This window comes from Ruegeria sp. E8 (genome assembly GCF_056533985.1).
On record NZ_JBQFOY010000001.1, the window covers coordinates 558730 to 670505 of the forward strand.

Here is a 111776-nt window from a genome sequence, read left to right on the forward strand (position 1 = left end):
GTGGTTGTGGCGATGTCGGGCGGTGTTGATAGCTCTGTCGTTGCGGCCTATCTGGCGGATCAGGGCTATGACGTGGTGGGCGTGACGCTTCAGCTATATGACCATGGCGCGGCGTTGGCCAAGAAAGGCGCGTGCTGTGCCGGGATCGATATCCACGACGCACGCCGCGTGGCGGAAGAGCGTGGCTTCCCCCACTACGTTCTGGACTATGAGAACATCTTCAAAGATGCGGTGATCGACGAATTTGCCGACAGCTATCTGGCGGGCGCGACCCCTGTGCCCTGCATTCGCTGCAATGAGCGCGTAAAGTTCAAGGACTTGCTGGAAACCGCCAAGGATCTTGAGGCCGACTGTATGGCGACTGGTCACTACATTCAGCGCAAGATGGGGCCAAACGGCCCGGAACTGCACAGCGCCGAAGATGCGAACCGCGATCAGTCCTATTTCCTGTTCTCAACCACACCGGAACAGCTGGATTACCTGCGCTTCCCACTGGGTCACCTGCCCTCGAAAGACGCGACACGCGAGATGGCGGCCCAGTACGGGCTGTCTGTAGCTGACAAGCCCGACAGTCAGGATATCTGTTTCGTGCCCAATGGCAATTATGCCAGCGTGATCGAAAAGCTGCGCCCGGGTGCCGCGGAACCGGGCGAGATCGTCCATGCCGATGGCCGGGTTTTAGCGCAGCATGACGGCGTTATCCACTACACCATTGGTCAGCGCCGCGGTCTTGGCATTGGTGGCCTGAGCGAGCCGCTTTATGTAGTTAAGCTGGACGTCGACAAGAAACAGGTCGTTGTCGGCCCGAAAGAGATGCTGGCGACCCGCGTCGTCCCGGTGCGTGAAATCAACTGGCTGGGCGATGAACCCTTCACATCGCGCGATGAATGGCACCTGTCGGTCAAAGTCCGCTCGACCCGCCCCCCGCGTGAAGCGATCATTCGGCCCCTGTCAGACACGACGGCCGAGGTTGAACTGCTGACGCCCGAGGAAGGCATCTCTCCGGGGCAGGCCTGTGTGTTCTATGCTGGTGAAGGCAGCCGCATTTTTGGTGGCGGCTGGATCTGGCGCGGATACTAGGCCGATACCGGCTCAACCTCAGTCTCGATCTGGATTTGCAGCGCGTCGTTGAAGCGGTTGAAAGCCCCAGTCAGGGCTATGCGCCATGTCAACTCGACGAGCTGGGCATCACTGAACCATTCGCGCAGGTCCGACACTTCGGCATCTCGCATTCGACCTGACCGTGTTGTCACTGCCTCAGCATAGCGCACCACCGCTTTGTCGCAGGCATCCAGTTCCGGGTGATCCTCAACATCCGGCAGGCGCGCGGCACCTTCAGCGCTGAGCCCAGTCACGGTCAGCCAGGGCGTATGGTGTGAGACGCAGTAGTCGCAGGCGTTCAGTTTCGACACGGTCACCATGGCCAGTTCCAGCGCACGGCGCGGCAGGTTTTCCTGTTCCCGCAAATCAGTCAGCATTCCCGTGACATGTTCCAGAACCGGGGGACAGTACGCCGCCACGCGGGCCCAATTGTCGAACGGGCCATACGCGCCCAACGCCGAATGCGACGCGCGCGCATCGTCGGTCATTTCCTGATCCGACAAAGGTGGAATGCGGGTCATGATGAAGGCTCCTTTTTTCGGCAAGGATATCTCAGGTCCATGTCACTGCAACAGTCGCTTGGGGATCACATGCGCGAGACAAGGGTTTTCCCCTGCCAATCAAATGACATCGGTGGGTGAGTTGAAGAGAATGTAAAGCCCGACACAGACCATGATGTAAGGGGCGATCCGATCCAGACGGGCGACGCGGGGACCAAGGTTTTTGGCCCTCGGCGCACCCCAGGTCGCGACCGCAACCAGACCTGCTGCAGCCGCGACTGCACCGATCAGTGCGGCAACGCGGTATGAAGGCGCCGAATCCGCCAGCAGAGGTGTCATAACCGCAAAGCTGTCGATCGAGAGGCTCAGGAAAAGCGTCACGACCGAGGTGACAGCCCCTTTGGCCTCTGCGTCTTCGGTATCTGCCTGACAAAACTGCTGCCAGATACCGCGTAAGCCAAAAACCAATGGAATGATGCCCAGATATCCGATCCAGAACGGAACACCGCTTTGGTTCAGTCCCATTGCCACGGTCATCGCGAGGGTCAAAACGATCGCCTGCGCGACCGCAAAGCCCATGATGGCGCGGCGTTGTTCCATCACCAAGATCAAGCCCAGCAAGACGGCCAGATTATCGAGATTGGTGGATACCATCGCGATTCCAGCCGATACCGCGAACAGCACATGATCAAGCATGATCGACCTGCATTCTGTCCAGCACGGCCCGTGCTGCGCGCAGACCGGGCGCTTCACCACAACGGCCCAAACGATCCATTGTCACGTTCATGGCCTGCTGCTGCGCGCCGGGCGCATCCGCCACCTGTCGCAACGCATCGGCGATCTTTTCGGGCTGACAGTCATCCAAAAGACATTCGGGCACTGCGCGCGTATCTGAAACCAGGTTGACCAGCGTCACGGTGTCCAGCTTCACCAACCGTTCCGCCATTTTTTGTGTCAGCCAATTGAGCTTGTACGCAATCACCATCGGCGTGTTCTGCGCCGCCAGTTCCAGAGACACCGTGCCCGAGGCAGCCAGCGCAAGATCCGCCGCACCAAAAGCCGCACGTTTGGAGGCCGTGGCTTGCTCGGCCGCCAAATGGCGCGGATCAAGTACGATAGGGTCACCAGGCCATTCTTGCACCAATTCATTGATCAAATCAGTGGTTGCACCAACAGTCGGGATCACCACGCGGTAGGTCGGGTGGTCTTCCATAAACAGCCGCAATGCGCCGCTGAATGCATCCGCGAGTCGTTCGATCTCCCCCCTACGCGACCCCGGCAACGCAAGCAGGATCGGCGCGTCACCCAGATCAAAACTGCTGCGAAACGCTGCAATCTCTTCCGGCGTGGCAACCGGTTCACTGGCCACAGGGTGGCCCACAAAGTCGCACTCCATCCCTGCCCGCTCCATATACGGCGGCTCAAAAGGAAGCAGCGCCAATACATGGTCGATCACCTTCGCCATCTTGTCGGCGCGCCCCGGTCGCCAGGCCCAGACGCTGGGGGCGACGTAGTGCACGGTTCTGATGGTGCTCCCGGCCTTTACGATCTTGGCCACGCGCAGGCTGAAATCCGGGCTGTCGATTGTGATCAAAACATCCGGCATCGTGTCCAGCACGGCCTGCGCCGTCTCGGATATCCGGCGTTTGAGGTGGAAGAACTTCGGCAGAACTTCGACCAAACCCATGACCGAAAGTTCTGACATCGGAAACCGGCTGGTTAGGCCCTGCGCTTGCATCAGCGGGCCACCTACCCCGTCAAACTCGACATTTGGGATCAGGGTTTTCAGCCCCTCCATCAACGCGCCGCCCAACCGATCGCCCGAAGGTTCACCGGCGACCAGAAAAACGCGCATCAGACCGCCCGCTCGCGGATGTACAGGAACAGACCCAGACGATTACACTCGGCGATGACGCGTTCTTGTTCCAATACAAGCACACCGCCTTTTTCAAGAACGATCCCGGACAATCCAGCTGCCACTGCATCGGTGACAGTGTCGGGTCCCATGGCGGGCAAATCGGCGCGTCGGTCCTGATCGGGCTTAGGGCCTTTGAACAGTATGCCGCCACCTGCGTCGGGGCGTTGGGTCAGGGATTGCAGCATCCAGGCTGTGCCGAATATCCCCTCGATAGCAATCGCCTGCCCTTTGGACACGGCACAAGCCTGACCCGTGTCCGCAGCGCCCATCGCCCGAATAATACCCGCAGCACGGTCGGCATCGGCCATATCGGCCTCGGACGGCTTCGCATCGGTCAGACATCCCAGAGGCGGTAACAGGCCCGGGGCGATCTCATGTGCGGCCCGCAGGTGCAAACCGGCATCCTCGAGAATGCCGATCACCGCTCGCAGCGCACCATCGTCGCCTGACATGATCGCCTTTTGGATCACCGGGACCAACGGCAAGGTCGCTGCATCTATGCGCGACGGGTCGATGGGAGGGCGTTGGACGGCACCGGCCAAACAAATCTCGGTCACGCCGCGTGCTTTCAGATCGGCTATGAAACTGCCCAGTTGTTCCAGCGGAAACACGATGTCTGCGGTCAGATCGTCAGGCAAAAACCCTTCCATCGCGCAGATCAGTGGCCGTTCCGTCAACTGGGCGACCACTTCTGTCGGCAATGCGCCGGTGCCCGCAATCAATGCCAGCATGGTTTACTTCCCCGGTGTCAGGAACGAACGATCACTGTGCCCGGTGACAAAATCGACGATCTTTTGCACATAATCGCTTTCGTTGTCTTCACCAATGCGGTGGGCACGGTCCATGAAAGTACCATCGCCTTCGGACAATTCCTTGAACGCCGCGCGCAAGGCCGAGATATCCTCGCGCGATACGCCCTTACGCTTGAGCCCGACAAGGTTCAAACCATCCAGTTCGCCCCGTGACGCTTGCACCAACCCGTATGGGATGACGTCCTTTGGCACCATGGTCAGCGCGCCAATGATTGCACCGCGCCCAACACGTACCCATTGATGCAGGCCGGATATACCGCCGACAATGACATCATCTTCGACGATACAGTGACCAGCTGCACCTGCGTGGTTGACCATGATCACGCGGTTTCCAATCTGCACATCATGGGCCACATGCACACCCGCCATCAGCAGGCAATCATCACCGATCCGGGTGACGCGACCACCACCGTCTGTTCCGGTATTGACCGTAACATGTTCCCGAATTCGGTTGCGTTTGCCGATCTCGAGACGAGTATTTTCGCCACCGAATTTCAGGTCTTGTGGGATTTCACCAATCACCGAGAAATTGAAGATCACGGTATCTTCGCCGATCATCGTGTCACCGGTCACAACCACATGCGACTTCAACTCGACCCGATCGGCCAGTTTGACCTGAGCACCCACGTAGCAGAACGGGCCGATGCTACAGTCCTGCCCGATTTGCGCGCCGTCTTCAATAATTGCGCTGGGATGGATTCCACTCATGTTGTTTTTTCCATATCCCAGTCAACATAGGCCGAGAATTCCGCCTCGGCTGCCACTTCACCGTCGACAGTTGCGCGACCGCTGAACTTGAACAGTTTGCCGCCCTTCTTGCCGCGAACCGTTTCCACGTGCATTTCCAGAACGTCACCGGGAACAACCTTGCGACGGAATTTGCACTTGTCGATACTCATGAAGTAAATCAGCAGCTCGGTGTCGATGACATCCATCCCCACACCCAGCATCACGCCTGCGGTCTGCGCCATCGCCTCGACGATTGTGACGCCCGGCATGATCGGCGTTCCGGGGAAGTGGCCCTGAAAATGCGGTTCGTTCATGGTGACATTCTTGATGCCACGTGCCGATTGGTAGCCCGAGATATCCACGACTTTGTCGACCAGCAAAAACGGATAACGATGCGGCAGGATCCTCTGGATCAGCTGAATGTCGGCGCTTTTGGTTTCAGTGCTCATGATGCAGATATCCTGTTTTGGATGTTTCTTTTTCCGCGTGGTTAGCAATACGGCAACCCAAGGGCAAGCGAACCTATTCGCCTGTACCTTCTTGCAACCCGCTTCCATCACCAATTGCGGCGTCAATGCGAGAAATAGCGGCCTCGGTGATGTCTGACGTGCTGACGACGACGTTGGAACGTTCGATCATCACACTAGCACCGAATTCCCGTAAGATATCGACCAGCAAAGGGCGCACAATTTCGAAAAACGTCTGTTGTGCCTCTTCGCTGCGCCGCGCCAGCGCGTCCAGCTTTGCCCTTTGTCCCTCGCGATGGGATTGAACCTTTTCATCAAACGCCTCGGCCAAAGGACGGAATTCCTCGGCCGGTAAAGTTTCACGCTTTTGAGTGAGTTCTTTTTCCTCACGGCTCAGTTCGGCCACGATCCGTTCATTTTCTTCGGCTAGTAAGACGCTTTCTTTTTCGATTTCGCGCAGGACACGTTGGCCGAAAATTGATCTGGTAAACAGCTCTTCACTCGACAATGTGACCACGCTGGCTTGTGGTACGCCAAGCTGTTGCGCGGCAACCAACGTCACCGACGAAAGAGCCAAAAAAGCACACAGGGCCCCGAAAGGGCCCAGTGCTGTTTTCACTATCTTTCTCAGCATGTCTGATCAGAACCGGGCCTGAATTGTAAAGTCAAAGTTCTGGACCTTGTCGAAGCTTTCTTTTTTCAAAGCCTGCGAAAAGTTGAACCTCAGAGGACCGAAGGGAGTGTCCCAAAGAATGGCTACGCCAATGACGTGACGGATCGAGCCATTTGCCCCGACAATGTTCGCTCCAGCCGTGTTGACGTTGTCGATATTGTAAAGGTTACCAACGTCGTAAAAAACACCACCGCGCAGACCCAGTTCTTCAGGCAAGCCCAACGGGAAATCACTTTCAAATCTTGCAACCCAGTAATAGTTGCCGCCAATTGCATCGTCTTGACCGTTTGACAAGTCACGTGGGCCAAGTCCCGCAGGTTCAAAGCCGCGGAACGTGTTCGGCCCCAGCACAAAGCGGTCGATGGTGCGGCTGAAATCATTGCCAGTCCAGCTCAACGCGCCGAGTTCAAGAGACGCACGCATGACAACTTCTTCATTCCACACACGAGTTTGAGCAATGCCCCGCGCAGTGGTTTTGAAGTACTTGTTGTCACCGCCCAGACCAGCTGCATCCACGCCAACTTCGAACAGGACGCCTGAATTCGGATCCAGACCGCCCAGTCGGCTGTCATAAATGTAAGACACCCCAAGGGAACTTGTTGATCGTTTGCCCTGCGCGATCTCGGACGAGATCACGGCTCCGTTTACCTCGTTATCTTGCTGTGTCATCTCGCTCCGCTCCCAGCCATAGCGTACACGGAGGGCAGAAAGCTCCCCGATCGCATAGGTGAGTTGCGGTGTGAAAAACAGCGCGCTCGTGTCGTAACTTGCGAAGCCCGAGTTTGTTCCAGTCAAACCAAGGCCCAAATCGAACCGCAACTTGCGGCCAAGCAGATAAGGTTCGGTAAAGTTGATCGTATAACGTTCCGAGTCTTGCGCAGTCGAAAGCTCAAGTCCAAGATTCTGGCCGCGACCGAGGAAGTTGGATTCATTCAGGCCGATTGCGATCCCAAATCCGTCGGTGACCGAGTAACTGCCGCCAAGGCTGAGCGACCCGGTCGGCTGTTCTTCGACATCCACATCTAGGATAACCTGACTGGGAGAAGACCCTTCACGCGGTTCAACATCAGCTGTCGCGAAAAAGCCCAAGGCATTGATCCGTTCAGCGGCCTGGCGAATTTCACGCGGATTGAACGGGTCACCTTCAACCGTATCGAACTGACGGCGGATCACGCGGTCCAACGTGGTCGTGTTACCTTCGATATCGATCCGCTCAACAAAGATGCGGGGCCCTCGTGTCAGGACAAACTCAATATCCAATGTCAGATCGCGGTCATTGCGCGTGACACGAGGTTCGACCCGCAGGAAGTCCACGCCTTGCTTCAGCCCCAGGCGCTCCTGTCTGGCGATCGAGTTTTCGACAAGCGTCGGCGTATAGGTCACGCCGGGTTTGATTTTCAGTGCCTCTTGATACGGCGCAGGATCCACGCCCGGAATTTCACTGACGGTCGTGATCTTTCCGAACGAGAACTTCTGCCCTTCGGTGACGTTCATCACCAGAAAGAAAGCATCCCGTTCCCGAGTGAATTCGACATTGGCGCTGTTTACACGAAAATCGACATAGCCCCGCGACAGGTAGAAATCGCGAATAACCTGTTTGTCGAACTCGATTCGGTCACCGATAAACGTATCGTTACGGAAGAAAGCCCGCAGGAATGTTGCCTGTTTGGTTTCCAGAACCCGGCGCAAACGGCGGTCCGAAAAGGCGCGGTTGCCTACAAAGCTGACACGTTCGACTTCGATAGTTGTTCCTTCTGAGACCTCAAAGACCAGATCGACCCTGTTATCGCTGCGGCGGATGATCCGCGGGATAACCGTCGCTGCAACACGGCCTTGAGCGGAGTACACTTCCGCAATCATATCCGCATCAGCTTCGGCAAGCTGTGGGGTAAAGACACGGCGCGGCTGGGATTCAATGGCTTCCAGCAGCACGTCATCTTTGACGCGGGCGTTTCCTTCGATGCTGATCTGATTGATGGTCGGGTATTCCTGCACTTCAATCACCAGCGTGCTGCCACGCGGCGTCAGTTCGACTGTTTCAAATACACCACTGTCAAGCAAACGCTGATAGGCATCGTTGAGCTGTCCGGCCGTAACGGTCTGGCCCGGTTCGATGCCCGTGCGGGCGATGATCGTACCTGTTTCAATCCGGCGGTTGCCCTCAACGTCAAAGGAATTGATCGTGAAGGTCTGCGTCTGCGCAGCGCTCGGAAATGCCAGTAAGCTGGCTGCAACAAAAAGGAAAAAAACCGTTAGCGCCTGCCACAAAATATTGTTTGTCGGCATTTGCCCCCCGCAGGATGTGCCCGCGCCTCGCCTGTCAGTCATTTTGTGCTCTACCCAGAATTTTTGGACTTTAATGCTGAGTAACGGGATTGAATGAGCTTGTCAAAAGGCGAAATCAAAGCAATCCGGCAGACTACTTTGCTACACATGGCTTTCGATTTCAGTAAGAATCACATTCCCGCCAAATAAGCGGTACCTGTCATCGCCAATGCCAACGCCAAAGCTGTAACCGCAAAGCTCAGCAGAACATCCCAGTTCAGCACGAACAGGAAGCTAAAGCTCTGATACGATTTCTTAAGCGTTTTGGTCATGGCATATCCCTCTCGCGCGAGGAGAATAGCGCCGGATTACGGCAACAATGCGGCCCAAATAAGGGCCGCACGTCACAATCAGCAGAACAGGTCGTTACTGACAGAAAACAGCATCAACGTGAGGATGAGTGTGATCCCTACTCCCATCAGCACACGCAGGGCTCCGTCGCTGGGCGGTTTGCCAGTGATCGCCTCATAGGCGTAGAACACCAGATGCCCACCATCCAGCGCAGGAATCGGGAAAAGGTTCAACAATCCAACCGCTGTCGAAAGTACCGCGATGAAGAAGATAAAGTTCTGCGCCCCCTGGCTGGCCATCGCACCTGAGGTTTCGGCAATTCCGATTGGCCCGGAAATATTACAGGTGCTGATCGCCCCGGTCACCATGTGCCAAATGCCAGACAGCGATCCCTCGATGATACGACCGGTCTGAATGACACCGCCCCGCAGAGAATCAATAACACCGGCCGGTTCTGTTGCAGGCTCCAGCATCATGCCGCCAATGATACCGATCCGCCAATGCGTGACGAAACCGCCATCTGGTTGCGGTTCATCGGTGCGCCGGGGCGCCAAAGCGAATTCCAGCTCGGTTCCGTCCCGCCAAACCTCCAGCAACAAGACCCGACCGTCTGAGCCTTCGACAAACTCTTTCAGCTGATCAAAGGCAAAGATCGGCTTTCCATTGACCGAGGTGATGACATCCCCTTGTTCCAACTGGATATCCATGGCGGCGCTGCGTGGCGCAATCTGGCGGATCAGCGGCGGAAACATCCAGGGCGCCTGAACGTCCAACGTCTCACCATCCCGGATAACCGTGTATTCCAGAATGGGTTCGACGGGCAGTGAATTCGTAAACTCCTGCCACGCCCCCTCTTGATCATAGTCCGGTGTTGGAATGCCAGCGATGGCCGTGATCACGTCACCTTCCCTGAGTTCCTGCACGGTGCCCGGCAAGGGTTGCAGCGTTGCCACTGTCAACGGCTCGCGCGACACGCCCTGAGACCAGAAGATCATGCCAAAGACCAGAATAGACATGACAAAGTTGAAAGCAGGTCCAGCAGCGACCGTCGCCGCCCGCGCCCACAAAGGCGCGCCATGCATGGTGCGACGCAACTCCTCGGGGCTTTGAGTGGCGATCTCACCCATCGCCTCTTCATCCTTGCCCGACGCGGCATTAGCATCGCCAAGGAATTTCACATATCCGCCAAAAGGCAGTAGCGCGATCTGCCACCTCGTGCCTCGTTTGTCGACACGGCTCCACAATACAGGGCCAAACCCGATGGAAAACACCTCGGCATGGATGCCGGACCAACGACCGACAATGTAGTGGCCATATTCGTGCACGGCCACGATGACCGACAGCGCGATGACAAAGGCCACAATCGTCCAGAGAAGATTGCCGAATTGCGGGATTAGGGAAAGTACGTCCAAATTTCTATCCTGCTCGTTCCACCACAGTGTCATCGACCCATTGACGTGCCAGATGGTCGGTTCGCTGTACGTTATCAAGGGTCATCGGGGTATCAATAAGGCTGTCCGAGGCGTCAAACCTGTCCAGAACAGCGGCAACAGCATCCGCCATGTCCAGAAAACTGATCCGACGGGCAATGAAATGATCCAGCGCGCGTTCCTTGGCGGCGTTGAAAACAGCGCCAGCCAGACCACCGCGTTCCATCACGTCCCATGCGAGTTTCAACGCGGGATACCGCGTCAGATCCGGAGCTTTGAAGTTCAATTGACCCAGCTTGGCCAGGTCGAGCCGTCCCAAGGGCAGATCGCGCCGTTCTGGCCAATGCAGCGCATAGCCGATGGCATGGCGCATATCAGGGGCGCCCATATGGGCCATCACCGCGCCATCACGAAACCCGACCATGGCATGAACAATGGATTCGGGATGAACCAGTACCTCGATCCGATCCGGTGAAACCCCGAAATATTCATGAGTTTCTATCACTTCCAGGGCTTTGTTAAACATCGACGCGCTGTCGATCGTGATCCTCTGACCCATGTCCCAGTTCGGGTGACTCGACGCCTGTTCAACGGTTGCATGAACCAGATCGCTCAGCGGCCAATCCCGGAACGCACCACCGCTTGCGGTGATGATCACACGCTCGACCGTCTCAATGTCTTCGCCGACCAAAGCCTGGAACACAGCCGAATGTTCACTGTCGACCGGCAGCAATCGCCCGCCATGAGCCTTGGCCGTTTCCAGAACCAGAGAGCCGGCGCACACCAGCGTCTCTTTGTTGGCCAGCGCCAGCGTCGCCCCCTGCTTGAGCGCTTCGATCCCCGGAGCCAGCCCGGCCGAACCCACAATGGCGGACATGACCCAATCAGCCGGGCGCGCAGCAGCCTCGGCAATGGCGTTTGGGCCTGCGGCCGCCTCAACACCACTGCCTGCCAAGGCAGCTCTGAGATCATCCAGCCGGTTTTCATACGCCGTGACCGCCAGTTCAGCACCCAATCGACGCGCGTCATCCGCCAATTGCTGAATGTTGCTGCCACCGGTCAGGGCCACGACATCATAATCGGATGGCGCACGCGAAATCAGATCGATCGTATTCTGCCCGATCGACCCGGTGGCGCCGAAAATAGAAACCCTGCGCATTACATTTCACCCGGCGAATAAATCAGCCCTGCGATCAGTACAAACAGCGCGGCCCCCATCATACCATCAAACCGGTCGAGAAAGCCGCCATGGCCCGGGATCAGGTTCGAACTGTCCTTGACCCCAAATTTGCGTTTGACTGCGCTTTCGACAATATCACCAGCCTGGCTGGCCATTGAAGCTAAAACCGAAACAATAACGAATGCGAATCCAAACCCGGCATGGCTTGCGAACACAACGCCTACACAAGCAGCGGCAACCCATCCACCAGCCGTCCCCGACCATGTCTTTTTGGGGCTGACCTTAGGCCAGAACTTAGGGCCACCAACCGCTTTGCCAACAAAATAGCCTGCGACATCCGTGGCCACCACTACGGCGATCAGCCAAACCATCCAGCCAAAACCGGAGTTTTCTCGGATCGAGATGAACCCCAGCCCGGCCGCGACGATCCAGACTGCAAACAGCCCGAACAGGACCTTCGACCGGCTGACCTGCCCCACACCCACAAGTGCCGGCGCTAGTACAATTGGCAATGTGTAAATCGGCGGCAGATGGTAACTGAGAACAACCGCAACACTGGTCAAAATCCCCAGTTGGACGGCCACGCCCCGGCTTTGCGGGTCTATCATCCGCACCAATTCCCAGGTCATCAGACCACAGGCAGCGGCGATAAAGGTTTCGAACCACAAACCACCAAGCCAGACTTCAATTGAGCCGATTACAACCAGAACTGCAGCGGAAAGGACCCGTGTAGTCAGGTCCGACCATCGGCCATCACTCATGCCAGAACCGCTCCGAACCGCCGGTCCCGCATGCCAAAGTTCCGGCAAAGGCGCGCCAGTTCAGCGGCAGTGAAATCCGGCCAGAGCGTGTCGATGAACTCATATTCCGAATAGGCCGATTGCCATAGAAGGAAGTTCGAAATCCGCGCCTCTCCACTGGTACGGATCACCAGATCCGGATCAGGAAGAACCCGTGTATCCAAATACTTAGGTAGGGTTTCTTCATCCACATCCTCGGGCTTCAACCGTCCGTCGGCCACATCCCGCGCCAAGCGTTTGGTGGCGCGCGCGACCTCATCACGCCCCCCGTAGTTCAGCGCAACAGTCAGATGAACAAGATCGTTGTTTTTGGTTTCTTCTTCCAGCGAGTCCATCAGCTCGGTCAGTTTCGAATCCAACCGGACCCGATCGCCGATAAAACGAACCCGGATTCCGTTATCCGCAAGGGTCCGGGTTTCTTTGATGATATAGCGGCGGAACAAGTTCATCAGGCCCGCCACTTCTACCTGCGTCCGCTTCCAATTTTCGGTCGAGAACGCAAACACCGTCAGATACTTGATCCCCAATTCCGGGCAGGCTTCAACAACCTCACGAACACGTCGTGCACCGGCATGATGCCCAAACAGTCTGGGACGACCGCGCGCCTGCGCCCAGCGGCCATTGCCATCCATGATGATGGCCACATGGCGTGGGCCGGAAACCGGATCGTTTTGGGGATCTTTTGGCATCAGACCAGCTCAGACCTGCATGATTTCTGCTTGCTTGGTTTCAAGTGCGGTATCAACGGCCTTGATCATCTCATCCGTCAGATCCTGTACTTCGCTTTCCCACAGCTTCTGGTCATCTTCCGACATACCATCTGCTTTGGCCTTCTTGATCTGATCCATGCCGTCACGGCGTACGTTGCGGATCGAAACCCGAGCGCTTTCTGCATATTGCCCGGCAACCTTGCCCAGTTCACGGCGACGTTCTTCGTTCAACTCCGGGATCGGCAGCATGATGATGGTACCGTTCAGCTGCGGGTTGATGCCAAGGCCACTTTCACGAATGGCCTTTTCCACCTTACCGACCAATGACTTATCCCAGACATTTACGGTAACCATGCGCGGCTCGGGAACGTTCACGGTGCCCACCTGGTTGATAGGTGTCATCGAGCCATATGCGTCAACCATGACGGGCTCTAGCATCGAGGCCGACGCGCGCCCCGTTCTCAGCGAGGCAAATTCGGTTTTCAGATTGGCCATCGCGCCATCCATGCGGCGCTTCAGATCATCGGTGTCCAGTTCGAAGTCGTCAGACATGCTGCTCACTCCCCGTATTCAGGTACTCTTTGGATGGGTCTTACGCCATCGCAATTGGGATGTATAGCAATCATGGTCAGGATTTGTACCAATGGCCAGAGGCGTTGCGACCATTTTGTACCAACTCCGGCGTTCCAGGCCTGGTTGAAAACATCCATCCAGGCCGTAGAGGCTGGTTCAGACTCAGGCGTTTACGTCCACCACGACGCGGCCTTTGACCTGCCCTTTCAGAATGTCAGAACCCAGCTGTGGCAGATCGGAAAGAGAGGCGGGTTGAACCATTGCCTCCAGCTTGTCCATCGGCAAGTCCGTGGCGATCCGCTTCCACGCACGAACCCTGTTGTCGTAAGGCTGCATCACACTGTCGATGCCCAGCAGGTTCACACCGCGCAGCAGGAAGGGAATCACCGATGCAGGCAAGGCAGCACCCCCGGCCAAACCGACTGCAGCGACAGAGCAACCATACTTCATCTGCCCCAGAACCCGCGCCAGCATATCTCCGCCCACCGCGTCCACACATCCAGCCCAGACTTCGCTTTCCAGTGGCCGTTTGGTGGTCTCGTTCAGTTCTTCGCGCGGCACAATTGTCGTCGCCCCAAGGGATTTCAGGTAGTCACCAGTTTCGGGCCGACCCGTCACCGCAGCGACCTCATATCCCAGCTTTCCCAAAATGGCCGTGGCCACCGACCCAACGCCACCAGCAGCCCCGGTTACCAAGACCGGACCGCGATCCGGGGTCAGCCCGTGATCTTCCAGCGCCATAACCGCCAACATTGCGGTAAACCCTGCCGTGCCCACGGCCATGGCCTGACGCGCATTCAGCCCTTCGGGCAGCGGCACCAGCCAATCGGCCCGCGCGTTGGCTTTCTGGGAATAGCCGCCCCAATGCGCCTCACCCACGCGCCATCCGGTCAGAACGACCTTGTCGCCCGGTTTGTAGCGATCATCCGAAGAGGCCTCGACCGTGCCGGCATAATCAACGCCGGGAACATGCGGATAGGCGCGCACCAACCCACCCCCTTTGGGGGACAGGCACAATCCGTCCTTGTAGTTCACTGTGGAGTACTCCACCGCCACGGTAACTTCGCCCTGCGGAAGATCGTCCAGCGATAGCTGTTTGACCGACGCGCTCGCCAGCCCGCTGTCTTCGTCCTTGTCCATTACCAGCGCATTGAACATATTCAGTTCCTTTCGTTTTTCTGCGTCCAGACCAGTCCTTCACCTGGCCTCAAATACCTCGGGGGAGTCGCGCAGCGACGGGGGCAGCGCCCCCATACCCCTTTAAATCCAGAAATGCGCTTGCACAGTTGCCCGACGCATCCCATCCGGTGTTTCCACGTCCAATTCCGTTCCCGCGTCCCAATGGCTCAACCGAACCATGCCAATAGCCACGTTTGTATTGAAATCCGGCGACCAGGTGGCCGAGGTCACCTGCCCGACCCACTTTCCGTCCGCGTAAAGCCCCCAGGGCCGATCACAGCCCGGAACAGCATCACCCGCAATCGCGATCGGTCGGATTTGCTGAATGGGCCCCTCTTTCGCCACCCGTAACAACGCATCGCGGCCAATACAGCCGATGGCGGTATGCGTATTGCAGAACTTGCCCAAGCCACATTCATGCGGGGTGTTATCGTCGGTCATGTCATTGCCATAGGACAGCAATCCACCCTCGATCCGCTCGATCAGGTTTGGACATCCCGCGCGCACCTGCAGGTCCTCACCCGCCGCAAAAAGCGCGTTCCATAAAGGCATACCGATTTCGCTGCCTTCCACATAAATCTCGAACCCGCCTTGTTTGGAATAGCCCGAGCGCGCCACGGCCAGATCCCGCCCTTCAAATTCGAACATGTCGAATTTGAAGAAACGGATGTCCCGTACCCGATCCCCAAAGACGCGCGCCATAAGATCGTTAGCCTTGGGACCCTGAACGGCAAGCGGAGACACATCCGGTTCATCCACCAGCACATCCAGACGATAACCAACGGCAATCCCCTTGACCCAAAGCAAAAGATCACTGTCGGCAATCGATATCCACCAGCGGTCTTCGGACAGTTTCACCGCAACCGGGTCGTTCAGCATCCCGCCGGTCTCATCCACAATCGGCACATAGAAACATTGCCCCGGCAGCATCCCGCGCAGGTCACGGGGCGTCAGCATTTGCATCAGGCGCGCGGCGTCTGGCCCACGCAGTTCAACCTGCCGCTCGCACGCGACGTCCCATACCTGCACATGGGTCTTCAAGTGCCGGTAATCGGCCTCGGCACTTTCGAAAACTGTGGGCAATAACATACGGTTATAAACCGTATATCCCTTGACCCCGGCAGCTTCGACCCCTTCAGAGAACGGTGTCCGCCGCAGGCGGCGAGAGGGGGAAATCAGCGGCATTCAAAGCTCCTCTGGCATGAATACAAGATCACTAACAGGCGCTTGCGAGCCCGCCTCGGTCAGCATTTTGTGCACTTGTCCCCGGTGATGGGTCTGATGGTTAAAAAAGTGAATCACGCAACGCGCGTAAGGCAGGGTGATATCGGCTTCTTTCGCGGCCGAGTACCAGGTGAACGACCCCGTCAACGGATCATCCCCCAAACTGTCGGCCCAGTGGAGGATGCGGGCGTCGATCTTATCCCGCAAAGGCAACCAACAGGACAGGTCCGGGCAAAGGTACACGCTTTCATGGATGCCACCGCCTGCCTTGTGAATGTTGCTTTCTGGTCCGTCGCGTTTTTCAAAGCGAGACATCCAGATCCAATCGCCCCACAGCAGATGGTTTACCGTGCCCAAAATCGAGCCGAAGAATGCCCCGCGTTCAAGGATAAGTTCTTCATGAGATAGAGCTTGCAGAAACTCTGCCAACTGTTTGTTTTGCCAGTGATTATAGCGCGCCATTTCACGCGCATAGGCGCCGGTGATCATCACTTTGGTCCGTGCCAGTCGATCGGACAAATCTCGGCTGATTTGCCGCCAAAGTCCCAAACACGGCCGTAATCACGCACTTTCGATTTGGTGCCGCGTGCCACGATGATGTCCGGACCCATCCAGTACTTCGAGTTCGAAACCATCACCGGATGTTCGGGGTCTTTGCCTGCCAGCATCTCGATCTCGCCCTGAATTTTTCGACCGATCACGATGCGGCGCTTGTTTCCGTCGCGTTCGATCTGAACCGGAGCACGCTCGGCACCGATGATCTCGCTGACAAGCATGGTGAACAGTCCGGTTGTACCGCCCGCCTGCCCGCTGAAGATTTGCAGCAAGCCATTATACGCTTTGCCGCTTGCACGTTCGTCGACATAAGCCGCCACTTTCCACTGGCCTTCGCCCATCCGGCCCGGAATATCGACCAGCAGCCCGACGTTCAGCCCCGACAGGTCTTCGCCCTCATAATGCCCTTCGTCGATAATAACTCCCATCCAGGCATGGCAATGGCCTTCGGTCGGAGGATGCGCGCCCAAAGACACCACGCACGGGCAAAACACATCGCACGAGCAGTTCAGGATCAGCTCACCTTTGACGGCCCATTCCGTCGGGCTCATCTCACGCCGTTTGGGATTGGGCATCCGGCTGTCGATACGCTGGCTGATAGGCAACCGGTCTGCTTCCGGTTTTCTGTTTTTTGCCATTGGCTTAACCTCCGTAGCTAATAGGATAGACGAGCAGGACCAAACCGCCCGCAATCAATGCAAACCCCATGGGTCGGGTCACCGCATGTCCGATCTGGGGGAGCTTCTCCAAAACCATGAAAAGGGTCGCGAGGCCCATCCACAGCAGGCTCATGACCCCGCCGACAAAGCCAAGCGCCATGAAGCCCCAACAGCACCCGACGCAAAATGCACCAAGGCCCAGCCCCATGCGAACACCGCCTGTGAACCCTGTCTTCCAATGACCCAGGAAATAGGTCATCGGGGCATGGCAGACGCCGTGGCAGACCTCTTTCGCGCGGGAAAACTGGAAGGCCCCCACTGCGATCATCAACCCACCGGCCAGCCAGCCAGACTTGGCAATGCCCAGCATATCGACCACGCCGCCGAACAGCAAAACCAGCTGTACACCCGCGATCAGAGCCGCAAACCCGACCCAGACGATGGAATACCCTGCCAGAACGCCCAGCCAACCTGCACGGCTGCCATTGGCGCTGCGGATCAGATCGTCATAGCTGCGCAGGGTCGGAACAAGCGTCGGCAGCATCATCGCTGCCATCATAATCGCCCACATCCAAAACAGCGGGCCGAACTCGGCCATGGGCATGTACATATCCATGCGCGGGTCCATGGCCGCCATCGCCTGTCCCATGGGTCCGGGGCGGCCAATCAGGTCAAGGTCCATGTTCCGGCTCATCGAGAACATGACCCACCACGCCCAAAGGATCAGGACATAAAAGCCCAGCCACATTCCGCTTCGCAGCCACGTACGACTCACTTCGGCCTCCCGACTCAACTCCCTTGCTTTTCAAATGTCAGACTTTTAAATGTCAGACAAATAAAAATTTTGCCCAGGGTCATCTGAACATGAAAGCCGCGCCTCGGAAAACTGTCGACCTTTCCGCCCAGATTGCGCAAGCCATTCGGGATGCGATTGTGTCAGGTGAGTTGATTGTGGACGCCCGCCTGCCCTCTGAGGCCGAGCTTTCCGAACAGTTTCAAGTCTCACGTCCAACCGTGCGTGAGGCGCTGAAACGGCTGGCGGCGCAATCCCTGATCCGAACCCAACGCGGCGCATCGGGTGGCGCGTTTGTGAACCGGTTGAGTTTCGAGGACGCCTATTCCCAGCAGGTCACGACCTCGACCCTGTTGCTGTCGATGAATGCGGTCAGTTTCGACACCGCCTGCGAAGCGCGCTATGCTCTGGAAAGGGCCTGCGCGCCCTTGTCCGCGCAACGGCGTACAGCGGATCAATTGGCCACCATGCGGGCCGAGATATACCGCCAATCCCAACCCGGCCTGACGGATGAGGCGTTTTGCGCCTCGGATGTTACGTTCCATCGTGCGTTGGTGGATGGCGCCGCAAATCCGGTCTTGTCGTATCAACTGGCCGGAGCAGTTGAGGCGATGCAGCCGTTGATGAACATGATCACGTTCACCGCGCGGTCCCGAGAAGAGATCATCGCATTACACACCAAAATAGCGGACGCGCTTGAAGCGCATAGGGCGGAAACCGTAGACGCCGCACTTGTCGACCTGGAACGCTATACCCGACAATTGGCTCAGGATGTGGTCGAGCGCAAACGCAAACCGGCCTAAGCGCCGCATCTGAAACGCAATCAGGACAAAGGGCAAACGAGCAGGCAGAATGTCATCCGGCGCCAAGACCGGAACTCTCATTACGAATTGAAGATCAATGACTTACGGGAGGACGTTATGAACCAAAGACCAGACCCCAGTTTCTATCCATCTGCCAAACTGGCGATGGAGGGCCCTGCTGAGACGCTTGCCTTTACGCTGATGCTCAGCCCTGACTTTTCACAGCCTGACGGATTGGCGGTTGTGAATGTCGATCCGAGTTCGGACGATTTCGGAAAAATTGTTCATCAGGTGATCATGCCCGAGAAAGGCGACGAGTTTCACCATTTCGGTTGGAACGCCTGTTCTTCAGCCCTGTCGCCGCTCAGCGGTCACGCGTTTCTGGAACGGCGCTATCTGATCATTCCGGGAATCCGATCCAGCCGGATTTACGTCATCGACGTGAAGAATCCGCTTGAGGCGAAGATTCACAAGATCATCGAACCCGAAGAAGTCTTTGCCAAAACAGGATATTCTCGCCCACACACGATCCATTGCGGGCCTGAGGGCATCTATGTGAGCACCCTTGGTGGCGGTGGTGTGGACGGCACTGATGGTCCTCCGGGTATCTTCATCATGGATTGCGAGACCTTCGACATTATCGGCCGCTATGAGATCGAGCGCGGAGTGCAGGACAAGCACTATGATTTCTGGTGGAACCTGCCGCGCGACTACTTGGTCAGTTCCGAATGGGGCCTGCCCCCGCAATTCGAAAACGGGATCGTTGCCGAAGACCTGCTGTCGAACAAATACGGCCACAGCATCCATTTTTGGAACCTGCGCAACCGCACCAATATCCAGACCATCGACTTGGGGGAAAATCACCAGATGGCTTTGGAAATCCGCCCTGCCCATGATCCGGTCAAGCAATACGGGTTCTGCGGCGTGGTCGTAGACACCACCAACCTGCAAGGTGCGATCTTCACCTGGTGGCGCAATGATGACGGCACGTTCGAGGCCAAGAAAACCATCACCATTGATCCGCAACCTGCTGATCCGGACGATCTTCCAGACCTGCTCAAAGGGTTTTCGGCGGTGCCGCCTCTTGTCACCGACATCGACCTGAGCCTGGATGACAAGTACCTTTACGTCTCGTGCTGGGGTACGGGTGAGATGCACCAATACGATGTGTCGGACCCGATGAATCCCAAACTGGCGGGCGTGGTTGAAATCGGTGGGATTGTTAAGAAAACCAAGCATCCAAACGGTCAGAGCTTTGGCTATGGCCCGCAGATGGTCGAAATCAGCCGTGACGGCAAACGCGTCTACTGGACCAATTCGCTCTATTCCACATGGGACGATCAGTTCTATCCCGGCGAAGGCGGCGCGGCCATGGTCAAGGCGGATGTCGGCGAGAACGGAGGACTGACGCTGGATCCGAAATTCTGGGTCGCCTTCCCCGACGGCTATCGTAGCCACCAGATCCGGCTGGAGGGCGGAGACTGTTCAACCGACAGCTTCTGCTACCCGTCGGTCTGACTTGGACGCTTTGATGACATCAACGGCTGGCCTCTGGCTGGCCGTTGTTCTGAGTGGCGCCTATCACGGTCTGAATCCCGGCATGGGCTGGCCGCTGGCGGTATCGTCGGCCCTTATGGAACAACGTCAGTCTGCCCTTTGGCGCGCGTTGGCGGCTTTGGCAGGCGGGCATTTCCTAGCCATGCTGGGGGTGCTTCTGCCTTTTGCACTGATGGCGGTTCTTGTCGATTATCAAAAGGAAATCCGCATCGGGGCGGCCTTGATCGTCATCGGAATGGGTCTGTTCATCGCAATCACCCGTCGCCATCCGCGCTTTCTGTCGCGTATTCCCCCAAGCAAATTGGCATTGTGGTCGTTTCTAGTGGCGCTGGCCCATGGGGCGGCCCTGATGCTGGTGCCGATCTATCTGGGACTATGCGCCGTTGATGAACTTGACGCCGGGCATCAGGCGATCTCTCAGATCATGACATCAAATACCCTTCTCGTTCTGGGTGTCGCCGCGCTGCACACGGCCGCCATGATACTGGGCGGAGGGTTGCTGGCCTTTGCCGTCTATCGCTGGCTCGGCCTGCAATTCCTGTCCCGCAGTTGGTTCAACCTGGAACTTATCTGGGCGCTGAGCCTCATACTGGTCGGCGGTCTTGGTCTTTGGTCCGCGCTCGGCTGACCTTGTACTTTGTTTTGAAACGCGCTTTGTCTGCGGCAAGACAAATACGGAGCTTCCGAATGCAAGACCAAATGCGCCCGACAGAGATTCTTCGTCAGGGTAGAATCGAGGATTGGCAGGCCGCCACGACCCATGCCTTCACCCGAGAACTGTCCGATGGCACCCTGCCCGAGGACAAGATGCGCTGGTACCTGCAGCAGGATTATCAGTTCGTGGACGGGTTTGTGCGCCTTCTCGCCAGTGCTATCGCTCATGCGCCGACCCTCGCAGACAGCGTGCCAGCCGCTCAGTTTCTGGCGGTGATCACCGGGCCCGAGAACACCTATTTCCTGCGCGCGATGAAGGCTTTGGGCACAGATCCCAGCACCGATCCCGCACCCGCGACAAAAGCGTTTCAGGACCTGATGGCTGAGGCTGTGGCCTCTGGCTGTTATCAGAACATGCTGGCGGTGCTGGTTGTGGCCGAATGGGTCTATCTGAGCTGGGCCAGCCCGGAAAATCCGCCCAAAGAGGGCCTGCCTTTCTGGTTTGCCGAATGGATCACGCTACATGCGGGCGAAGGGTTCGAAGGCGTGGTCGAATACCTGCGCGGCCAATTGGACAAGGTCTGGCCAACGCTGAACGCCTCGGAACAGGCCGAGGTCACGCGGTTGTTCCATCGGGCCGTCGAGTTGGAACGCGATTTCTTTGACGCCGCCTACGCGGCCTGAACCAAGGGGGCCAGTATGGTCGCAACTTTGAACGTGATTGCCGCGTTGCTTACCATCGGGTTTGGCGCATTTGGGTTTCTGGCCCCGGCCCATACCGCGTCGGCCCTTGATCTGGCCCCGACCAACAGCACGATGGGACTGTCGGAAATGCGCGCCTCTGTCGGAGGCCTGTTCGTTGTAACTGGCATTGCGGTCATCTGGCTGAACAATCCGATGGCCTATGTCATGCTGGGGGTTGTCTATTCTGGTGCAGCGTTGGGCCGGTTTGTATCCATTGCACTGGATAATCCCCCTTTGACCAAGGCGCTGATTTTTGGGGGAATCGAACTGGTTCTGGCGGTTTGGCTCATTGCCGCAAACTTTAACAAGGCAACTTAACCAACTGGGAACGTTAGATTGATCGGGACGCAATCTGAGTTTGCATCCGCCCATCACCTCACCTATATATGGGGTGTCCTTCGGGACTATGGACATAAACGCGCTCGTAATAAGCGGATCGGACCCGGGGGCGGTACCCGGCGGCTCCACCAGCCATCCTTCGTTTGAGGATTTTGGGGCCGAAACAGGATCGACGAACGTCTAAAGGGGTTAGCTTTGTCTCGGCTGTCTGCCACCGTTACCGGCGAAACTAGTACAATTGCAAACGACAATCGTGCTCCGGTTGCAGTTGCTGCGTAAGCAGTAACAAGACCGAAACTTAAGTCCTTGCGCCTAGCCGCGTAAGGCGGGGTTCGCAGGTACCTGGCAACAGAAACCTGCATTAATCCCCAACATGTCTGAATTTATTCGTAAGATTCTGCGTGATTCAGAGTTTGTTCACTCCTTTTTGCCAACGTGCCTTCAATTGGACAGGAGAGCTGGGATGACAAATTCAGAGATACTCAGAACATGGTATTCAGAGGTTTGGGAAAACGGAAACACCGAGGCGATCGATCAGTTCTTTGCGCCTGAAACAATGGCCGAAGGGCTGATTCCGGAAATGCAGGTCGGTGCCGACGATTTCCGCGATCTGGTCACCGCATTCCGTCATATCCTCGGCGACATCAAGGTTGAGTTACCCAAGATCATCGAAAACGGCGACTGGGTCTCGGCCATCCTGCATGTGCACACGTCCCGCGCCGATAATGGAGCGCCCTTGGAAGTGACCGGTCAGGTGATGGCTCGATTCAAAGGCAACAAGATGGTCGAGGCTTACAACCACTTCGATTTCGTCTCGTTCTTTGAGGAACTGGGACAGTTTCCCACAGATACCCTGCCCGTCTGCATGACCGGGCAACGTCTGGACTGGGCCTGAACCCAAAGCAATCTTGACCCCAATGGCCCTCACACGCTAGCAAGAGCCATGGGGTAACATTGCGAACGCCCCGTGAGGCGACAGCCCAAGTTTCGCATGTATCCGCGGTTACAAGGAGACATGCCATGGCATCGCCAAACTCAATTGCTCCCAAGCAGCTCTTGCGCCTGATAGGTACACCCAACGCGCCTGTTCTATTCGATATCTGTCTGGACGATGATTTTGCAGAAGACCCGTATCTGATACCCGGATCGGTCAGGCATCCGGCAACGGATGTTCAAGGATTGATAAACAGGATCTCGGGCCGACCGGCAGTTATCATCTGTCAAAAAGGCAAGAAGTTGAGCCAAGGCGTCGTGTCCTGGTTGCGAAGTGAAGGCAATCAGGCAGAGTTTCTGGAAGGCGGAATGTATGCCTGGCGCGACATGGCCGACGCGCTGCGCGTGCCCGTGGCACGTATTCCTGATCGGATCAACGGTCATACGCTTTGGGTCACTCGGCACCGTCCCAAGATCGACAGAATTGCCTGCCCCTGGCTGATACGTAGATTTGTTGATCCCGGCGCCAAATTCCTGTTTGTGGCACCCGGCGAAGTCGAAAGCGTTGCGGACGCATTCAAGGCGTCGCCGTTCGATATCGAGAATACATTCTGGAGCCATCGGGGCGAAAACTGCACGTTTGACACAATGTTGGATGAATTCGAACTTCACTCGCCCGCGCTTGACCGGTTGGCGACAATAATACGTGCAGCGGACACGAACCGGCACGAGCTTGCCCCCGAAGCGGCGGGGTTGCTGGCCGTGTCCGTTGGACTTTCAAGACAGTGTCGCGATGACCACGAAAACCTCGAGGCCGGGATGAGGCTTTACGACGCGCTGTATCGCTGGGCGCGGGATGGATTTAACGAAAGCCATGATTGGCCCACGGGTCGATCCTAATGACGCCATCACTCAAAGAACTGTTTCAGGTCTTCGGCAGGATCGGCCTTTTGTCCTTTGGCGGTCCCGCTGCACAGATATCCTTGATGCATCAGGAGTTGGTCGAACGTCGGCCATGGCTGGATGAACAAACCTACCTGCGCGCCTTGTCGCTGTGCATGCTTCTGCCCGGACCTGAGGCGATGCAGCTTGCAACCTATGCTGGCTGGCGTCTGCGCGGTGTGACCGGCGGGCTGATCGCCGGCAGCCTGTTTGTTCTGCCCGGCGCACTGGTGATCGCGATTCTGGTTGCTCTCTATTCGGCGTTTGGCGATGTCCCACTGGTGCAATCGGCGTTCACCGGCATCAAGGCAACCGTCATCGTCATCGTCTTGCAGGCGCTGCGTAATCTTTCACGCAAAGCATTGACGGATGCTGAGCATCGGATCGTCGCAGTTTTGTCCTTCCTCGCCATTTTCCTTCTGAACCTCCCCTTCCCGCTGATCATTTTCGTCGCTGCATTCTGGGGCTATGTCACGTTCAAAGGACCCGCCGAGGCGCCCGTGCCAGACACCACTTCACACTTGGCGCGCTCTCTGCGCACAATCGCAATCTGGTTGCCGTTATGGCTTGGTCCACTCACCGCCTTGAGCCTCAGCGGCCATCAGTTGCTGAGCGATCTGGGGTGGTTCTTTGCCCGGCTCGCTGTTGTGACTTTTGGCGGTGCTTACGCTGTACTGGCTTATATGACCCAAACGGTTGTGGACCAGTATCATTGGATCAGCACAGGTCAGATGATCGACGGGTTGGGCCTGGCGGAAACGACACCGGGCCCGCTGATCCTTGTCACACAATTCGTTGCCATGCTGACCGGACAGCTGACCGGCGGGTTCACTTTGGCGCTGGCCGCAGGCGCGGTTGCGCTTTGGGCGACCTTTGTGCCCTGCTTCTTGTGGATCTTTCTGGCGGCTCCTTATCTTGACCGTCTGGCCTCGCGTCCTCGCCTTTCCGCAGCGCTGCATGGCATCACTGCAGCCGTCGTCGGAGTGATTCTCAACCTTTCCGTGTGGTTCGCCCTGAATGTTCTTTTCGAATCGGTCCCTGAAAAATCATGGGGTCCTTTGGCAATCCCCGCTCCTCAGATTTCTGAGTTGGATTTTGTCGCCTTGGGTCTAACTATTCTGGCTGGGGCCTTGATTTTTCGACTGAAATTAGGAATGGGCACGGTGTTGGTTCTGATGTCCGTTGCCGGGCTGGCCGCGCACAATATCTGATCAATCCGGCGATACCCGCCCTTTCGTTTCCGAACAAAACCCCTATGCTGAAAATAACCACTTTTGAGGATCACACATGTCGCAAGGCATCGACTATGGAAACCTGATGCACACCGCCATGCGCGGGTTGATCAAAACCGTGCTGACGGATGTTTCTGAAACCGGCTTACCCGGGGCGCACCACTTTTTCATCACCTTCGACACGCGGGAAGACGGTGTGGAAATCGCGGACTGGCTGCGCGAACGCTATCCCGAAGAAATGACCATCGTCATGCAACACTGGTTCGAGAATCTTGAGGTCGGAGAAGTTGGCTTTGCCATCACTCTGAATTTCGGAGATGCGCCGGAACCGCTGTACATCCCCTATTCCGCGATCAAGACCTTTGTTGATCCGTCCGTGGAATTCGGCCTGCGTTTCGAAAGCCCCGAAGATGAGTTGGACGAAGATCAACTCTCCGAGGATTCGATCGAAGTCGAGGAGGAAGAGGTTCATACCGACGCCGATGTGGTGTCGTTGGATAGTTTCCGAAAGTAACCTTCAGAACCCCGCCTGGCGCGGGGTTTACTTTTTCATCAAAAAAGTCTCGACCGACCTTGATTTTTGTCCGTCGATAAACCGTGAAAAGGAAAGGTTCAGACCGCCTTCGGCCAATGTCCGGTCGAATTGCTGCAACTCGTAACCACCGTCCTCATCAATAAACAGCGAAAATACGGTCAGCGTGTCGCCAACGATGCGGCCCCACACGAACGGCTCGCCCTTCATGGGGTCCAGGGGAACTTCGTGACCGAAAACATTGCGCTTCATCGCTGCCGAGAACACATCCGGGCGGTCTGAGGGCACAAAATCAATCGAGAACTGCTGTTCCTTTACCCGCCCATCCAGCTTGTAGGTCGTTGTCCGCCAACTGACGTTAAAGCCGTTTTTGGTCTCGAAAATTGAAACGCTCATGTCCCGAGGTGTCGCGGTGCCGTCTGCATCCACAACTTCCGCGGATCCGATATAGTCACCTACAAATGGGGTTATGTCCTCTGCGCGGGCCTCAAAACTCAGAACCGAGAGCCAAACTGCGCAAACCGCTAGAATCGCGGCGGCTTTTTCAAGCGTAAGGCGATGGAAATTTGGCATTTTACCCTCCAGGACGCTGCCTTTCCATTGTAGCTGAGAGGCGTCCGCGCACAATGGCGCATTCCCTTCCAATATCAATTAAAGTGACGCACCCTGTGCCTATACCTTTGACGCCCTTATGTCTAAGGTGCGCGCAACTGGCCGATTGCGTTACAGCTTTGCTGCGGCTAAACGGCATACGATTGCATACCAGACGGAGTGACAAATGTCTCAGACCCGCACCGAATCCGACAGCTTTGGCCCGCTCGAGGTTCCTGCCGACAAGTATTGGGGAGCGCAGACACAGCGTTCGATCATTAACTTCCCTATCGGCTGGGAAAAGCAGCCCGTCGCCATCGTGCGTGCGCTGGGCGTGATCAAAAAGGCCTGTGCGATGGAGAACAAGGCGATCGGTAAGCTGGACGCCAAGATCGCCGACGCAATAATTCAGGCCGCTGGTGAGGTGATCGAGGGCAAATTCGACGACAACTTTCCTCTGGTCGTCTGGCAGACCGGATCGGGTACCCAGTCGAACATGAACTCGAACGAAGTCATCGCGAACCGCGCGATCGAGATAATGGGTGGCGTAATCGGTTCGAAAGATCCGGTGCATCCAAACGATCACTGCAACATGGGGCAATCATCGAACGATACTTTCCCCACTGCGATGCACATCGCCACCGCCGTCAGCGTGCGTGACGTGCTGCTGCCCGGCCTGACCAAGTTTGCTGAAGCGCTTGAGAAAAAGGCGGCTGAATTCGCCGGTATCATCAAGATCGGGCGCACCCATACGCAAGACGCGACACCATTGACGCTTGAGCAAGAATTCGGGGCATACGCCCATCAGATCCGTCAGGGCATCGCCAGGATCAAAGCCGCAATGCCCGGAATTTATGAGCTGGCACAGGGCGGTACTGCCGTTGGCACCGGCCTGAACACCCATGGTGGATGGGACGAAGCAGTTGCCGCCAATATGGCCGAAATCACCGGCCTGCCCTTCGTTACGGCTCCGAACAAATTCGAAGCATTGGCAGCGCATGACGCCATGGTGTTCCTGTCGGGCGCTTTGGCGACCATCGCCGGTTCTTGCTACAAGATCGCCAACGACATTCGCCTGTTGGGCTCTGGCCCCCGTTCGGGTCTGGGCGAGTTGATCCTGCCCGAAAACGAGCCGGGCTCGTCGATCATGCCGGGCAAGGTGAATCCGACGCAGGCTGAGGCGCTGACACAAGTGGCCGCCCACGTCATGGGTAATGATGCCGCGATCAAGTTTGCGGGCTCGCAGGGTCACTTCCAGCTGAACGTTTACAACCCGATGATGTCTTACAACCTGTTGCAGTCGATCCAGCTGTTGGGCGATGCAACCGACAGCTTTACTGAACGGATGTTGTTGGGCATTCAGGCGAACGAGCCGCGCATCGACAAGCTGATGAAGGAATCGCTGATGCTGGTGACAGCACTGGCCCCGACCATTGGTTATGACAACGCGACCACTGTTGCGAAAACCGCCCATAAGAACGGCACCACCCTCAAGGAAGAAGCCATCGCGCTGGGTTTTGTGGATGAAGCGACTTTTGACGCTGTCGTCCGCCCTGAACAAATGATCGGCCCGAAAGACTGATGGGTAAACCGGTCAATCTGAACCGGTATCGAAAAGAAAAAGCGCGGGCTGAAAAGAAGGCCCGCGCAGACCAGAATGCTGTCGCCTTTGGACGAACCAAAGCCGAAAAAGAAGTTGTAGAACTTCAACAGGAAAAGCAAAAACGCGACCTCGACAATCATGAGCTGGACGAATGAGCGGTCGTCCCGTCAAACGTTCCCTGACCCTTAAAGGGCATCGAACGTCGGTGTCCCTTGAGGATGAGTTCTGGCGGGCCTTTCGCGACATCGCTCGGGAACAAGATAAACCAATCAACACCTTGGCCGCAGAAATTGATGTGGCACGCGACCCTGAAACCGGCCTTGCATCGGCGATACGCGTCTTTGTGTTGAACTGGTATCGCGACCGGGATTAAGCCTTGTCAGTCCCCGAACCCCGAGTGTAGCCTAAAGTGGAACAAAAGAGGTACATTCATGAGCAACACCATTACGGGACCCGATGGGCAACAAAGATGCGCCTGGTGTCAGGCCGCCCCGGAGTTCTTTGAGTATCATGACAATGAATGGGGTTATCCGGTCGCGGATGACCAGCGACTTTTTGAAAAACTGTGCCTCGAGAGCTTTCAGTCAGGTCTCAGCTGGCGAACAATCCTAAACAAGCGCGAGAACTTTCGAGAGGCGTTTTGTGGATTTGATTTCAACAAGATGGCTGAGTTATCTGAAGCAGATGTAGAGCGCCTTTTGCAGAATGCAGGGATCATCCGTCACCGCGGCAAAATCGAAGCGGTGATCAACAACGCACGTCGCGCGCAGGAATTGGTGGCGGCTGAAGGATCTTTGGCGGCCTATGTCTGGCGCTACGAGGCTGATATGCCACCGCCCCCGCAAACGGCGTCTACATCGCCAGAGTCGGTGGCGATGTCGAAAGATCTCAAGAAACGGGGATGGAAGTTTGTTGGCCCCACGACCGTCTTTGCGTTCATGCAAGCCATGGGGCTGGTCAATGACCACGCCGAGGGCTGTATTGGCAGAAAAAAAGCGGCACAGATGCGCCGCTCTTTCACAAAACCTGTCTGAAAGGTCAGACGGAGGCTTTGAAAATCTTGTCGATGTTGCCACCCAGGGCCGCGTTGAATTCGGCGTCCGACTGCTGTTTTGACAGACCTTCTGTCAATGCACGCGAGAACGAGGCGATCATCTTGCCGTTCTGACCCAGCAGATCGCAGGCTTCTTCGGTCGAATAACCGCCCGACAGCGCCACAACACGCAACACCCGCGGATGATCGGCCAGCGCGTCATACAGGTTTGCGTTCGTCGGGATCGTCAGCTTCAGCATCACCTCTTGTCCCTCGGCCAGTTGATCGAGGTTCTTCAGGATTTCAGCTTTCAGGATATCTTCCGCTTCGGCCTTGGTTTCCGAGTTGATGTTCACTTCGGGCTCAACAATCGGAACCATACCGGCATCGGTGACAACACGGGCAACGTCGAACTGTTGGGCAACCACGGCCGCAATGCCTTCGGCATTGGCTTCGTGAATGACCGAGCGTTCTTTGGTGCCGAATACACCATTTGCCTTGGCCAAAGTCTCGGCCAGGCCCGGGATCGGTTTCATCATCTGAACGCCATTGGCCTGATCTTCCAAACCTTTGTCGATCTTCAGGAAAGGCACGATACCTTTCACAGACCAAAGGTAATCAGCGACCTTGCGGCCATCGATTTCTTCACCGAGGGTACGTTCGAACAGGATCGCACCAATCACTTTGTCCTTGGTAAAATCGTCGGCCAAAATGATGCGGGCGCGCATTTTCTGGATTTCACCAAACATCTCTGCGTCAGAAGAGTAGTCCGATGCCTCAACGCCGTACAGCGCCAGTGCCTTCGGGGTTGATCCGCCGCTTTGATCCAGTGCTGCGATAAAGCCTGCGCCGTTGATCATCTGCGCGCGCTGTTCTGCCTTGGCCATAATGTTTTCCCGTTCAATGATGATTCCGATGTCTTCCCCCGCATACAACAGGGCGTGCGGCGATGGTAGGTTGTTAGCGCGCAAAAAGCCGTAGCCAGATACCATCTTTGGACCGAACGGTCAGATGTGCGACCGGAACGGGTGTTTTCCCCGGGATTGTTTCGAACCGGAAATGCCGCAATAGCATCGACAGAATCAGCGGCCCTTCGACCATTGCAAAACCGGCCCCGGTACAAACGCGCGGCCCTGCAGAGAACGGGATATAAGCCTCGCGTTGGCAGCGCTTGCCGTTATCAGTGTTCCAACGCGTTGGGTCGAAGTCGTCCGGGTTGTCCCAGAGCCGTTCTTGACGGTGCAAGTGCCACGGGCTGATCACGATTTGCGCGCCGACTGGCACGTCCCTGTTTCGGAACCGTTCCGGGCACGTGGCCTCGCGGACCATCATTGGCACCGGAGGATAAAGGCGCAATGCCTCGCGAAACACATCCCGGCTGATCCTGAGTTTTGAAACCGAAGCAAACGAGCGGTCATCCAGCGCAGCCGCTTCATCAGCGACCTTCTGTTGCCACTCAGGATAAAGCGCCATCAGATACAGCGTCCAAGCCAAAGCGGACGCGCTGGTTTCGTGGCCTGCAAGAAAAAAGATCGCGACCTGATCAACCATTTCTTCGGGGTCGAAAAACTGGCCGGTTTCGGGATCGGCTGTGGTCATGATCTTGGTCGCCAGATCGTCAGGTGCCGTTCCGGCTTTGATCGCTGCAGCGCGCGCTCTGGTCAGTTCGGCGATAAGCTCCCGAATGTCCCGCGCGTTTTGTCTGGTCGCCTTGGAATGAAACCGGGGCACCCATTTTGGCAGTGGAACAAAGGCGGCAAGGTTCAGCAAAGGCTGCTCGCGCTGATAGGTGCGAAACTTGTCAAACACCTGACTGGCTATGGCGTGGTCGATCGGCACGGAAAACAGGGTGCGAAATATGACATCCGCCGCCGCAAAGCTAGTTTGCTCTTCGCACTCAATCTGCTCACCGACATGGGGTTGCAACCGCTCCACACACGCCTCGGCTGCGGCAAGCATGGCGGGAAACGTGTCTTTCAACCGCCCGCCCTCGAAGGCCGGATCAATGATCCGCCGCTGACGCTTCCACGTCTCACCATTGGTCAGAAACACGGAATTTCCGAGCAGTGGGCGCAAGCCTTCGCTGATCCTTCCGGATTTCGGAAAATCGTCAGGGCGGTTCTTCAGGACGGTTTGGATCAGATCCGGTTGATTGATCATGAACGACCGGAAGAACGGGGTTTTGAATTCAGCCATCCACGCACAGTAGAGTCGCGCAGGTTGCGCCGACAACAGGTCCTGACGGAACAGTTTCAGATAGCGCAGCAGTGAAACCTTGTCAGGGCGCGGTTCTGGCTTGGGTGGGATCATGCGCTTACCGACGTGTATTTGGACACAGGCACCTCAATCCGGCTGCGCGACGCCGCTCGATCCTTGAACCGTTCTTTCAGCGTCAAAGGACCAGCGGTTATCCGAAAATAGTCATAGCTGTCCGGTTTATCGAAGGCGCAAAGGTATTGAAAGTGCAGCCGGAAGAACCTCCAACGCATAGCTTTCCACCGCGCGGGTGATAGGGTTTGTGTAAAGGCCGCTGACAGGACCAGGGGCCAGCGTTTGTCAGACCCCGCCACGCCAGTAACAGCCACCGGATCGCATAGAGCGAACGAGCAACCATCGCCGGGGGCAGAGACGTCCACCCAGGTGACTTCGGAACATGCGGACAGGAAGTGCAAATCGGACCTCAGGTCATGTGCCTCGGGCAGAAAGGAGACCATCGGCACGACTTGCCCCAGACTGAGGAAGGACAAGACCGCCCCACGCTCGGACATGCTCTGATTTCGGATCAATTCGGCCAGAACAGACACGCCCAGATGCGCGCCCGAACTGTGGCCCACGACCAGCACCTCATCCACATCGGACATTAGCGCAGTTTCGATCGTTTCTCTAAACGATGCCAGCCTGTCCTGCAGCTTGGCCGGTGTTTCTCCCTTCAACTGCGCCGAATAGGCATAGTCATGCATCAAGTAGTAGGCGAACAGGCGATTATCGATCTTGCGGAACCACAGCATCAGTGCAACCGCAACGGCCACGCCCGGTATCAGCCCCCACCAACCGGCCAACGCGACGCATGCCCACGCAGCAGCAAGTGCAACCAGGAACTGGAACACCAGCATCCCCACAGGGTACAGCGCCGCTATCACTGGTCCCTTGCGCAACCGCATCAAACGCCACAACGTTCCGGTTGATAAGTAAATCCACGCCGTGCGCGCCAAATGCAGATAGGTCGCGGGGATCGAAGCCGACATGCTGTCGCGCACGATATCGGACCACCCCAGAACCTCGAATTCAGTTTCTACGGTCAAACCATCTTGCACCGACGTCACGCCCCACCCAAAACGCCCTTTCGTCGTTTTTGGCGATAAAACCAACTCATACCCTGAGGTCCTGGCCTGTTCCTGTGACTCTGAGCGATACAGCTCACGATACCGCCGGGGCGGTCTCGGGTCGTAGCCGGGGATATAGAATACCCGGCGTTTGCGCACCTGCGGCTGATTTTTGTGACTGCTCATACTCTTACCTTCTGCCGCGCAGGTTAACGCAGGCTTGAGGTCATGGTAAGAGGGTCAGGTGATCAACCGAAATTCGCCAGTGCAGGAAAAGTTTCAAGCAACCACCAACTGAATCGGGTGAAAAGACCGGTGATCAGCATGATACCGACGAACAGCAACAGAGCACCCATGACTTTTTCGATCGTGCCCATATACGGTTTGATCCGGTTCATCACGGTCATCGAGCGGTTCAAGAACATCGCCGCCAGAAGAAACGGAATACCCAGACCTGCAGCATAAACACCCAACAACAGCGTACCACGCGCAACTGAGGCTTCGTTTGCCGCCAACGACAGGATCGCGCCCAGTTGAGGTCCAATGCAAGGAGTCCATCCGAAAGCAAAGGCCAGTCCCAGAATGTAAGCTCCAAAGACCGAACCACCAGAATCCCCTGTTTCAATCCGCGCTTCGCGATCCAGAAACGGAATACGGATGACATTCAGGAAGTGCAAACCAAACACGATGACCACTGCGCCGGACAGTTTTGCGAAAAGAACCTGATTTTGCAGCACAAACGCGCCAAAGGCGGATGCTGTGAAACCAAGCAAAAGAAAGACGGTCGACAGGCCCATGACAAAGAACAGGGCCGACATGGTTGCCTTTCGCCGCGCGCGTGCTTGATCCTGCATCTCATGAATGGTCACGCCGCTCATATACGCCAGATAAGGCGGCACGATAGGCAGTACGCAGGGCGACAGAAAGCTGATCAAGCCACCCAGCAGGGCAACAAACATGGCGGGCAACAGCCCTGCGTCTATGATCTCTATTCCGAACATACTTCTGCACATATGTGATCAAGGACGATACGTCACGGGGCCAAACGGTCACATCCTCGTGGGCGTAATCTGGACAAATTTACAACTTGGACCTATCCCGAAATCCATGTCAGACGTTACCGAAACACTGGACGCACTGGGCCTGTTATGCCCCCTGCCTGTCCTGAAAGCCCGCAAACGACTAAAGTCCATGCCGCAGGGCGCTGTCCTGCGTGTGCTGGCCGATGATCCCGCGGCGATCATCGATGTTCCACATTTTTGCACTGAGGCGGGGCACAAGCTGTTGTCTCAAGAGTTGGACGGCACCCATCAGGTTTATCTGATCCAGAAAGCCAGCTGACTTACGTCGGGCGAAACGAAAAAGGCGGGCCAATCAGCCCGCCTTTCGTTTAGCTTCCCAGCGACCACCAGCCGCGCCTTTTAGGCTTGGCGGGCGCAGGTTCGGGCTCTTCCGCCACTGTCTCAAGCACCGGTTCGGGCGTTTCTTCCGCTGGCGCATCCACGACGGGTTCGACCGCGTCTTGTACTTCGGGTTCTTCCTCAGCTTCGGCTGAAGGCTCTTCCGCGACAACGGCTTCTTCAACAGCTTGCGCATCATCCGCGCCGTCTACAGGCTGATCGCTATCCACCGTCTCTGGCGCAACTTCGACAGTCTCAGCGACCACCTCAACTTGCTCCACGACAACCTCTGTCGCTTCAACCACGGTGCTTTCTGCAGTTTCTTCAGCCGCCTGTACATCCGTCACGGTTTCGGCGTCTGTCGACGTAGTTTCAGATTGATCCGCAGTCTCTTCTGCAACAACGTCTTTTTTCCGACGACGCGGTGCGCGCTTGCGTTTAGGCTTGGCTGGTTTTTCTTCCTCCGAAGCCTCGGCATCCGGAGTTTCGGCTGCACCTTCTGCGTCAGAAGTGTCGTCTGCACTGTCGTCCTGCGCGGGTGTATCACCTTCATCCGCGCCCTGCTCCTGCGCGTCACCATTGCCCGAGCCCTTCTTGCGGCGACGGCGGCGGCGTTTGCGCTTGGGCTTTGTATCTTCTTCGGTCTGAGCGATTTCCTCTTCGACCTCTTCCTCGTCCGAAGAATCCACCAGATCCATCAGCGACGCATCAACGGACACGACAGGCGCTGTGGCTTCGGGAACGATCCGGCTGGCGGTCTTGAACTTCTCCATCGAGAAATCGGGGCTGACCAAATGGATATCGCCTTCGATCCGCACGGACAGGCCATATCGCGACTCGATCTGCGCAATGTGCTCGCGCTTCTGGTTCATCAGGAAGTTAGCAATGCTGACCGGGCAGCGCACCAGGACCTCGCGCGACCGGCGGCGGGTGCCTTCTTCTTCGATCTGGCGCAGGATCGACAATGCCATATTGTCGTCCGAACGGATCAGACCGGTCCCGTGACAGGCCGGGCACGGCTGTGTCGTGGCCTCGATCATGCCGGGACGCAAACGCTGACGGCTCATCTCCAGCAAACCAAAGCCCGAAATACGGCCCACCTGAATGCGGGCGCGGTCGGTTTTCAGCTTGTCTTTCAGACGCTTTTCAACAGCGGCGTTGTTCTTACGCTCGTCCATATCGATGAAATCGATGACAATCAGACCCGCGAGGTCGCGCAGACGCAATTGGCGCGCCACTTCTTCAGCAGCTTCCAGGTTGGTCTTCAGCGCAGTTTCCTCGATCGAGCCTTCCTTGGTCGCCCGACCCGAGTTCACGTCGATCGCCACAAGCGCTTCGGTCACGCCAATCACGATATAGCCACCGGATTTCAGCTGTACGGTGGGATTGAACATCCCCGCCAGATAGCTTTCCACCTGATAGCGCGCGAACAGCGGCAGCGCGTCTTCATACCGTTTCACGTTCTTGGCGTGGGACGGCATGATCATCTTCATGAAGTCCTTGGCGATGCGGTACCCGCCTTCGCCCTCAACCAGAACTTCGTCGATATCACGGTTATAAAGATCTCGGATCGACCGTTTGATCAGGTCGCCTTCCTCATAGATCTTAGCAGGTGCGATGGATTCCAGAGTCAGCGCGCGGATCTGTTCCCACAAACGCTGAAGGTATTCATAGTCGCGCTTGATCTCAGACTTGGTGCGCTTGGCACCTGCAGTTCGAATGATCAAACCCGCCCCGGTGGGCACATCAATTTCCGAGGCGATCTCTTTCAGTTTCTTGCGGTCCGCTGCATTGGTGATCTTGCGGCTGATGCCGCCGCCACGCGCGGTGTTGGGCATCAGAACGCAATACCGACCCGCCAGCGACAGATAGGTTGTCAGCGCGGCGCCCTTGTTGCCGCGCTCTTCCTTGACAACCTGCACCAGCAGGACCTGACGAACCTTGATAACTTCCTGGATCTTGTAGCGACGCGGGCGCGGTTTGCGAGGCGGACGAATGTCTTCGCTGTCATCCTCGTCAGCCACCGATTCAATCGATGCGTCTTTCGAGGCGGCATCGGCATTCTGGTCGTCGTCGCCGTCGTCATCAGCGTCCTGTTCGTCCTCTGAAACATCCGCAGCTTCTTCTGGAGCGTCCGCCTCAGATTGCTCAGCCGCGGTTGAAGACTCCGTTTCTTCTACGGCTTCCGCAGCCTCTCCGGCTTGATCTTCAGCGTTGTCTTCCGGTGCCTCAACCGGTTCTTCGCTGGCATCGTCAGCAGCGTCAGACGCCGCTTCTTCCGGGGCTGATTCAGATGTCTCTTCACCCTCAGGCGCTTCGCTGTTCTCCGGCTCCTCTACCGGAGTTTCAGCGACGATTTCCATGGGCGAGGTCCCTTCTGGCACCTCCACATCTGCCTCTTCGCCTTCGTCCAGATCGATGGTTTCCATACCGGTCGGTTCAGTCGAAACCTCCATGGTTTCAACCGGATCGTCCGATTTCACGTCGGCTGCCTTTGACCGAGACCGGGAACGGCGCTTTTTCGGCTTGGCCTCTTCCGCCTCATCGCGCGCCTTCATAGCCTCGGCATAGGCGCGCTCTTCCTCCATCAGCGCCTCACGGTCGGCGACGGGGATCTGGTAATAGTCCGGATGAATTTCCGAAAACGCCAGGAACCCATGCCGGTTCCCACCGTAGTCGACAAACGCCGCCTGCAGTGACGGCTCAACCCGTGTTACTTTTGCAAGATAGATGTTGCCAGCAAGCTGGCGTTTGTTTTCGGATTCAAAATCGAACTCCTCGACCTTGTTTCCGTCGACCACCACGACGCGGGTTTCCTCCGCGTGGGTGGCATCGATAAGCATTTTCTTAGCCATGTGTCCTTGATGCACCGCGCCAAACGCGTTGTCCTGACCTGTCCAGGCGGACAGGCGCTTTTGGGGAGGTGTCTTGTCAGGGCGATATCGGACGGCGCGCGGCAGGGTCTGGCGCTGTGGCCCCCTGCCCGTTCTCTCAATCGTTGCGCGCGCGTCATCGCGGTTCTTCTCCGACAGGCGCGTCTGAACGCTGCCCGCCCATTTATTCCTTTCGCCCAAGGGTCCTGGGCTCAGGTACTCCACTGCCCCTGTCGGGGCACAATCGGTCTGCTGAACCGCGAGGGGTTGATCCTCACCAACGGATCAGCAGCGAAACTCAAAGATTCGGGACTTGTGGGCGTCAAATTCGCCCGGCCCGTCCGGACACAATAAAAGCAACCCTGTGGAAAAGACAATGGGCAAACTGCATCGCCGCCGTTTCAGACGCCACGCTCACCCGCTTCTTCTGTTCAAAAATACCTCGGGGGGTGAATTGGCCCAAAGGGCCGAGAGGGGGGCTGGCCCCCCTTCCCTTACAAGTAATCGGACCGTTGCAACCCGTATTTAGCCATTTTCTCGTTCAACGTCCGGCGCGGCAGGCACAGTTCGTCCATCACAGACGCAATCGAACCCTTGTGACGCCGCATCGTGTTGTCGATCAGCATACGCTCGAACGCCTCGACATATTCCTTAAGCGGCTTGCCCTCGGTCGTCATTACCGGCTGCATCTCTTCGTGATCCGACATCAACAACGACGCAATTGTGCCGGACCCACGGCGCGACTGCAGCACCGCGCGTTCCGCAATGTTGATCAACTGGCGCACGTTGCCCGGCCACGGGGCTTGCAACAGCTGCGCAGCCTCCTGCGCGCTAACTTGCGGCGCATCGCAACCGTATTCTTCGGCAAATTGCTCGCTGAGACGGGTGAACAGGGTCAGGATGTCCTCTCCTCGCTGACGCAGCGGCGGCATGGTGATGCGCAGGGCGGCCAGGCGATAGAACAGATCCGGGCGCAACACGTCTTCAGACGTCTTGCCCGCCTCTTGCAGGTTCGAGATCGCAACGATCCGCGTTTCTGCCGGGGTGCCCTGTTCGTTCATCACGCTCAGCAGCTTGGCTTGCAACGTGTCGCTCAGTGCCTCGACATCTTCCAGCACCAGCGTCCCGCCGCGGGCCTCTTCGATGGCGGGCAATTGCGCGTCCTCAGGCATCATCGGACCAAACAACCGCTTGGCCAGCGCGTCTTCCTCAAGCGCAGCGCAAGACACCAGGACAAATTTCTTGCCCGCACGGCTGCCTACCGCGTGCAGCGCGTGTGCAACCAGTGTTTTGCCCGTCCCGGTCTCTCCATCGATCAGCACATGACCGTCGGCCTGACCGAGGTCCAGAATATCTTCACGCAACCGCTCCATGACCGGGCTGGCACCGATCAGCTTGTTCATGATCTGCGTGCCACCGGACAGCTCTCGCCGCAGCGCCCGGTTATCCAGGGTCAAACGGCGTGCGTTGCTGGCGCGTTTGGCCAGTTCCGACATGCGGTCCGGGTTGAACGGCTTTTCAAGGAAGTCAAACGCACCGACGCGCATCGCCTCAACCGCCATCGGTACATCGCCGTGCCCGGTGATCATGATGACCGGCAAGGTGCTGTCGGCCCCCATCAGCTTTTTCAAAAGCTGGATACCGTCCATCCCCGGCATCTTGATGTCCGAAATCACGATCCCCGGATAATCCGGCCCCAGAACCTTGAGCGCATCTTCCGCGCTGGCAAAGGTTTCCGTGTCATATCCGGACAAAGCTAGCCATTGGCTGATCGACTGGCGCATGTCCTGTTCGTCATCCACAATGGCAATTTTCATGGCCTGTGCCATAGTAATTCCTCGTTATTCCGCGGCCTCAAGACCGCCGCTTCCCAGTGCTGGCAACTGCATTTCAAACACCGCGCCACCGTATTGGCCGTTGCGTGCAGTCAGCCGCCCCCCATGGTCGTTCACGATCCCCGACGAGATGGCAAGCCCCAGCCCGACCCCGTCGCCGGGTTGTTTGGTGGTGTAGAACGGTTCGAACAAGTTCTCGATATCCTTGATTCCGTGCCCGTTGTCGCGAACGGTCAGGACCGCCATGTCACCCGCCGCCAGGATGATTTCCACATCTGGCTCTACTACTGATTTGGTGGCGTCCAGCGCGTTTCTCAAGAGGTTTACCATAACCTGCTCGATCCGCATCCGATCCCCCATCACCATTACCGGTTCTTCGGGCAGGATCTGAGTGATTTTCACATGCCGCTGCCGCAGCTGCGGTTCCATCATCGACAGGGCCGAAGCCAGCGCTTCGCCAAGATTTACTGGTGAAAACGCATCCGCCCCCTTGCGGGCATAAGACTTGAGCTGCCGCGTGATCGCCCCCATCCTTTCGATCAGACCATCGATGCGGCCAAAGCTGGCAAGCGCCTCTTCGGGCCGGTTCCGGCGCAACAGCAGACGGGCTCCGGCCAGATAGGTTTTCATTGCAGCCAGCGGTTGATTCAGCTCGTGACTGACCGCTGCCGACATCTCGCCCAAAGCGGCCAGTTTCGAGCTTTGGGCAAGCGTCTGTTCAGCCAAATCCAACGTCTTTTCAACCCGTTCGCGTTCAGCGATTTCCCGCTGTAGCCTTGCGTTCAATGCGCGAAGCTCTGCCGACTCGCGCTGAAACAGGGCCATGCGCAACGTGGCACGGCGGCTCAGCGCGTAGAACGTCAGCGCCAAGAGAATCGCAAAGCCCATGATTTCCAATGCAAGAACGCTGTTCACCTTTTCCCGGATTGAGGCGTAGGTGGTGAAAGACGTCATTTGCCAACCGCGGAAAGGAATACGCGATTGCAGGCGCATCACGGCCTCACCCTGTAGATACGCATCCGGTGGCAACGCCGTCCAATCGGTCGTTGCGCGAATGGCGCGCTGAATTGCCCCTTGCGGTGGTTGGCGCAGCAAGGCCGAGCCCTCATCCAGCCCCCGCCATCTGGGTTCAGTGGACAGAATGATCGTGCCGGTGCTGTCCGCGACCATGACCGCATCCGAAATACCGGCCCAGGCCTGTTCGAACTTTTGCAGATCAACTTCTACGACGATAACGCCCAGAATTTCCGCACTGTTTTCGAGCCGTCGGGAATACACAAAGCTATATCCGCCGGATTCCTTGGGAATGACGGAAAAGATCGTCGCATTTGAACGGATCGCATCCACGAAATACGCCGTATTCCTGTGCGGCTCGCCCAGTTTATTCCGATCAGTCGCCGCAACCGTTCGCCCATCGCGATCCAACAACATCAGCGACGCAGCGCCGATTTCCTCGACGAAAGAAATCAACCGCTGCGTTGACAGAGAGTAGTCGCTGGATTGCAACGCCGATATCAGCGTCGGGTCCCGTGCCAGCAATTGCGGCACAATCGAGTTGCGGCGCAGTTCGCTCAGCAAGTTGCCGGAATACAGCGCAAGGCGCAGTTCGGCCCGGTTGCGTGTAGATTCGGTGAACCTGTCTGTCAGCAACCGGTTGGTGATCCAAACCGTTGCAATCGTTGCCAACATCAGAACAAGAACAGCCAACCGTAGCCGCCACCCCAATGGGGCGCCGCGAAACGGTTTCAGCAGATTGGACCAGCCTGATCGTACGTCGGAGTTCATGGTCAGACGTTACGCCCGGGCGGACGCGACCTCAAGTCACGCCGCTTCAAACACGCCTGACAATGCGCGGAACAACGCCGCCCCATCGGTGCCGCCATGCCCTTGGTCGGCTGCGCGTTCGGGGTGCGGCATCATACCCAGCACTCGGCGGTTTTCGGACAGGATACCGGCGATGTCACCGACCGAGCCATTGGGATTCTCGGTATAGGTGAACGCGATCCGGTCCTGATCTTTCAACGCCGCCAGAGTCGCGTCATCCGCAAAGTAATTGCCGTCATGGTGCGCAATCGGAATGCCAATCACGTCGCCTGCATTATAGCCGCCGGTAAAGACGCTGTCGCTGGTCGCAACCTTCAGACCCACGGTTTTGCAGATGTATTTCAGCCCGGCATTGCGCAGCAACGCCCCCGGCAAGATGCCGGTTTCCGTCAGAACCTGAAATCCGTTGCAAATCCCAACCGCATAGCCGCCGCGTTCAGTGTGATCGACCACGGCCTTGCAGATCGGCGATTGCGCGGCAATTGCGCCGCAGCGTAGGTAATCACCATATGAAAACCCGCCCGGAACGCCCACGATATCAACACCTTCGGGCAGTGCAGCATCCTTGTGCCAGACCATATCGACCTGAAAACCGGCCTGCTCAAAGGCGACCGCGAGGTCTCGGTCACAGTTGGATCCAGGGAATACGATTACGGCTGCGCGCATGGCGGGCCCTCCTACGATACAAAATCAGTGACAACCGCAACGCCCGGAGGGGTTGGATGGTCAAAGGCGGCAAGCTCTGCGCTTACCTGGTTGAGTGATATTTTACGTGTGACCAATGGGCTTAGGTCGACGCCCCCGCCCGCGATCAGCGATAACAGAGATGGGTAGCGCCAGCTTGGCATTCCACGCGTTCCGAAGACAGAAAGCTGACCAGAATAAAGCACATCCATCGGCAATGACATTTGCGCGTGATCCCCGGCTGGCATACCGATCTGCACCATGCGACCCAGTTTGCGTAGAGATCGCATAGCCGAAACGGTTGTGACTTCGACGCCAAGCGCCTCAATCGCGACATGGGCACCACCGCCGGTGATATCCTTTACGGCCTGCGGTGCATCGCAGGTTGCAGCATTGACCACCGCATCCGCACCCAGCGTTTTGGCATAGGTCAGTTTGTCATCCGCTATGTCGACAACGACCACGCGCGCGCCAAGAGCTTTGCCCAACAGCAGTGTTGAAATCCCAACACCTCCGCCACCGAAGACGGCAATCCATTCACCACCCTGAACCTGCGCGCGCCCGACCAGAGCCTGCCAGGCCGTGGTCACCCGGCATCCCAATGCGGCCGCGATTTCGGGCGCTATGGTGTCGGGCAAGGATGTCAGGTTGGCATCGGCATGTGCCACGGCAACATATTCCGCAAAAGCACCGTCACAGGTGAACCCCGGCACTACCTGATCCTGACAGATCGTCTGATGTCCCTGCGCGCAATCCGGGCAATGCCCACAGGCCAGAATGAAGGGTGCAATCACCCGGTCCCCAACCTGCCATCGCGTAACACGCGCGCCGACCGAGACAACCTCGCCACAGTATTCATGACCGGGTGTCATGGGTACAACAACGTCCGGATCCGCCCCGGACCATGCGTGCCAGTCGGAACGACATACGCCGCAGGCCAGCACCCGCACCACAACACCGTCTTCACCGGGTGCAGGGTCAGGTATCGTCGACACCTCAAGCGGCTGACGATAGGTGATCAGACGCGCGGCCCGCATCAATCAGACCAGTTCGATCTCGTAGCGTTCGATGACGGTATTGGCCAAAAGCTTTTCGCACATCTCGGTCACATCCGCTTCGGTCGCACCGTCGGCCAGCTCAAGATCGATCACCTTGCCCTGACGAACGCCTTCGACCTTATCGAAGCCCATTGCGCCCAATGCGTGCCGTACTGCTTCGCCCTGCGGGTCCAGCACCCCGTTCTTGAGCATCACATGAACCCGTGCTTTCATTTTGGCAACTCCACCTGAGGGCCACAAAGCAGGGCCCATTTCGTTGCGCGGGGGATAGCGCGCCTTGTTGTTTTGGACAACCCTGTTTCCCACGCAGTTTGACGCAGGGCTTCTACTATCCGCCGCCCGTGACCAATCCCGGATAATGCGCGTCGATTGCATTGAAAATGCCGGTCAGAACCATCTCGACCGCGACGGCCACCAGAAGGATTGCCATGATCCGGGTCAGGACATTGATCATTGTATCGCCCAAAAGGCGCGAGATCTGATCCGCGAACAACAACCCCACCCCAACGATTGCACAGGCAATCAGGATCGCCGTACCCAGCGTGACGATTTCCGCCCCGTCGGACAACTGGTGCGAAAAGACGATGGTGATGGCAATTGTGCCCGGTCCGATAGTCAGAGGAATAGCCAGTGGAACAACCGCGAAATTCAGTTTGCGCTCATGCCCGTCCGCCACTGCCGCCTGATCACCCGGAGGGCGGTCCTCGGCTTTCAACATCGACATGCCGATGCCGAAAATAATGATGCCGCCAGCAATTCGAAAGGACGGGACGTCTATGCCGAAAATCCCAAGTACTTCTTCTCCGATCACGACGGCGATCAAAGCGATGACGGTGACCGAAGCCATCACGACGATCGCAACATGGCGGCGTTCGGCCGCCGAGCAGTTCCTGGTCATGCTCAGAAAGATCGGGATGTTGTAAAGCGGGTTGAAGATTGCCAGCACGGCGGCCAGAAACTTCAGAAATACAGCCTGATCAAACAGTTCCGTCATTCGAAAACCACCCTGAGTGCCCCTTTGAGGCCGCATGAGGCAAACATGCTCAGGAAACGAGAGGCTGTCAAACTTTGCGAGAATGAAAAAGCGCCGCAACGACGGCAGCGGCGCTTTTCGCAGAATTCAGACAAAACCGCGTTTAGTTGATCAGTGTCGGCTTGGTGACATTGCTGTTGGGCAGCACACCCAGACGGCGCGCGACTTCTGAATACGCATCGGCCAGATTACCCAGATCGCGTCGGAATACGTCCTTGTCCAACTTCTGGCCGGTCTCGATGTCCCACAAGCGGCAACTGTCGGGGCTGATTTCGTCAGCAACAATCAGGCGCTGGTAATCGCCCTCGAACACACGTCCGATCTCGATCTTGAAGTCCACCAGGCGGATGCCCACCGCCAGCATCACGCCGCTCATGAAATCGTTAACGCGCAGCGCAAGGCTGAGGATATCGTCCATGTCCTGCTGGCTGGCCCAGCCAAAGGCGGCGATATGCTCCTCGGTGACCAGAGGATCCCCAAGCGCATCGTCCTTGTAGCAATATTCGACAATCGGACGCGGCAGTTGGGTGCCTTCGGCAATGCCCAGACGTTTCGACATCGATCCGGCAGCGTAGTTGCGCACGATCACTTCCAGCGGCACGATTTCACAATTGCGCACCAGTTGTTCGCGCATGTTCAGGCGGCGGATGAAATGGTTCGGGATGCCAATCTGCGTCAGGCCGTTCATGAAGAACTCGGACAGGCGGTTGTTCAACACACCTTTGCCGTCGATCACGTCCTTCTTTTCCGCGTTGAATGCGGTGGCGTCATCCTTGAAATACTGCACGATGGTGCCCGGTTCGGGGCCTTCATACAGAATTTTGGCCTTGCCTTCGTAGATCTTCTTGCGACGCGCCATATGCGACCCTTCCAGACTGGGGCGAGCGATTGAGTCCCCTCGCGTTGCCGCCCTCATAGTCCAAGCCCCCCTTTCCCGCAAGTTCATGCGAACCGAGAGGCTTTGATGCAGCGCAAATCCCTTGCACCTCAGCCGTCGTATAGTCATATCATCAGGAAAGAAGTTGCAATCTAAGGGGTCCCTAACCAATGACCACATTTGACGAGCGTGAAGCCGCGTTTGAAAACAAGTTCGCTCATGACGAAAAGATGCAGTTTATTGCCCGTATGCGCCGCAACAGGTTCATGGCTGTCTGGGCGTCGACCCTGAAGGGTGAAACCGTTGAACAGGCCCGGAAATACGGCCAGGAACTGGTGCACACCGACCTGCAAAACGTCAGCGAAGACGATGTGATCGACGCGCTCAAGGGCTATCTTGGCGATCTGGCGGATGAGGCAAAGATTCGCGAAAAGATGGCAGAGTTGCTGGTCGAGGCGAAAGAACAGGTGATGGCGGAAGCCGAGGCATAGGTCAGCCCGTGCCAGCCTCATGATCTTCATGAGTTTTATGAATTTGATTTGGTGCCCCGGTCATGAGACACGGGGTGCCTATGTTTTATAACGGCGTTTTGCGCCTATTCCTGGAATAACCCTATGACAAATGCGCTAAGCAAGCTTCTGGACGCCAATGACGCCATATTGGCGGATGGGGCGACCGGCACCAATCTGTTCAATATGGGCCTGCAATCTGGTGACGCCCCTGAACTTTGGAACGTGGACGCCCCCGACAAGATCAGAGCCCTGTATCAAGGTTCGGTCGATGCGGGCAGCGATCTGTTTCTGACCAACACATTCGGCGGCACATCGGCTCGGCTGAAGCTGCATGACGCGCAAAACCGCGTAGGTGAATTGAACCGCATCGGCGCTGAACTTGGGCGTGAAATCGCTGACAAAGCCGGACGGACAGTGATCGTGGCCGGTTCAGTCGGCCCCACCGGTGAGATCATGGAACCGGTCGGCAGCCTGTCGCACGCAGAGGCCGTGGAAATGTTCCATGAACAGGCCGAAGCGCTGAAAGAAGGCGGTGTTGACGTGCTGTGGGTCGAAACCATCAGCGCGCCCGAAGAATTCCGGGCAGCAGCCGAAGCCTTTGCACTGACCGACATGCCCTGGTGCGGCACGATGAGCTTTGACACTGCCGGGCGCACGATGATGGGTGTGACCTCGGCCGATCTGGCTCAACTGGTCGAAACCCTTCCAAACCCGCCTATCGCTTTCGGCGCAAACTGTGGAACCGGTGCGTCAGACATTCTGCGTACGGTTCTGGGCTTTGCCGCACAGGGCACAGAACGTCCCCTGATCTCCAAAGGCAATGCGGGCATTCCAAAATACGTGGACGGTCACATCCACTATGACGGCACGCCCGAGCTGATGGGTCAGTATGCGGCAATGGCGCGCGATGCCGGTGCAACAATCATTGGTGGATGCTGTGGCACAATGCCCGATCACCTGCGCAAGATGCGTGAAGCACTGGATACCACGTCACGCGGCGAACGCCCGACCCTGGATCAGATCACCGATGCGCTGGGCCCGTTCTCTTCAGCCTCTGACGGAACGGATGACGACGCGGCACCAGAGCGCCGCACGCGCCGCCGCCGCCGCGCCTGAAGCCAATCTGATCAACGCCCTTCGAATTTCGGAGGGCGTTTTTCCATGAAGGCAACCACGCCTTCGGCAAAATCTCTGGACCGACCACATTCACCTTGCAGATGCGCCTCGGTCGCAAGCTGCTGTTGCAAAGTGTTTTCATAGGTTCCGCGAATGGCCTGCTTGATCGCGCCATAGGCGGCCGTGGGGCCATTGGTCAGATATTCGGCTCGTTTACGCCAATGTGCGGCAAAAACGTCATCGGGCACAGCTTCCCAGATCATGCCCCATTCATCCGCCTGCCTTGCCGTGATCTTGTCTGCAAACAGGGCCGCGCCCATCGCTTTGGCCAGCCCCATCTGACGTGGCATGAACCAGGTTCCCCCGGCATCAGGAAGCAGACCGATACGGGCGAAGGCCTGCAGGAAATAGGCGCTTTCGGTTGCGATCACTACGTCCGCACACAGGGCAAGGTTGGCCCCTGCCCCTGCTGCGGGTCCGTTTACGGCTGCGATTGTGGGCACAGGGCAGCTGTGGATCGCTTCCAGCATCGGCTCGTATTCGTCGCGCAGCGACCGTTCCAGATCGATCTTCCCGGTCGAGGACGCGTCACCCAAATCCTGCCCGGAACAAAACGCCGGACCCGCACCCGTGATCACGATACAGCGGGCTTTCATGGCCGCATCTTTCATCGCATGGGTAATCTCGGCCCGCATCTGAGTGGTCAGCGCGTTCATCTTGTCCGGCCGGTTCAGCGTCAGAACCGCAAGGCCATCGTTGATGTCCAGAGCAACCGTTTCGTAATTCATGAAATCCCTCCCGTCGCGCCACGTGTTTTCGAACACTTACTGATCCACGCGCGAAGGGAAAAGCAGAACCACGCGTCAGTCTTCAAGAATTCGGCGCAGGCGTTCCTTTTCTTCCTCGCTCAGCGCCTTGCTTTCAACTGACGCATGGGCCTTGGCGCGGTTGCGCAGAAAGTTCAGCCCAACCCCAGCCGCAATCAACAGCATGATGGGTCCGGCAAGCCACAGGAACAGGTTCGAGCCGCTGGTGGTAGGTTTCAGCAGCACGTATTCGCCATACCGATCCACGATGAACGCAATGGCCTCTTGGTCGGTGTCGCCAGCAACCAGACGTTCCCGCAACAACAGCCGCAAATCACGCGCCAAATCGGCGTTGCTTTCGTCGATGCTTTCGTTACGGCATACGAGGCAACGCAATCCGGTACTGAGATCACGCGCCCTCTGCTCCAGAACCGGATCGTCCAGAACCTCATCTGGTTGAACCGAGAACACAGGCGTGGCGAGCATCATCAGGATCAGAACAAGACGTTTCATTCCGCAGGTACTCCGCCCGCTGGGGTTTTTCTGGCGCCTGCGGCCACGCGGAACCGTCTGTCGCACAGGCTCAGAACTCCACCGAGGGACATCAGGATACAGCCCGCCCAGATCCAGTTTGCCAGCGGTTTGATATAGGTTCGCATGACCCAACCACCATCCGCCTGTTGATCGCCGATCACGACATAAAGGTCCCCGAGGAACCGGTAATCAATCGCGGCCTCGGTCGTGGGCATCCGCGCAACCGGATAATCCCGTTTTTCAGGATGCAATGTTCCGATTGGGCGGCCGTTCTTTTCGACCAGAACATCCGCTGTTGTCGAGAAATAGTTCGGACCCTCAACCTGCCGCACGCCCTGCAATGTCAGGGTAAACTGCCCCACTTCAAAAGGTTGGTTCGGTTGCGCCACGCGGATATCTTCATCCTCCCACGCGGTTAACCCTGCAACGGCGAACATGGTAACGCCCAGCCCGATATGCGCGACTGCTTTGCCCCAGTCCGCACCCGGCAAGCGGAACAGGCGTTTCAGGCTGCCATTGCGTCCTGTGCGGCTCCATAGATCAACGACCGCACCGAAGGTTATCCAGGCCCCGAGGAACAGGCCAACCGGCCCAAGCGCGCTGCGCCCGGTCTGCATCGCCCAGACCAGCAGAGAAATCGCCAGAGCCAGACCAAAGGCATAGCGCAGAGACCATGCTGTTTTGCCAATCCGGCCCCGTTTCCACGGCAGCATCGCCCCAACCGGCAGGACCAATCCCAGCAGCACCATAAACGGAGAGAAGGCTGCGTTGAAAAAAGGTGCCCCAACCGAGAGTTTCCGGTCGAACATCATCTCGGCCACCATCGGCCACATGGTGCCGACAAAGACCACGAAGCAGCTCACCGCCAGCAAGACGTTGTTCACAACCAGCGCACTTTCGCGGCTGACCATGCCAAAGACACCCTTGGCCTCCATCGCCTGCGCCCGTGCCGCGAACAAAGTCAGCGCGCCACCGATGAAAATCACCAGAATGAACAGAATAAACACCCCGCGTTCCGGGTCATTGGCAAAAGCATGAACTGAGGTCAGCAGCCCCGAACGAACGATAAACGTTCCGATCAGAGAGAAGCCGAAGGCAATGATTGCCAGCAGGATGGTCCAGCTTTTCAGCGCCTCACGCTTTTCTACAACGATGGCCGAATGCAACAGCGCCGCCGCCAATAGCCAGGGCATGAAAGATGCGTTCTCGACCGGGTCCCAGAACCAAAAACCACCCCAGCCGAGCTCGTAATAGGCCCACCAGGACCCCAGTGCGATGCCGATGGTCAGGAAAACCCAGGCCGCCAGCGTCCAGGGGCGAACCCACCGTCCCCAAGCCGCATCGATTCGGCCTTCGATCAGCGCGGCGATGGCAAAGCTGAAAGCCATGCTCAAACCCACATAGCCGAGATACAGAAATGGCGGATGGAAGGCCAATCCGGGGTCTTGCAACAGCGGGTTCAGGTCGCGCCCGTCAAACGGTGCAATTGCCAACCGATCAAACGGGTTCGATGTGAACAGAATGAATGCGAAAAACGCAACAGCAATAGCCGACTGAACCGCCAGAACGCGCGCCTTGAGCGTCGGAGGCAACCCTCCTCCAAAAAAAGCCGCCATTGCGCCGAACAGAGTGACGATCAGCACCCACAGCAGCATCGACCCTTCGTGGTTTCCCCACGTTCCACTGATTTTGTAGATCATCGGCTTGGCCGAATGGCTGTTTTCGACCACGATCCGCAGCGAAAAATCGGATGCCATGAAAGCCCAAATCAAGGCGCCGAAGGAAAACGCCGTCAGCAGGAACTGGACGATGGCCGCAGGCTCGGCAAATGCCATCCAGCCGGTCCAGCGTTTTGCAGCGCCGATCAGAGGCACCACGCTTTGCACGATGGCGACGAAAAAGGCGAGGATTAGGGCGAAGTGGCCAAGCTCTGTAATCATGCCCCGGAATATACTCCGGGGCCGAACCGGGGGCCATTCACTTTCGCCCGATCCGGGGGCACATAGTGTCGCGGGTCAGGCCCGGCGCAGCTTGCGCCAATCGGCCAATGCAGCGTTTGCATCGGGGTGTGAGGCGCTCTGGATCAGGCCAGCATCAGGCCCGGGATCAGCAACGCCCGGGCTGTCACTGCGCATAACGCGTACCCTTTCTATGTTGCTCATCACCGTGGGCAAACGTTGCATCGCCGTTCCGATATCTCGCTGAAATTCCTGCATTTTGCTTTGATGGCGTGCACCAAAATAAAATGACACGATCACACCCAACAGCCACCAGAGTGGTTCAGGTACCAGTGCAACACCCTGCATTCGTTCAGCGAACCAAAGTGGATCCACCATAGCGGCAACGAACAAACCCAACGTTCCCAACGCCAGCGCCGGTCGCGGAAGCCGGTTCACACCATCCATGAATCGGTCGAACAAGCCTTTTTGAGGGGCCTGAAACTCTCCGCCAAACTGCGTCATGGCCTGACTTTGCACTTCCGTTGCCCTTTGCGCGCCCGACTCAGCATTTTCCCGATAAATTTCAATGGTTTCTCGTACGGCGTTGCGACCATTCCCGAACAGCAAAGCCAAAACCCCCGAGATCAGTCCCATTCCGCAACCCTTTCCTGAAACTCACCGTTTGACAAATGATAGCGTGGCGACAGAAACTCTTCGGCCCTCTTGATCCAGCCGCCTTTGCCGCCGGACCGGGTCCGCGCGTATTTTCTGGAGGATGGCCGACGATCAGCAAGTCGAAAATAATAGTTCCGCCGCGCCACACCATATGTATCGCGCAATGCAACGGGGTCAGGCTGCGCCGCATCTTCACAGGCCTGTGCGGTGCGTGGACCTATCACGCCATCCGCCACAATATCGAACCCCATTTCACGCAGTAGATGTTGCAGGATTTTGACCGCCTGCGCACCGGCATTCACGTACATGTCGAACATAGAAGCATGCAAAACCTTCGGCAGCAGCGAAATGCGCGGCTTTTCAAAGTAATGCCGGACAAAAATCTCAATCGCCTTTTGCCGCGATAGCGCCTGCACATCTGACACGTCGATCAGCCCATCACCGTTCAGATCCAATCCAAGCCTGCGCATTGTATGGATCGTGACTCCGAATTTTGTCGCCCCGCCGGGATCGTCGGGATCATTCACAAATCCACCCTCGCGATCCACAATCTCTTTCGCTATCTGCCAAACCGTTTGCATACCACCCCCATGACGTTGGATGGCGGCGACGATCCTGAAAAAGGATTAACGGCCCGAAATGAATAAGGGCGCTGCCTGCATCCTGCACGCAACGCCCCAAACTACATAAGCCGGTTCAATCAGCTTTCTTCAGCCTCTTTGTAAACGCCTTGCTCTTTCAGAGCGTCTACGACTTCTTTTGGCATATAGGTTTCGTCATGTTTGGCAAGAATTTCAGTGGCTTCGAACACGCCGTTCACGTAGCTGCCAGTGCCTACCATCCCCTGATTTTCCGAGAACAGATCAGGCAGAACACCGGTGAACGATACTTTGACGCTCTCGCCGCCATCGGTCACAACAAAATGCACGGTTTCACCCTGTCCGCGGATGATCGAGCCTTCTTCGACCAGCCCACCAATCCGAAACACTTCGCTTGGTTTGGGCGGTTCTGCGATCACTTGACTGGGTGAGCGGAAAAAGTTGATCCCGTCGCGCATCGCGTAGCCAATCAACGCCGTCGATGCCACCAAGGCAACGACAGCTACCAGAATGACTTGTACTCGACGACGTTTCTTGAGCGTTTTCATACCGTCCTCACGGGAAAAGTGGGGCCATCATCAGACCCCGGGTTTCATCCTCACCTAACATCAGGTTGGCGTTCTGCAGGGCTTGCCCACTGCTACCTTTTGTCAGGTTATCCAGCGCTGCGACCACAATCGCGCGCCGTTCAATTCGATCTGCCACCACACCGATATGGCAGAAATTCGAACCACGCACATGATGGGTCGAAGGCGATTCACCCATCGGCAACATCTGAATGAACGGCTCGTCTGCGTAGGCTTTGACAAGCGTTTCATAGATGCTTCGCGGGTCGCCTTTTACATAGGTCGTGGCCAGAATGCCCCGGTTGGCCGGGATCAAATGCGGAGTGAACTGAATATGAACCGTCCGGCCCGCCAGTTTCGAGAACTCCTGATCGAATTCGCCCAAGTGCCGATGCGTGCCACCAACGGCATAGGCATTGGCCCCTTCGCTCAGTTCTGCGTGCAGCAGATTTTCCTTGAGCGACCGCCCTGCCCCTGACACGGCGCATTTCAGATCCAGCACGATATCGTCCAGATCAATCACCCCGGCGGAAATCAACGGCCGCAACACGTACTGCCCGGTTGCCGCATTGCACCCAGTGCCCGCCACCAAGCGCGCATTCCGGATGTCATCGCGATAGAATTCGGTCAGGCCATAAACCGCCTCTTCCTGCTGATCGAGTGCGGTGTGCGGGTTTCCGTACCACTTTTCGTACTCTTCAGGATCAGTCAGCCGAAAGTCGGCAGACAGATCGATGATCCTCAGGTCTTTGGGTAGTGCACTGATCACTTCCTGGCTGGTCTTGTGCGGAAGCGCACAAAAACACAGGTCGATCTGAGAAAAATCGATTTCCGAGATCTTGCACAGATCAGGCAAGTCCATATGGCGCAAATGCGGAAAGACCTGCGCCATGCTCATGCCGGCCTTACGTTCGGCAGCCAGCGCAACAATGTCCATGTTCGGATGCTCGGCGATAAGCCGCACCAGTTCAGCGCCGGTATAGCCCGAAGCGCCCAGAATTGCGATTTTGTGGGTCATGTCAGACCTCTTTCACTTAAGTGTCACATGTCACGACCGCCGATGCGACGGTCTTTGAATTAGAAAATCGGGGGGCGTGCGTCCTTGACTTAAATCAGGCCGCTTCAAACGAGATTTGTCGTCGGAGGAACTGCGTCGCCCGATCACTGACAAAGCCCGGCTTACCGGTTGTCAGGCACCCGCTCGCGCCATCGCCCAGCATGTTGGGATGACGTTGCAAGTAATCGGCAAGGCTTTCGGCCACCAGATCACCCTGGCTGAAGACCTGAACATCCGGGCCCAAAGCGGCCTGAAAGGTTTCGGCCATCAGCGGGTAATGCGTGCAACCCAGAATCGCAGCCTGAGGTTCCGGCATTTTCCGTTTCAAAGCATCGACATGACTACGAACCAACGCCTCGGCCAAAATCATGTCACCGTCTTCAATGGCGTCAACGACACCCCCGCAGGACTGCGCCTCGACATCCACGCCGATGGCGCGGAACGCCAATTCCCGCTGAAACGCCCGGCTGGCCACCGTCGCTGGCGTGGCAAACAGGGCGACATGTTTCACAGCCACCTCGCGCGGCGGCGAGTTATCGCCCCAATGCCGTTCGGTCAACGCTTCGATCAACGGGACAAAGACACCAAGGACACGTTTACCCTCGGGCACACCCTCTTCCTGCATTCGACGCAGAGCAGCTGCGCTTGCGGTGTTGCAGGCCAGAATCACCAGATTGCAGCCACGCGACCACAATTCGTGAACGGCCTTGCGGGTCAGCTGATAGATATCCTCGGCATCGCGCACGCCATAGGGTGCGTGGGCGCTGTCCGCATAGTACAGGAAATCAACGTCGGGCAGCCGTTGCTGCGCGGCGTTCAGGACGGTCAGACCGCCCAAACCGGAATCAAAGATACCTACTGCCATTTGCCCCTTCAGGCGCGATGCCGTTCCTCAAATTCATAGCCGTAGTCATAGGACTTCAAAGGCGTTGGAGACAGCTCATACGTGGCTTTGCGCAGGAAATCCATCATCTTGCGCGTATCCTTGCTGAGCGGGTCCAGAATGTCGCGCCCGATGGGCTCGCCGATCACCACTTTCACAGGCGTATCGACGCGTTTCTTGAACTCTTTGATCAGCAGGCCCATCCGCAGCGTATTGTGCAGATGGCTTGCGATCTGAAACAGGCGCGACGTGTGCCCATCGAAGAAAACCGGCACAACGGTCGCATTGGATTTCGCCACCATACGAGCCGTAAAACCGCGCCACCCCGGATCCATGGGATGAGCGAACGGATTGACCCCGGTACTTACTGTACCGCCAGGGAAAATGCCAATTGCGCCACCCTCGCCCAGATAGCCAAGCGCGGTTTTGCGGGTCTCAAGGTTCAGCTTCATCGCTTCCTTCGTCTCGTCAAACGAAATGGGAAGGATGATGCGGTTCAGGTCTTCGGCCTTGCGAAACACCCGGTGGGCCAGAATCCGGAAATCACCCCGTGTTTCGGACAGCATATGCCCCATCATAAGGCCATCCAGAATCCCATATGGATGATTGGCAATCAGAATCAGGGGGCCGTCCTTAGGGATATTCGTCAGCGATCCCCCCACCACATCCAGCGTGAGCCCATAGCGCTCGACCATAACGGCCCAAAAGTCGCGCCCGTTGGCCACATCCTTCTCGTACCCGTCCGCGCGTTTGATCAGGCGCATGCGGCCCGTCGTATTCTCCATCAGCTTGATAACCATCCGTCCGCTTTTTGTTTCGGCGGAATGAGCATACGAGATGTCACGAACGGCATGACGGCGAGAAGGCATTTGGGTCTCCGGTTTTCTGCCTGCAAAATAGGTGTAAACATCAATTTTGCCTAGCTATCGTGACACCCTTGTGACGATTTACTCGGCCGCAGCCTTCAATTCAGGTCCTCCGCTGCGGATAGACGCCAACAGTTCCTCGCGCCGTTTGGCCGCTTTGGCCTCGTTTTCCCGCAAAACCGGGCCAAATCCGCGGATATCCAGCGGAAGACGGGCCAAGGCGGATATCGCATCTCGCGTGTTCGGTGACAGCAAGGGCAACACTTCGCGCATGTCTTTTTCATACTGACGGATCAAGGCACGTACCATCCTGCGCTCGGACGAATACCCGAAGATATCCAGCGGCGTTCCGCGAAGCGCCTTCAGTTTGGTCAGCAGTTTCAACGGGCCCATGATGGCTTCACCGAACGCACGCTTTTTGGGCCTGCCATCGCTGCCTGATCCTCCGAAAATCGGTGGCGCCAGATGGAAAGTCATCTTGAAGTCACCATCGAACTCGGCCGCCGCTTTTTCGCGGCTGGTCAGCAAAAGCCGGGCAACTTCGTATTCATCCTTGTATGACAACAGCTTGTGATAGCCCTTTGCCACAGCTTCACGCACATCTGCATCCTCGACACAGTCCACGAGCTTCCGATACCGTTTGGCAAGCCGTGCGCCTTGATATTCGGTCAGGTGCTGAGCACGGAAATCGATTATCTGATCCAGCGTTTTGGGCATCTGGGCCACGGTCGGAGAAAGGATGGATTGCACTTCGTCCGGATGCAAAACCGCCCAACGTCCGATATCGAACGCACGTTTGTTGCGTTCGACCGCCGTACCGTTCAACTCGATCGCGTCAAAGATCGCTTGATGGCTGACCGGCAACAACCCACGCTGCCAGGTTGCGCCGAAGATCATCATGTTGGAATAGATCGAATCTCCCATCACGGCGCGCGCCAGATCGGTCGCGTCAAACAGAGAGACGCCCTCTTTCAGGCGCGCCTGCAAGGCCAGTTCCAACTGATCGGCTGGAATGCGGAACTCGGTGTCGCGCGTGAAATCGCCTGTGACGGTCTCATGGCTGTTCACAACAGCTCCGGTGCGGCCGGGACGCGTCAGGCCCAACGTCTTGGCCCCGGCGGAGACCACCAGATCGCCGCCGATCAGCGCGTGGGCTTCACCTGTGGCAACGCGGATTGCGCTGATATCTTCAGGACGGTTGGCCAGGCGACAATGGATGTGTACCGCGCCGCCCTTCTGCGCCAGGCCCGCCATTTCCATCATGCCTGCGCCTTTGCCGTCAATCTGTGCGGCTTGGGCAAGGATCGCGCCAAGGGTGACAACACCCGTTCCCCCGACACCCGTGATCACCACATTATGGGTTCCGCGGATTGCAGGCAGCTCCGGCATCGGCAGATCCGGCAGATCGATTTCGGTCGTGGCCTCTTTGCGTATCTTCGCGCCTTCAAGCGTCACAAAGGACGGGCAGAAGCCATTCAGACACGAAAAGTCCTTGTTGCAGCTTGACTGATCAATCGCCCGTTTACGGCCCAGTTCGGTTAATTTCGGAACGATCGACACGCAGTTCGACTGCACGCCGCAATCACCGCAACCTTCGCAGACATCGGTGTTTATGAACACGCGCTTGTCAGGGTCCGGGAATGTGCCCTGCTTGCGGCGGCGGCGCTTTTCGGCTGCGCAGGTCTGAACATAGACGATGACCGAGACACCCTCGATCTCGCGGAAATTCTCCTGCACCTGCATCAGGTCCGCACGTTCATATGTCTGAACGCTTGCGGGCAGAGCCTTGAAGTTCACGTCTTCCTTTTCGTCATAGACCAGAGCGACGTCTTGGACACCCATCGCCTTGACCTCGGCAACGATCCGTTCCGCAGTCAGGTCACCTTCATTGTCCTGCCCGCCGGTCATGGCGACCGCATCGTTGAACAGGATTTTGAAAGTGATGTTCGTGCCTGCGGACAGGGCCGCCCGGATCGCCTGAACGCCCGAATGGTTGTAGGTCCCATCGCCTAGGTTCTGGAACACGTGTTTGGTGGTAGAGAACGGAGCTTCACCGATCCAGTTTGCACCTTCCCCACCCATCTGGGTGAACCCGGTCGTCTCGCGATCCATCCATTGAACCATGTAGTGACAGCCGATACCGGCATAAGCGCGGCTGCCTTCTGGTAGACGGGTCGAACTGTTGTGCGGACAGCCCGAACAGAAATACGGAAGCCGCGTCGCGATTTCCTGTGCGTTGTCGGCCCGGCGCGCTTCGGACAACGATGCCAGCCCTGCACGAATACCATCGGTTTCGCGCCCCTCTTCAATCAGGATTTCGCCCAGTTTCTCGGCGATCATGATCGGATCCAGCGCGCCCCGTGTCGGGAAGAGTTCTTCGCGGTGCAACGTCCCGGCACCGCCTTTGTACCAACCATAGACCCTGCGACCGCGACGGTCGTCAAAGATGGCCTCTTTGACCTGAACCTCGATCAGCTTGCGCTTTTCCTCGACGATCACGATCAGGTCCAGCCCTTCGGCCCAGTCGTGGAACCCGGCCATATCCAGAGGGAAGGTCTGCCCCACCTTGTAGGTGGTGATCCCGAGGCGCTCAGCCTCGACCGCGTCGATATTCAGAAGTGACAGAGCATGCGTCAGGTCCAGCCAGTTTTTGCCTGCCGCGACAAACCCGATCTTGGCACCGGGTTTACCCCATATCCGCTTATCCATTTTATTGGCATGCGAAAACGTCTCGGCCGCGAACCTTTTGTAATCGATGACGCGCGTTTCCTGCAGGTGCGGAGTATCGCCCAAACGAATGTTCAGCCCGCCTTCCGGCATTTCAAACTCAGGCACAATCAACTGCATCCGGTTCGCACTGCCATCCACGACCGAAGTAACTTCGATCGTGTCTTTCATCGTCTTCAAACCGACCCAAACCCCGGCGAAACGGCTGAGTGCAAAACCGTAAATGCCATAGTCGAGGATTTCCTGAACGCCAGCAGGGCTGACGATAGGCATATACATGTCAACCAGCGACCATTCAGATTGATGCAACACGGTCGAGCTTTCGCCCGTATGGTCATCCCCCATCGCCATGAGCACACCACCATGCTTGGCCGTGCCTGCCATATTCGCGTGACGCATGACGTCGCCGGACCGGTCAACCCCCGGGCCTTTGCCGTACCACAGCCCAAACACGCCGTCGAACTTGCCATCGCCCCGCAACCCCGCCTGCTGGCTGCCCCAAAGCGCGGTAGCCGCCAGGTCTTCGTTCAATCCGAACTGAAACGTGATGTCGTTTTCGGCGAGCGGCTTTTGGGCCCGCATCATCTGCTGGTCCACCGCACCAAGGGGTGATCCCCGATAACCGGTAACCAATCCGGCCGTATTCAGACCAGCTTGCTGGTCTCTGGCCTTTTGCATCAGCATCAACCGGACAAGCGCCTGAGTGCCGTTCAACAGAACGGGGTTTTTCCCAAGATCGAACCGGTCATTTAACGTAATCTGTGGCTGACTCATCAGACGTCTCCCCTCGTCAGATCAGTGTGCTTCATTTAGGTGCATTTTAGGTCATAATTTCTGACCTGTATAGAATTTATGCACTGATATGTAACGATTTCGTCCTTTGATTGTGGAAGTTGTTACCTATTTCATATAGGCCTTCTGAAAGATAACGAAAGTTGCGGCGATGGATTGGGACAAGCTTAGAATATTTCACGCGGTGGCCGATGCGGGCAGCCTTACGCATGCCGGGGACAAGCTCAATTTGTCTCAATCCGCTGTGAGTCGACAAATCCGTGCGCTGGAAGAATCGCTGGATGCCACCCTTTTCCACCGTCATGCCCGGGGGCTGATTCTCACCGAACAGGGTGAATTGCTGTTCGATGCCACATCCGCCATGTCCAAACGACTGGATGCCGCCGCCGCGCGCATTCGCGACAGCGAAGAAGAGGTCTTTGGCGTCCTGCGGGTCACGACGACTTTCGGGTTTGGTACACTCTGGCTGGCCCCGCGCCTGCCCAAGCTGTACGAGCAATACCCCGACTTGAATATCGACCTGATGCTGGAAGAGCGTGTTCTGGACCTGCCAATGCGCGAGGCGGACGTTGCCATCCGCATGAAGGAACCCAGCCAGGCCGATCTGGTGCGCAAACGCCTGATGACGGTTCAGATGATGCTGTATGCAACTCAGGATTATATCGAGTCCCATGGCGGCATGTTGCAATCGCTGGAAGACATCAAAAACCATCGGCTGATCTGTCAGACCCCTGCTGCGCCCCAGGTTGGTGCCAGTGCGGCCATGGTGCGCCACCTGATGACCTACAATCCCGGCTCGCTGCTGACAGTGAACAACTATTTTGGCGTGTTGCAGGGTGTGTTGCACAATTTGGGCATCGGGGTCCTTCCCGATTACGTCACACAGGATTTTCCACATCTTGTGCCCATCCTGTCAGACATCGAAACCGCCGATGTTCCGGTTTATTTGGCCTATCCGGAAGAATTACGGCATTCAAAGCGCGTCGGAGCGTTTCGTGACTTCGTTCAAGACGAGATCATCGCGCAGCGTAAACAACTGAAACAGATGGGTAAACTATAGATATGCACTGATCGCATAACGGGCATGAAGAGATTGCGGGGTGAATTATCTTGAACGTTCACAAACTGATCCCTAAATGAGCACTCGAAGGCGGTGATGCTGAAACGCTCATCATCTTCATACCTCCCTGTTGGACTACGGCCGAGCTTATAGCTCGGCCTTTTTTTTGCCCAAGGCATTGCATTAAGTCAGCGAAAGTTCTGGGAAAAATGCACGCATAAGCATATGATCCCCAAAAAACGAAACAATTTCGTGTTCGAGGGAAATTCCATGCTCAACCCACTTCGCCTCATGTTGGCGCTCGTCTCCGCATTATTTTTGGCGGTACCGTTATACGCGCAAGACACTGGCTCAACTTCTACCGTGACCATTCCCGAAGATTTGACCCCCGAGCAGGTCGACGATCTGGTCGCGCGCATGTCTGATGACCAGGTTCGAGCAATTCTGCTGGAACGTCTTGACGCAGTCGCTGAGAAGCAAGCCGCCGCGAAAGCGGACGTGGAAGACCCGCTGACCGAGATAAGCGAGATCTGGGCCGAGATGGTATCGTCCTGGACACATGTTCTGACTACGCTTCCCAACATTGTAACAGCGCAGATCACCGCGTTCAGCAATTTCGGCGACACGTTCGGCATGACAGGTGTCTATACGCTCTTCGGGCTTGTCCTTTCCGTGCTGATCGTGGGTTTCATCGCCGAAAAGCTGTTCATTTTCCTGACTCGTCGTTGGCATGAAGCAACCCAAGTTGCTGATGAAGCCGACCTTTGGGGCGCGGTCCGTTACCTGTTCCGCCGTTTTTGCCGGGAAATCGCCGGGTTGATTGTGTTCTATGTTGTCATTCGCGCAATTGGTCGCGGCCTTCTGACGCCCGAGCAGATCACCTATGCCGCTCCGTTCGTATTCTACCTGATCTGGGTTCCGCGCCTTGGTGCAGCGGCGTCACGCTTTGTACTGGCACCCGAGAAACCGCAATTCCGGTTGGTCAACATTGACGACCACTGGGCAAAGTATCTGCACCGCAACCTGATCGGTCTGTTGATCCTGATCGGGTTCACGCTGTTTGTCATCCGGTTCAACGCGCTCAACGGCGTTACGGGCGACGACACCCGGATTGGTTTCTGGCTGAATGCAGCGATCCACATCTATATCGCAGTTATCGCGTGGACCGCACGCGAGGGACTGTCTCAAATGATGCTGGGTACGGACCCGGATCATACGAAATTCGATGAGGAGGTTGCGCATTATTACCCCTATTTCGCCATCGGCGTTTCGGTTGCAATCTGGCTTCTGGTCGAATTCCTGGTCGCGCAGCGTGATCCATCGACTTTGAGGTTGCTGTTGGGCGGTGCCCATTTCACAACCATGTTCTGGCTGTTGATCGCCCCCGCGCTCGACACGCTGATCCGGGGATTGGTGCGGCACTTGCAGCCGCCGATGTCGGGCGAAGGACCTCTTGCCGAACGCGCCTATCGCTCGGCCAAACGCAGCTATATCCGTATTGGCCGCGTTATCGCAGGCTTGGTCGTGGTTTTCATGATCGCACGCGCCTGGCATCTTGACCTGCGCCATGTCGCATCGGCTGGCGTCAGTGCCGAAGTTGGTGGTGCCGTCATCGAATTCCTGCTGATCATCGCCGTTGGATATATCCTGAACGAGGTCGTCTCGCTATGGATCAACCGCCGACTGGCCAAGGAACAAACCGCAGCAGAAGCCCTGGATGAAGAAGCCGGCGGCGAAGGCGGCGGTGCCGGAGGTTCTCGTCTGGCGACTGTTCTTCCGCTGATGCGGATTACAGCTCAGATCACCATAGCTGTGATTTTTGGTCTGCTGGCGCTGGGTGCATTGGGCATCAATATCACCCCACTGCTGGCAGGTGCCGGTGTTTTGGGTCTGGCTATCGGTTTTGGCGCGCAGAAACTGGTTGCTGATATTGTTGGTGGAATTTTCTTCCTGATCGACGACGCCTTTCGCGTTGGGGAATACGTTGACGTTGGCGGCACGATGGGAACCGTTGAGAAAATCTCGGTCCGGTCAATGCAACTGCGTCACCACCGGGGCCCTGTTCACACGATCCCTTACGGTGAGATTCAAAAGCTGACAAATTTCAGCCGCGACTGGGTGATCATGAAGCTCAAGTTCACCGTGCCTTTCGACACCGACCCCAACAAGGTCAAGAAGATCTTCAAGAAGATCGGTGCCGAGATGATGGAGGACGAGACCCACAAGGATGGTTTCCTGCAGCCCTTCAAGTCGCAGGGTGTGTTCGACTTTGACGATGTCGGCATGATTATCCGCGGCAAGTTCATGGCCAAGCCCGGCAAGCAGTTCACGCTGCGCAAGGAAATCTTCAACCGGGTCAAGGCTGCGTTCAAAGAAAACGGCATCGACTTTGCCCGCCGCGAGGTGCGCGTGGCGATCCCGGGCCTTGACGAGGCTGAAAACCTGAGCCCTGAACAGAAGACCGTAGTCGGGGCCGCAGCCGCTGACCAGATCAACAAAGATCAGGGATCGGCCTAAAACAGATCGCAAACAGGAACCGGGCACTGCCCGGTTTCTTTTTGGGTGAATTCTTGTCGTGCAAAAGTGGTGCCGAAATCGGCTTTCCAGCCGGTTATGAAGCCCCTGCGCCGTCTTGACCCTTTCCACGCGCGCGCGCTTGCCCTAAAAGGCGCGCAATCTCGGCCCACTTGGACACAGGACAGAAGATGCAAGAGCCCGCCATCACCCCCGATCTGATTGCAGCGCACGGGCTCAAGCCCGAGGAATACGACATGATCCTCGAGATCATCGGGCGTGAACCGACCTTTACCGAGCTTGGCATTTTCTCGGCCATGTGGAACGAACATTGTTCCTACAAATCCTCGAAGAAATGGCTGCGCACGCTACCCACCTCTGGACCTCAGGTCATTTGCGGCCCCGGCGAAAACGCGGGCGTGGTTGATATCGGCGACGGTCAGGCCGTGGTGTTCAAGATGGAAAGCCACAACCACCCGTCTTACATCGAACCCTATCAGGGTGCGGCCACAGGTGTTGGCGGTATTCTGCGCGATGTCTTCACCATGGGCGCGCGTCCGATTGCATCGATGAACGCCCTGTCATTTGGCGAGCCCGGCCACCACAAAACCCGCCAACTGGTCAATGGTGTCGTCGAAGGCATTGGAGGTTACGGAAACTGCTTTGGCGTGCCTTGCGTCGGCGGTGAGGTCAGGTTCCATCCCGCCTATAACGGCAACTGTCTGGTGAACGCGTTTGCTGCCGGTCTGGCCGACAGTGACAAGATATTCTACTCGGCTGCCTCCGGCGTTGGCATGCCTGTCGTCTATCTGGGCGCCAAAACCGGCCGCGACGGTGTAGGCGGTGCAACCATGGCGTCTGCCGAGTTCGACGACACCATCGAAGAAAAACGCCCCACCGTTCAGGTTGGCGATCCCTTCACCGAAAAGCGCCTGATGGAGGCGACGCTGGAACTGATGCAGACCGGTGCGGTGATCTCGATCCAGGATATGGGTGCGGCTGGTCTGACCTGTTCGGCGGTTGAAATGGGTGACAAAGGTGGCCTGGGTGTTCGCCTTGATCTGGAAAACGTGCCTCAGCGTGAAGAGAACATGACAGCCTATGAAATGATGCTGTCGGAATCTCAGGAACGCATGCTGATGGTGCTGAAGCCCGAGCTTGAGGCCGAAGCCCGCGCTGTATTCGAAAAGTGGGATCTGGACTTCGCTATCGTCGGTGAAACGATTGCCGAGGACCGCTTCCTGATCATGCATAACGGCGAAGTCAAAGCCGATCTGGTTCTGTCCAAACTCTCGTCGACCGCGCCGGAATACGACCGCCCATGGGAGCCTACACCAGAGGCGGAAGAACTGGCTGAAGTGCCTCAGATCGACCCGATTGACGGGCTGCGCGCCCTGCTCTCTTCCCCGAACTATGCCGGCAAGCAGTGGGTCTATGAGCAATACGACACCATGGTCATGGCCGACAGCGCTCGGACCCCCGGTTTGGGCGCTGGTATGGTGCGCGTACACGGAACCGACAAAGTGTTGGCCTTCACGTCAGATGTGACACCTCGCTACGTTCGCGCAAACCCGGTTGAGGGCGGCAAGCAGGCCGTGGCCGAAGCCTACCGCAACCTGACCGCAGTTGGGGCCAAACCATTGGCCACCACAGACAACCTGAACTTCGGCAATCCCGAGAAACCCGAGATTATGGGCCAGTTCGTCGGCGCGATTCAGGGCATCGGTGCCGCAGTTGGCGCACTGGATATGCCGATCGTGTCGGGCAACGTATCGCTGTATAACGAGACCGACGGTCAGGCGATCCTGCCTACTCCGACCATTGGTGCAGTTGGCCTGTTGCAGCACGCGGACGAAGTCATTGGCAACGAAGTACGTGAAGGCCATGTCGCGCTGGTGATTGGTGAAACCAAAGGCCATCTGGGTCAATCCGCCCTTCTGGCCGAAGTGTTCAATCGTGAAGACGGCGACGCCCCGCATGTCGATCTGGACGCCGAAAAGCGCAACGGAGATTTCATCCGCGCCAACCGCGAGATGATCAAAGCCTGCACCGACCTTAGCGATGGCGGTATCGCCCTGGCAGCTTTTGAGTTGGCCGAAACCGCTGGTGTTGGCGTGTGTCTGGACGATGCCCCGACCGAATTCCTGTTTGGCGAAGATCAGGCACGTTATCTGGTTGCTTGCAACTTCGATCAGGCCGAGGCGTTGATGATTGCAGCCGGTCAGGCGGGCGTTCCGTTGACTTCGGTTGGCCGTTTTGCCGGAGAAACCGTCAAAATCGGCAGCTCCGAAGCTTCGCTGGATGAACTGACCGCAGATTTCCGCAGCAGCTTTGCCGAGGCCGTCGCCTGATAAGGCAACGCGAAAGTCAATTGAAACCCGCGCCATGTTCCGGCGCGGGTTTCGTTGTTTTTGCATATGCGAGTGCTCTTGCACGCTCGGTTCATGCGCTCTACATCTTGGGAAAGACCTTCTGGAGTTACCTACATGCCGATGAGCGCCCACGAAATCGAACACCTGCTGCGCGAAGCCTTTCCTGATGCCGAGATTCAGGTCGGCGGTCACGATGGTGTTCATATGTCTGCCATGGTGGTGGACGAAAGCTTTCGCGGCAAAAACCGGGTTCAGCAACAGCGTGCCGTTTACGCAGCTCTGAAAGGCAAGATGGACGGCCCTGACGGAGAATTGCACGCGCTGGCGCTCACCACCAAAGCCCCGGAATGATCAAGTTTATCTGGGAAGTGCTAAAGTCAATGGGTGGCTGGAATCCCCCGAACCCCAATGAAAAACCTCCGTTGGGAATGGAAGCGACTGACCTGGATCTCGTTAATAAAACGAACAACGATAACGCTTGGCGGCAAGGAATAAATGATAGCCACAGGCGTGATATGTAAAGGAAACGCAAAATGACCGACGTGAAAACCCAAATCGACGAAACCGTCAAAGCCAATGACGTGGTGCTGTATATGAAAGGCACTAAGGAAATGCCGCAATGCGGGTTTTCCTCGCGCGTGGCTGGCGTGCTGAACTATATGGGCGTTGAATACACCGACGTGAACGTTCTGGCCGACGAAGACGTGCGTCAGGGGATCAAGGACTATTCCGACTGGCCAACCGTGCCGCAGCTTTATGTCAAAGGCGAGTTCGTTGGGGGCTGCGACATCATCACCGAGATGACCCTTTCGGGTGAGTTGGACACGTTGTTTGACGAAAACGAAGTCGGCTACAACAAGGAAGCGGCCGACAAAATCCGCGAAGCAAACGCGTAAACCGGTCTATCGGCTGGAACAATCCTGATAAATCGCCTGCTCGTTGGCGGCACCCGCCGCCAAGTAGCTGATGGACGCGTTCCAGCCTTTAGAGCGCAGGATATAGGATCCTTGGTCTCCGAGAGATTCGTAGCGGATGCCAGACCCACTTTCGACCTGGCGCATTGCGACCAGAGTGTTGTCGACTATCGTTGCCACTGCACCAGAACCATCGGGCGCATTGAAATAGGTCACTGGCAATGGCACGCCGTTTTCGCAGGTGAATGTGACCGAGAGTATGTCAATCTCGGCCAACGCCGCCGTTGCGGGCAGAACCAGCAGAGCACCACATAGAAGATTGCGCAGGTACGTCATTGTGCCTTCTTCTCTTCAACCACCGAAGCCAACGCTTCAGCACGTGCCGCCAGCTCTGCCAGCGTGTCTGTAACGGATGGCGGGACGACAGCCACCTCGATACGCTCAGGTTCCGGCGCGGGTGCATTCCGCAGCGATTGAAGCTCGGCCTCGGCCTCGGCCAGCTTTGCCTCAAGCGACTTCACCTTGTCTTCCGTTGCGGCTGTCTTGTCAGCCAGCAACAACCCAGCCATCAGCAACATCCGGGATTCCGGCATCCGACCGATCTGATCAGACAGAACCTGTGCCTCGTCATCCAGCATTTTGGCGGCAGCGTGCAGAAACGGCTCTTCCCCGTCACGGCAGGAAACGTCAAAGCCACGCCCGCCGATTTGAATGTTCACCTCGGGCATTACTCCACCTCCCCTTCAACAAGTTTCGCCTGCGACAACAGGGGCTCCAACCGTGCCAGTACGGCCTGCGCTTCGGCGGCATCCGAGGCTTGCGCGGCGCGCGTTGCCTCCAGCTCCGCAACGGTGGCACGGTTCAGCAATTCAGCATCCGTTAGCCCTTCTGTCGCAGCCGAACGCAATTCTTCGACCGAGTTTCGCAATTGCTCATTCGCCTTGCGCATCCGTTGCAGGTCGTCATCAAGCCGGGACATCGCCGCGCCGTGGCTGGCCCGTTCGGCCCTCAACATCTCAAGCTCGGCACTCAGATCAGTAACCCGTTCGGTGTCTTCCAACTCGGCCTTGAGGCGGCTGTTTTCCGCCTCGACCTCTTTGGCCTGATCAAGAAGCCCACGCAACTGTGCCAGTTCGGCCTTCAGCGGCGCTGGGTCTTCGCGGCCATCAAGATCGGCGCGCATCTTTTCATTTTCGGCTTTCAGCGCCTCCAACTCGGTGCTGTTGTCCAAAGCCGCCTTGGCTTCGGCCAACTCGGCCCGGGCCGCTTCAACTGACGCGATCTTGGCCTTGGCTTCCTCCAACTCGACACGCAACGCATCCGTCTCAGCCGAATCCGCCGGAGCGGAACGCAGGTGTTCAAGATCGGCACGCAAGCCGTCCACTTGCTGTTCGTGCTGCTCCTTCAGGGATTTAAGCCGTTCCTGAAGCTGCGCGTTGGCAACTCTTTCGTCTTCAAGCGCCGCCTGTAGCCCCTCATCCTGCCCGGCATTCCGGGACACGCTGCCCAATGCCTCGACCCCCGTTCCGATACGGTCCATCGCAGCCATAATGCGGTGCTGTAATTCCTCTATCTGACTCATGCCCCTGTCACCTCTTTACCAAGGTTCGTTCTGTCACGAAATGATCCGAATCAAAATCGAATCCCGCCTGCTGACAGTCTAGCGGAATGCGACAGAAAATACCCACTGTTTGGTTTCAACCACTTGGGCCGCGCTCTTCACCCATCCGTGGCGGTCAAAGCCCGGTTCCGCTTGCACTTTGGGTACTGAGTGGTATTGAGCCCGCAATCTGCTTTTTATCCAAAGGAACAACGCCCGTGGACCTGACTGCGCTGCGCAATGCCAACCCCGAACATTGGGACAAAGCTGCGGCCATCCGCACCCTGACCCTTGACGCCGTCGCCGCCGCAAACTCCGGCCATTCCGGTATGCCCATGGGCATGGCCGACGTTGCGACCGTGCTGTTCGAAAAGCACCTGAAATTCGATGCGTCGGCCCCGAACTGGCCCGACCGTGACCGGTTTATCCTGTCAGCGGGCCATGGCTCGATGCTGATCTATTCGCTGCTTTACCTCACGGGTCATGGCGACGTTACGCTGGAAGAGATCAAGAATTTCCGCCAGTTGGGTGCAAAAACCGCAGGCCACCCGGAAAACTTCCTGATCGATGGTGTCGAAACCACCACCGGTCCGCTGGGTCAGGGTATCTCGAATGCTGTGGGCTTTGCCATGGCCGAGGAAATCCAGCGCGCGCATTATGGCAAGAAGGTCGTGGATCACTACACCTATGTGATCGCTGGTGATGGCTGCCTGATGGAAGGCGTTAGCCAAGAAGCAATCACCCTGGCCGGTCGTCACGAGCTGAGCAAGCTGATCGTGTTCTGGGACAACAACAACATCACCATCGACGGCACTGTCGATATGGCGGACCGCACCGATCAGGTGCGCCGGTTTGCGGCCTCGGGCTGGCATGTGATCGAGATTGACGGCCACGATCCGCAAGCCATCGATGCCGCGATCACACAGGCGAAGAAGTCGAACAAACCGACGATGATTGCCTGCGAAAGCCACATCGCTCTGGGACACGCGGCGCAGGACACGTCGAAGGGCCACGGCGCGCTGACCGATCAGGATCAGTTGAAAGCGGCCAAAGACGGCTATGGCTGGCCGCATGACGCGTTCGAAATCCCCGCCAGTGTGAAAACCGCATGGGAAGCCATCGGTGCCCGTGGTGCTGCCGAGCGCGCAGCGTGGGAAGAGCGTTTCGCGCAACTGTCCGAGCGCAAACAGGCTGAGTTCAACCGCGCCTACGCGTTTGAAGCACCCAAGAAACTGACCGGTGCCATCCGCGCGTTCAAAAAGCAGATGTCGGAAGATCAGCCGAAATTGGCCACCCGCGCGTCGTCTGAAAAGGTTCTGAACGTTGTGAACCCGATCATGACCGAGACCGTCGGCGGCTCGGCCGATCTGACCGGGTCGAACAACACCAAATCCGCCGATATGGGCGTGTTCCTGCCGGAAAACCGCAAGGGTCGTTACATTCACTACGGAATCCGCGAACACGGCATGGCCGCTGCAATGAACGGCATGGCGCTGCACGGTGGCATCCGCCCGTATGGCGGCACCTTCATGGCCTTCACGGACTATGCCCGCCCGTCCATGCGTCTGGCTGCGCTGATGAAAGTGCCATCGGTCTTTGTGATGACCCATGACTCGATCGGTCTGGGCGAAGACGGCCCGACCCACCAGCCGGTCGAGCATCTGGCGATTTCGCGCGCGACGCCGAACACCTATGTGTTCCGCCCCGCCGATACGATCGAAACAGCTGAAGCGTGGGAATTGGCGCTGACCTTCAAGGACAGCCCCTCGGTCCTGTCGCTGACCCGTCAGGGTGTTCCAACCGTACGCAAGGATCACAAGACCAAGAACCTCACTGCGCAAGGCGCTTATGTTCTGGCCGAAGCCGAAGGCAAGCGTCAGGCCATCCTGATCGCCACCGGGTCCGAGGTGTCGCTGGCGATGGAAGCCAAGGCAATGCTGGAAGCCGAAGGCATCGGCACCCGCGTCGTCTCGATGCCCTGCATGGAGTTGTTTGCCGAGCAGGACGAAGCCTATCGCAAACGCGTTCTGCCCGCTGGCGCCGTGCGCGTCGGTATCGAGGCCGCCGTACGTGCCGGAGGTTGGGACCGTTGGCTGCTGGGCGAACGTGGTCGTGAAGCCAAAGCTGGCTTCATCGGCATGTCGAGCTTCGGCGCGTCCGCTCCGGCGGGTGAGTTGTACAAGCATTTCGGCATCACCGCCGAGGCCACTGTTGCCAAGGTCAAGGAACTGCTGGGCTAACCCCGCCCGTTCATATCCTTTCAAAAGGCGGCTTACGGGTCGCCTTTTTTTATGCCCTGACCGACCTCACGCCTTGGTGACAAGGCGTGATACCATCCTGCCTGTGCCGGACCTCGGATCAGATTAGTTGAGGCCAGGACTTGCAGAAACAGGACATCGCATATGGGTTCCCAAACAATAAAAACCGGTCTCATCACTCTGGCGCTGGCGGTATCAGCCACGTCGCTTTCGGCGGCGGGCTTTGCCTCGAAAGACCAGATCACTCAAACAATGAGCGACCACACCTACCAAGGCGGCATGCTTTCCGGATCATTCTCAGAATACTACGCCGGTGACGGTTCCATCAAAGGCGCAGGATACAGCGGCACGTGGAGAGCAACCGAAAACGGCATGTGCTTTCAATATGGTGCCGATCCGGAGAACTGCTGGGACCTGAAGATCGAAGGCAATGTCGTAACCCTTTATAAAGACGGTAAAGTCGATGGTACCGGAGTTGTCGTCAAAGGCAATCCCAACGGTTTCTGAAGCAGGCAAGGTAAAAGCGGGTCATCTTAATGCCCCGCTTTTTTTCCGAACAAAGGTATTATCACCTTGGTAGCCAGAGGGATCAAAACCAGACCCCAAGCCAACCCAAGAACACCGTCCATCGTCGCCTTGGCCAGCCATTTCACTGCAGCGGCCCAGTCTTTGGGTGCCGAATAAGCGATTGCTTTGGCCCAGTCGTAAATCAGGTGCTGCAACCAACCAAAGCCCAGCACTTCCAGCCCGTGGATGACGATCGATCCACCAACCCACAGCATCGCCGCCGTGCCGACAATCGACAAAGTTTTCATGACCCCAGGCATGGCCTTGACCAATCCGCGCCCCAAACCGCGACCGATGGGCGTCGGTGCGTTGTTCGCCAGGAACAGTCCGACATCATCCATCTTAACAATCAGCGCCACCGAGCCGTAAACGGCCACCGTCACACCAATCCCTACAACTGCCAGTGTCGCGGCCTGCATCCACAGGTTCGGCGCTTCAATCGCGGCCAAGGCAATGGTCATAATCTCAGCCGAAAGGATAAAATCCGTCTTGATGGCCCCCTTGACCTTTTGCTCCTCCAGGTGGCCGGGGTCGCGATTTTTCATATCGTCCTCAATGACATGGCTGCCATGGGGGAACAAGACATGAAAGATTTTCTCAGCACCTTCAAAACATAAATACGACCCGCCCAGCATCAGCAATGGCGTGATCAGCCACGGCGCGAAATTGGCCAGCAGCAACGCCACGGGCAGCAAGAGTATGATCTTGTTGAAGATTGATCCGCGCGCAATGCGCCAGATGATCGGCAATTCGCGCGCCGGGGCAAAACCCTGCACGTATTTTGGTGTCACCGCTGCGTCATCAATAATCACACCGGCGGTTTTGGCCCCTGCCTTGCCTGCTGCGGCGACCACATCGTCCACCGATGCCGCCGCAACTTTGGCAATCCCTGCCACGTCATCCAACAGGGCCAAAAGACCACTCATCGCGCTTCCTTTCACTTCAACTGCCGCAACCCGGACCCTACCTGATCCAACGGCTAGCGCAAGCGTTAGCGCAACCGGCGCAGGTTTGCGCTAACACCTTAAAAATATGCCGTTTTTGCCCTTTTGAGATTCCCCTTTCACCGCTATATGGCCCTCAAAGCAAGCGCATTTGGAGACGTCATATGACCATCAAGGTCGGTATCAATGGTTTTGGCCGTATTGGCCGCTGCACCCTGTCGCACATCGCCGCCTCGGGGCGCAACGACATCGAAGTGATCAAAGTCAACGCCACCGGCCCGCTGGAAACATCGGCGCATCTGCTGAAATACGACAGCGTCCACGGACGGTTCCCGCGTGAAGTTTCCATCGAGGGCAACACCATGGATCTGGGCCGTGGCCCGATGCAGATGTTCTCGACCTACGACATGAACGAGCTGGACTGGGAAGGCTGTGATGTCGTTCTGGAGTGCACCGGAAAGTTCAACGACGGCACCAAGGCGAAAACCCATCTGGATCGCGGTGCAGGCAAGGTTCTTCTGTCCGCACCCGGAAAGAATGTCGACAAGACCATCGTCTTCGGCGTGAACCACAACACGCTGACCGCCAACGACAACATGGTCTCCAACGGATCCTGCACCACCAACTGCCTTGCTCCGCTTGCCAAGGTTCTGGACGAAGGTGTCGGCATCGAACACGGAATCATGACTACCATCCACGCCTATACCGGCGACCAGCCGACACTGGACCGTCGTCACAGCGATCTTTACCGCGCCCGCGCTGCCGCGATGTCGATGATCCCGACTTCGACCGGTGCGGCCAAAGCGCTGGGTGAGGTTCTGCCGAACCTGAAAGGCCGTCTGGATGGATCCGCCATCCGCGTCCCTACCCCGAATGTCTCGGCTGTCGACCTGACGTTCCGTGCCTCGCGCGACACCACGACTGCTGAAATCAACGCCATCGTCGAAGAAGCCGCCAAGGGCCCGATGCAGCGCGTTCTGGGCTATGAGCCCGCACCGCTGGTGTCGACCGACTTCAATCACACCGAAGAAAGCTCGATCTTCGCGCCGGATCAGACCCGCGTGGTCGACGACCGCATGGTCCGTGTTCTGGCATGGTATGACAATGAATGGGGCTTCTCGGTCCGTATGGCCGACGTTGCTGTTGCGATGGGCCGCCTTTAACTGACCCTTCGGACTTCGCTTGTACCTTGATGCCCGCTCAGGTTATCTGAGCGGGCATTTTTGTTCGGAACAGCCATGACCAATCAAATCGCTATCTGGCTCGGCCTTCTACTGCTTGGCGGCATGATGCTGGACATAGCACTGTATGGAACCGAGCATCTGCTGTTTCTCGGCAAGAAGCTTTACGACTTTCTGGACTGGCTCGCTTTCTGGCGATGATTGAGGTTTCTCTTGACTTTTTTGTTGATCTGGATTTGTTAGCGCTAACTTATCCATATGAGACATCTGAACGGAGCGGACCATGACCCTGAAATTGGCGATCAACGGATTTGGACGGATCGGGCGCGGGGTTCTGCGCGCGGTGATGGAAAGCGGACGCACTGATGTTGAGATCGTCGCGATCAACGATCTTGGCAAGCCTGAGATGAACGCGCATCTCTTTGAATTTGACAGCGTACACGGTCGTTACCCCAACCCGGTTACGCTTAGCGATGCTGGCCTGGATGTGGGTCGCGGTCCGATCCGCCTAAGCAGTGAGCGCAATCCCGAAGACCTGCCCTGGTCGGATATTGACGTTGTTCTGGAATGCACAGGCGTATTTCGGACCCGTGACGCAGCTGAACGTCATTTTAAGAACGGATCGAAGAAGGTTTTGATATCGGCTCCGGCAAGAGGTGACGGGAACGTGAAAACCATTGTCTTTGGCGTAAACGATCAGGAACTGACAGCCGAGGATCTGGTCGTCTCAAATGCCTCCTGCACAACCAACTGCTTGTCTCCGGTTGCCGCGGCCTTGGATGCGGGCCTTGGGATCAAGCACGGCAACATGACGACCGTTCACGCCTATACCGCCAGCCAGCCAGTGCATGATCTGGTCGGGAAAGACCCCTATCTGTCGCGCGCCGCAGCCCTATCGATGATCCCGACAACAACCGGTGCCGCCGCCGCCGTTGGGTTGGTGCTGCCGCAGTTGAAAGGGAAACTGACCGGTCAGGCGATCCGTGTCCCAACCCCGAATGTCTCGGTCGTTGATCTAGTGGCCGAGGTCTCACGCCCCACGACCGAGGAAGAGGTCAACCAGTTGTTCCTCGACGCCGCTGCCAAAATCCCCGGCGTGCTGGCTGCGGAAAGCCGCCCGCTGGTTTCCGTTGACTTCAACCATGATCCGCACAGCTCGACAGTTTCGCTGGCCGAAACCAAAGTCACCGACGGCACGTTGGTCCGAGTGCTGGCCTGGTATGACAACGAATGGGGTTTTTCGAACCGAATGCTGGACACGGCCGCCGCAATGGGCGCCCTAGCCTAACCGTTCTTTCAGCGCTGTGTTGACGCTGGGCGTGACGAATTTCGACACGTCCCCGTTCAATCGGGCGATTTCCTTCACCAGTTTCGAGGCAATCGCCTGATGCCGGGCTTCGGCCATCAGAAAGACGGTTTCAATCGAATCGTCCAGGGCGCGGTTCATACCGACCATTTGAAACTCGTACTCGAAATCGGCAACCGCACGCAGACCGCGCACGATGATCTGCGCCCCTACATCCCGCGCACAATCGATCAGAAGGTTTTCAAAAGGATGCGCAACGATTTCGGTTCCGGTCTGCTGAGAGAGCTGGGCGCATTCAGCTTCGATCATGGCCACACGCTCTTCCAGCGAGAACAGAGGGCCCTTATCGCGATTGATGGCAACGCCGATGACCAGTTTGTCCACCAAAGCAGCCGCCCGACGGATGATATCGATGTGTCCCATGGTAATGGGATCGAAGGTTCCAGGATATAATCCAACCCGCATCGCGCCCTCCTGCGCAACAATATTTCTGCGCAAGCAAACATAACTTTGCTGCAGGTGCAAGTGGTTGCTGCGGTAACCCTTGCCGTTAATGCCCCATAATCATGCCTTCAAGGGCGTCTTTTTCCATGGCCAGTTCGGCCAACTGGGCCTTCACAACGTCCCCAATGGTCACAATGCCGATCAGCTTGCCGTCTTCAACCACCGGCATGTGGCGAAACCGCCCTTCGGTCATGCGCGCCATAATGTCCTGAACCGTGGCCTGGCGGGTCGTCGTGATCAGATTCTGCGTCATGTAGGATTCCACCGGCTGGTTCAGACAATTGCTGCCGCTGGCCGCCAATTCGCGAACAATGTCACGCTCGGACAGGATGCCCGACGCAGTTTCACCACCGTCTTCAGAAATTATGACCGTCCCGATCCGGTTTTCCGCAAGAATCTTCGAGGCCTCCGAGACTGTTGCCGTTGGCGCAACCGTCACAACGCCGTCTGTCGCTTTGGACTTCAGGATGGCCTGTACTAACATGAAGAATACCTCCGGAATAATAACACTTATTCCAAAACGTTGCGCGATTGCTTTGACCTGTCAAGCGTCGGCATCTGCTTCCAAACGAAGCACTTCCTCGCGAATGCCACGTGTCAGGGCGTCCGCAAAGCGGTTCAACCGTTCGTTGCGCTGATCTCCCTCATGCCTCACCAGATAGAAGCTGCGCGTCAAACTCACTTGATCCGTCAGGATTTTCCGCAGGTCGCGGTGGAAGGGCAGCGTGAAGTCATGGGCCACACAAACCCCGGAACCCAACGAGACTTGCCGCAATTGCACCGAGACCGAGTTCGATGCAAGCGCGACACGGTCAACACCTATGTCGTTCAGGTAATCCAGCTCTCGGTCAAAGATCATGTCGGGAATATAGCCGATCAACCTGTGCCCTTTCAGGTCTGCAATTGATTGAATCGGATCATGTCTTTCCAGATATTCCTCGGTCGCGACCATGTGCAGTTTGTAGTCGCTGACTTTTTTCACCAGCAATTGACCGGCCGTCGGCGCGCTGACTGTCACCGCCATATCCGCCTCGCGTCGGGACAGGTTGATCACCCGTGGAAGCGCCAGGATCTGTATGTCCAAATCAGGGTTCGCATTACTGATCTTTGCGCAGACCTGAGGCAGCAGGTAATTGGCGCTGCCATCCGGTGCGCCGATCCTGATTTGCCCGCTCAGCGATTTCGTCGACCCGGCCACGGCCCCGGCAGCCGCGCGCATGGCTTCTTCAGCGTGCAAACCGTGTTCCAACAGGCGTTGCCCTGCTGGGGTCAGCACGTAGCCCTGTTGCGATTTGGTGAACAAAGACGAGTCCAGCGTGGACTCGAGCCGGGCCACACGGCGCCCCACAGTTGCCGGGTCGATTTTCAGGATACGCCCGGCGGACGACAAGCTTTCCTCCCGCGCCACGGCCAGAAATATCCGCATATCGTCCCAGTTTGGAGTCACCCCATACCCCTTTGCATTTTTGCAAAACTCTTTTGAGACATTGCCTCTGTTCGTGGGATTTCTGCAAGCCTATTCTGCGCGCAAATCTATCGGAGGAGCTATTGATGCAAGATCTGACCCATTTCCTGAACGGCGAAATGGTCGCCGGAACATCCGGCCGTTTCGACGACGTCTACAACCCCGCGACGGGTGAAGTTCAATACAAGTGCCCGATGGCCAGTGCAGCGGAAACCACCGCAGCCATTGAAGCCGCAGCTGCCGCGCAGCCCGCGTGGGGCGCAACCAACCCTCAGAAACGTGCCCGCGTCATGATGGCCATGGTCGGCCTGATGAACCGCGACATGGATAAGCTGGCCGAAGCGCTGAGCCGTGAGCACGGCAAAACCATCCCTGACGCGAAGGGTGACCTGCAGCGCGGACTGGAAGTGATCGAGTACTGCATCGGCGCCCCGCAGATGCTGAAAGGTGAATTCACCGACAGCGCTGGCCCCGGCATTGACATGTATTCGATGCGTCAGCCGCTGGGTGTTGTCGGCTCGATCATGCCCTTCAACTTCCCTGCAATGATGCCGCTTTGGCACGTTGGCCCGGCGCTGGCCTGCGGCAATGCCGTGGTACTGAAGCCGTCCGAGCGTGACCCCTCGGTGCCGCTGATGCTGGCCGAACTTTTTGTCGAAGCTGGCCTGCCCAAAGGCGTGTTCCAGGTCGTGAACGGCGACAAGGAAGCTGTGGACACGATCCTCGACAGCGAGATCATTCAGGGCGTCAGCTTTGTCGGCTCGACCCCGATTGCGCAGTACATCTATTCCCGCGCAACCGCGAACGGCAAACGTGCGCAGTGCTTTGGCGGCGCAAAGAACCACATGATCGTTATGCCCGACGCGGATCTGGATCAGGCTGCCGACGCGCTGGTCGGTGCCGGGTTCGGTGCTGCAGGTGAACGTTGCATGGCTATCTCGGTTGCGGTGCCGGTTGGTGAAGAAACCGCGGACGCATTGATCGAAAAATTGATCCCGCGCGTCGAAAAGCTGAAGGTTGGCCCCTACACGGCTGGCGATGACGTCGACATGGGCCCGGTTGTGACCGCCGCCGCGAAAGAGCGTATCCTCGGCCTGATCAACTCGGGCGTGGAACAGGGCGCAAAACTGGTCGTCGACAATCGCGACTTCAGCCTGCAAGGCTATGAGGACGGCTTCTTTGTCGGCCCGCACCTGTTCGACCATGTCACCCCCGACATGGACATCTATAAACAGGAGATCTTTGGCCCGGTCCTGTCGACTGTACGCGCCGGGTCGTATGAAGAAGCACTGAAACTGGCGATGGATCATGAATACGGCAACGGCACCGCGATCTTCACCCGTGACGGTGACACGGCCCGTGACTTTGCCAGCCGGATCAATATCGGCATGGTCGGCATCAACGTTCCAATCCCGGTTCCGCTGGCTTACCACACCTTTGGCGGCTGGAAGAAATCGATGTTCGGTGACCTGAACCAGCACGGTCCTGACAGCTTCAAGTTCTACACCCGCACCAAAACCGTGACCTCGCGCTGGCCGTCGGGCATCAAGGAAGGTGGCGAGTTCAACTTCAAAGCCATGGACTGATCCAAAAAACCACAAGTTTTGAAACCCGGCCCAGTATTGGGCCGGGTTTTTCGCATCTTTCCGCCGAAAACCCGGCCAAGGTGCCCTGTTCACAAGAAATTCAGTTTTGAAGCTCTGGAAAAACGCAGCCAAGGTAAATATTTTGGCGCCAAAGTACGTACCGAGCAGTTAATTTACCGGAGGCAACCTTGTCCCAATCCCGCATGACCCGTCGTTCCGCCCTGCTGGGCGCTGCCTCACTGGTGGCGACCCCTGCCCTTGTTCGGGCGCAAAGCACAGATGCTTTCCCGACCACGGAAGATGCCATCAGCACCCAATTGCCGGTACGTCGCAATGTGTCATCGTTCTCGCAGCAAAACTGGCAGGACCATTTTGATGAGCTTGGCGTCGGTTGTCTGTTGGCCGATATCACCAGCCGCGCTGTACATTTCTGGGCCCCCGACGGCACGTATAGACTGTACCCAAGTTCCGTCCCCATGAGCGAAGAACTCACCAAGCGCGGATACACGAAAGTAATGCGTAAAACCGAGTTCCCAAGCTGGACTCCGACTGCATCCATGCGCGAACGGGATCCTACGCTACCGGTGCGGATGGAAGGTGGCGATCCGGGCAACCCACTGGGAACCCGTGCCATGTATCTGGGCTGGCCCGCTTATCTGGTTCACGGCACGCATGACACGCGCAAGATCGGTCGTCAGAGCTCGTCTGGCTGCATCGGCCTTTATAATCAGCATGTCGAGGAGCTGTATCCTCTGGTCCAGATCGGAACGCAGGTTCGTCTGGTCTGATCTACCGGTGTTGAAACGAAAAAGCCCCGAACCTTTGCCGGGGCTTTGATGTTTTAGAAGGCTGCAAAGTTATTCCGGCAGAATAACTGCATCGACCACGTGAATCACCCCGTTGCTGGCTTCAATATCCGCCTGCACAACCTTGGCATCATTCACTTTTACGCCGTTCCTGGCATTGACGCTCAAACGCTCACCCTGAACGGTCAGAACCTTTGCGCGCTTGCCGGCGATATCTCCGGACATCACCTTGGCCGGAACGACGTGATAGGTCAGGATCGACACAAGCTGATCTTTGTTTTCGGGTTTCAACAGCGTTTCCACTGTGCCTTCGGGCAAAGCAGCAAAGGCTTCATCCGTGGGCGCGAAAACGGTGAACGGACCATCCCCTTTGAGGGTGTCAACCAGACCTGCGGCCTGAACCGCGGCGACCAAAGTGTTGAACGACCCGGCAGCAACGGCGGTGTCGACGATGTCAGCGGCCTGCGCCTTGAGTGGCATTGCAAGTGCAAGTGCGGCGGCTGCGCCCATGAATGTGCGACGGAACATAGCTGTCTTCTCCTCTCCAGCGTGTTATGGAAAGGGGTACGGACCTTTTGCCGCCGTGGATCACTCGGCGATCAATTTTCTTTGAGTTGCACCCAGATGCTCTGCGCGCGTCCTTCAGCCAGAAACGGCAACGCGGCGACGGCGTCCGGGCGATCCTGTTGCAGGAAGTATCCCGGCCAAAGCATTGAATACGCTCCAGATTGCAGCAATGCGTGCAACATGTACTGCTCACCCCAGCCCGGGCAATCGTAGAAGAACCGCTTGGGGTATTCGTAGGGCAGAAAAACATCGTGCACATGGACCACCACGCCGGGTTTCAGCGTTGGAATGATGCGGCAAAACAGGTGGGCGACGTCATTGCTCATCCGAACGACATGGCTGGAATCGATGAACAGAACGTCTCCGGCCTCCAGTTCTGCGAACAGTGCCGGGTCGGTCTCCTCAAGGCGTTTCTGCTCGAATTTATCGACTACGTGGGCGATGTCGGCGCGAGGGTACGGGTCGATCGCGGTGATTGTGGTGTCCAAATCACCATCGATAATCGCTTGCCGGGTCACACGGGTGGAATTGCCACATCCAACCTCGATCACCCGTTTGGGCTGAAAGCGGCGGATCATCAGATACAATGCGTCCGCATCCGGGCTGTCATAATAGCCATTGCCAGTGCGATAGCCGGTCTGATTGCGCGCGGGATCTTTTAGCGCCTCCAAAGCTGCCTTGTGACCCTCGTATTCAGCCACAAGCTGAGAGATGTCGAACCCTTCCATGCCGGGCGACAATGCGTAGGCGGGACGCGTTAGGCCACCGGCCGCCTCAAAGGCTTCCAGTCGCGCCCGTTCATCCTGTTCCGTGACTTTATCCACCAGTTTCACCCCCAACTCCTCAAGGGCGGCGTTGATCTTTGGGAATTTTCTGGGTTTCACGGTACTGGCTCCACGGTCTTACCTACGCCCGTTCCATACCGCTGCTGACCATAGCTCTGCAAGGACAAGCCGGGCAAACCCTTGGCAAAAAGCGAAATTCCGTATTCACTGCTTGGAACAACAACCGCGAGGGCCACCATGCAGCCGGACTTCACATTGGGGATCGAGGAAGAATACCTTTTAGTGGACCGAGACAGCCTTCAATTGTCCGAAGCTCCCGAGGCGCTAATGGATGCCTGCCAAAGTGATTTCGAAGGCCAGGTCAGCCCCGAGTTCCTGCAATGCCAGATAGAGGTCGGCACCCGGCCACACACCACCGTCGCATCGGCGCGAGAAGACCTGAAGCGTCTGCGCTCGTGCGTGTCGAAACGGGCCGCCGAATACAATCTGGCCCCCATCGCCGTGTCCTGCCACCCATTCGCCAACTGGAAGGACCAGCATCATACCCGCAAAGAACGGTATGACGCGCTGCAACATGCGTTGGGCGGTGTTGCCCGCCGGATGCTGATCTGTGGGATGCATGTGCATGTGGGGGTCGCTGACCCTGCCCTGCGGGCCGATCTGATGCCGCAGCTGTCATATTTCCTGCCGCATCTTTTGGCGCTGTCCACATCGTCACCCTACTGGAATGGCGAGGATACCGGCCTGTCTTCTTACCGGCTGACAGTGTTCGATAACCTGCCCCGCACCGGGCTGCCCCCGGTCTTCGCCAGTTGGGGCGAGTATGAGCGGACCACAGGTATTCTGGTCGAGCTTGGGGTGATCGAAGACACGACCAAGATCTGGTGGGACCTGCGCCCCTCGCACCGTTTTCCGACATTGGAAACACGGATTATGGATGTGCAGCCCCGGTTGGAACACACTTTGTCATTGGCGGCGCTGACGCAGGCCCTGACCCGGATGTTGTGCCGCCTGAAAGACCGAAACCTGCGCTGGCGGCAATATGATCGTTTTCTGATTGGTGAAAACCGCTGGCGTGCGCAGCGATATGGCGTGGGCGAAGGGCTGATAGACTTCGGTGACCGCTCGGTGAAACCCATGTCCGAATTGATCGGTGACTTGATGGGATTGCTGGCCGAAGACGCCGAGGCCTTGGGCACCATGACCGAACTTGCCCGGCTACGGCAGATTGCTGAAAACGGCACCTCGGCCACGCGTCAGCGCCGTGTACATGCCGAAGCTGCGGCCCGCGGGGACGACCCGGGACAGGCCGTCGTCCGCCATTTGATCGAAGAATTCCATGCTGATCTTTGATCAGTAGCGGCAAATGTTCCCAACGCCGCAGGGCCATTGTTGAGCCTGCAAAATTTCTGTAAGAATTCAGAAATAAACAACCGTTCAATTCATTGCCGACGGGAGGGAGCGCCATGGATTTCGCACTCAGCGAGGAACAAACAGCCATATTCGACATGGCATACGCGTTTGGGCAGGAAAACATCGCACCCTTTGCAAGGCAGTGGGAATCCGACGGCACCATTCCCAAAACCCTGTGGCCGCAGATCGGAGAGCTTGGTTTCGGGGCGCTTTACGTTTCCGAGGACAGCGGAGGCTCGAACCTGACCCGGCTGGATGCAACGCTGGTGTTTGAGGCCTTGTCGATGGCCTGCCCTTCTGTCGCCGCCTTCCTGTCGATCCACAACATGTGCGCCAAGATGTTGGACAATTTCGCGGGTGACGACCTGAAGGCGCGCGTCATGCCCGATGTTCTGAGCCTGAATACGGTTCTCAGCTATTGCCTGACCGAGCCTGGTTCAGGTTCGGACGCGGCGGCGCTGAAAACACGCGCTGAACGTACGAACGAAGGATATACGTTGAACGGCACCAAGGCGTTCATATCGGGCGGTGGGTATTCCGACGCCTATGTCTGCATGGTACGCACCGGTCAGGATGGCCCCAAGGGTATCTCGACCGTTTATGTCGAAGACGGCACACCGGGTCTGAGTTTTGGCGCGCTGGAGCAGAAAATGGGCTGGAAAAGCCAACCCACAGCGCAGGTTCAGTTCGACGATTGCAAAATCCCGGCTGGCAACCTCGTGGGCACCGAAGGCGACGGGTTCAAATATGCCATGATGGGCCTGGACGGCGGGCGGCTCAATATCTCGGCCTGTTCCCTCGGGGCAGCTCAGGCGGGGCTGGATATGACATTGCAATACATGTCCGAGCGAAAGGCATTTGGCCAATCCATCGACCAGTTCCAGGCGCTTCAGTTTCGTTTGGCGGATATGGAGATCGAATTGCAGGCCGCACGTACCTTCCTGCGCCATGCAGCATGGAAACTGGACAACGGCGCGCCCGACGCCACGAAATTCTGTGCCATGGCCAAGAAATTCGTGACCGAGACCGGGTCGAAAGTCGTGGATCAGTGCCTGCAATTGCATGGCGGGTATGGCTATCTTGCGGATTACGGCATCGAAAAGCTTGTGCGCGATCTTCGCGTGCATCAGATATTGGAAGGCACCAATGAGATCATGCGCGTGATCGTTTCACGCCAGATGCTCGCCAACCGCTGAGGCCCCTATGTCAGACATCGATATCCGCACCACAGGCCGGGCCGGACGCATCACCCTGACCCGTCCCCACGCACTGAACGCGTTGAGCTATGACATGTGCATGGCCATCGACACAGCGCTGCGCAACTGGCGTGAAGACGATGCCGTTGACCTGATCATCCTTGACGCCGAGGGGGAAAAAGCGTTCTGCGCCGGCGGCGACATTGCCGAACTGTATGAGACCGGAACCAAAGGCGACTACGCGTATGGTCAGAAGTTCTGGCGTGACGAATACCGCCTGAATGCTCTGATCTTCGAATACCCCAAACCGGTCATCAGCTTTCTTCAGGGTTTCACCATGGGCGGCGGTGTCGGTATCGGCTGCCACGGCAGTCACCGCGTAGTCGGGGAAACTTCCCGGATTTCGATGCCGGAATGCTCGATCGGGTTGGTGCCGGATGTCGGCGGATCGCTGATGCTGGCGCTCGCGCTGGGGCGATTGGGTGAGTATCTAGGGACTACAGGATTCAGAATGGGGCCTGCGGATGCGATTCTTGCGGGGTTTGCGGACCATTTTATTCCTCAGTCGCAATGGTCCGATCTGATCGAGATGCTGGAGGCGTCTGGCAACGCTGAACTGATAACCGACCATGCCCAAACACCACCCGATGGCGAATTGGCCGGATTGCAGGCCAAGATCGATCAGCATTTTTCCGGAGAAACACTAGGTGACATCCTGACCAGCCTGCGCAGTGATGAGCAGGAGTTTTCAGCGAAAACGCTGCGGGCGATGCAGAAGAACGCGCCGCTATCCGTGGCTTGTACAGTTGAGATGCTGCATCGTCTGCGCGGTCCCTCTCTGAACATGCGGCGCGCGTTGGACATGGAATATCGCTTTACCCACCGGTCGATGGAGCATGGCGATTTTCTTGAGGGCATCCGCGCACAGATCATTGACAAAGACCGCAACCCGAACTGGCAGTTTCCCGACATGAACGTCCCTTTGGTGGCCGTGTCGAAGATGTTGCAACCGCTTGGTGCGGACACCCTGACTTTCGAGGAGGACTAAGAGATGCAGATCGGTTTCATAGGGCTGGGAAACATGGGCGCCCCCATGGCGGTCAATCTGGCAAAGGCCGGGCATCAGGTTCTTGGTTTTGATACGGCAGGCGTAACCGTGGACGGCGTTACGCAGGCCGAAACGGCCGCCGAAGCCGTTACCGCGGCGGACGCCGTTATCACCATGCTGCCAAACGGGGCGATCCTCCGGTCCGTTGCGGATCAGATCATTCCAGCCATGGCGAAGGGTGCCGTGCTGATCGATTGCTCGACAGTCGACGTGGACAGTGCACGCGCCGTTGCAGAACAGGCTGAGGGCGCCGGTCTGCTGTCGGTGGATGCGCCGGTTTCCGGCGGTATTGGCGGCGCTGCTGGTGGTACACTGACCTTCATGGCCGGCGGATCGGAAGCCGCCTTTGCAAAGGCAGCCCCCTTGTTCGACATCATGGGCCAAAAGGCGGTTCACTGTGGTGAAGCCGGGGCCGGTCAGGCTGCGAAGATCTGTAACAACATGATCCTTGGCGTCACCATGATCGCCACTTGCGAAGCCTTTGCTTTGGCGGACAAGCTGGGTCTGGACCGCCAGAAAATGTTCGACGTCGTCAGCACGTCGTCTGGCTATAGCTGGACAATGAACGCGTATTGCCCCGCCCCCGGAGTAGGTCCACAAAGCCCGGCCGACAATGACTACACGCCCGGTTTCGCGGCCGAGTTGATGCTGAAAGACCTGCGTCTCAGCCAGCAGGCCGCAGACAGTGCAGATGCGGATACTCCGATGGGACAGGTCGCGACTGCTTTGTACGAACAATTCGTTGAGAACGAAGACGGATTGGGTATGGATTTCTCTGCTATGTTGCCACGGTTCGAAAAGCGCGGACGCGAATAAGGAAATGGGCGGCCTTTTGCCCAGTCGTTTGACACACACTGGGCAAATAGCCATCTAAACTGTCATGTTCCAAGGCTCCGGCGGCCTGTTTGCAAGGAAATGCGGCATGACAAAGTTCTTAGTGATGACGGCAACGCTTGCCGCAATGGCGATAGCTCCGGTTGCAGCCGTGGCCAAGAACAAGCACGGGCATTGCCCGCCAGGGCTGGCCAAGAAATCCGTTCCGTGTGTGCCGCCGGGACAAGCGAAAAAAATCTATCGGAATGGTGACTTTATCCGCGACGATTACCGCTGGGTCGACAATCCGTATCGCTATGGGCTGAACCGAGACTATTCCTACATTCGCGCAGGTGATTATGTCTATCGCGTCGATCCAGACACACGCAAAGTTCTGAACCTGATCGGCGCGGTGGCTGACATCCTCAACTAAGGGTCAGCCCACCGCCTTATTCAGCCGCTACCCGTGCGCCTTCAAGCATCGGTTTCAAGTAATGCCCAGTATGGCTGCGCTCGACCTCAGCCACGTCTTCGGGCGTTCCGGTTGCTACGATCTCACCCCCTCCGTCGCCGCCTTCCGGGCCGATATCGATGATATGATCCGCAGTTTTGACCACGTCCAGATTGTGTTCGATCACAACGACGGTGTTACCCTGATCAACCAGTTCATGCAGCACTTCCAACAGCTTGCGCACATCTTCGAAATGTAGGCCGGTCGTTGGTTCGTCGAGAATATAGAGCGTCCGTCCGGTTGATCGTTTCGACAGTTCCTTGGACAGCTTCACACGCTGCGCCTCGCCGCCGGACAGTGTGGTGGCCTGTTGACCAACCTTGATGTAACCAAGCCCGACACGCGCCAGCGCATCCATCTTGTCACGGATTGACGGTACGGCTTTGAAGAACTCTTGTGCATCTTCCACTGTCATATCAAGGACATCGGCGATGGATTTGCCCTTGAACTTGATCTCAAGCGTCTCGCGGTTATAGCGCGCGCCCTTGCAGGTTTCGCAGGTGACGTAGACGTCCGGCAGGAAATGCATCTCGATCTTGATGACACCGTCGCCCTGACACGCCTCACACCGGCCGCCCTTGACGTTAAAGCTGAACCGCCCCGGCTTGTAACCGCGCGCCTTCGCCTCGGGCAAACCGGCGAACCAGTCGCGGATCGGGGTGAAGGCCCCGGTGTAAGTCGCTGGATTTGAACGCGGAGTTCGCCCAATAGGCCGTTGGTCGATATCAATGACCTTGTCCAGATGCTCCAGCCCCTTGATCGTCTCGCAAGGTGCAGGGGTTTGCCGCGCCCCGTTCAGGCGCATCGAGGCGGTCTTGAACAAGGTCTCAATCGTCAGGGTCGACTTGCCGCCGCCGGACACCCCCGTCACACACACGAACTTGCCCAACGGAAAATCAGCCGTGACATTTTTGAGGTTGTTCCCCGTCGCCTTAACAACAGACACCTTTTTCTTGTTGCCCTTCCGCCGCTCAACCGGAACCGCAATCTCGCGCGTGCCCGACAGATACTGCCCCGTGATCGAAGCCGCATCCGCAGCGATGTGTTCTGGCGTCCCGTGACTGACCACCTGTCCGCCGTGAACACCGGCGCCGGGGCCGATGTCAAAGACATAGTCCGCCTCTCGGATAGCTTCTTCGTCATGTTCGACGACGATCACCGTATTGCCCTGATCCCGCAGGTTCTTGAGTGTCCCCAGCAGCCGGTCATTGTCGCGCTGATGCAAACCGATTGAGGGTTCGTCCAGAACGTACAACACACCAGTCAAACCGGACCCGATCTGGCTGGCCAGGCGAATACGTTGGCTTTCCCCACCCGACAGTGTTCCACTCGAACGGGACAGCGTAAGGTATTCCAATCCAACATTATTCAGGAAACCAAGCCGCTCGCGTATCTCTTTCAAAATCGCCCGCGCGATCTCGTTCTTCTGCACGCTCAAATGGTTCGGGGCATCTTCGACCCACGCCAGCGCCTCTCGAATCGACATCCGGACAACCTGACCGACATGGAGCCCGGCGATTTTGACAGCCAGCGCTTCTTCCCGCAGACGATACCCGTCGCAAGTGCCGCATGGGCGGTTGTTCTGGTAACGCTCGAACTCTTCGCGAATCCACGCGCTATCGGTCTCGCGATAGCGGCGTTCCATGTTCGGAATCACCCCTTCGAAACTGCGCGTGACCTGATAAACGCGCCCGCCTTCGTCATAGCGGAACTGAATCTCTTCATTCCCAGACCCGCGCAGAAAAACCTTCTGCACTTTCTGGGGCAAATCTTTCCATGGCGTGTTCTTGTCGAACTCGTAATGGCGTGCAATCGCCTCGATGGTTTGCAGGAAATAGGGTGATTTTCCCTTGCGCCATGGCGCGAGGGCCCCGTCATACAGTTTGAGCGTCTGATCCGGGACAACAAGGCGTTCATCGAAAAACAGCTCAACCCCAAGGCCATCACAGTCCGGACAGGCCCCGAACGGGGCGTTGAACGAAAACAGCCTAGGTTCGATTTCGGGGATTGTGAAACCGCTGACCGGGCAAGCAAAGTTTTCGCTGAAGGTAATGCGCTCTGGCTCTCCTTCCCGCGGTGCGGTTTCCAGAATCGCGATACCGTCCGCCAGATCAAGGGCTGTGCGCAGACTGTCGGCCAGACGCGTTTCCATCCCCTCGCGAACGACGAGGCGATCAACCACGACGTCAATGTCATGGCGGAACTTCTTGTCCAGCGTGGGCGGTTCGTCCAATTCGTAGAACTCTCCGTCGACTTTCACACGCTGAAAGCCTTGTTTGCGCAGTTCGAGGAATTCCTTTTTGTATTCCCCCTTCCGGTCCCGCACGATAGGAGCCAAGAGATAGCCGCGCGTCCCCTCCTCCATCGTCATGATGCGGTCGACCATGTCCTGCACCTGCTGCGCTTCGATGGGCATACCGGTGGCTGGGCTGTATGGCGTCCCGGCACGCGCGAATAACAGGCGCAAATAGTCGTAGATTTCTGTGACGGTACCGACGGTCGAGCGCGGGTTTTTGGACGTTGTCTTTTGCTCGATCGAAATCGCGGGGGACAGGCCGCTGATGTGATCCACATCCGGCTTTTCCATCATGTCCAAGAACTGGCGCGCATAGGCCGACAGGCTTTCGACGTAACGGCGCTGGCCTTCGGCATAGATCGTATCAAAGGCCAAGGACGACTTACCCGAACCCGAAAGCCCGGTGATCACCACCAGCTGATCGCGAGGGATGTCTACGTCGATGCTTTTGAGGTTATGCTCGCGCGCGCCGCGCACCTCGATATTTTTCAGCTCAGCCATTTTGGCCCCCAACACACAAGTGTCTTAGAAATAGGCGAGCGGCACTGAGTCTCCAACAAAAAAGTTAGAACAAAGTGTGAACTATCGGTTTATTGCCGACATCTACTGACACCAACACCCCAACCCGATGCCTGCCCTCACAAGGAGGTTGAACTTTCATCGTGTTTTTGGGAAATGGCGCGGTTGACGGGGCTCGAACCCGCGACCCCCGGCGTGACAGGCCGGTACTCTAACCAACTGAGCTACAACCGCGCATCTATTTTCGTGGCCTTTGCCCTGGACCAAGGAGTGCAGCGATGGCGCGGTTGACGGGGCTCGAACCCGCGACCCCCGGCGTGACAGGCCGGTACTCTAACCAACTGAGCTACAACCGCCCGCTGCACGTTCATTGCTGAACGTTTGGGTGTATTATGGCTACGGTCGGGCAGCGTCAAGCTGCGTTTTCAAGTTTTTTGCCAGATTCCAGAATTTTGTTCGCAAGCCGGATTTTCGACCCCGCGAGGGGTTCAATTTCCCTTGCAGCCGTAGATCAGGCGCGATATCACCCGGCCCCATGGGTGATTAGCTCAGTGGTAGAGCGCTTCGTTCACATCGAAGATGTCAGGAGTTCAAATCTCTTATCACCCACCATTTTCAGATACAGATTACGCTTGAAATTGAGGGGCTTGCCAGCGCCAGATCTCGTTGACTATCGTACTTTACCGGCCAAATCCTGAGCCGGTTGCAAAGTCAGAGGTCATCATGTCAGAGCTAAAGCGGGACATCGGTCTGATCGGGCTGACCTTCATTTCGGTTGGAGGAATCATCGGCTCAGGCTGGTTGTTCGGCCCCCTTCTGGCAGTTCAGCACGCCGGACCTGCGGCCATCCTCTCGTGGCTGATCGGTGCAGGTGCGATGTTCATCCTCGCGATCACATTTGCGGAAATTTCGGCCATGCTGCCCATTCCCGGCGGGATCGCTCGAGTTCCGCAGTTTTCGCATGGCAATATCGTGTCGATGGCCATGGGTTGGACCGCCTGGATCGGTTACAACACAACCGCCCCCATCGAAGTCGAGGCGATGCTGAAGTATCTGGCCCCCTACGCTCCCTGGCTGCACGCCGCAGACACCGGCGATTTGACCGGAGCCGGCGTCTTTGTCGCACTCGTATTCATGCTGCTATTCGTTGCCGTTAACGCGCTTGGCGTCAAATTTTTCACGCGGGTCAATGCGGCGCTGACATGGGCCAAGATTGCCATTCCGGTGGTTCTGTCTGTATTGCTGATCGCCAACCGATTTAACGCCGACAATTTCACACGTCCGGATGGGTTTGCCCCTTACGGGTTGCAGGGAATCATGGCTGCTGTTTCGACCGGAGGCGTCATTTTCTCGTTCATAGGCTTCCGCCATGTGGTTGATATGGCGGGTGAAGTGCGAAATCCGAAATTCGCGATTCCCGCCGCTCTGGTCTTGTCGATCATCCTTTGCGCCGCAATTTACCTTGGCCTACAGGTGGCCTTCATCGGCGCGCTGGACCCCGCCTTGCTGTCCAAAGGCTGGGCGCAATTGAGTTTTGGCGGAGAAGGTCCCCTGGACGCCCTAATCATGTCCGTTGGATTGGTCTGGTTCCTCAGCTTGCTGAATGTTGGTTCTGTCGTCGGCCCCTTTGGCAACGGTTTGGTCGCGACAGGGTCGAATGCCCGGATTTCCCTCGCCCTTTCCCAGAACGGTTTTCTGCCAAAGCGGCTGCAAATCTTGTCTTCGTTCGGTGTCCCGGTCTGGGCCCTGGCATTGAATTTTCTGATCGGAACGCTGTTCTTGCTGACGGTCCCGTTTACCACCGTCATTGCACTTAACGGAGCGGCTATCGTTTTGTCCTTCGCCGTCGGCCCAATTGCCGTTGTCTGCCTGAGGGATCTGCTGCCGGACCAACCCCGGTCGATCCGCATTCCGGCGGTGCGTCTGGTGGCATTGACGGCCTTCGCCATTGCAACATTGATCGTCTATTGGAGCGGATGGGACACCGTCTGGCGCCTTGGTATAGCTCTGATCGTCGGGAAGATTTTGCTACTCATCCGATTCCGTGGGCGATTGGATGAAATGGATCTGACCGAAGCCGTTTGGCTGATGCCGTATTTTGCGGGACTTGGATTGATCTCCTTTCTCGGGCAATTCGGCACGGGGTCTTTGAAACAGATCCCATTTGGGTGGGACATTCTGCTGTGCATTTTGTTTTCCGCGATCATCTTCGTGTTGGCTATACGTTCAGCGCTGTCAGACGAAAAATTTATGAAATACATAGCGGAAGAAGAAATACTTGATCCAAGGCGCCCCGTCATAGGGCTATGAAAAAAGGCAGAGCAATGCTCTGCCTCTTCCCGGATTCGTGTTACGCAACTTCTAGTGCGCGGTAGCTGACGCGTCTGCGGATATGGCCGAAGCGGCAGCAGCTGCCGCAGCTTCTTCGGCTGCTTCATCCCATTCGATTGGCTCTGGCTTGCGCACCAACGCTTGTTCAAGAACTTCCGAGACGTGTGTGACCGGAATGATCTCCAACCCTTCTTTCACGTTGTCCGGGATCTCGGCCAGATCCTTTTCGTTCTCTTCCGGGATCAGGACGGTTTTGATGCCACCACGCAGGGCTGCCAGCAATTTTTCCTTCAAACCGCCAATCGGCATCGCATTACCGCGCAATGAGACCTCGCCCGTCATGGCGATGTCCTTGCGCACCGGAATGCCGGTCAGAACCGAAACGATCGATGTCACCATCGCCAGGCCTGCGCTTGGACCATCTTTCGGTGTCGCCCCATCCGGCACGTGGACGTGAATATCCAGCGTGTCGAACTTCGGCGGCTTCACCCCGATCTGAGGCGAGATCGACCTCACATAAGACGAAGCCGCATCGATGGATTCCTTCATCACATCGCCCAGCTTACCAGTGGTTTTCATCCGACCCTTGCCAGGCAGTTTCAGCGCCTCGATATGCAACAGGTCGCCGCCCACGGAGGTCCAGGCCAGACCGGTGACAACACCGACCTGATCGTCCTGTTCGGCCAGACCATAGCGGAACTTGGGCACGCCAAGGAACTCATCCAGATTGTCGGGCGTTACCGAGACGGTTTCGGCCTCTTTCTTGATGATCTTGGTCAGCGACTTCCGCGCCACCTTGGCGATTTCCCGTTCAAGGTTCCGCACGCCCGCCTCGCGGGTGTAGGTGCGGATGATCTTTTGCAGCGCCTCATCGGTCAGTTCAAATTCCTTGGCTTTCAGACCGTGGTTTTTGACCTGCTTGCTGATCAGGTGCTGCTTGGCGATCTCGCTCTTTTCCTCTTCGGTGTAACCAGCCAGAGGGATGATCTCCATCCGATCCAGCAGAGGCCCAGGCATGTTATAGCTGTTCGACGTGGTCAGGAACATCACGTTGGACAGGTCATATTCGACCTCAAGGTAGTGGTCCATGAACGTGCTGTTCTGTTCCGGATCCAACACTTCAAGCATCGCCGAAGCCGGATCACCACGGAAGTCCTGACCCATCTTGTCGATCTCGTCGAGCAAGATAAGCGGGTTCGTGGTTTTCGCCTTTTTCAGCGCCTGAATGATCTTGCCGGGCATCGAACCGATATAGGTCCGACGGTGGCCGCGGATCTCGGATTCGTCGCGCACGCCGCCCAGCGAGATGCGAATAAATTCGCGCCCCGTGGCCTTGGCAACGGATTTACCCAGCGAGGTCTTACCCACACCCGGAGGGCCAACCAGGCACAGGATCGGACCCTTCAGCTTTTTCGAGCGCTGCTGCACCGCCAGATACTCAACGATCCGCTCCTTGACCTTCTCAAGGCCATAGTGATCGGCATCCAGAATTTCCTGCGCGCGGCCAAGGTCTTTTTTGACACGGGATTTGGTGCCCCATGGCAGCGACAGAATCCAGTCCAGATAGTTGCGTACGACGGTTGCTTCGGCCGACATCGGCGACATGTTCTTGAGCTTCTTCAGCTCGCCTTCAGCCTTTTCAAGCGCTTCTTTCGACAGCTTGGTCTCGGCGATCTTGGCTTCCAGTTCGGCAACCTCGTTGCTGCCGTCCTCGCCATCGCCAAGTTCCTTCTGAATGGCCTTCATCTGCTCATTCAGATAATATTCTCGCTGGGTCTTCTCCATCTGGGATTTGACGCGGGTCTTGATCTTTTTCTCGACCTGCAGAACCGACATTTCGCCCTGCATCAGGCCATAGACCTTCTCAAGCCGCTCGCTGACAGAAAGCGTCTCAAGCAATTCCTGCTTTTGCTCGACCTCAATGCCCAGATGGCCCGACACCAAATCCGCCAGCTTGGCAGGCTCGGTGGATTCTCCGACAGCGGTCAGAGCTTCCTCGGGGATGTTCTTGCGAACTTTGGCATAGCGCTCGAATTCGTCCGCAACGGTCCGCAACAAGGCTTCGGTTGTTGTCACGTCACCGGGAATTTCGGTCAAATACTCAGCGCGGGCTTCGAAAAACTCTTCGTTTTCAAGAAACTCGGTGATCTGAACGCGCGCCTGCCCTTCGACCAGCACCTTCACGGTGCCGTCAGGCAATTTCAGCAGTTGCAGCACGTTGGCCAGAACGCCGGCTTGATAAATACCGTCTTCATCCGGGTCATCGACGCCGGGATCAATCTGACTGGACAGCAGAATTTGTTTGTCATCCTGCATCACCTCTTCCAGCGCGCGAACCGATTTGTCTCGGCCCACAAAAAGCGGCACGATCATGTGCGGGAACACCACGATGTCGCGCAGCGGCAGGACGGGGTATGAGGAATTCAGAGGCTCTTGCATGCTCTATCCTTATCATTGGCAAGACGGCACTTGTCCCTCAATGAGGCAACATTCGGCCATCTCCTGTCTTGGACGATAAAGGTGGGGCCTCATCGCCCTTTTTCAACCTTACCGCCGTGTATCGTGTGTCAGCATGAACCGAGGTTTTCGGGACTGCAAGACGTCCCGAAGACATATCCACTGAATTTCGTGCAACTTGCATAAGCAACGCGCAATTCAAGGATCAAAACACCCGTTGGACCGCACGCGACAGGAAGAAACCGTGGCCGTCAAGGTTGCGACATTCCAAGCCTTTCTTGGAAGAGCTGCACGTGAACCCTCCAAACTGACCGGTGACACCATATTCCGCACGGTCCCAACCGTCGCGGTTTCGACTCAAGGGCTGGCACAGCATTTCCACAGGGCCGGTGTCGAACATCAGGAAATCATGCCCCCAATCAGATTGACAATTTCCGGGGCGCGGCAACGCGGGCGGGCCGTATTTTTCTATGATCGTGCACTGGATATCTGAAGATTGCGCACTTTCCCCCACTGAACACTGAATGTTTTCGGATGGGGTTTCAAAGGTCCAGACGTCTGAAATGGCAGGTGTCGCGCAGAAAATTGCTGCGCCGATAATAAGGCGAAACATAAAAAACTCTCCGGGTCACGAACTAAAATAGTATTGCTTGAAGTGGCCCCAGAATACCGGAAAGCCACGCAATTGTCACCCGAGAGGGAGGATTACAAGGGCTCGATATCGCCTTGCGCGCGCTGCGCGTGGAACTCGGCCTGCCACGCGTCAAAGGTACCTGCGGCAATCGCCTCGCGCATGCCCTGCATGATTTCCTGGAAGTAACGCAGGTTGTGCCAGGTCAGCAACATGCCCGAGATCATCTCGTTGGCGCGGAACACATGGTGCAGATAGGCGCGCGAATAATTCGAGCAGGCTGGACATGTGCAGTTTTCATCCAGCGGGCGCGGGTCGTCCGCATGGCGCGCGTTCTTGATGTTCACCACGCCATGGCGGGTAAAGACCTGCCCGGTGCGACCCGATCTGGAAGGCAAAACACAATCCATCATGTCAATGCCCCGCGCAACGGCGCCGACGATATCGTCCGGCTTTCCAACGCCCATCAGATAACGCGGCTTATCGGTGGGCAGGAAATCGGGGGCATAGTCGAGGCAGTCAAACATGGCATCCTGCCCTTCGCCCACGGCCAAACCACCAACGGCATACCCTTCGAAACCAATGGATTTCAGAGCTTCTGCGCTTTCTTCGCGCAGGTCCTGTTCAAGACCACCTTGCATGATGCCAAACAGGGCGTGCCCCGGACGATACCCAAACGCGTCACGAGACCGTTCTGCCCATCGCATCGACAACCGCATGGACTCGGCGATGCGGTCGCGGTCTGCGGGAAGCGCAGGGCATTCGTCGAAGCACATGACGATATCCGAACCTAGCAGGCGCTGAATCTCCATTGACCGTTCAGGGGTCAACTCATGCTTTGACCCATCGATATGAGATTTAAAGGTCACGCCCTTTTCGGTCATCTTGCGAAGACCGGCCAGCGACATGACCTGAAAGCCCCCCGAATCCGTCAGAATGGGCCGCTCCCAGTTCATGAACTTGTGCAACCCGCCCAGACGGTCGATCCGTTCTGCCGTTGGACGCAGCATCAAGTGATAGGTGTTGCCCAGCAGGATATCCGCCCCGGTGGCCCGAACACTTTCCGGCATCATCGCTTTGACCGTGGCCGCAGTTCCCACTGGCATAAACGCCGGCGTCCGAACGTCCCCACGCGGCGTTCTAATCACACCGGTGCGGGCCTTGCCGTCATTGGCCTTCAGTTCAAATGAGAATTTCTGGGTCATGTCATCGCCTTCGGATCGCCGAACCGGGCAGGATTTGCCCGATCCGATCAGTCTTTGCAACCCGTCAGGGCAAGGATGCGACGCGTTCGGTAAACAGGCGCACGACCCCTGCCCCGTCCACATCACGACAGACACGCACCACAGGACGCGTCGGGTCAGGTTGTGTCGCACCCATCCGGTCGCCCTCGGTCACAACGCGCAACCCCGTTTCGACCATGTCGAACATAGTGCCATGCGAACAGGCGATCACGGCGGTTGAATCGTGCAGACCGCACCCCTCCAATCCGCCGACTTCCTTGTAGAATTTCAGATAGAACCGCGAAATATCCCGCAGGAAAGACCCCATGTCGGGCGATCTCTGCGCCAGAGATTCGAAATCCGCAGTTTCGTACAGCGTTTTCAGTGTGACATCCAAGCCAACCAAAACAGTCTCGGGCGGAGCGGAAAAGACTTCTTCGGCAGCAAGCGCATCGTGATAGATGTTTGCCTCGGCGTGTTCGGTGATATTGCCCGGGCAATACACTGCACCGCCCATGATCACCAATTGACCAAGATTATTGGCAAATTCCGGGTCCAGCCGCATGGCGTTGGCAATGTTGGTCAGCGGTCCAACCGCGCAAACAACCAACTCTCCCTTATGCGCTTGTGCCATCTCAACCAGAAACTCTGCCGCGGACAGATCGTGGTTCTTTCCGATCTCGGGTATCTCGGTCAGATCGCCAAAGCCTTCGGGCCCGTGCACATGTTCAGAGGGCGCATGGGTATCTGCCCCCAGCGGGAAAGACGCGCCTTCTGCAACCGGCAGGTCGAGGCCCAGCTTGTCCAACAGGAACCGCGCATTGCGGCTGGATTGGTGAACATGCGTGTTTCCGAACACTGTCGTCAGACCAATCAGGTCAAATTCGGACGCAGCAGCGGCATAAGCGATCGCCATGGCATCGTCGATGCCGGGATCAGTATCGATAATCAGTTTCATGCCCGCCCGATACCGCAAACAAACCGGGATGCAAAGGAGCCACAGCGATACAAATCAACGCCGAATTCCTGTATTGGAACATTTGCATCCTGCGGTTTTCCCTCCATACCAGAGTTGAAATCGGGCGACTCAATCCCCATATGTATACCATAGTACACAATAATAAGAGGACAGAATGACCGAAGAACAGATTATCGGATTGATATCGTCGAACATCATTTACCTGCTGGCCGCAGTGCTGGTGATTATCGTTATTCTCAAAGGCATCAAGATCGTGCCACAATCCGAGAAATATGTGGTTGAACGGTTCGGACGCCTGCATTCGGTACTTGGCCCCGGCATCAACTTCATTGTTCCGTTTCTGGACGTTGCACGCCACAAAATCTCGATCCTCGAGCGCCAGTTGCCGAACGCGACCCAAGACGCGATCACCAAGGACAACGTGCTGGTGCAGATCGACACCTCGGTCTTTTACCGCATTCTCGAGCCCGAAAAGACTGTTTACCGAATCCGTGACGTCGATGGTGCGATTGCAACCACCGTGGCGGGGATCGTACGTGCCGAAATCGGCAAAATGGATCTGGACGAAGTGCAGTCAAACCGCGCGCAACTGATCACGCGCATTCAGGAAAGCGTTGAAACCGCCGTTGACGACTGGGGCATCGAAGTAACCCGCGCCGAGATTCTGGATGTGAATCTGGATCAGGCCACCCGCGATGCCATGTTGCAACAGCTGAACGCGGAGCGCGCCCGCCGTGCGCAGGTGACCGAAGCCGAAGGTCAGAAGCGTGCCGTCGAGTTGCAGGCTGATGCCGAACTTTACGCGGCCGAACAAACCGCCAAAGCCCGACGCATTCAGGCCGAGGCCGAAGCTTACGCCACCGGCGTTGTTGCCAAAGCCATTCAGGATAATGGCATCGAAGCCGCGCAGTATCAGGTTGCGTTGAAGCAGGTTGAGGCCCTTAATGCACTGGGCAACGGTTCCGGCAAACAGACCATTGTTGTACCCGCCAACGCGCTTGAAGCCTTTGGTGATGCGTTCAAAATGCTCAAGGGAGGAAAATGATGGCTGATCCCTTCTGGCTGACCTGGTGGATCTGGCTGGCCGCCGCGCTGGCCCTGGGGATCCTTGAAATCGTACTGCCCGGTTTCATCTTTCTGGGCTTTGCCATCGGGGCAGCAATCACAGGTCTGATCCTGATCGTTCCCGGCCTAGCGCCGTCATTGCCTGTCCTTGCGCTGGTCTTTGCAGTGCTGTCACTGATCGCTTGGCTTGTCCTGCGCAAACTTTTTGCCCTGCCACATGGTCAGGTCAAAACTTTCAAGCATGACATCAATGACTGAATCCACGTGGCGCTCGTCCGAGCGCCACTCCGCCACTGGACGCTGTTGCGGCTATTCCCTATATAATCAGTCAGGCAACTGACCCGAGGCAAAGATGACTCACCCGAGCGAACAGTTTGAAGGCACCCCACTGATTGCGCCGTCAACGATCGAACACCCGCTGTACGAACCCGTGGTTGAGGCGTGTCGCACGGTCTATGACCCGGAAATCCCAGTCAATATCTATGACCTTGGCCTAATCTACACGATCGACATCTCTACCGACAACGCAGTGAAGGTCATCATGACGCTCACGGCTCCTGGTTGTCCGGTGGCGGGCGATATGCCCGGCTGGATCATGGAAGCCATTGAGCCCGTTGCAGGCGTCAAAGAGGTTGACGTTGAACTGACCTGGGAACCGCCCTGGGGCATGGAGATGATGTCTGACGAAGCGCGCCTGGAATTGGGCTTTATGTAGCCTTCGTTCGCTTCTCGCGCCCTAAATGTCATAAAACATTGGTAATTCCGTTACCCAATCGTACAGCGCGTGTCACAATACTGCGGGACAAGGCCTGTGGCTGGCATTGGTGGATGCCGTGCCAAGGGTCAGGTACGCTATGACCCCCCCGATTCCTGGCTCTGGAATATGGACCGTTCTTGCCCGAGAGCGGTCCTTTTCATTTGAAGGTAGCAAATCGCAGGTCAGTTCACATTGCAGGTTTCTTTGATCTCTGCCGCTCTGGCGTCCAATTGCTTGATGTAGTCGCCAGAAAGCATCTGTAGCCTTTTGTGTTCGGTCCCGGTGACCAACCCGAGCAGCGCCCCGGCAGGAGTGATTGCGGCAACGCTTGCCAACTGCCGATCCTCTGCGTGTTTCTTCTCGGCTTGAATGGCACGCAAATCCCCCTCGGCAGTGGCACAATTAACCGGATGCACTTTGGTTTCTGCCGCCGCCGGCGCAGAAACAACCACGGCGCAAGTTAATGCGGTAACAGCCGCAACCGTTCGCCAAGACGTATTAATATTCATCTGCAAGACATTCATTTTACTAACCTTTCCCATCAAAAGACCAATCCAGAAAACGCCACTGCGCACCCCACGCCCAAAGCTAAACCTGCTTTCTACACCAAATCAAGTTTGCTGTTCTGAAGCTCCGGTGTTTGCCGAATTTCGGTGAAAACACATTCTTTACTCTCACCGACTTGAGCCCGGAGGTCTTGGGCCTTAGATTGAGAGTAACGCGCGAAAACGGAGAATTACATGTTCGGCATTCCCGGCAAACAGGCTGTGAGCATGACGCCTAAAGCCGCAGAGCAGATCACCCGCCTGATGAACTCAGGTGGCCACGCTGGTTTGCGCATTGGCGTCAAGAAAGGCGGCTGCGCAGGCATGGAATACACCATGGAATATGTAGATCAGGCCGATCCGCATGACGAAGTGGTCGAACAGGACGGCGCGCGCGTAATGATCGCGCCCATGGCACAGATGTTCCTGTTCGGAACCGAGATCGATTATGAAGTGTCGCTGCTGGAATCAGGTTTCAAATTCAAGAACCCGAACGTCGTTGATGCCTGCGGTTGCGGGGAATCGATCAAGTTTGACGAAAGCATAGCCCAGCAAAGCTAAGTTTTGCTATTCACTGCAATTTCTCGGAAGCGATTAACCGCCCTAACGATGCTTGGCGCGTCGGAATTCGACTTGTCTGTGGAATTGTAAGATCGCGCCGACAGTGCTATCCGCTTCCTTAAATCACCAAACGATCAGGGAGATACGGGTATGCGGCGGAAGCTGGCGGCTGGAAACTGGAAAATGAACGGAACCGGCGCAGCGCTGAGTGAACTTGAGACACTGTCGCAAAACCACTCCGAAGCCTCGGTCGATATCCTGATCTGCCCCCCCGCCACTTTGCTCAGCCGCGCAGCAGGTACCGTGGCGGGCACGGCGATTGCGGTTGGAGGACAGGATTGCCACGCGGCAACCTCTGGTGCGCATACCGGCGATATCAGTGCTGAAATGCTGCTGGATGCCGGTGCGACATCTGTCATTCTGGGCCATTCCGAACGCCGTGTTGATCACGGCGAGCATGACGAAGACGTTCGCGCCAAGGCCCGGGCGGCGATGGATGCCGGACTGAAGGCGATCATTTGTGTCGGCGAAAGTTTGGAACAGCGTGAGGCCGCAAATACGCTCGACATAATTGGCGGTCAGATGTCAGGCTCGATCCCGGATCAATCCACCGGTGAGAACCTGATCGTCGCGTATGAGCCGATCTGGGCGATAGGCACCGGCAAAGTCCCCACCCTGGAAGAGATCGGAGAGGTTCACGACTTCATGCGCGCGCGGCTGGAGCGTCGTTTCGGCGAAGGCGTGGGCCGCTCCGTCCGCCTGCTTTATGGCGGATCCGTCAAACCCGGCAACGCGGCAGAGATTTTCGCGGTCTCGAATGTCGATGGCGCTCTGGTCGGTGGGGCCAGCCTGAAGTCTGCGGATTTCTCGGGCATCATTCGGGCGTTGGAAAGCGCCTGAAACCAGGCTTCATTCGGCAATATCTTCGGCCCATAGCTCGGGTTTTTCTTCAATGAATCGACGCATCAGCGCGATACAGTCGGGGTCGTCGGCAACAACAACTTCGACCCCGCGTTCGCGCAGGAAATCTTCGTTACCGCCGAAGTTTTGGGTATCCCCTATCACGACGCGTGGGATACCGAACTGAACAATGGTGCCGGAACACATCATGCAGGGCGACAGCGACGTATAAAGGACCGTATCGCGATAGGTTTTTTGACGTCCCGCTTTACGCAGGGCATCCATTTCGCCATGGGCAATCGGGTCTCCGCCCTGCACACGCTGATTGCGGCCTTGCGATACAACCTCGCCCCCCCGCGCTAGAACTGACCCGATGGGGCAACCGCCCTCTTCAAACCCGGCTTTGGCCTCTTGGTACGCCACGCGTAGCAGGCGTTTGTCGGTCTCAGTCAGCATTTCAGGCTCCGTTTCATGTGTTTCTGAACCCTGCCCAAGCGCACAGGTTTGGTCAATGAGGGCCTCAGGCGAGCTTCATCACGACAAGGCCCGTCACGATCAGTATCGCTGCCATAATCCGCATGGGCGTCAGGGCTTCGCCCAAAAACAGAATGCCCACGCTGAACGCCCCCACAGCACCGATCCCGGTCCAGATCGTGTAGGCGGTACCCAAAGGCAGGTCGCGCATCGCAAGCGCCAACAGGCCGAAAGACCCGATCATGGACAGGCCCATGACTGAGGTGGGCCAAAGCCGTGTGAATCCCGCCGATTGCTTCATCGCAACCGCCCAGACAATTTCCAGCAAGCCAGCAAAAAGAAGAAGAATCCAGGGCATTGGACAACCTCGTATCCGTTCGGGTCGTCCCGAATGATGTCCCGAAATGGGGAGGTCGTCCTCTGAACCCCAGATAAGCACCTGATGACGGGGTTCAAGACATGCAAAAGCCGGGCAATTGAAACTGCCCGGCTTTGTTCATCGTCAGACCGTCTAATTGGTCACGATTTCCGGCCCCATGAAGGTGTTGGGAAGGAAGGTCGATATCCACGGAATGTAGGTCACCATGATCAGGAAGACGAAGAGCACGGCCAGGAACGGCAACGCGGCTTTGACGACGCCCATCATCGGCATACCCGCCACACCCGAAGTCACGAACAGGTTCAGCCCGACCGGAGGCGTGATCATCCCGATTTCCATGTTCACCACCATGATGATACCCAAATGGATCGGATCGATGCCCAGCTCGATGGCAATCGGGAACACCAGAGGTGCCACGATCACCAGCAGGCCCGAGGGTTCCATGAACTGACCACCGATCAGGAGGATCACGTTCACCACGATCAGGAAGGTCACCGGTCCCAGCCCCGCCGACAGCATGGCGCTTGCGATATGCTGCGGCACTTGCTCATCCGTCAGCACGTGTTTCAGGATCAGCGCGTTGGCGATCACGAACAGAAGTGTGACCGTCAGTTTGCCCGCCTCGAACAGCGTGTGCTTGGTATCCGGGTGAAAGAACGCCGAGGCCAACGCATAAGGCTTTTTCAGCAGGGGCAGGTTCTGTTGACCCTCTTCCGTGCTCAGTGGTCCCATGTCCTTGTAGACAAAGCTGGCAATGAAGAACGCATAGACGGCAGCAACAGCGGCGGCTTCGGTCGGGGTGAAAATACCACCGTAGATGCCGCCCAGAATGATCACGATCAGAAACAGGCCCCAACCGGCTTCGCGCGCCGAGGTAAAGATCTCGCCCCACCCCTTCCATTCGCCTTTGGGCAGGTTCTTGACCTTGGCCATGACATAGATGGTGATCATCAGCATCAGACCCGCCATCAGACCCGGAATGACGCCTGCAAGGAACATGCGTCCAACCGAAACCTCAACGGCCGCAGCATAAACAACCATCACGATGGACGGCGGGATCAGAATACCCAGCGTACCCGCGTTACAGATCACACCAGCTGCGAACTCCTTGGAATACCCAACCTGCCGCATCCCTGCGATAACGATCGAACCAATGGCGACCACAGTGGCCGGAGACGACCCGGAAAGTGCCGCGAACAGCATACAGGCAAACACGCCCGCAATCGCCAGACCGCCGGGCAAATGCCCCACGCAGGCAATCGAGAACCGGATGATACGCCGCGCCACACCGCCCGTTGTCATGAAGGACGACGCGAGGATGAAGAACGGGATCGCAAGCAGGGTAAAGTGCCCCTCGAACGCCTCAAACAAGGTGCCAGCGACAGAAGCCAGTGAACTGTCGGAATAGATCAGCAGGAACAGGGTCGAGCTGAGGCCAAGCGCTACCGCGATCGGCACACCGATCAGCAACAGGCCAATGACCATCGAGAAAAGAAGTACGACGTCCATTAGTTGTGGTCTCCTTGCTGAGCCCGGACCTCTTCGATCTCGTCCTCGACTTCGTGGCTGGCGACAAGACGGTCGGTCTCGCCACGCCAGATTTGTACCGCGACCTGCGCAAAACGGATCACCAGCAGCAGCATCGACACAGGCAACACCAGATAGGGCACAACCTTGGGCAGTTTTTCATAGCCCTCGCCATAGTTGATCAGCCCTTCCAAAAACCGTAGCGGAGCGATCATGGGGATATCGTCCACCTCGTAAAAGCTTTGACTGCGCGCATCGAAATTGAACCCGGTTGGGAACCAACGGCCGGAAGTGGGCGGCAAGTCGGCGAACACGGCCCAATAGTCGTACGAGCCTTTCAGCAGCAGCAGCGAAAACACCAGGCAGCAGGCCACAGAAATCAGGGCCAATACCCGTCTTGGTGCAGGCGCCAGCATGTTCAGGATCGCATCAACACCCAGATGAGCGTGCTTCTTCACGGCATAAGACGCACCCAGAAGCACAAGCCAACCGAACATGAACACCGTCAGCTCAAGCGCCCACAGGATGTTGGAGTTAAAGAAATATCTTGCGATCACGTTGGCGAATGTCACGACCGTCATCAAGCCTAACAGCAGCGCGATCATGGTCTCTTCGATATGGTCGACCAGCCCGCCTTGGCCGGAATGCGCACCAGACATCTTTCTGTCCCCACAATTTTATTGATGAGATGGATTGAGGCGGGCCGTGTTCGGCCCGCCCGGCCTGCGCGTCGATAACTCCCCAGTCCCCGGACGCGCGGCCTATCCGGATCAGAACCCGGCGTTGATCGCCTGAGCGGCGTCGATCTTGTCCTGCCCTACGTCACCTGCGAACTGGTCCCAGACGGGCTTCATCGCATCAACCCAGGCTTGACGCTGTTCCGGGTTCAACTCACGAATGATGCCACCCGCGTCAGTGATTGAGGCTTTGGCCGCTTCGTTCACCGCAAAAGCTTCCTTGTTTCGGGTTTCCGTCACTTCGCCCAGAATGGTCAGGAACTGGTCACGCACGGCAGGATCAAGGCTGTCCAGCCAGTCCACCGAGGTCACGACCAGATAGTCGATGATGCCGTGGTTGGTTTCGGTGATACCGTCCTGCACCTCGAAGAACTTCTTGCCGTAGATATTCGACCAGGTGTTCTCCTGCCCGTCCACAACGCCCTGCTGCAGCGCACCGTAAACTTCCGAGAACGCCATTTTCTGCGGGCTGCCACCGATGGCTTCCATCTGTGCCACCAGCACGTCCGAGGATTGCACGCGGAACTTCAGGCCATTTGCATCGGATGGGTCTTCCAGAGGCTTGTTGGCTGACATCTGCTTCATGCCATTGTGCCAGAACGCCAACCCTTGCAGGCCCCGACGCTGCATGCTGTCTTTCATCGCCTGACCATCGGCCGAGGCCTGAAACGCGTCCACAGTATCGATATTCTTGAACATGAACGGCAGGTCGAACAGACGGAACTGCTTGGTGAACTTCTCGAACTTTGACAGCGACGGCGCGGCAAGTTGCACGTCGCCCTGCAGCATCGCCTCAAGCACTTTGTCGTCGTTATATAGGGTCGAGTTGGGATAAACCTCCATACACATCACGCCGTTCATCTCGTCATTGACGCGCTGTTCCAGCAGCGATGCGGCGATGCCTTTGGGGTGTTTGTCGGTGTTGGTCACGTGCGCGAATTTAACGACGATCTCACCATCGTCGCAGGCTGCCATACCTGCAGTTGCGGTGACTGTAAGCGCCAGCGCGGTTGCGGCCGTTGTCAGGAATTTCATCTGTCTTTTCCTCCCAGACTTCCTAGAGACTGTCCTTCGACGCCAGTTCGGCATCGGATGACGCGAAGTGAAACGAATCAACGCGCACCGCTCAACATTTTGTTTTCCGACTTCCTGTTTTTAAATTTTTTCTTTATTTACTGAGTCTTAATTTCTCTTTTAAATGTGCAGTCGACATACCTGAAATACCGCGTGCGGAAATCCGCACAGCAATGCTCTGAGTTGTGCGAGAATCCGCACAATTCGCGAATCAAATCAAACGAAACAACATGTGTGCAACCGCAGTCCGCTTCAGCGAACTGCCTAGCCCAACAGCTTTAGTCGCATGATAATGCGGAAAAAGGTGGCGGGAGCCTGCCCTTACCGGCGGTAATCTTCAGCCCGAATCTGATAGCGCGCCAGCTTGTCATAGAAGGTCTTGCGCGGAAGTTTCAGCGCCTTCGCAGCATCAGCTGCTTTGCCATTATGCCGCCCAAGCGCCGCAATCAGAAGTGATCGTTCCACCCGCGCCATCTGTTCGCTCAGGCCGAGATCTGCTACCTGCGCAACTTCCTCTGGCATCCCTAAAACAAAGCGCATGGCGGCTGACATCAGGGAACGCGCATTCCCTGGCCAATCACTCGCCATCAGAGACGCAAGATGCTCGGATGAAATTTCTGGCGCCGCGATCCCGGCCTGTTCCGCCGCCTGTGCCACGTAGTGGCGGAAAATCACTGGTATATCGTCCGGACGTTCCGCCAGTGAAGGAATACGTACGCGCATCACATCCAGCCTGTAGAACAGATCCGCATTAAACCGACCTTCGGAACTCAGCGCAGACAGATCAGCAGTCGTTCCAGCAATGATGCGTCCGCCCGGACCATGCTCGATAAGCTCCAGGGCTGCAAATTGTGTGGCCTGTGGCATGGCCGAAACCTCATCCAGAAACAACGACCCTCCCGCGGCGTCCTCGCAGCTTTTGGCCAAGTCATCGGGATTGAGGCTGGATGCAGGACGTTTGACAAAAGGTCCCTGCCCTGCCGGTGACATCAGATGCACAACCTCAGCCACCTTTGATATCCCACTGCCCGGAGGTCCGGTCACAAGCACCTCAGCCCCTGTCGGTGCGACGGTCCGAACCCGCTCCCGCAGCGCCTCGGCCTGTGGTGACAAGCCGAACAGCAAACGCGCGGCGGGGTCTCCGCGCTCCAGCTCAGATTTCAGCACTCTTTGCTCCAAAATCTGCGAACGGGCAGCAAAGGCACGGTCAAGCACATCCAGCAGGTCCGACGCCGCGCAGGGCTTTTCCAGAAAATCGAAAGCCCCCTTGCCCATGGCCTCGACAGCCATGGGGATGTCGCCCTCGCCCGTTAAAAGAACAACCGGCAAATCAGGATCGATTTCCTGCGCATAAGCCAACAAGTGGAATCCGTCCCGCCCCGGCATTCGGATGTCCGAGATGATGACACCGGGGAAATCAGGGCGGATATGATCCTTGGCGGCCACAAAGGACCCTGCTGTGGTGGGTACGTAATCCGCCAATTCCAGAGTTTGCGACAGAGCCTCACGAACTGCGGCATCATCATCGACCAACAAAACCTTGCGCATCACGCTGCCTCTTCTTTTTCACAAGGTTCCAGTTCGACGGTAAACATGGCCCCGTCCGCGGTGTTCGACCCCCGAATATCACCGCCAAAGCTCTGAACCAGCCCATACGAAATCGAAAGCCCCAGCCCCAAACCTTCGGAGGACCCGACGCTTTTCGTAGAATAGAAAGGCTCGAACATCCGATCGGGGTCTTCAATGCCCGGGCCTGTATCCTGCACAGAAACGCTCAACCGCGCATCTTCGCACAACGTGATGGTTATGGTCCGTTTGGGTCGTCCCAACATTGCATCGGCCGCATTGTTGATCAGATTCACAAAAACCTGAACCAAGCGCACTTCGCCCCCCCAAACATATTTTGCACCATTCGGAGGCATCCAGTGCAAAGTCACACTATCATCTCGCAGACGGGCTTCGGTCAGTTCAACAGCAGTGTTGAGAACCTGAACCAGATCGACCCGTCCCATCGGCTCGCTTTCGTTGCGGGCAAAGGCCCGTAGGTTCTTGATGATCCGCGCCATCCGCGCCGCCATTTCGGAGATACGGCCCAGATTCTCTGACGCCTTCTCGGGTTTTCCACGCGCCATGAAGGCTGAGCCGTTATCTGCAAATTGCCGGATCGCCATAAGTGGCTGGTTCAGCTCATGACTGATCCCTGCCGACATTTGCCCCAACGCACTGAGTTTCCCCGCCTGCACCAGATCCGCCTGCGCCCGCCGCAGCGCCGCTTCGGCTTCCTCCCGCTCGGTCACTTCCTTACGTAAGCTGGCGTTTGCAACTGTCAGGTCGTGAGTACGCTTGGCCACACGGCTTTCCAGAACTGCATTGGCCTCTGCCAATGTCCTGCGCCGTTCCGTGGCAAGAAAAAGCATCGCACCGAAGGCCAAACAGATCGCAGCGACAGCCGCCGCCTGAAGCCTGGCAAGTTGCAACGCCGGAGCCACGTCTACCAAAACTTCAGCAGTCATATCGATGACCGGCAAATCAAGGGTAAGATGCAGGGCATCACGAGGCAGGTAGCGACCCCAATTCAATTGCCACAGCTCGTGCCCCCCGACTTGCGTCGACGCGAAATCAACGGTCGTTCCGTCCGGCGGCGTTAGCCCTGCCTCACCGTCTGCGCGGTGCCAGAACAGCAGATCCGACCTGTTTGAAATGAAGACAACACCATCTGAATCGACAAAGAAAACCGCCTCGGTACTGCCACGCCAGGTCTGCTCAACGTCTTGCACGTCAGCCACGACCATCAACGCGCCTTCGATCTGTCCAGACGGGCTGAAGGCTGGCGCGGCGTAGGAGTAGATCCTATCCTCGCTTGAAGGAACAACCTCATGCGCATTGCCCAGGGCGCCCTGCATCGCACGTCTGAAAGCGGGATGCTCCGCCATATTTCGCTGAGACACCGGCTGCGCCGATACCAAGACTTTGCCATTCGTATCCAGGTACATCATGTTGTCGGCCGCCGTCTTGTCCGCGATGTCCAGCAGCATCGCCTGAGCTTTACGCAATTCGGCCTGTGTATTCAGCTCAAACAGAATGGGATGTGTCGCCATCAATACCGCAAGCTCTTGATACACTTGCATTTGCGTGCTGAGGCGGTCAGCCGCCAGTTCAAGGTCGGCCTCGGCCTTTTCGCTCAGTTGAAAAAGCGCTTGCCGATAAGCGTAGGACCAAACGGCAGCCGAGAGTAGCCCAACAGCGAACATGAAACCGGCGATGAACCAAAACCTTTGCATGGATAAGGGTCTTGCATTCAATGCGCCGCATGGCAAGTGTGCCACGCATGAAGTCATTCCTGCAATCACCGACGGACCCGGAATTCGTTCAGAACCCATACCCGTTTTACGATCAGACCCGAAACGCGGGTGATCTGATCTATTGGCAAGATTACGGTATGGTCGCTGCGGTTTCATACCCGGCCGTTCGCGCCCTGTTTAAGGACCGCAGGTTTGGACGAGAAGTTCCCCCTGAGCTTTCCGAGAGCGGCCCCGCCCATCTGGCGCCCTGGCTGGCGGTCGAAGTCCATTCACTGCTTGAAGCTGAACCTCCACGTCACACCCGCCTTCGGTCGTTGGTCATGAGGGCGTTCACATCGCGGGCCATTTCTGCACTGCAACCTTCCATCGAAAGCCTTTGCTATGACCTTATCAATGAGTTCCCTCGAACCCCTTTCGACCTATTGAATGCATATTGCACGCAGGTCCCGGTGATCACGATCTGTCGGCTTCTCGGCGTCCCCGAGGCGATGGCCCCCGACCTGTTGCAATGGTCTCATGACATGGTCGCTATGTACCAGGCCAACCGCACGCGAGAGACCGAAGACAAGGCCGCCAAATCATCCCTGGAGTTCACCGAGTTTCTGCAGGGATACATTGAGCTACGACGCAGTAATCCGCGTGATGATCTGATAACTCGATTGATCAGTGCCGAAGAAGAAGGCGAGAAACTGTCGCTCGACGAGTTGGTTGCAACCTGCATCCTACTGCTGAACGCCGGTCACGAAGCGACAGTGCATTCATTGGGAAACGGAGTTAAAACGCTCCTAGAGACAAATACCACGCCCGACATACTGACACCCGACAGTATCGACGCAACACTCGAAGAAATTCTGCGCTACGACCCGCCTTTGCACATGTTCACCCGCTACGCCTATGAGGATGTCGATCTATTCGGACATTCGTTCAAACGAGGGGATCAGGTGGCACTGCTGCTGGGGGCGGCCAATCGCGACCCTGCCATTTGGGAGGAGCCGAACAGCTTCCAGCCCAGCCGTCCGATCGAAATCAATACGAGCTTTGGAGGCGGAATTCACTTCTGCGTCGGCGCGCCCTTGGCGCGTCTGGAAATGCGCGTCGCATTACCGATCCTGTTCGACCGCTACCCAAACCTTAAGCTGGCGGCGCAACCAGCCTATTCAAACAGTTACCATTTTCACGGACTCAGCGAGTTGATGGTACAAATCTGAAACCTGCAAATCGCGCGAACGCGCGATGCCTCCGGCGGGGATATTTATGGCCAGATGAAAAGCGGATCCCCTGCTTCATCTGGCTAAAAGTATCCCGGGGGAGACGCCCGGAACGGGCGGCGGGGGCAGAGCCCCAATTTACGACCCATCCGCCAAAGCGCTCAGCGGCAACATTGTCGTAGACTTGATCTCTTCCATGGAAAGAAGGGCCGTAACATTGTGTACTCGAACTTCCGAGATCAGAGATTGATAAAACTCGTCATAGGCGCGCGCGTTTTTGACCCTGACTTTCAGTATATAGTCGATATCGCCCGCCAGCCGATGCGCCTCTTGCACTTCGGGATGATCTTGCAGTGCTTTCAGGAATTTACGCTGCCAGTCCGCCTCATGTTCCGAGGTTCGGATCAGAACAAAGAACGTTGCCTCGAATCCCAGAGCCTCAGCATCCAGCAGAACTGTTTGCTGGCCGATAATTCTAGCACCCTTTAGCTTGCGGATTCGATTCCAGACAGGCGTCTTTGAACTGCCTACACGGGCCGCTATTTCGTCCAGAGATTGACCCGCATCGCGCTGCAGCTCGGCCAGAATTTTCCGATCCGTGTCATCTATCCGCACCGACATTCCAATTTTCCTTCCAATTCGAGACCTCCGTTCCACTTTCGCATAAAATTGGAACGTTTGTTCTTATTTGAGCAGCCATATGGCGCTTTGGTGGGAATATTTCCTATATTGCAGGTCAAGTCAAACCACACCCGAGACGATCCGATGCAGGATGTTCAACCAGTCAGCCCCAAAGGGCATGTCGATTTCGTCGGCGCCGGCCCCGGCGACCCGGAACTGCTGACGCTCAAGGCGCTGAAAGCGTTTGAACGGGCGAATGTCGTATTGCACGATCGCCTCATCAGCGCGCCCGTGCTTGATCTGGCCGGGCAAAGCGCCGTGCTGGTCGATGTCGGCAAAGCGGGGTTCGGCCCGTCGTGGCAACAAACCGATATAGACGCGCTTTTGGTGGACTATGCCCTCAAGGGCAATCGTGTGGTGCGCCTGAAATCAGGCGACCCCACCGTTTTTGGTCGTCTGGACGAAGAGATTGAGGCCGTCGAGGCCGCCGGTATCTCGTGGCAGATCATCCCCGGGATCACGGCTGCATCAGCTGCTGTTGCAGGCATTGGCCAAAGCCTGACCCGTCGTGGCCGCAACTCGTCGGTGCGGTTCCTGACCGGGCATGACATGAAAGGGTTTGCCGACCACGACTGGAACGCTCTGGCGCGCGCCGGTTCGGTCGCTGCGATCTACATGGGCAAGAAATCCGCTCGTTTCATCCAGGGTCGCCTGATCATGCACGGCGCGGATCGCAACACGCTTGTCACGCTGGTCGAGAACGCCTCGCGCCCTGACCAACGCATTCTGGCCACCACGCTGGACCAGTTGCCCACCGATCTGGCCTCTGCCGAAATGGACGGCCCGGCCCTGACTTTCTATGGTCTTGCCCCGCGTGAAGCGGCGCAGGCTGTGACCGAATTCAACAAGGAGCTTGCCTGATGGCCCGCGCTTTTACCCCCAAAGTCGTCACCGCAAACGATTTGCTGGAAGGTGACGTTATTTATCAAACCGAAGATGACCGCTGGTCGCGTGATCTGTCCGAAGCGGAACTGATCACGGACGAAGCACATGCCCAGGTGCGTCTGCTGGATGCCGCGCGTCAGGCGAACAAGATCGTGGGTGCCTATCTGGCTGACGCCGTTGCAGGCGACAACGGCCCCGAGCCCACCCATTTCCGCGAAGAGTTCCGCCGCACCGGCCCGTCCAACTATGCCCATGGCAAACAGGAAACACCAACGCAGCCCCGGGCCTGACCTCTGGCCCGTCTCTCTCCCCTTCAAGGCCCCTCGGTTCGGGGCTGCAACTAAGGACAGCTAAACATGTATCGCTACTCCGAGTTCGACACAGCATTTTTGGCAGAACGTAACGCGCAGTTCCGTGCGCAGGTCGAACGTCGCATCGACGGCTCGCTGACCGAAGACGAATTCAAACCTCTGCGCCTGATGAACGGCCTGTACCTGCAATTGCACGCCTACATGCTGCGGGTGGCAATCCCTTATGGCACGCTTTCCAGCGCGCAAATGCGCCAGCTGGCTTTGTTGGCCGAGAAGTGGGACAAAGGCTATGGCCATTTCACCACCCGCCAGAACATCCAGTACAACTGGCCGAAACTGAACGACGTGCCGGACATGCTGGACGCGCTGGCCGAGGTTGGCATGCACGCCATCCAGACTTCGGGCAACACCATCCGCAACGTGACCGCCGACCATTTCGCCGGTGCCGCCGCGGATGAGGTCGCCGATCCCCGCCCCTATGCCGAACTGCTGCGCCAGTGGTCGACCGACCACCCGGAATTCCAGTTCATGCCGCGCAAGTTCAAGATCGCCATCACCGGCTCGGAAAACGACCGTGCCGTGATCAAGGCGCATGACATCGGCCTGCAACTGGTCGAGCGTGATGGCGTACTGGGTGCCCGCGTTATCGTTGGTGGCGGTCTGGGCCGTACCCCGATGATCGGCAAGGAACTGTCTGAATTCGTCGCGTTTGACGATCTTCTGGCTTACCTCGAAGCAACCGTTTCCGTGTGGAACCAGATCGGTCGTCGCGACAACAAGTACAAGGCGCGCATCAAGATCACCGTGCATGAGCACGGCATCGACGCCATCCGCGCCAAGGTGAACGAGCGCTTCCTGAAGGTCCGCCCGCAGTTCAAAGGCGCGGATATGAACCTGTTGGAAGAGATCAAGGGCCACTTCGCAGCTCCTGCCTTCCGTGAAGCCTCGGTCGCTTCGTTTGAAAGCGCCTATACCAATGATCCGGTCTTCCGCTCGTGGGTCGACACCAACATCGCGCCGCACAAGAATGCAGATCATGCCATCGTCACGATCTCGATCAAGAAGCACGGCCAGACACCGGGTGATGCAACTGCCGAGCAGATGCGCGTTATGGCCGATCTGGCCGAAGAGTTCGCCTATGACGAGCTGCGCATAAGCCACGAGCAGAACGTGATCCTGCCGCATGTCCACAAGTCGGACCTGCCCGCGATCCACGCGAAGCTGAAAGAGTACGAGTTGGCCACTGCCAATATCGGCTTGATCAGCGACATCATCGCCTGCCCCGGCATGGACTACTGCGCACTGGCGACAGCCCGCTCGATCCCGGTTGCGCAGGAAATCGCGACACGCTTTGAAGACCTGAAGCTGGAGCATGATATCGGTCACCTGAAGATCAAGATTTCGGGCTGCATCAACGCATGTGGACACCACCACGTGGGTCATATCGGCATCCTGGGTCTGGATCGTGCAGGCGTCGAGAACTACCAGATTACTCTGGGTGGTGACGGCACCGAGACCGCGGCCATTGGCGACCGCACCGGGCCGGGCTTTGCCTATGATGAGATCGTTCCCGCAGTCGAGCGCATCGTCGACACCTATCTGGAACAGCGCGACAGCGCCGAAGAAACGTTCCTGGAAACCTATCGCCGCGTAGGCATGGCACCGTTCAAGGCGGCGCTCTACCCCGAGGCGCAGGCCAATGCCGCTTGACCTGATCCAGACGGAACTGGGTGCAGACCGGCGCGAATTGACCGAAAAGGTCGAGGCGCTGAACGCCCGGTTCCGCCACCACAGTGCCCATGACGTGATGCATGGCGCCATCGAAGAGATCGACGAGCTTGCCCTCGTGTCGAGCTTCGGTGCGGAATCGGTGGTGTTGCTGCATATGGCTGCGGTGGTCGACAAGATGACCCCGGTGCTGTTCGTGGACACTCAGATGCTGTTCACCGAAACGCTGGAATATCAGCAGGAGGTCAGCGAGCGTCTGGGCCTGAAAAACGTCAAGATCATCCGCGCGGATGAGGAAGACGTTCAGCGGGAAGACCCCTATGGCGCATTGCGCCTGCGGGATACGGATGCGTGCTGCAATCTGCGCAAGACCTTCCCGTTGCAGCAAGCGCTGGTGGGCTATTGCGGCTGGATCAGTGGGCGCAAACGGTTTCAGTCCGGCACCCGCGCCGCGCTCGACTTCTTTGAAGTCGAAGACGGCACCGGCCGGATCAAGGTCAACCCGCTGGCCCACTGGGCGCCCGAGGATGTGCGCGCCTATATGGACGAAAACCGCCTGCCCCGGCATCCGCTGGTGGCCAAAGGTTACCCCTCGATCGGTTGTGCGCCCTGCACCTCGCCGGTCAAAGAAGGCGAAGACCCCCGCGCCGGACGCTGGCGCGATCAGGACAAGGAAGAATGCGGCATCCATTTTGTCGATGGCAAGATGGTGCGCGCCGGAGAGAAAACATGAACGTAATCGTAACGGATGAGGGCTTTTCGCCCGATGACTGGACTGATGGCTTTGTCACCCTGGAAGACGCGGCCAATGATGTAGTGGCGCTGGACGTGGCGTCAGACACCGACCCGGATGAACTGGTCGACCGGTTGGGCAGCGCCCAGATGGTCCGCGTCGACTTCCCATCCTCAGCCGATGGGCGCGGATTTACCATTGCGCGCGTGCTGCGCCTGAAAGGCTACACAGGTCGCCTGCGTGCCAAAGGTCACGTATTGGCCGATCAGTACGCCATGGCCCGCCGCAGCGGGTTTGACGAGGTCGAAATCGATCATGCCCTTGCGGACCGCCAGCCCGAAGATCAGTGGCTGGCCCGCGCCAATTGGAAAGATAACAACTATCAGGCCCGCCTGCGCGGCTGATACCGCCATCGCCAGCTTGTGAAGTAAAGGGGGCAATCTGTCCCCTTTTCCTGACTTGGATCAACGATTAAACGGAGATGTCGGCGCACCTGACCGACAGTGATAACGATGACAGAGATGAAAGCCGTGACCGAAGCAACCGCCGTAAAGGCCCCTGTCCTGCCGGACGCTCAGACCGTAACAGAAGTCAAACACTGGACCGACAGCCTGTTCTCGTTCCGTGTGACCCGCCCCGCGTCCTTGCGGTTCCGCTCGGGCGAATTTGTGATGATCGGCCTGCTGGGTGACAACGGCAAACCGCTGCTGCGCGCCTATTCCATTGCCTCACCCGCGTGGGACGAAGAACTGGAGTTCTACTCGATCAAGGTGCAGGACGGCCCGTTGACCTCGAAACTGCAGCACATCAAGGCTGGCGATCAGATCATTTTGCGGCCCAAGCCCGTTGGCACGCTGGTACACGACGCGCTGCTGCCCGGCAAACGCCTGTGGTTCTTTGCTACCGGCACTGGCTTTGCGCCTTTCGCCTCGCTGCTGCGTGAACCGCAGACCTATGAGGATTATGACGAGGTCATCATCACCCATACCTGCCGCGAAGTGGCCGAACTGGAGTATGGCCGCCAGCTTATCGAAAACATCCGTCAGGATGAAATGCTGGCCGAACTCATCGGAGAAGGCTTTGCCGACAAGATCCGCTATTACCCGACCACGACGCGGGAAGAGAGCCCCAAGATGGGTCGGATCACGAACCTGCTGAAAGACGGCACCGTGTTTGCCGATCTGGGAATCGAAGGCGGCATCCAGCCGGAAACCGACCGTGCGATGGTCTGCGGCTCGCTGGCCTTCAACCTGGACATCAAGGAAATTCTGGAAGAGTTCGGTCTGCGGGAAGGCGCAAACTCCGATCCCAAGGAATTCGTGATCGAAAAGGCTTTTGTCGGCTGAATCCTCCCTGTGTTCGGGGCGTTACAGCCCCGAACACGAAAAACACCGCACAAAACATGGTTTTTCATGCTGCCCGGCACTTATGCCGCTTGAAGTGCGGCCCTGCCCGGTCTAAATTCCGGGCTCGAAATTCTGCAATTATCAAAGGAATGAACCCATAGCTCGCAGACCTCACAACGCGCCGCCTCAACGTGAAACCGGCCCGCGCGTAAATGACAGAATCCGTGCCCCCGAGATTCGGCTTATTGGTGCCGAAGGTGAAAATGTCGGGGTGGTTCATCCCGCCAAAGCCATGCAACTTGCCGCAGATGCCGGTCTGGATCTGGTCGAGATCTCGCCCAATGCAACCCCACCGGTCTGCAAGATCATGGATTTTGGCAAGTACAAGTACGAACAGCAGAAACGCGAAAGCGAAGCCCGCAAGAAACAAAAAGTCATCGAGGTGAAAGAGGTCAAATTCCGGCCCAACACCGACACGCATGATTACGACGTCAAGATGAAGAACGTCGTCAAGTTTCTTGAAAAAGGCGACAAGGTCAAAGTCACCCTGCGGTTCCGCGGACGCGAGATGGCGCACCAGAATCTGGGCCGTGAACTGCTGGAGCGTGTGGCCGAGGACATCAAGGAAATCGGCAAGGTCGAAAACATGCCGAAGATGGAAGGCCGTCAGATGATCATGATGATCGGCCCGCTTCCCCAAAAGTGACCCGGTCCTAAATCCGAATTCATCAAAGCCCCTTCGCCTTCGAAGGGGCTTTTTCTTTCAGCTGGCTTGCCTGCCACGAAGCCAACGGG

Annotated in this window: 113 protein-coding genes, 3 tRNA genes, 1 other RNA gene and 1 pseudogene (2 of these 118 only partly in view); 50 read left to right on the forward strand and 68 right to left on the reverse strand. The window is 57.2% G+C overall.

What is annotated here, in order from left to right:
• On the forward strand, positions 1-1080 hold the 3' portion of the coding sequence (mnmA, locus tag ACR0LF_RS02830; RefSeq protein WP_480574654.1) for a tRNA 2-thiouridine(34) synthase MnmA. Its footprint begins 66 nt before the window's first position; 1080 of the gene's 1146 nt are visible here — the last part of the coding sequence; its start codon lies beyond the left edge, outside the window; the stop codon is at positions 1078-1080.
• Here mnmA and ACR0LF_RS02835 read toward each other — a convergent pair.
• The 19 genes from ACR0LF_RS02835 to ACR0LF_RS02925 all read right to left on the reverse strand — a co-directional run bounded on the left by ACR0LF_RS02835 (position 1077) and on the right by ACR0LF_RS02925 (position 17874).
• A complete protein-coding gene (locus ACR0LF_RS02835; RefSeq protein ID WP_480574657.1) occupies positions 1077-1622 on the reverse strand; it encodes a carboxymuconolactone decarboxylase family protein in 546 nt (181 codons plus the stop codon). The two genes, mnmA and ACR0LF_RS02835, sit on opposite strands and share 4 nt — an antisense overlap.
• 99 nt (positions 1623-1721) lie before the next feature.
• The gene (locus tag ACR0LF_RS02840; protein WP_480574660.1) at positions 1722-2297 is read right to left on the reverse strand and encodes a hypothetical protein; all 576 of its coding nucleotides are present in this window, start codon (positions 2295-2297) and stop codon (positions 1722-1724) included.
• A complete protein-coding gene (lpxB, locus tag ACR0LF_RS02845; RefSeq protein ID WP_480574663.1) occupies positions 2290-3456 on the reverse strand; it encodes a lipid-A-disaccharide synthase in 1167 nt (388 codons plus the stop codon). The genes ACR0LF_RS02840 and lpxB overlap by 8 nt, the downstream gene beginning before the upstream one ends.
• Entirely contained in the window at positions 3456-4250 is a 795-nt protein-coding gene (locus ACR0LF_RS02850; RefSeq protein ID WP_480574666.1) for an LpxI family protein, read from the reverse strand. The genes lpxB and ACR0LF_RS02850 overlap by 1 nt, the downstream gene beginning before the upstream one ends.
• Positions 4251-4253: 3 nt before the next feature.
• On the reverse strand, positions 4254-5039 hold the full coding sequence (gene lpxA / locus ACR0LF_RS02855) for an acyl-ACP--UDP-N-acetylglucosamine O-acyltransferase (RefSeq protein ID WP_480574669.1): 786 nt from the start codon (positions 5037-5039) through the stop codon (positions 4254-4256).
• Positions 5036-5509, reverse strand: coding sequence for a 3-hydroxyacyl-ACP dehydratase FabZ (gene fabZ / locus ACR0LF_RS02860; RefSeq protein WP_480574673.1), 474 nt, complete (start codon positions 5507-5509; stop codon positions 5036-5038). Before fabZ ends, lpxA begins: the two co-directional genes overlap by 4 nt.
• 73 nt (positions 5510-5582) lie before the next feature.
• Positions 5583-6146: an OmpH/Skp family outer membrane protein gene (locus ACR0LF_RS02865; RefSeq protein WP_480856011.1), complete on the reverse strand. Its 564-nt coding sequence runs from the start codon at positions 6144-6146 to the stop codon at positions 5583-5585.
• 21 nt (positions 6147-6167) lie between these two features.
• Complete coding sequence (gene bamA, locus ACR0LF_RS02870; RefSeq protein WP_480574678.1) at positions 6168-8528, reverse strand: outer membrane protein assembly factor BamA; 2361 nt, start codon at positions 8526-8528, stop codon at positions 6168-6170.
• A 128-nt stretch (positions 8529-8656) separates the two neighbouring features.
• The gene (locus tag ACR0LF_RS02875; RefSeq protein ID WP_480574681.1) at positions 8657-8797 is read right to left on the reverse strand and encodes a hypothetical protein; all 141 of its coding nucleotides are present in this window, start codon (positions 8795-8797) and stop codon (positions 8657-8659) included.
• A 78-nt stretch (positions 8798-8875) separates the two neighbouring features.
• Positions 8876-10228, reverse strand: coding sequence for an RIP metalloprotease RseP (gene rseP / locus ACR0LF_RS02880; RefSeq protein ID WP_480574684.1), 1353 nt, complete (start codon positions 10226-10228; stop codon positions 8876-8878).
• Between the two features lie 4 nt (positions 10229-10232).
• A complete protein-coding gene (dxr, locus tag ACR0LF_RS02885; RefSeq protein ID WP_480574687.1) occupies positions 10233-11405 on the reverse strand; it encodes a 1-deoxy-D-xylulose-5-phosphate reductoisomerase in 1173 nt (390 codons plus the stop codon).
• Complete coding sequence (locus ACR0LF_RS02890) at positions 11405-12187, reverse strand: phosphatidate cytidylyltransferase (protein WP_480574689.1); 783 nt, start codon at positions 12185-12187, stop codon at positions 11405-11407. The genes dxr and ACR0LF_RS02890 overlap by 1 nt, the downstream gene beginning before the upstream one ends.
• On the reverse strand, positions 12184-12915 hold the full coding sequence (locus tag ACR0LF_RS02895; protein WP_480574692.1) for an isoprenyl transferase: 732 nt from the start codon (positions 12913-12915) through the stop codon (positions 12184-12186). Before ACR0LF_RS02895 ends, ACR0LF_RS02890 begins: the two co-directional genes overlap by 4 nt.
• Before the next feature lie 9 nt (positions 12916-12924).
• Positions 12925-13488 carry a ribosome recycling factor gene (gene frr / locus ACR0LF_RS02900; protein ID WP_480574695.1) on the reverse strand — a complete coding sequence of 188 codons (564 nt, stop codon included), beginning with the start codon at positions 13486-13488 and terminating at the stop codon, positions 12925-12927.
• 183 nt (positions 13489-13671) lie between these two features.
• Positions 13672-14667 (reverse strand): acryloyl-CoA reductase, encoded by a 996-nt coding sequence (gene acuI, locus ACR0LF_RS02905; protein ID WP_480574698.1) that lies wholly within the window; start codon positions 14665-14667, stop codon positions 13672-13674.
• Between the two features lie 102 nt (positions 14668-14769).
• Positions 14770-15873: a dimethylsulfoniopropionate demethylase gene (locus ACR0LF_RS02910; RefSeq protein ID WP_480574701.1), complete on the reverse strand. Its 1104-nt coding sequence runs from the start codon at positions 15871-15873 to the stop codon at positions 14770-14772.
• On the reverse strand, positions 15874-16401 hold the full coding sequence (locus tag ACR0LF_RS02915) for a DinB family protein (protein WP_480574704.1): 528 nt from the start codon (positions 16399-16401) through the stop codon (positions 15874-15876).
• Entirely contained in the window at positions 16401-17105 is a 705-nt protein-coding gene (locus tag ACR0LF_RS02920; RefSeq protein WP_480574707.1) for a DUF1326 domain-containing protein, read from the reverse strand. The genes ACR0LF_RS02915 and ACR0LF_RS02920 overlap by 1 nt, the downstream gene beginning before the upstream one ends.
• Before the next feature lie 4 nt (positions 17106-17109).
• Positions 17110-17874 carry a DUF2182 domain-containing protein gene (locus ACR0LF_RS02925; RefSeq protein WP_480576164.1) on the reverse strand — a complete coding sequence of 255 codons (765 nt, stop codon included), beginning with the start codon at positions 17872-17874 and terminating at the stop codon, positions 17110-17112.
• 116 nt (positions 17875-17990) lie between these two features.
• Here ACR0LF_RS02925 and ACR0LF_RS02930 point away from each other — a divergent pair, with 116 nt between their 5' ends.
• The 10 genes from ACR0LF_RS02930 (at position 17991) to ACR0LF_RS02975 (ending at position 25637) form a co-directional block, all read left to right on the forward strand.
• On the forward strand, positions 17991-18722 hold the full coding sequence (locus ACR0LF_RS02930; protein WP_480574710.1) for a FadR/GntR family transcriptional regulator: 732 nt from the start codon (positions 17991-17993) through the stop codon (positions 18720-18722).
• A 117-nt stretch (positions 18723-18839) separates the two neighbouring features.
• Positions 18840-20240, forward strand: a complete 1401-nt coding sequence (locus tag ACR0LF_RS02935) for a selenium-binding protein SBP56-related protein (RefSeq protein ID WP_480574713.1) — start codon at positions 18840-18842, stop codon at positions 20238-20240.
• Between the two features lie 13 nt (positions 20241-20253).
• The gene (locus ACR0LF_RS02940; protein ID WP_480574716.1) at positions 20254-20907 is read left to right on the forward strand and encodes a hypothetical protein; all 654 of its coding nucleotides are present in this window, start codon (positions 20254-20256) and stop codon (positions 20905-20907) included.
• A gap of 59 nt (positions 20908-20966) precedes the next feature.
• A complete protein-coding gene (locus ACR0LF_RS02945) occupies positions 20967-21617 on the forward strand; it encodes a TenA family protein (protein ID WP_480574719.1) in 651 nt (216 codons plus the stop codon).
• Between the two features lie 15 nt (positions 21618-21632).
• The gene (locus ACR0LF_RS02950) at positions 21633-21995 is read left to right on the forward strand and encodes a DUF4345 family protein (RefSeq protein WP_480574722.1); all 363 of its coding nucleotides are present in this window, start codon (positions 21633-21635) and stop codon (positions 21993-21995) included.
• A 36-nt stretch (positions 21996-22031) separates the two neighbouring features.
• Positions 22032-22379, forward strand: a transfer-messenger RNA (tmRNA) gene (ssrA, locus tag ACR0LF_RS02955).
• Between the two features lie 100 nt (positions 22380-22479).
• Positions 22480-22911, forward strand: a complete 432-nt coding sequence (locus ACR0LF_RS02960; RefSeq protein WP_480574725.1) for an ester cyclase — start codon at positions 22480-22482, stop codon at positions 22909-22911.
• A gap of 125 nt (positions 22912-23036) precedes the next feature.
• Complete coding sequence (locus ACR0LF_RS02965) at positions 23037-23849, forward strand: chromate resistance protein ChrB domain-containing protein (protein WP_480574727.1); 813 nt, start codon at positions 23037-23039, stop codon at positions 23847-23849.
• The gene (gene chrA, locus ACR0LF_RS02970; protein WP_480574731.1) at positions 23849-25102 is read left to right on the forward strand and encodes a chromate efflux transporter; all 1254 of its coding nucleotides are present in this window, start codon (positions 23849-23851) and stop codon (positions 25100-25102) included. The genes ACR0LF_RS02965 and chrA overlap by 1 nt, the downstream gene beginning before the upstream one ends.
• Positions 25103-25178: 76 nt before the next feature.
• A complete protein-coding gene (locus ACR0LF_RS02975) occupies positions 25179-25637 on the forward strand; it encodes an SspB family protein (protein ID WP_480574734.1) in 459 nt (152 codons plus the stop codon).
• 27 nt (positions 25638-25664) lie between these two features.
• Here ACR0LF_RS02975 and ACR0LF_RS02980 read toward each other — a convergent pair whose 3' ends face one another.
• A complete protein-coding gene (locus ACR0LF_RS02980; protein ID WP_480574737.1) occupies positions 25665-26228 on the reverse strand; it encodes a hypothetical protein in 564 nt (187 codons plus the stop codon).
• A gap of 205 nt (positions 26229-26433) precedes the next feature.
• Here ACR0LF_RS02980 and fumC point away from each other — a divergent pair, with 205 nt between their 5' ends.
• Genes fumC through ACR0LF_RS03000 form a run of 4 tightly spaced genes read left to right on the forward strand, consistent with a single transcriptional unit; the run spans position 26434 to position 28883 of the window.
• Positions 26434-27828, forward strand: a complete 1395-nt coding sequence (gene fumC / locus ACR0LF_RS02985) for a class II fumarate hydratase (protein WP_480574740.1) — start codon at positions 26434-26436, stop codon at positions 27826-27828.
• Positions 27828-28004, forward strand: coding sequence for a DUF4169 family protein (locus ACR0LF_RS02990; protein ID WP_480574743.1), 177 nt, complete (start codon positions 27828-27830; stop codon positions 28002-28004). Before fumC ends, ACR0LF_RS02990 begins: the two co-directional genes overlap by 1 nt.
• Entirely contained in the window at positions 28001-28222 is a 222-nt protein-coding gene (locus ACR0LF_RS02995) for a ribbon-helix-helix domain-containing protein (RefSeq protein ID WP_480574746.1), read from the forward strand. The genes ACR0LF_RS02990 and ACR0LF_RS02995 overlap by 4 nt, the downstream gene beginning before the upstream one ends.
• Positions 28223-28280: 58 nt before the next feature.
• A complete protein-coding gene (locus ACR0LF_RS03000) occupies positions 28281-28883 on the forward strand; it encodes a DNA-3-methyladenine glycosylase I (RefSeq protein WP_480574749.1) in 603 nt (200 codons plus the stop codon).
• A 4-nt stretch (positions 28884-28887) separates the two neighbouring features.
• Here ACR0LF_RS03000 and ACR0LF_RS03005 read toward each other — a convergent pair whose 3' ends face one another.
• The 4 genes from ACR0LF_RS03005 to ACR0LF_RS03020 form a co-directional block, all read right to left on the reverse strand.
• On the reverse strand, positions 28888-29769 hold the full coding sequence (locus ACR0LF_RS03005; RefSeq protein WP_480574752.1) for a fructose bisphosphate aldolase: 882 nt from the start codon (positions 29767-29769) through the stop codon (positions 28888-28890).
• 73 nt (positions 29770-29842) lie between these two features.
• Positions 29843-31192, reverse strand: coding sequence for a cytochrome P450 (locus tag ACR0LF_RS03010; protein ID WP_480574755.1), 1350 nt, complete (start codon positions 31190-31192; stop codon positions 29843-29845).
• The gene (locus ACR0LF_RS03015) at positions 31189-32391 is read right to left on the reverse strand and encodes a hypothetical protein (protein WP_480574758.1); all 1203 of its coding nucleotides are present in this window, start codon (positions 32389-32391) and stop codon (positions 31189-31191) included. Before ACR0LF_RS03015 ends, ACR0LF_RS03010 begins: the two co-directional genes overlap by 4 nt.
• 62 nt (positions 32392-32453) lie before the next feature.
• Entirely contained in the window at positions 32454-33206 is a 753-nt protein-coding gene (locus ACR0LF_RS03020; RefSeq protein ID WP_480574761.1) for a cytochrome c biogenesis CcdA family protein, read from the reverse strand.
• A 106-nt stretch (positions 33207-33312) separates the two neighbouring features.
• Here ACR0LF_RS03020 and ACR0LF_RS03025 point away from each other — a divergent pair, with 106 nt between their 5' ends.
• On the forward strand, positions 33313-33546 hold the full coding sequence (locus tag ACR0LF_RS03025) for a sulfurtransferase TusA family protein (protein WP_480574764.1): 234 nt from the start codon (positions 33313-33315) through the stop codon (positions 33544-33546).
• 49 nt (positions 33547-33595) lie between these two features.
• On the opposite strand, the gene ACR0LF_RS03030 is transcribed toward ACR0LF_RS03025, so the two are convergent.
• From ACR0LF_RS03030 to purC, 8 genes are all read right to left on the reverse strand, one after another.
• On the reverse strand, positions 33596-36460 hold the full coding sequence (locus tag ACR0LF_RS03030) for an Rne/Rng family ribonuclease (RefSeq protein ID WP_480574767.1): 2865 nt from the start codon (positions 36458-36460) through the stop codon (positions 33596-33598).
• 512 nt (positions 36461-36972) lie between these two features.
• Positions 36973-38307, reverse strand: a complete 1335-nt coding sequence (locus ACR0LF_RS03035) for a sigma-54-dependent transcriptional regulator (RefSeq protein WP_050603452.1) — start codon at positions 38305-38307, stop codon at positions 36973-36975.
• A 12-nt stretch (positions 38308-38319) separates the two neighbouring features.
• Positions 38320-40002, reverse strand: coding sequence for a sensor histidine kinase (locus ACR0LF_RS03040; RefSeq protein WP_480576167.1), 1683 nt, complete (start codon positions 40000-40002; stop codon positions 38320-38322).
• Between the two features lie 132 nt (positions 40003-40134).
• Positions 40135-40803, reverse strand: coding sequence for a phosphoribosylformylglycinamidine synthase subunit PurQ (gene purQ, locus ACR0LF_RS03045; RefSeq protein WP_480574769.1), 669 nt, complete (start codon positions 40801-40803; stop codon positions 40135-40137).
• Positions 40804-40814: 11 nt separating this feature from the next.
• Positions 40815-41858 (reverse strand): zinc-dependent alcohol dehydrogenase family protein, encoded by a 1044-nt coding sequence (locus tag ACR0LF_RS03050; RefSeq protein WP_480574772.1) that lies wholly within the window; start codon positions 41856-41858, stop codon positions 40815-40817.
• A 3-nt stretch (positions 41859-41861) separates the two neighbouring features.
• The gene (gene purS / locus ACR0LF_RS03055) at positions 41862-42092 is read right to left on the reverse strand and encodes a phosphoribosylformylglycinamidine synthase subunit PurS (RefSeq protein ID WP_480574775.1); all 231 of its coding nucleotides are present in this window, start codon (positions 42090-42092) and stop codon (positions 41862-41864) included.
• Positions 42093-42207: 115 nt separating this feature from the next.
• On the reverse strand, positions 42208-42873 hold the full coding sequence (locus ACR0LF_RS03060; RefSeq protein ID WP_480574778.1) for a MarC family protein: 666 nt from the start codon (positions 42871-42873) through the stop codon (positions 42208-42210).
• A 142-nt stretch (positions 42874-43015) separates the two neighbouring features.
• Complete coding sequence (gene purC, locus ACR0LF_RS03065) at positions 43016-43771, reverse strand: phosphoribosylaminoimidazolesuccinocarboxamide synthase (protein ID WP_480574781.1); 756 nt, start codon at positions 43769-43771, stop codon at positions 43016-43018.
• A 188-nt stretch (positions 43772-43959) separates the two neighbouring features.
• On the opposite strand from purC, the gene ACR0LF_RS03070 reads away from it, so the two are divergent.
• Complete coding sequence (locus ACR0LF_RS03070) at positions 43960-44280, forward strand: DUF1476 domain-containing protein (RefSeq protein ID WP_480574784.1); 321 nt, start codon at positions 43960-43962, stop codon at positions 44278-44280.
• 123 nt (positions 44281-44403) lie between these two features.
• Complete coding sequence (bmt, locus tag ACR0LF_RS03075; protein WP_480574787.1) at positions 44404-45417, forward strand: betaine--homocysteine S-methyltransferase; 1014 nt, start codon at positions 44404-44406, stop codon at positions 45415-45417.
• 11 nt (positions 45418-45428) lie between these two features.
• Here the strand turns inward: bmt and ACR0LF_RS03080 are convergent, their stop codons facing one another.
• The 10 genes from ACR0LF_RS03080 to ACR0LF_RS03125 form a co-directional block, all read right to left on the reverse strand.
• Positions 45429-46205 carry an enoyl-CoA hydratase-related protein gene (locus ACR0LF_RS03080; protein ID WP_480574790.1) on the reverse strand — a complete coding sequence of 259 codons (777 nt, stop codon included), beginning with the start codon at positions 46203-46205 and terminating at the stop codon, positions 45429-45431.
• A 75-nt stretch (positions 46206-46280) separates the two neighbouring features.
• A complete protein-coding gene (locus ACR0LF_RS03085) occupies positions 46281-46736 on the reverse strand; it encodes a cytochrome c-type biogenesis protein (protein ID WP_480574793.1) in 456 nt (151 codons plus the stop codon).
• Positions 46733-48697: a heme lyase CcmF/NrfE family subunit gene (locus ACR0LF_RS03090; RefSeq protein ID WP_480574796.1), complete on the reverse strand. Its 1965-nt coding sequence runs from the start codon at positions 48695-48697 to the stop codon at positions 46733-46735. Before ACR0LF_RS03090 ends, ACR0LF_RS03085 begins: the two co-directional genes overlap by 4 nt.
• Before the next feature lie 75 nt (positions 48698-48772).
• A complete protein-coding gene (locus ACR0LF_RS03095) occupies positions 48773-49351 on the reverse strand; it encodes a holin family protein (protein WP_480574799.1) in 579 nt (192 codons plus the stop codon).
• Complete coding sequence (locus tag ACR0LF_RS03100; RefSeq protein WP_480574801.1) at positions 49342-49953, reverse strand: holin-associated N-acetylmuramidase; 612 nt, start codon at positions 49951-49953, stop codon at positions 49342-49344. Before ACR0LF_RS03100 ends, ACR0LF_RS03095 begins: the two co-directional genes overlap by 10 nt.
• A 119-nt stretch (positions 49954-50072) precedes the next feature.
• Positions 50073-50519 (reverse strand): cytochrome c maturation protein CcmE, encoded by a 447-nt coding sequence (gene ccmE, locus ACR0LF_RS03105; protein WP_480574803.1) that lies wholly within the window; start codon positions 50517-50519, stop codon positions 50073-50075.
• A gap of 7 nt (positions 50520-50526) precedes the next feature.
• Complete coding sequence (argC, locus tag ACR0LF_RS03110) at positions 50527-51555, reverse strand: N-acetyl-gamma-glutamyl-phosphate reductase (RefSeq protein WP_480574806.1); 1029 nt, start codon at positions 51553-51555, stop codon at positions 50527-50529.
• Positions 51556-51649: 94 nt separating this feature from the next.
• A complete protein-coding gene (locus tag ACR0LF_RS03115; RefSeq protein ID WP_480574809.1) occupies positions 51650-52459 on the reverse strand; it encodes a glutamate racemase in 810 nt (269 codons plus the stop codon).
• 8 nt (positions 52460-52467) lie between these two features.
• Positions 52468-53346, reverse strand: coding sequence for a lysophospholipid acyltransferase family protein (locus tag ACR0LF_RS03120; protein ID WP_480574811.1), 879 nt, complete (start codon positions 53344-53346; stop codon positions 52468-52470).
• Positions 53347-53424: 78 nt separating this feature from the next.
• Complete coding sequence (locus tag ACR0LF_RS03125) at positions 53425-56844, reverse strand: indolepyruvate ferredoxin oxidoreductase family protein (RefSeq protein WP_480574814.1); 3420 nt, start codon at positions 56842-56844, stop codon at positions 53425-53427.
• A 169-nt stretch (positions 56845-57013) separates the two neighbouring features.
• Here ACR0LF_RS03125 and ACR0LF_RS03130 point away from each other — a divergent pair, with 169 nt between their 5' ends.
• The 5 genes from ACR0LF_RS03130 to grxD all read left to right on the forward strand — a co-directional run bounded on the left by ACR0LF_RS03130 (position 57014) and on the right by grxD (position 63704).
• Positions 57014-57922: a LysR family transcriptional regulator gene (locus ACR0LF_RS03130; RefSeq protein WP_480574817.1), complete on the forward strand. Its 909-nt coding sequence runs from the start codon at positions 57014-57016 to the stop codon at positions 57920-57922.
• 270 nt (positions 57923-58192) lie between these two features.
• The gene (locus tag ACR0LF_RS03135) at positions 58193-60439 is read left to right on the forward strand and encodes a mechanosensitive ion channel family protein (RefSeq protein WP_480574820.1); all 2247 of its coding nucleotides are present in this window, start codon (positions 58193-58195) and stop codon (positions 60437-60439) included.
• Positions 60440-60627: 188 nt separating this feature from the next.
• Positions 60628-62787: a phosphoribosylformylglycinamidine synthase subunit PurL gene (gene purL / locus ACR0LF_RS03140; protein ID WP_480574823.1), complete on the forward strand. Its 2160-nt coding sequence runs from the start codon at positions 60628-60630 to the stop codon at positions 62785-62787.
• Positions 62788-62922: 135 nt separating this feature from the next.
• Complete coding sequence (locus ACR0LF_RS03145; RefSeq protein WP_068331068.1) at positions 62923-63159, forward strand: BolA/IbaG family iron-sulfur metabolism protein; 237 nt, start codon at positions 62923-62925, stop codon at positions 63157-63159.
• Positions 63160-63341: 182 nt separating this feature from the next.
• Positions 63342-63704 (forward strand): Grx4 family monothiol glutaredoxin, encoded by a 363-nt coding sequence (grxD, locus tag ACR0LF_RS03150; protein ID WP_480574826.1) that lies wholly within the window; start codon positions 63342-63344, stop codon positions 63702-63704.
• A gap of 6 nt (positions 63705-63710) precedes the next feature.
• Here the strand turns inward: grxD and ACR0LF_RS03155 are convergent, their stop codons facing one another.
• Genes ACR0LF_RS03155 through ACR0LF_RS03165 form a run of 3 tightly spaced genes read right to left on the reverse strand, consistent with a single transcriptional unit; the run spans position 63711 to position 65304 of the window.
• Positions 63711-64058, reverse strand: coding sequence for an MliC family protein (locus tag ACR0LF_RS03155; protein ID WP_480574829.1), 348 nt, complete (start codon positions 64056-64058; stop codon positions 63711-63713).
• Positions 64055-64450: a cell division protein ZapA gene (locus tag ACR0LF_RS03160; RefSeq protein ID WP_480574832.1), complete on the reverse strand. Its 396-nt coding sequence runs from the start codon at positions 64448-64450 to the stop codon at positions 64055-64057. The genes ACR0LF_RS03155 and ACR0LF_RS03160 overlap by 4 nt, the downstream gene beginning before the upstream one ends.
• Positions 64450-65304 (reverse strand): hypothetical protein, encoded by an 855-nt coding sequence (locus ACR0LF_RS03165; protein ID WP_480574835.1) that lies wholly within the window; start codon positions 65302-65304, stop codon positions 64450-64452. The genes ACR0LF_RS03160 and ACR0LF_RS03165 overlap by 1 nt, the downstream gene beginning before the upstream one ends.
• Positions 65305-65540: 236 nt before the next feature.
• On the opposite strand from ACR0LF_RS03165, the gene tkt reads away from it, so the two are divergent.
• Together tkt and ACR0LF_RS03175 are read left to right on the forward strand one after the other, a co-directional pair.
• On the forward strand, positions 65541-67562 hold the full coding sequence (gene tkt / locus ACR0LF_RS03170) for a transketolase (protein ID WP_480574838.1): 2022 nt from the start codon (positions 65541-65543) through the stop codon (positions 67560-67562).
• A 162-nt stretch (positions 67563-67724) separates the two neighbouring features.
• On the forward strand, positions 67725-68087 hold the full coding sequence (locus ACR0LF_RS03175) for a hypothetical protein (protein WP_480574841.1): 363 nt from the start codon (positions 67725-67727) through the stop codon (positions 68085-68087).
• Positions 68088-68113: 26 nt separating this feature from the next.
• Here the strand turns inward: ACR0LF_RS03175 and ACR0LF_RS03180 are convergent, their stop codons facing one another.
• On the reverse strand, positions 68114-69073 hold the full coding sequence (locus ACR0LF_RS03180; protein ID WP_480574844.1) for a DUF808 domain-containing protein: 960 nt from the start codon (positions 69071-69073) through the stop codon (positions 68114-68116).
• Between the two features lie 182 nt (positions 69074-69255).
• Between ACR0LF_RS03180 and gap (ACR0LF_RS03185) the strand changes: the two genes are divergently transcribed.
• From gap (ACR0LF_RS03185) to gap (ACR0LF_RS03195), 3 genes are all read left to right on the forward strand, one after another.
• Positions 69256-70254: a type I glyceraldehyde-3-phosphate dehydrogenase gene (gene gap / locus ACR0LF_RS03185; RefSeq protein ID WP_480574847.1), complete on the forward strand. Its 999-nt coding sequence runs from the start codon at positions 69256-69258 to the stop codon at positions 70252-70254.
• 75 nt (positions 70255-70329) lie between these two features.
• Positions 70330-70473: a hypothetical protein gene (locus ACR0LF_RS03190; RefSeq protein WP_480574850.1), complete on the forward strand. Its 144-nt coding sequence runs from the start codon at positions 70330-70332 to the stop codon at positions 70471-70473.
• A gap of 82 nt (positions 70474-70555) precedes the next feature.
• Positions 70556-71560, forward strand: coding sequence for a type I glyceraldehyde-3-phosphate dehydrogenase (gene gap, locus ACR0LF_RS03195; RefSeq protein ID WP_480574853.1), 1005 nt, complete (start codon positions 70556-70558; stop codon positions 71558-71560).
• Here the strand turns inward: gap (ACR0LF_RS03195) and coaD are convergent.
• From coaD to ACR0LF_RS03210, 3 genes are all read right to left on the reverse strand, one after another.
• On the reverse strand, positions 71552-72043 hold the full coding sequence (coaD, locus tag ACR0LF_RS03200) for a pantetheine-phosphate adenylyltransferase (RefSeq protein ID WP_480574856.1): 492 nt from the start codon (positions 72041-72043) through the stop codon (positions 71552-71554). The two genes, gap (ACR0LF_RS03195) and coaD, sit on opposite strands and share 9 nt — an antisense overlap.
• A gap of 85 nt (positions 72044-72128) precedes the next feature.
• The gene (locus tag ACR0LF_RS03205; RefSeq protein ID WP_480574858.1) at positions 72129-72566 is read right to left on the reverse strand and encodes a CBS domain-containing protein; all 438 of its coding nucleotides are present in this window, start codon (positions 72564-72566) and stop codon (positions 72129-72131) included.
• A gap of 60 nt (positions 72567-72626) precedes the next feature.
• Positions 72627-73508: a LysR family transcriptional regulator gene (locus ACR0LF_RS03210; protein ID WP_480576170.1), complete on the reverse strand. Its 882-nt coding sequence runs from the start codon at positions 73506-73508 to the stop codon at positions 72627-72629.
• A gap of 125 nt (positions 73509-73633) precedes the next feature.
• Here ACR0LF_RS03210 and ACR0LF_RS03215 point away from each other — a divergent pair, with 125 nt between their 5' ends.
• Together ACR0LF_RS03215 and ACR0LF_RS03220 are read left to right on the forward strand one after the other, a co-directional pair.
• A complete protein-coding gene (locus tag ACR0LF_RS03215) occupies positions 73634-75133 on the forward strand; it encodes a CoA-acylating methylmalonate-semialdehyde dehydrogenase (protein ID WP_480574861.1) in 1500 nt (499 codons plus the stop codon).
• Positions 75134-75336: 203 nt separating this feature from the next.
• Positions 75337-75921: a L,D-transpeptidase gene (locus tag ACR0LF_RS03220; protein WP_480574864.1), complete on the forward strand. Its 585-nt coding sequence runs from the start codon at positions 75337-75339 to the stop codon at positions 75919-75921.
• A gap of 69 nt (positions 75922-75990) precedes the next feature.
• Here the strand turns inward: ACR0LF_RS03220 and ACR0LF_RS03225 are convergent, their stop codons facing one another.
• Together ACR0LF_RS03225 and ACR0LF_RS03230 are read right to left on the reverse strand one after the other, a co-directional pair.
• Positions 75991-76467: a fasciclin domain-containing protein gene (locus tag ACR0LF_RS03225; protein ID WP_480574867.1), complete on the reverse strand. Its 477-nt coding sequence runs from the start codon at positions 76465-76467 to the stop codon at positions 75991-75993.
• Between the two features lie 71 nt (positions 76468-76538).
• Positions 76539-77390 carry a class I SAM-dependent methyltransferase gene (locus ACR0LF_RS03230; RefSeq protein WP_480574870.1) on the reverse strand — a complete coding sequence of 284 codons (852 nt, stop codon included), beginning with the start codon at positions 77388-77390 and terminating at the stop codon, positions 76539-76541.
• A gap of 138 nt (positions 77391-77528) precedes the next feature.
• On the opposite strand from ACR0LF_RS03230, the gene ACR0LF_RS03235 reads away from it, so the two are divergent.
• The 5 genes from ACR0LF_RS03235 (at position 77529) to ACR0LF_RS03255 (ending at position 82254) form a co-directional block, all read left to right on the forward strand.
• Positions 77529-78644, forward strand: coding sequence for a carboxylate-amine ligase (locus ACR0LF_RS03235; RefSeq protein ID WP_480574873.1), 1116 nt, complete (start codon positions 77529-77531; stop codon positions 78642-78644).
• Between the two features lie 113 nt (positions 78645-78757).
• Positions 78758-79900 (forward strand): acyl-CoA dehydrogenase family protein, encoded by a 1143-nt coding sequence (locus ACR0LF_RS03240; protein ID WP_480574876.1) that lies wholly within the window; start codon positions 78758-78760, stop codon positions 79898-79900.
• Between the two features lie 7 nt (positions 79901-79907).
• Complete coding sequence (locus tag ACR0LF_RS03245) at positions 79908-80948, forward strand: enoyl-CoA hydratase/isomerase family protein (protein WP_480574879.1); 1041 nt, start codon at positions 79908-79910, stop codon at positions 80946-80948.
• A 3-nt stretch (positions 80949-80951) separates the two neighbouring features.
• Complete coding sequence (mmsB, locus tag ACR0LF_RS03250) at positions 80952-81824, forward strand: 3-hydroxyisobutyrate dehydrogenase (RefSeq protein WP_480574882.1); 873 nt, start codon at positions 80952-80954, stop codon at positions 81822-81824.
• A 106-nt stretch (positions 81825-81930) separates the two neighbouring features.
• Positions 81931-82254 carry a hypothetical protein gene (locus tag ACR0LF_RS03255; protein ID WP_480574885.1) on the forward strand — a complete coding sequence of 108 codons (324 nt, stop codon included), beginning with the start codon at positions 81931-81933 and terminating at the stop codon, positions 82252-82254.
• Between the two features lie 16 nt (positions 82255-82270).
• Here ACR0LF_RS03255 and uvrA read toward each other — a convergent pair whose 3' ends face one another.
• The 3 genes from uvrA to ACR0LF_RS03270 all read right to left on the reverse strand — a co-directional run bounded on the left by uvrA (position 82271) and on the right by ACR0LF_RS03270 (position 85503).
• Positions 82271-85129, reverse strand: a complete 2859-nt coding sequence (uvrA, locus tag ACR0LF_RS03260) for an excinuclease ABC subunit UvrA (protein ID WP_480574888.1) — start codon at positions 85127-85129, stop codon at positions 82271-82273.
• A 175-nt stretch (positions 85130-85304) separates the two neighbouring features.
• Positions 85305-85381: transfer RNA gene (locus ACR0LF_RS03265), tRNA-Asp, on the reverse strand.
• A gap of 45 nt (positions 85382-85426) precedes the next feature.
• Positions 85427-85503: transfer RNA gene (locus ACR0LF_RS03270), tRNA-Asp, on the reverse strand.
• 181 nt (positions 85504-85684) lie between these two features.
• On the opposite strand from ACR0LF_RS03270, the gene ACR0LF_RS03275 reads away from it, so the two are divergent.
• Positions 85685-85759: transfer RNA gene (locus ACR0LF_RS03275), tRNA-Val, on the forward strand.
• A gap of 111 nt (positions 85760-85870) precedes the next feature.
• Positions 85871-87457, forward strand: a complete 1587-nt coding sequence (locus ACR0LF_RS03280) for an APC family permease (RefSeq protein WP_480574891.1) — start codon at positions 85871-85873, stop codon at positions 87455-87457.
• A 51-nt stretch (positions 87458-87508) separates the two neighbouring features.
• Here the strand turns inward: ACR0LF_RS03280 and lon are convergent, their stop codons facing one another.
• From lon to ACR0LF_RS03300, 4 genes are all read right to left on the reverse strand, one after another.
• Positions 87509-89917, reverse strand: coding sequence for an endopeptidase La (lon, locus tag ACR0LF_RS03285; RefSeq protein ID WP_480574894.1), 2409 nt, complete (start codon positions 89915-89917; stop codon positions 87509-87511).
• Positions 89918-90140: 223 nt separating this feature from the next.
• Positions 90141-90548, reverse strand: coding sequence for a DUF6636 domain-containing protein (locus ACR0LF_RS03290; protein WP_480574897.1), 408 nt, complete (start codon positions 90546-90548; stop codon positions 90141-90143).
• Between the two features lie 92 nt (positions 90549-90640).
• A complete protein-coding gene (gene tgt / locus ACR0LF_RS03295; protein ID WP_480574900.1) occupies positions 90641-91771 on the reverse strand; it encodes a tRNA guanosine(34) transglycosylase Tgt in 1131 nt (376 codons plus the stop codon).
• Between the two features lie 64 nt (positions 91772-91835).
• A complete protein-coding gene (locus tag ACR0LF_RS03300) occupies positions 91836-92747 on the reverse strand; it encodes a nucleoside hydrolase (RefSeq protein ID WP_480574903.1) in 912 nt (303 codons plus the stop codon).
• Positions 92748-92922: 175 nt separating this feature from the next.
• Between ACR0LF_RS03300 and ACR0LF_RS03305 the strand changes: the two genes are divergently transcribed.
• The 3 genes from ACR0LF_RS03305 (at position 92923) to ACR0LF_RS03315 (ending at position 94548) form a co-directional block, all read left to right on the forward strand.
• On the forward strand, positions 92923-93813 hold the full coding sequence (locus ACR0LF_RS03305; protein ID WP_480574907.1) for an SPFH domain-containing protein: 891 nt from the start codon (positions 92923-92925) through the stop codon (positions 93811-93813).
• Entirely contained in the window at positions 93813-94091 is a 279-nt protein-coding gene (locus tag ACR0LF_RS03310) for an NfeD family protein (protein WP_480574910.1), read from the forward strand. The genes ACR0LF_RS03305 and ACR0LF_RS03310 overlap by 1 nt, the downstream gene beginning before the upstream one ends.
• A gap of 94 nt (positions 94092-94185) precedes the next feature.
• Positions 94186-94548 carry an SUF system Fe-S cluster assembly protein gene (locus ACR0LF_RS03315; RefSeq protein ID WP_209504059.1) on the forward strand — a complete coding sequence of 121 codons (363 nt, stop codon included), beginning with the start codon at positions 94186-94188 and terminating at the stop codon, positions 94546-94548.
• 224 nt (positions 94549-94772) lie between these two features.
• Here the strand turns inward: ACR0LF_RS03315 and ACR0LF_RS03320 are convergent, their stop codons facing one another.
• Positions 94773-95114: a hypothetical protein gene (locus ACR0LF_RS03320; protein ID WP_480574913.1), complete on the reverse strand. Its 342-nt coding sequence runs from the start codon at positions 95112-95114 to the stop codon at positions 94773-94775.
• 216 nt (positions 95115-95330) lie between these two features.
• Here ACR0LF_RS03320 and ACR0LF_RS03325 point away from each other — a divergent pair, with 216 nt between their 5' ends.
• Both ACR0LF_RS03325 and tpiA read left to right on the forward strand, forming a co-directional pair.
• Positions 95331-95696 (forward strand): HesB/IscA family protein, encoded by a 366-nt coding sequence (locus ACR0LF_RS03325; RefSeq protein ID WP_480574916.1) that lies wholly within the window; start codon positions 95331-95333, stop codon positions 95694-95696.
• A gap of 150 nt (positions 95697-95846) precedes the next feature.
• On the forward strand, positions 95847-96596 hold the full coding sequence (gene tpiA, locus ACR0LF_RS03330) for a triose-phosphate isomerase (protein WP_480574919.1): 750 nt from the start codon (positions 95847-95849) through the stop codon (positions 96594-96596).
• 9 nt (positions 96597-96605) lie between these two features.
• On the opposite strand, the gene ACR0LF_RS03335 is transcribed toward tpiA, so the two are convergent.
• The 7 genes from ACR0LF_RS03335 to ACR0LF_RS03365 form a co-directional block, all read right to left on the reverse strand.
• On the reverse strand, positions 96606-97052 hold the full coding sequence (locus ACR0LF_RS03335; protein WP_480574922.1) for a nucleoside deaminase: 447 nt from the start codon (positions 97050-97052) through the stop codon (positions 96606-96608).
• A gap of 64 nt (positions 97053-97116) precedes the next feature.
• Positions 97117-97428 (reverse strand): DMT family transporter, encoded by a 312-nt coding sequence (locus tag ACR0LF_RS03340; RefSeq protein ID WP_480574925.1) that lies wholly within the window; start codon positions 97426-97428, stop codon positions 97117-97119.
• Positions 97429-97581: 153 nt separating this feature from the next.
• Positions 97582-98958 carry a TRAP transporter large permease gene (locus ACR0LF_RS03345; RefSeq protein ID WP_480574928.1) on the reverse strand — a complete coding sequence of 459 codons (1377 nt, stop codon included), beginning with the start codon at positions 98956-98958 and terminating at the stop codon, positions 97582-97584.
• Positions 98958-99635, reverse strand: coding sequence for a TRAP transporter small permease (locus tag ACR0LF_RS03350; protein ID WP_480574931.1), 678 nt, complete (start codon positions 99633-99635; stop codon positions 98958-98960). Before ACR0LF_RS03350 ends, ACR0LF_RS03345 begins: the two co-directional genes overlap by 1 nt.
• 111 nt (positions 99636-99746) lie before the next feature.
• Complete coding sequence (locus ACR0LF_RS03355; RefSeq protein WP_480574934.1) at positions 99747-100748, reverse strand: DctP family TRAP transporter solute-binding subunit; 1002 nt, start codon at positions 100746-100748, stop codon at positions 99747-99749.
• Between the two features lie 360 nt (positions 100749-101108).
• Positions 101109-102338, reverse strand: coding sequence for a sigma-54-dependent transcriptional regulator (locus ACR0LF_RS03360; protein WP_480574937.1), 1230 nt, complete (start codon positions 102336-102338; stop codon positions 101109-101111).
• On the reverse strand, positions 102335-104068 hold the full coding sequence (locus ACR0LF_RS03365; RefSeq protein ID WP_480574940.1) for a sensor histidine kinase: 1734 nt from the start codon (positions 104066-104068) through the stop codon (positions 102335-102337). Before ACR0LF_RS03365 ends, ACR0LF_RS03360 begins: the two co-directional genes overlap by 4 nt.
• Positions 104069-104115: 47 nt before the next feature.
• On the opposite strand from ACR0LF_RS03365, the gene ACR0LF_RS03370 reads away from it, so the two are divergent.
• The gene (locus ACR0LF_RS03370) at positions 104116-105297 is read left to right on the forward strand and encodes a cytochrome P450 (protein WP_480574943.1); all 1182 of its coding nucleotides are present in this window, start codon (positions 104116-104118) and stop codon (positions 105295-105297) included.
• Between the two features lie 138 nt (positions 105298-105435).
• Here the strand turns inward: ACR0LF_RS03370 and ACR0LF_RS03375 are convergent, their stop codons facing one another.
• Positions 105436-105918: an Lrp/AsnC family transcriptional regulator gene (locus ACR0LF_RS03375; RefSeq protein ID WP_480574946.1), complete on the reverse strand. Its 483-nt coding sequence runs from the start codon at positions 105916-105918 to the stop codon at positions 105436-105438.
• A gap of 174 nt (positions 105919-106092) precedes the next feature.
• On the opposite strand from ACR0LF_RS03375, the pseudogene cobA reads away from it, so the two are divergent.
• The 7 genes and pseudogenes from cobA to infC all read left to right on the forward strand — a co-directional run.
• Positions 106093-106839, forward strand: a pseudogene (gene cobA / locus ACR0LF_RS03380) (uroporphyrinogen-III C-methyltransferase); the annotation flags it as partial.
• Positions 106839-107153 (forward strand): DUF2849 domain-containing protein, encoded by a 315-nt coding sequence (locus ACR0LF_RS03385; RefSeq protein ID WP_480574949.1) that lies wholly within the window; start codon positions 106839-106841, stop codon positions 107151-107153. The pseudogene cobA and the gene ACR0LF_RS03385, both read left to right, overlap by 1 nt.
• Before the next feature lie 66 nt (positions 107154-107219).
• Positions 107220-108884 carry a nitrite/sulfite reductase gene (locus ACR0LF_RS03390; protein ID WP_480574952.1) on the forward strand — a complete coding sequence of 555 codons (1665 nt, stop codon included), beginning with the start codon at positions 107220-107222 and terminating at the stop codon, positions 108882-108884.
• The gene (locus ACR0LF_RS03395) at positions 108874-109635 is read left to right on the forward strand and encodes a phosphoadenylyl-sulfate reductase (RefSeq protein WP_480574955.1); all 762 of its coding nucleotides are present in this window, start codon (positions 108874-108876) and stop codon (positions 109633-109635) included. The genes ACR0LF_RS03390 and ACR0LF_RS03395 overlap by 11 nt, the downstream gene beginning before the upstream one ends.
• Positions 109632-110039 (forward strand): DUF934 domain-containing protein, encoded by a 408-nt coding sequence (locus tag ACR0LF_RS03400; protein ID WP_480574958.1) that lies wholly within the window; start codon positions 109632-109634, stop codon positions 110037-110039. The genes ACR0LF_RS03395 and ACR0LF_RS03400 overlap by 4 nt, the downstream gene beginning before the upstream one ends.
• Before the next feature lie 108 nt (positions 110040-110147).
• The gene (locus ACR0LF_RS03405; protein WP_480574961.1) at positions 110148-110981 is read left to right on the forward strand and encodes a ferredoxin--NADP reductase; all 834 of its coding nucleotides are present in this window, start codon (positions 110148-110150) and stop codon (positions 110979-110981) included.
• A gap of 244 nt (positions 110982-111225) precedes the next feature.
• Complete coding sequence (gene infC, locus ACR0LF_RS03410) at positions 111226-111687, forward strand: translation initiation factor IF-3 (protein ID WP_480576173.1); 462 nt, start codon at positions 111226-111228, stop codon at positions 111685-111687.
• Positions 111688-111744: 57 nt separating this feature from the next.
• Here infC and ACR0LF_RS03415 read toward each other — a convergent pair whose 3' ends face one another.
• A protein-coding gene (locus tag ACR0LF_RS03415) for a hypothetical protein (protein WP_480574964.1) crosses the window boundary here: on the reverse strand, positions 111745-111776 show its end. 301 nt of this gene lie beyond the right edge of the window; 32 of the gene's 333 nt are visible here — the last part of the coding sequence; its start codon lies off the right edge, out of view; the stop codon is at positions 111745-111747.

What these genes read in the sequence shown, in the direction of transcription:
- ACR0LF_RS02895 (WP_480574692.1), bottom strand. Translation starts at nt 12,915, where the DNA reads ATGCCAAAAGATCCCCAAAACGATCCGGTTTCCGGCCCACGCCATGTG.
- ACR0LF_RS02950 (WP_480574722.1), top strand. Translation starts at nt 21,633, where the DNA reads ATGGTCGCAACTTTGAACGTGATTGCCGCGTTGCTTACCATCGGGTTT.
- argC (WP_480574806.1), bottom strand. Translation starts at nt 51,555, where the DNA reads ATGACCCACAAAATCGCAATTCTGGGCGCTTCGGGCTATACCGGCGCT.
- ACR0LF_RS02915 (WP_480574704.1), bottom strand. Translation starts at nt 16,401, where the DNA reads ATGATCACCGGCGCCTATGCGCGTGAAATGGCGCGCTATAATCACTGG.
- ACR0LF_RS03040 (WP_480576167.1), bottom strand. Translation starts at nt 40,002, where the DNA reads ATGTTGGCAACGATTGCAACGGTTTGGATCACCAACCGGTTGCTGACA.
- ACR0LF_RS03350 (WP_480574931.1), bottom strand. Translation starts at nt 99,635, where the DNA reads ATGTCTGGTGCGCATTCCGGCCAAGGCGGGCTGGTCGACCATATCGAA.
- ACR0LF_RS02945 (WP_480574719.1), top strand. Translation starts at nt 20,967, where the DNA reads ATGCAAGACCAAATGCGCCCGACAGAGATTCTTCGTCAGGGTAGAATC.
- uvrA (WP_480574888.1), bottom strand. Translation starts at nt 85,129, where the DNA reads ATGGCTGAGCTGAAAAATATCGAGGTGCGCGGCGCGCGCGAGCATAAC.
- ACR0LF_RS03220 (WP_480574864.1), top strand. Translation starts at nt 75,337, where the DNA reads ATGACCCGTCGTTCCGCCCTGCTGGGCGCTGCCTCACTGGTGGCGACC.
- ACR0LF_RS03305 (WP_480574907.1), top strand. Translation starts at nt 92,923, where the DNA reads ATGACCGAAGAACAGATTATCGGATTGATATCGTCGAACATCATTTAC.
- ACR0LF_RS03005 (WP_480574752.1), bottom strand. Translation starts at nt 29,769, where the DNA reads ATGGCCAAGGCAGAACAGCGCGCGCAGATGATCAACGGCGCAGGCTTT.
- ACR0LF_RS02835 (WP_480574657.1), bottom strand. Translation starts at nt 1,622, where the DNA reads ATGACCCGCATTCCACCTTTGTCGGATCAGGAAATGACCGACGATGCG.
- ACR0LF_RS03235 (WP_480574873.1), top strand. Translation starts at nt 77,529, where the DNA reads ATGCAGCCGGACTTCACATTGGGGATCGAGGAAGAATACCTTTTAGTG.
- ACR0LF_RS03175 (WP_480574841.1), top strand. Translation starts at nt 67,725, where the DNA reads ATGGGTTCCCAAACAATAAAAACCGGTCTCATCACTCTGGCGCTGGCG.
- ACR0LF_RS03120 (WP_480574811.1), bottom strand. Translation starts at nt 53,346, where the DNA reads ATGCCTTCTCGCCGTCATGCCGTTCGTGACATCTCGTATGCTCATTCC.
- ACR0LF_RS03070 (WP_480574784.1), top strand. Translation starts at nt 43,960, where the DNA reads ATGACCACATTTGACGAGCGTGAAGCCGCGTTTGAAAACAAGTTCGCT.
- ACR0LF_RS03345 (WP_480574928.1), bottom strand. Translation starts at nt 98,958, where the DNA reads ATGGACGTCGTACTTCTTTTCTCGATGGTCATTGGCCTGTTGCTGATC.
- ACR0LF_RS02965 (WP_480574727.1), top strand. Translation starts at nt 23,037, where the DNA reads ATGGCATCGCCAAACTCAATTGCTCCCAAGCAGCTCTTGCGCCTGATA.
- ACR0LF_RS03115 (WP_480574809.1), bottom strand. Translation starts at nt 52,459, where the DNA reads ATGGCAGTAGGTATCTTTGATTCCGGTTTGGGCGGTCTGACCGTCCTG.
- ACR0LF_RS03375 (WP_480574946.1), bottom strand. Translation starts at nt 105,918, where the DNA reads ATGTCGGTGCGGATAGATGACACGGATCGGAAAATTCTGGCCGAGCTG.
- fabZ (WP_480574673.1), bottom strand. Translation starts at nt 5,509, where the DNA reads ATGAGCACTGAAACCAAAAGCGCCGACATTCAGCTGATCCAGAGGATC.
- dxr (WP_480574687.1), bottom strand. Translation starts at nt 11,405, where the DNA reads ATGCGCAGGGTTTCTATTTTCGGCGCCACCGGGTCGATCGGGCAGAAT.
- tpiA (WP_480574919.1), top strand. Translation starts at nt 95,847, where the DNA reads ATGCGGCGGAAGCTGGCGGCTGGAAACTGGAAAATGAACGGAACCGGC.
- ACR0LF_RS03035 (WP_050603452.1), bottom strand. Translation starts at nt 38,307, where the DNA reads ATGGCACAGGCCATGAAAATTGCCATTGTGGATGACGAACAGGACATG.
- ACR0LF_RS03300 (WP_480574903.1), bottom strand. Translation starts at nt 92,747, where the DNA reads ATGAAACTGATTATCGATACTGATCCCGGCATCGACGATGCCATGGCG.
- ACR0LF_RS02910 (WP_480574701.1), bottom strand. Translation starts at nt 15,873, where the DNA reads ATGCCGCTGATTTCCCCCTCTCGCCGCCTGCGGCGGACACCGTTCTCT.
- purC (WP_480574781.1), bottom strand. Translation starts at nt 43,771, where the DNA reads ATGGCGCGTCGCAAGAAGATCTACGAAGGCAAGGCCAAAATTCTGTAT.
- purQ (WP_480574769.1), bottom strand. Translation starts at nt 40,803, where the DNA reads ATGCGCGCAGCCGTAATCGTATTCCCTGGATCCAACTGTGACCGAGAC.
- lpxA (WP_480574669.1), bottom strand. Translation starts at nt 5,039, where the DNA reads ATGAGTGGAATCCATCCCAGCGCAATTATTGAAGACGGCGCGCAAATC.
- ACR0LF_RS03315 (WP_209504059.1), top strand. Translation starts at nt 94,186, where the DNA reads ATGACTCACCCGAGCGAACAGTTTGAAGGCACCCCACTGATTGCGCCG.
- chrA (WP_480574731.1), top strand. Translation starts at nt 23,849, where the DNA reads ATGACGCCATCACTCAAAGAACTGTTTCAGGTCTTCGGCAGGATCGGC.
- ACR0LF_RS03095 (WP_480574799.1), bottom strand. Translation starts at nt 49,351, where the DNA reads ATGGGACTGATCTCGGGGGTTTTGGCTTTGCTGTTCGGGAATGGTCGC.
- ACR0LF_RS03135 (WP_480574820.1), top strand. Translation starts at nt 58,193, where the DNA reads ATGCTCAACCCACTTCGCCTCATGTTGGCGCTCGTCTCCGCATTATTT.
- ACR0LF_RS03400 (WP_480574958.1), top strand. Translation starts at nt 109,632, where the DNA reads ATGAACGTAATCGTAACGGATGAGGGCTTTTCGCCCGATGACTGGACT.
- ACR0LF_RS03205 (WP_480574858.1), bottom strand. Translation starts at nt 72,566, where the DNA reads ATGTTAGTACAGGCCATCCTGAAGTCCAAAGCGACAGACGGCGTTGTG.
- ACR0LF_RS03405 (WP_480574961.1), top strand. Translation starts at nt 110,148, where the DNA reads ATGACAGAGATGAAAGCCGTGACCGAAGCAACCGCCGTAAAGGCCCCT.
- ACR0LF_RS02920 (WP_480574707.1), bottom strand. Translation starts at nt 17,105, where the DNA reads ATGGCAAAAAACAGAAAACCGGAAGCAGACCGGTTGCCTATCAGCCAG.
- gap (WP_480574847.1), top strand. Translation starts at nt 69,256, where the DNA reads ATGACCATCAAGGTCGGTATCAATGGTTTTGGCCGTATTGGCCGCTGC.
- ACR0LF_RS02930 (WP_480574710.1), top strand. Translation starts at nt 17,991, where the DNA reads ATGAAAGCCGCGCCTCGGAAAACTGTCGACCTTTCCGCCCAGATTGCG.
- ACR0LF_RS02940 (WP_480574716.1), top strand. Translation starts at nt 20,254, where the DNA reads ATGACATCAACGGCTGGCCTCTGGCTGGCCGTTGTTCTGAGTGGCGCC.
- ACR0LF_RS03310 (WP_480574910.1), top strand. Translation starts at nt 93,813, where the DNA reads ATGGCTGATCCCTTCTGGCTGACCTGGTGGATCTGGCTGGCCGCCGCG.
- purS (WP_480574775.1), bottom strand. Translation starts at nt 42,092, where the DNA reads ATGAAAGCACGGGTTCATGTGATGCTCAAGAACGGGGTGCTGGACCCG.
- bamA (WP_480574678.1), bottom strand. Translation starts at nt 8,528, where the DNA reads ATGACTGACAGGCGAGGCGCGGGCACATCCTGCGGGGGGCAAATGCCG.
- ACR0LF_RS03125 (WP_480574814.1), bottom strand. Translation starts at nt 56,844, where the DNA reads ATGAGTCAGCCACAGATTACGTTAAATGACCGGTTCGATCTTGGGAAA.
- ACR0LF_RS02960 (WP_480574725.1), top strand. Translation starts at nt 22,480, where the DNA reads ATGACAAATTCAGAGATACTCAGAACATGGTATTCAGAGGTTTGGGAA.
- ACR0LF_RS03395 (WP_480574955.1), top strand. Translation starts at nt 108,874, where the DNA reads ATGCCGCTTGACCTGATCCAGACGGAACTGGGTGCAGACCGGCGCGAA.
- ACR0LF_RS02850 (WP_480574666.1), bottom strand. Translation starts at nt 4,250, where the DNA reads ATGCTGGCATTGATTGCGGGCACCGGCGCATTGCCGACAGAAGTGGTC.
- ACR0LF_RS03060 (WP_480574778.1), bottom strand. Translation starts at nt 42,873, where the DNA reads ATGACGGAACTGTTTGATCAGGCTGTATTTCTGAAGTTTCTGGCCGCC.
- ACR0LF_RS03160 (WP_480574832.1), bottom strand. Translation starts at nt 64,450, where the DNA reads ATGCCCGAGGTGAACATTCAAATCGGCGGGCGTGGCTTTGACGTTTCC.
- mmsB (WP_480574882.1), top strand. Translation starts at nt 80,952, where the DNA reads ATGCAGATCGGTTTCATAGGGCTGGGAAACATGGGCGCCCCCATGGCG.
- ACR0LF_RS03090 (WP_480574796.1), bottom strand. Translation starts at nt 48,697, where the DNA reads ATGATTACAGAGCTTGGCCACTTCGCCCTAATCCTCGCCTTTTTCGTC.
- coaD (WP_480574856.1), bottom strand. Translation starts at nt 72,043, where the DNA reads ATGCGGGTTGGATTATATCCTGGAACCTTCGATCCCATTACCATGGGA.
- ACR0LF_RS03190 (WP_480574850.1), top strand. Translation starts at nt 70,330, where the DNA reads ATGACCAATCAAATCGCTATCTGGCTCGGCCTTCTACTGCTTGGCGGC.
- ACR0LF_RS03085 (WP_480574793.1), bottom strand. Translation starts at nt 46,736, where the DNA reads ATGAAACGTCTTGTTCTGATCCTGATGATGCTCGCCACGCCTGTGTTC.
- ACR0LF_RS03215 (WP_480574861.1), top strand. Translation starts at nt 73,634, where the DNA reads ATGCAAGATCTGACCCATTTCCTGAACGGCGAAATGGTCGCCGGAACA.
- ACR0LF_RS03335 (WP_480574922.1), bottom strand. Translation starts at nt 97,052, where the DNA reads ATGCTGACTGAGACCGACAAACGCCTGCTACGCGTGGCGTACCAAGAG.
- ACR0LF_RS02875 (WP_480574681.1), bottom strand. Translation starts at nt 8,797, where the DNA reads ATGACCAAAACGCTTAAGAAATCGTATCAGAGCTTTAGCTTCCTGTTC.
- ACR0LF_RS02935 (WP_480574713.1), top strand. Translation starts at nt 18,840, where the DNA reads ATGAACCAAAGACCAGACCCCAGTTTCTATCCATCTGCCAAACTGGCG.
- ACR0LF_RS03340 (WP_480574925.1), bottom strand. Translation starts at nt 97,428, where the DNA reads ATGCCCTGGATTCTTCTTCTTTTTGCTGGCTTGCTGGAAATTGTCTGG.
- ACR0LF_RS03390 (WP_480574952.1), top strand. Translation starts at nt 107,220, where the DNA reads ATGTATCGCTACTCCGAGTTCGACACAGCATTTTTGGCAGAACGTAAC.
- ACR0LF_RS02990 (WP_480574743.1), top strand. Translation starts at nt 27,828, where the DNA reads ATGGGTAAACCGGTCAATCTGAACCGGTATCGAAAAGAAAAAGCGCGG.
- ACR0LF_RS03030 (WP_480574767.1), bottom strand. Translation starts at nt 36,460, where the DNA reads ATGGCTAAGAAAATGCTTATCGATGCCACCCACGCGGAGGAAACCCGC.
- ACR0LF_RS03365 (WP_480574940.1), bottom strand. Translation starts at nt 104,068, where the DNA reads ATGCAAAGGTTTTGGTTCATCGCCGGTTTCATGTTCGCTGTTGGGCTA.
- gap (WP_480574853.1), top strand. Translation starts at nt 70,556, where the DNA reads ATGACCCTGAAATTGGCGATCAACGGATTTGGACGGATCGGGCGCGGG.
- ACR0LF_RS03130 (WP_480574817.1), top strand. Translation starts at nt 57,014, where the DNA reads ATGGATTGGGACAAGCTTAGAATATTTCACGCGGTGGCCGATGCGGGC.
- ACR0LF_RS02890 (WP_480574689.1), bottom strand. Translation starts at nt 12,187, where the DNA reads ATGAGTGATGGCCGATGGTCGGACCTGACTACACGGGTCCTTTCCGCT.
- ACR0LF_RS03370 (WP_480574943.1), top strand. Translation starts at nt 104,116, where the DNA reads ATGAAGTCATTCCTGCAATCACCGACGGACCCGGAATTCGTTCAGAAC.
- ACR0LF_RS03290 (WP_480574897.1), bottom strand. Translation starts at nt 90,548, where the DNA reads ATGTTTCGCCTTATTATCGGCGCAGCAATTTTCTGCGCGACACCTGCC.
- ACR0LF_RS03280 (WP_480574891.1), top strand. Translation starts at nt 85,871, where the DNA reads ATGTCAGAGCTAAAGCGGGACATCGGTCTGATCGGGCTGACCTTCATT.
- ACR0LF_RS03020 (WP_480574761.1), bottom strand. Translation starts at nt 33,206, where the DNA reads ATGTTCGGAATAGAGATCATAGACGCAGGGCTGTTGCCCGCCATGTTT.
- acuI (WP_480574698.1), bottom strand. Translation starts at nt 14,667, where the DNA reads ATGTTCAATGCGCTGGTAATGGACAAGGACGAAGACAGCGGGCTGGCG.
- ACR0LF_RS03385 (WP_480574949.1), top strand. Translation starts at nt 106,839, where the DNA reads ATGGCCCGCGCTTTTACCCCCAAAGTCGTCACCGCAAACGATTTGCTG.
- ACR0LF_RS02980 (WP_480574737.1), bottom strand. Translation starts at nt 26,228, where the DNA reads ATGCCAAATTTCCATCGCCTTACGCTTGAAAAAGCCGCCGCGATTCTA.
- ACR0LF_RS03320 (WP_480574913.1), bottom strand. Translation starts at nt 95,114, where the DNA reads ATGAATGTCTTGCAGATGAATATTAATACGTCTTGGCGAACGGTTGCG.
- ACR0LF_RS03165 (WP_480574835.1), bottom strand. Translation starts at nt 65,304, where the DNA reads ATGAGTCAGATAGAGGAATTACAGCACCGCATTATGGCTGCGATGGAC.
- grxD (WP_480574826.1), top strand. Translation starts at nt 63,342, where the DNA reads ATGACCGACGTGAAAACCCAAATCGACGAAACCGTCAAAGCCAATGAC.
- lon (WP_480574894.1), bottom strand. Translation starts at nt 89,917, where the DNA reads ATGCAAGAGCCTCTGAATTCCTCATACCCCGTCCTGCCGCTGCGCGAC.
- ACR0LF_RS03000 (WP_480574749.1), top strand. Translation starts at nt 28,281, where the DNA reads ATGAGCAACACCATTACGGGACCCGATGGGCAACAAAGATGCGCCTGG.
- ACR0LF_RS03355 (WP_480574934.1), bottom strand. Translation starts at nt 100,748, where the DNA reads ATGAAATTCCTGACAACGGCCGCAACCGCGCTGGCGCTTACAGTCACC.
- ACR0LF_RS03100 (WP_480574801.1), bottom strand. Translation starts at nt 49,953, where the DNA reads ATGCAAACGGTTTGGCAGATAGCGAAAGAGATTGTGGATCGCGAGGGT.
- ACR0LF_RS03240 (WP_480574876.1), top strand. Translation starts at nt 78,758, where the DNA reads ATGGATTTCGCACTCAGCGAGGAACAAACAGCCATATTCGACATGGCA.
- bmt (WP_480574787.1), top strand. Translation starts at nt 44,404, where the DNA reads ATGACAAATGCGCTAAGCAAGCTTCTGGACGCCAATGACGCCATATTG.
- ACR0LF_RS03015 (WP_480574758.1), bottom strand. Translation starts at nt 32,391, where the DNA reads ATGAGCAGTCACAAAAATCAGCCGCAGGTGCGCAAACGCCGGGTATTC.
- ACR0LF_RS03145 (WP_068331068.1), top strand. Translation starts at nt 62,923, where the DNA reads ATGCCGATGAGCGCCCACGAAATCGAACACCTGCTGCGCGAAGCCTTT.
- ACR0LF_RS03050 (WP_480574772.1), bottom strand. Translation starts at nt 41,858, where the DNA reads ATGCGGGCCGCGCGTCTGATCACCTATCGTCAGCCGCTTGAGGTGTCG.
- ACR0LF_RS03025 (WP_480574764.1), top strand. Translation starts at nt 33,313, where the DNA reads ATGTCAGACGTTACCGAAACACTGGACGCACTGGGCCTGTTATGCCCC.
- ACR0LF_RS03155 (WP_480574829.1), bottom strand. Translation starts at nt 64,058, where the DNA reads ATGACGTACCTGCGCAATCTTCTATGTGGTGCTCTGCTGGTTCTGCCC.
- ACR0LF_RS03255 (WP_480574885.1), top strand. Translation starts at nt 81,931, where the DNA reads ATGACAAAGTTCTTAGTGATGACGGCAACGCTTGCCGCAATGGCGATA.
- lpxB (WP_480574663.1), bottom strand. Translation starts at nt 3,456, where the DNA reads ATGCGCGTTTTTCTGGTCGCCGGTGAACCTTCGGGCGATCGGTTGGGC.
- ACR0LF_RS02925 (WP_480576164.1), bottom strand. Translation starts at nt 17,874, where the DNA reads ATGTGGCTGGGCTTTTATGTCCTGATCCTTTGGGCGTGGTGGGTCATG.
- fumC (WP_480574740.1), top strand. Translation starts at nt 26,434, where the DNA reads ATGTCTCAGACCCGCACCGAATCCGACAGCTTTGGCCCGCTCGAGGTT.
- ACR0LF_RS03245 (WP_480574879.1), top strand. Translation starts at nt 79,908, where the DNA reads ATGTCAGACATCGATATCCGCACCACAGGCCGGGCCGGACGCATCACC.
- ACR0LF_RS03325 (WP_480574916.1), top strand. Translation starts at nt 95,331, where the DNA reads ATGTTCGGCATTCCCGGCAAACAGGCTGTGAGCATGACGCCTAAAGCC.
- ACR0LF_RS02975 (WP_480574734.1), top strand. Translation starts at nt 25,179, where the DNA reads ATGTCGCAAGGCATCGACTATGGAAACCTGATGCACACCGCCATGCGC.
- purL (WP_480574823.1), top strand. Translation starts at nt 60,628, where the DNA reads ATGCAAGAGCCCGCCATCACCCCCGATCTGATTGCAGCGCACGGGCTC.
- ACR0LF_RS03080 (WP_480574790.1), bottom strand. Translation starts at nt 46,205, where the DNA reads ATGAATTACGAAACGGTTGCTCTGGACATCAACGATGGCCTTGCGGTT.
- frr (WP_480574695.1), bottom strand. Translation starts at nt 13,488, where the DNA reads ATGTCTGACGACTTCGAACTGGACACCGATGATCTGAAGCGCCGCATG.
- ACR0LF_RS03010 (WP_480574755.1), bottom strand. Translation starts at nt 31,192, where the DNA reads ATGATCCCACCCAAGCCAGAACCGCGCCCTGACAAGGTTTCACTGCTG.
- tgt (WP_480574900.1), bottom strand. Translation starts at nt 91,771, where the DNA reads ATGACCCAGAAATTCTCATTTGAACTGAAGGCCAATGACGGCAAGGCC.
- ACR0LF_RS03225 (WP_480574867.1), bottom strand. Translation starts at nt 76,467, where the DNA reads ATGTTCCGTCGCACATTCATGGGCGCAGCCGCCGCACTTGCACTTGCA.
- ACR0LF_RS03180 (WP_480574844.1), bottom strand. Translation starts at nt 69,073, where the DNA reads ATGAGTGGTCTTTTGGCCCTGTTGGATGACGTGGCAGGGATTGCCAAA.
- ACR0LF_RS03210 (WP_480576170.1), bottom strand. Translation starts at nt 73,508, where the DNA reads ATGCGGATATTTCTGGCCGTGGCGCGGGAGGAAAGCTTGTCGTCCGCC.
- ccmE (WP_480574803.1), bottom strand. Translation starts at nt 50,519, where the DNA reads ATGAAAACGCTCAAGAAACGTCGTCGAGTACAAGTCATTCTGGTAGCT.
- ACR0LF_RS02995 (WP_480574746.1), top strand. Translation starts at nt 28,001, where the DNA reads ATGAGCGGTCGTCCCGTCAAACGTTCCCTGACCCTTAAAGGGCATCGA.
- ACR0LF_RS02840 (WP_480574660.1), bottom strand. Translation starts at nt 2,297, where the DNA reads ATGCTTGATCATGTGCTGTTCGCGGTATCGGCTGGAATCGCGATGGTA.